The 115,343-nt window shown below is 39.0% G+C and carries 105 protein-coding genes and 1 other annotated feature (1 of these 106 only partly in view); of the genes, 27 read left to right on the top strand and 78 right to left on the bottom strand.

Annotation, left to right across the window (positions count from 1 at the left end):
- Positions 1–77 precede the first annotated feature (77 nt).
- From IGJ39_RS10095 to IGJ39_RS10140, 10 genes are all read right to left on the bottom strand, one after another.
- Positions 78–1,424, bottom strand: a complete 1,347-nt coding sequence (locus tag IGJ39_RS10095; RefSeq protein ID WP_019723165.1) for a TrkH family potassium uptake protein — start codon at positions 1,422–1,424, stop codon at positions 78–80.
- Between the two features lie 374 nt (positions 1,425–1,798).
- Positions 1,799–2,434 (bottom strand): V-type ATP synthase subunit D, encoded by a 636-nt coding sequence (locus tag IGJ39_RS10100; protein WP_010734849.1) that lies wholly within the window; start codon positions 2,432–2,434, stop codon positions 1,799–1,801.
- Positions 2,435–2,441: 7 nt separating this feature from the next.
- A complete protein-coding gene (locus IGJ39_RS10105; RefSeq protein WP_019723166.1) occupies positions 2,442–3,818 on the bottom strand; it encodes a V-type ATP synthase subunit B in 1,377 nt (458 codons plus the stop codon).
- The gene (locus IGJ39_RS10110) at positions 3,811–5,592 is read right to left on the bottom strand and encodes a V-type ATP synthase subunit A (RefSeq protein ID WP_019723167.1); all 1,782 of its coding nucleotides are present in this window, start codon (positions 5,590–5,592) and stop codon (positions 3,811–3,813) included. Before IGJ39_RS10110 ends, IGJ39_RS10105 begins: the two co-directional genes overlap by 8 nt.
- Positions 5,593–5,612: 20 nt before the next feature.
- On the bottom strand, positions 5,613–5,924 hold the full coding sequence (locus tag IGJ39_RS10115) for a V-type ATP synthase subunit F (protein WP_019723168.1): 312 nt from the start codon (positions 5,922–5,924) through the stop codon (positions 5,613–5,615).
- Complete coding sequence (locus IGJ39_RS10120; RefSeq protein WP_062804879.1) at positions 5,914–6,900, bottom strand: V-type ATPase subunit; 987 nt, start codon at positions 6,898–6,900, stop codon at positions 5,914–5,916. Before IGJ39_RS10120 ends, IGJ39_RS10115 begins: the two co-directional genes overlap by 11 nt.
- A 14-nt stretch (positions 6,901–6,914) precedes the next feature.
- A complete protein-coding gene (locus IGJ39_RS10125) occupies positions 6,915–7,499 on the bottom strand; it encodes a V-type ATP synthase subunit E (RefSeq protein WP_438764591.1) in 585 nt (194 codons plus the stop codon).
- A gap of 16 nt (positions 7,500–7,515) precedes the next feature.
- Positions 7,516–7,986, bottom strand: a complete 471-nt coding sequence (locus tag IGJ39_RS10130) for a V-type ATP synthase subunit K (protein ID WP_010734843.1) — start codon at positions 7,984–7,986, stop codon at positions 7,516–7,518.
- 25 nt (positions 7,987–8,011) lie between these two features.
- Positions 8,012–10,006, bottom strand: coding sequence for a V-type ATP synthase subunit I (locus tag IGJ39_RS10135; protein ID WP_438764593.1), 1,995 nt, complete (start codon positions 10,004–10,006; stop codon positions 8,012–8,014).
- Positions 9,993–10,325 carry a hypothetical protein gene (locus IGJ39_RS10140; protein ID WP_438764595.1) on the bottom strand — a complete coding sequence of 111 codons (333 nt, stop codon included), beginning with the start codon at positions 10,323–10,325 and terminating at the stop codon, positions 9,993–9,995. The genes IGJ39_RS10135 and IGJ39_RS10140 overlap by 14 nt, the downstream gene beginning before the upstream one ends.
- Before the next feature lie 100 nt (positions 10,326–10,425).
- Positions 10,426–10,473 (bottom strand) — a sequence feature (sodium ion sensor (DUF1646 type); this cis-regulatory element may regulate processes involved in with the transportation of sodium ions).
- Positions 10,474–10,691: 218 nt separating this feature from the next.
- On the opposite strand from IGJ39_RS10140, the gene IGJ39_RS10145 reads away from it, so the two are divergent.
- The gene (locus IGJ39_RS10145; protein ID WP_438764597.1) at positions 10,692–11,411 is read left to right on the top strand and encodes a gamma-glutamyl-gamma-aminobutyrate hydrolase family protein; all 720 of its coding nucleotides are present in this window, start codon (positions 10,692–10,694) and stop codon (positions 11,409–11,411) included.
- Positions 11,412–11,507: 96 nt separating this feature from the next.
- Here the strand turns inward: IGJ39_RS10145 and IGJ39_RS10150 are convergent, their stop codons facing one another.
- The 8 genes from IGJ39_RS10150 to zapA form a co-directional block, all read right to left on the bottom strand.
- Positions 11,508–13,406, bottom strand: a complete 1,899-nt coding sequence (locus tag IGJ39_RS10150; RefSeq protein WP_438764599.1) for a fructose-1,6-bisphosphatase — start codon at positions 13,404–13,406, stop codon at positions 11,508–11,510.
- A 253-nt stretch (positions 13,407–13,659) separates the two neighbouring features.
- Positions 13,660–14,922 carry an ABC transporter permease gene (locus IGJ39_RS10155; protein WP_010734838.1) on the bottom strand — a complete coding sequence of 421 codons (1,263 nt, stop codon included), beginning with the start codon at positions 14,920–14,922 and terminating at the stop codon, positions 13,660–13,662.
- Entirely contained in the window at positions 14,915–15,814 is a 900-nt protein-coding gene (locus IGJ39_RS10160) for an ABC transporter ATP-binding protein (protein WP_010734837.1), read from the bottom strand. The genes IGJ39_RS10155 and IGJ39_RS10160 overlap by 8 nt, the downstream gene beginning before the upstream one ends.
- Positions 15,815–15,956: 142 nt before the next feature.
- A complete protein-coding gene (gene uvrC / locus IGJ39_RS10165) occupies positions 15,957–17,735 on the bottom strand; it encodes an excinuclease ABC subunit UvrC (RefSeq protein ID WP_019722435.1) in 1,779 nt (592 codons plus the stop codon).
- Positions 17,736–18,001: 266 nt separating this feature from the next.
- Positions 18,002–18,316 (bottom strand): thioredoxin, encoded by a 315-nt coding sequence (trxA, locus tag IGJ39_RS10170; protein WP_010734835.1) that lies wholly within the window; start codon positions 18,314–18,316, stop codon positions 18,002–18,004.
- An 85-nt stretch (positions 18,317–18,401) separates the two neighbouring features.
- Positions 18,402–20,762, bottom strand: a complete 2,361-nt coding sequence (locus IGJ39_RS10175; protein ID WP_438764602.1) for an endonuclease MutS2 — start codon at positions 20,760–20,762, stop codon at positions 18,402–18,404.
- 109 nt (positions 20,763–20,871) lie between these two features.
- Positions 20,872–21,420, bottom strand: a complete 549-nt coding sequence (locus IGJ39_RS10180) for a CvpA family protein (protein ID WP_065095683.1) — start codon at positions 21,418–21,420, stop codon at positions 20,872–20,874.
- A 29-nt stretch (positions 21,421–21,449) separates the two neighbouring features.
- Positions 21,450–21,884 (bottom strand): cell division protein ZapA, encoded by a 435-nt coding sequence (zapA, locus tag IGJ39_RS10185; protein WP_010734832.1) that lies wholly within the window; start codon positions 21,882–21,884, stop codon positions 21,450–21,452.
- Between the two features lie 205 nt (positions 21,885–22,089).
- On the opposite strand from zapA, the gene rnhC reads away from it, so the two are divergent.
- On the top strand, positions 22,090–23,004 hold the full coding sequence (gene rnhC / locus IGJ39_RS10190) for a ribonuclease HIII (RefSeq protein WP_065095682.1): 915 nt from the start codon (positions 22,090–22,092) through the stop codon (positions 23,002–23,004).
- 82 nt (positions 23,005–23,086) lie between these two features.
- On the top strand, positions 23,087–23,986 hold the full coding sequence (locus IGJ39_RS10195) for an N-acetylmuramoyl-L-alanine amidase (protein ID WP_065095681.1): 900 nt from the start codon (positions 23,087–23,089) through the stop codon (positions 23,984–23,986).
- A 127-nt stretch (positions 23,987–24,113) separates the two neighbouring features.
- On the opposite strand, the gene IGJ39_RS10200 is transcribed toward IGJ39_RS10195, so the two are convergent.
- The 11 genes from IGJ39_RS10200 to ulaG form a co-directional block, all read right to left on the bottom strand.
- The gene (locus IGJ39_RS10200) at positions 24,114–26,396 is read right to left on the bottom strand and encodes a glycosyl hydrolase family 18 protein (RefSeq protein WP_438764605.1); all 2,283 of its coding nucleotides are present in this window, start codon (positions 26,394–26,396) and stop codon (positions 24,114–24,116) included.
- A 347-nt stretch (positions 26,397–26,743) separates the two neighbouring features.
- Complete coding sequence (locus IGJ39_RS10205; RefSeq protein WP_065095679.1) at positions 26,744–29,332, bottom strand: glycosyl hydrolase family 18 protein; 2,589 nt, start codon at positions 29,330–29,332, stop codon at positions 26,744–26,746.
- 531 nt (positions 29,333–29,863) lie between these two features.
- On the bottom strand, positions 29,864–30,439 hold the full coding sequence (locus IGJ39_RS10210; protein ID WP_066026381.1) for a TetR/AcrR family transcriptional regulator: 576 nt from the start codon (positions 30,437–30,439) through the stop codon (positions 29,864–29,866).
- Positions 30,440–30,456: 17 nt separating this feature from the next.
- Entirely contained in the window at positions 30,457–31,125 is a 669-nt protein-coding gene (locus IGJ39_RS10215) for an ABC transporter ATP-binding protein (protein WP_034687532.1), read from the bottom strand.
- Between the two features lie 15 nt (positions 31,126–31,140).
- Positions 31,141–32,211, bottom strand: coding sequence for an ABC transporter permease (locus IGJ39_RS10220; protein ID WP_010734825.1), 1,071 nt, complete (start codon positions 32,209–32,211; stop codon positions 31,141–31,143).
- Positions 32,212–32,297: 86 nt separating this feature from the next.
- Positions 32,298–33,149: an L-ribulose-5-phosphate 3-epimerase gene (locus IGJ39_RS10225; RefSeq protein WP_065096792.1), complete on the bottom strand. Its 852-nt coding sequence runs from the start codon at positions 33,147–33,149 to the stop codon at positions 32,298–32,300.
- A 1-nt stretch (position 33,150) separates the two neighbouring features.
- Positions 33,151–33,792, bottom strand: a complete 642-nt coding sequence (locus tag IGJ39_RS10230) for a 3-keto-L-gulonate-6-phosphate decarboxylase UlaD (RefSeq protein ID WP_019722444.1) — start codon at positions 33,790–33,792, stop codon at positions 33,151–33,153.
- Complete coding sequence (locus IGJ39_RS10235; RefSeq protein WP_019722445.1) at positions 33,793–34,104, bottom strand: PTS sugar transporter subunit IIB; 312 nt, start codon at positions 34,102–34,104, stop codon at positions 33,793–33,795.
- A 16-nt stretch (positions 34,105–34,120) separates the two neighbouring features.
- Positions 34,121–35,611, bottom strand: a complete 1,491-nt coding sequence (locus IGJ39_RS10240; protein ID WP_065096793.1) for a PTS ascorbate transporter subunit IIC — start codon at positions 35,609–35,611, stop codon at positions 34,121–34,123.
- A 182-nt stretch (positions 35,612–35,793) separates the two neighbouring features.
- The gene (locus tag IGJ39_RS10245) at positions 35,794–36,249 is read right to left on the bottom strand and encodes a PTS sugar transporter subunit IIA (RefSeq protein ID WP_065096794.1); all 456 of its coding nucleotides are present in this window, start codon (positions 36,247–36,249) and stop codon (positions 35,794–35,796) included.
- Between the two features lie 170 nt (positions 36,250–36,419).
- A complete protein-coding gene (ulaG, locus tag IGJ39_RS10250; protein WP_065096795.1) occupies positions 36,420–37,481 on the bottom strand; it encodes an L-ascorbate 6-phosphate lactonase in 1,062 nt (353 codons plus the stop codon).
- A 171-nt stretch (positions 37,482–37,652) separates the two neighbouring features.
- On the opposite strand from ulaG, the gene IGJ39_RS10255 reads away from it, so the two are divergent.
- Together IGJ39_RS10255 and IGJ39_RS10260 are read left to right on the top strand one after the other, a co-directional pair.
- Positions 37,653–38,420, top strand: coding sequence for a DeoR/GlpR family DNA-binding transcription regulator (locus tag IGJ39_RS10255; RefSeq protein WP_065096796.1), 768 nt, complete (start codon positions 37,653–37,655; stop codon positions 38,418–38,420).
- Positions 38,421–38,659: 239 nt separating this feature from the next.
- Positions 38,660–39,763 carry an alpha-hydroxy-acid oxidizing protein gene (locus IGJ39_RS10260; protein WP_065096797.1) on the top strand — a complete coding sequence of 368 codons (1,104 nt, stop codon included), beginning with the start codon at positions 38,660–38,662 and terminating at the stop codon, positions 39,761–39,763.
- 202 nt (positions 39,764–39,965) lie between these two features.
- On the opposite strand, the gene IGJ39_RS10265 is transcribed toward IGJ39_RS10260, so the two are convergent.
- Together IGJ39_RS10265 and IGJ39_RS10270 are read right to left on the bottom strand one after the other, a co-directional pair.
- Positions 39,966–40,748, bottom strand: coding sequence for a PhzF family phenazine biosynthesis protein (locus IGJ39_RS10265; protein WP_065096798.1), 783 nt, complete (start codon positions 40,746–40,748; stop codon positions 39,966–39,968).
- 7 nt (positions 40,749–40,755) lie between these two features.
- Positions 40,756–41,715 carry an ornithine cyclodeaminase family protein gene (locus IGJ39_RS10270; protein WP_065096799.1) on the bottom strand — a complete coding sequence of 320 codons (960 nt, stop codon included), beginning with the start codon at positions 41,713–41,715 and terminating at the stop codon, positions 40,756–40,758.
- Positions 41,716–41,807: 92 nt separating this feature from the next.
- Between IGJ39_RS10270 and IGJ39_RS10275 the strand changes: the two genes are divergently transcribed.
- From IGJ39_RS10275 to IGJ39_RS10285, 3 genes are all read left to right on the top strand, one after another.
- Complete coding sequence (locus IGJ39_RS10275; protein WP_438765031.1) at positions 41,808–43,202, top strand: PLP-dependent aminotransferase family protein; 1,395 nt, start codon at positions 41,808–41,810, stop codon at positions 43,200–43,202.
- Positions 43,203–43,542: 340 nt separating this feature from the next.
- On the top strand, positions 43,543–45,183 hold the full coding sequence (locus IGJ39_RS10280) for a malolactic enzyme (protein ID WP_019722453.1): 1,641 nt from the start codon (positions 43,543–43,545) through the stop codon (positions 45,181–45,183).
- A 264-nt stretch (positions 45,184–45,447) separates the two neighbouring features.
- Positions 45,448–46,770: a 2-hydroxycarboxylate transporter family protein gene (locus tag IGJ39_RS10285; protein ID WP_065096777.1), complete on the top strand. Its 1,323-nt coding sequence runs from the start codon at positions 45,448–45,450 to the stop codon at positions 46,768–46,770.
- 62 nt (positions 46,771–46,832) lie between these two features.
- Here the strand turns inward: IGJ39_RS10285 and IGJ39_RS10290 are convergent, their stop codons facing one another.
- The 7 genes from IGJ39_RS10290 to IGJ39_RS10320 all read right to left on the bottom strand — a co-directional run bounded on the left by IGJ39_RS10290 (position 46,833) and on the right by IGJ39_RS10320 (position 50,475).
- Positions 46,833–47,267: a GNAT family N-acetyltransferase gene (locus tag IGJ39_RS10290; protein ID WP_065096778.1), complete on the bottom strand. Its 435-nt coding sequence runs from the start codon at positions 47,265–47,267 to the stop codon at positions 46,833–46,835.
- Between the two features lie 150 nt (positions 47,268–47,417).
- Positions 47,418–47,723 carry a DUF1292 domain-containing protein gene (locus tag IGJ39_RS10295; protein ID WP_010734809.1) on the bottom strand — a complete coding sequence of 102 codons (306 nt, stop codon included), beginning with the start codon at positions 47,721–47,723 and terminating at the stop codon, positions 47,418–47,420.
- A gap of 21 nt (positions 47,724–47,744) precedes the next feature.
- The gene (ruvX, locus tag IGJ39_RS10300) at positions 47,745–48,176 is read right to left on the bottom strand and encodes a Holliday junction resolvase RuvX (protein ID WP_019723844.1); all 432 of its coding nucleotides are present in this window, start codon (positions 48,174–48,176) and stop codon (positions 47,745–47,747) included.
- Positions 48,173–48,439 (bottom strand): IreB family regulatory phosphoprotein, encoded by a 267-nt coding sequence (locus IGJ39_RS10305; RefSeq protein WP_002290885.1) that lies wholly within the window; start codon positions 48,437–48,439, stop codon positions 48,173–48,175. Before IGJ39_RS10305 ends, ruvX begins: the two co-directional genes overlap by 4 nt.
- A 258-nt stretch (positions 48,440–48,697) precedes the next feature.
- The gene (locus tag IGJ39_RS10310) at positions 48,698–49,417 is read right to left on the bottom strand and encodes a DNA/RNA non-specific endonuclease (RefSeq protein ID WP_065096779.1); all 720 of its coding nucleotides are present in this window, start codon (positions 49,415–49,417) and stop codon (positions 48,698–48,700) included.
- 293 nt (positions 49,418–49,710) lie between these two features.
- Positions 49,711–50,082, bottom strand: a complete 372-nt coding sequence (locus tag IGJ39_RS10315) for a hypothetical protein (protein ID WP_065096780.1) — start codon at positions 50,080–50,082, stop codon at positions 49,711–49,713.
- Between the two features lie 3 nt (positions 50,083–50,085).
- Positions 50,086–50,475 carry a TetR/AcrR family transcriptional regulator gene (locus IGJ39_RS10320; RefSeq protein WP_019723840.1) on the bottom strand — a complete coding sequence of 130 codons (390 nt, stop codon included), beginning with the start codon at positions 50,473–50,475 and terminating at the stop codon, positions 50,086–50,088.
- Positions 50,476–50,699: 224 nt separating this feature from the next.
- Between IGJ39_RS10320 and IGJ39_RS10325 the strand changes: the two genes are divergently transcribed.
- Together IGJ39_RS10325 and IGJ39_RS10330 are read left to right on the top strand one after the other, a co-directional pair.
- The gene (locus IGJ39_RS10325; RefSeq protein ID WP_023520080.1) at positions 50,700–51,452 is read left to right on the top strand and encodes a threonine/serine exporter family protein; all 753 of its coding nucleotides are present in this window, start codon (positions 50,700–50,702) and stop codon (positions 51,450–51,452) included.
- 15 nt (positions 51,453–51,467) lie between these two features.
- Entirely contained in the window at positions 51,468–51,941 is a 474-nt protein-coding gene (locus IGJ39_RS10330; protein WP_010734803.1) for a threonine/serine exporter family protein, read from the top strand.
- Between the two features lie 155 nt (positions 51,942–52,096).
- Here IGJ39_RS10330 and IGJ39_RS10335 read toward each other — a convergent pair whose 3' ends face one another.
- Both IGJ39_RS10335 and IGJ39_RS10340 read right to left on the bottom strand, forming a co-directional pair.
- Entirely contained in the window at positions 52,097–52,936 is an 840-nt protein-coding gene (locus tag IGJ39_RS10335; RefSeq protein ID WP_438764613.1) for a TIGR03943 family putative permease subunit, read from the bottom strand.
- A gap of 10 nt (positions 52,937–52,946) precedes the next feature.
- The gene (locus tag IGJ39_RS10340; RefSeq protein ID WP_195274330.1) at positions 52,947–53,870 is read right to left on the bottom strand and encodes a permease; all 924 of its coding nucleotides are present in this window, start codon (positions 53,868–53,870) and stop codon (positions 52,947–52,949) included.
- Between the two features lie 278 nt (positions 53,871–54,148).
- Between IGJ39_RS10340 and IGJ39_RS10345 the strand changes: the two genes are divergently transcribed.
- A complete protein-coding gene (locus tag IGJ39_RS10345; protein ID WP_065096783.1) occupies positions 54,149–54,499 on the top strand; it encodes a thioredoxin family protein in 351 nt (116 codons plus the stop codon).
- Between the two features lie 51 nt (positions 54,500–54,550).
- On the opposite strand, the gene IGJ39_RS10350 is transcribed toward IGJ39_RS10345, so the two are convergent.
- A complete protein-coding gene (locus tag IGJ39_RS10350) occupies positions 54,551–56,794 on the bottom strand; it encodes an ATP-binding cassette domain-containing protein (protein WP_438764616.1) in 2,244 nt (747 codons plus the stop codon).
- Positions 56,795–57,046: 252 nt separating this feature from the next.
- Positions 57,047–57,703, bottom strand: a complete 657-nt coding sequence (locus IGJ39_RS10355; RefSeq protein ID WP_010734798.1) for a redox-sensing transcriptional repressor Rex — start codon at positions 57,701–57,703, stop codon at positions 57,047–57,049.
- Between the two features lie 215 nt (positions 57,704–57,918).
- Between IGJ39_RS10355 and IGJ39_RS10360 the strand changes: the two genes are divergently transcribed.
- Positions 57,919–59,859 carry an ABC-F family ATP-binding cassette domain-containing protein gene (locus tag IGJ39_RS10360; protein WP_438764618.1) on the top strand — a complete coding sequence of 647 codons (1,941 nt, stop codon included), beginning with the start codon at positions 57,919–57,921 and terminating at the stop codon, positions 59,857–59,859.
- Positions 59,860–59,932: 73 nt separating this feature from the next.
- On the opposite strand, the gene rhaM is transcribed toward IGJ39_RS10360, so the two are convergent.
- From rhaM to IGJ39_RS10400, 8 genes are all read right to left on the bottom strand, one after another.
- On the bottom strand, positions 59,933–60,256 hold the full coding sequence (gene rhaM, locus IGJ39_RS10365; RefSeq protein ID WP_019723905.1) for an L-rhamnose mutarotase: 324 nt from the start codon (positions 60,254–60,256) through the stop codon (positions 59,933–59,935).
- A gap of 397 nt (positions 60,257–60,653) precedes the next feature.
- A complete protein-coding gene (locus IGJ39_RS10370; RefSeq protein WP_438764620.1) occupies positions 60,654–61,724 on the bottom strand; it encodes a hypothetical protein in 1,071 nt (356 codons plus the stop codon).
- A gap of 265 nt (positions 61,725–61,989) precedes the next feature.
- The gene (locus tag IGJ39_RS10375; protein ID WP_438764622.1) at positions 61,990–63,120 is read right to left on the bottom strand and encodes an ABC transporter permease; all 1,131 of its coding nucleotides are present in this window, start codon (positions 63,118–63,120) and stop codon (positions 61,990–61,992) included.
- A complete protein-coding gene (locus tag IGJ39_RS10380; protein WP_438764624.1) occupies positions 63,120–64,220 on the bottom strand; it encodes an ABC transporter permease in 1,101 nt (366 codons plus the stop codon). Before IGJ39_RS10380 ends, IGJ39_RS10375 begins: the two co-directional genes overlap by 1 nt.
- Positions 64,221–64,231: 11 nt before the next feature.
- Entirely contained in the window at positions 64,232–65,167 is a 936-nt protein-coding gene (locus IGJ39_RS10385) for an ABC transporter ATP-binding protein (protein ID WP_019723561.1), read from the bottom strand.
- Positions 65,168–65,232: 65 nt separating this feature from the next.
- Entirely contained in the window at positions 65,233–66,363 is a 1,131-nt protein-coding gene (locus IGJ39_RS10390; protein ID WP_108146239.1) for a sensor histidine kinase, read from the bottom strand.
- The gene (locus tag IGJ39_RS10395) at positions 66,364–66,996 is read right to left on the bottom strand and encodes a response regulator (protein ID WP_438764627.1); all 633 of its coding nucleotides are present in this window, start codon (positions 66,994–66,996) and stop codon (positions 66,364–66,366) included.
- Positions 66,997–67,380: 384 nt separating this feature from the next.
- Positions 67,381–70,152, bottom strand: coding sequence for a GLUG motif-containing protein (locus IGJ39_RS10400; RefSeq protein ID WP_438764629.1), 2,772 nt, complete (start codon positions 70,150–70,152; stop codon positions 67,381–67,383).
- A gap of 836 nt (positions 70,153–70,988) precedes the next feature.
- On the opposite strand from IGJ39_RS10400, the gene IGJ39_RS10405 reads away from it, so the two are divergent.
- The 3 genes from IGJ39_RS10405 (at position 70,989) to IGJ39_RS10415 (ending at position 71,997) form a co-directional block, all read left to right on the top strand.
- Complete coding sequence (locus IGJ39_RS10405; RefSeq protein ID WP_258183269.1) at positions 70,989–71,102, top strand: putative holin-like toxin; 114 nt, start codon at positions 70,989–70,991, stop codon at positions 71,100–71,102.
- 296 nt (positions 71,103–71,398) lie between these two features.
- On the top strand, positions 71,399–71,545 hold the full coding sequence (locus IGJ39_RS10410) for a putative holin-like toxin (RefSeq protein WP_010734785.1): 147 nt from the start codon (positions 71,399–71,401) through the stop codon (positions 71,543–71,545).
- A 305-nt stretch (positions 71,546–71,850) separates the two neighbouring features.
- Complete coding sequence (locus tag IGJ39_RS10415) at positions 71,851–71,997, top strand: putative holin-like toxin (protein WP_010734785.1); 147 nt, start codon at positions 71,851–71,853, stop codon at positions 71,995–71,997.
- 218 nt (positions 71,998–72,215) lie between these two features.
- On the opposite strand, the gene IGJ39_RS10420 is transcribed toward IGJ39_RS10415, so the two are convergent.
- The 8 genes from IGJ39_RS10420 to IGJ39_RS10455 form a co-directional block, all read right to left on the bottom strand.
- Positions 72,216–72,491 (bottom strand): helix-turn-helix domain-containing protein, encoded by a 276-nt coding sequence (locus IGJ39_RS10420; RefSeq protein WP_229048851.1) that lies wholly within the window; start codon positions 72,489–72,491, stop codon positions 72,216–72,218.
- A complete protein-coding gene (locus tag IGJ39_RS10425) occupies positions 72,491–72,688 on the bottom strand; it encodes a type II toxin-antitoxin system RelE/ParE family toxin (RefSeq protein ID WP_410300586.1) in 198 nt (65 codons plus the stop codon). The genes IGJ39_RS10420 and IGJ39_RS10425 overlap by 1 nt, the downstream gene beginning before the upstream one ends.
- A 15-nt stretch (positions 72,689–72,703) precedes the next feature.
- Positions 72,704–72,838 carry a hypothetical protein gene (locus IGJ39_RS10430; protein ID WP_410300534.1) on the bottom strand — a complete coding sequence of 45 codons (135 nt, stop codon included), beginning with the start codon at positions 72,836–72,838 and terminating at the stop codon, positions 72,704–72,706.
- A gap of 316 nt (positions 72,839–73,154) precedes the next feature.
- Positions 73,155–74,228, bottom strand: a complete 1,074-nt coding sequence (locus IGJ39_RS10435; protein ID WP_065095583.1) for an ABC transporter substrate-binding protein — start codon at positions 74,226–74,228, stop codon at positions 73,155–73,157.
- Entirely contained in the window at positions 74,225–75,055 is an 831-nt protein-coding gene (locus IGJ39_RS10440; protein WP_019723762.1) for an ABC transporter permease, read from the bottom strand. Before IGJ39_RS10440 ends, IGJ39_RS10435 begins: the two co-directional genes overlap by 4 nt.
- Positions 75,052–75,858, bottom strand: a complete 807-nt coding sequence (locus tag IGJ39_RS10445; RefSeq protein WP_019723761.1) for an ABC transporter permease — start codon at positions 75,856–75,858, stop codon at positions 75,052–75,054. The genes IGJ39_RS10440 and IGJ39_RS10445 overlap by 4 nt, the downstream gene beginning before the upstream one ends.
- 11 nt (positions 75,859–75,869) lie before the next feature.
- Positions 75,870–76,955: an ABC transporter ATP-binding protein gene (locus tag IGJ39_RS10450; RefSeq protein WP_010734779.1), complete on the bottom strand. Its 1,086-nt coding sequence runs from the start codon at positions 76,953–76,955 to the stop codon at positions 75,870–75,872.
- Positions 76,956–76,972: 17 nt separating this feature from the next.
- On the bottom strand, positions 76,973–77,515 hold the full coding sequence (locus IGJ39_RS10455; RefSeq protein WP_019723760.1) for a helix-turn-helix domain-containing protein: 543 nt from the start codon (positions 77,513–77,515) through the stop codon (positions 76,973–76,975).
- 230 nt (positions 77,516–77,745) lie between these two features.
- Between IGJ39_RS10455 and IGJ39_RS10460 the strand changes: the two genes are divergently transcribed.
- The 6 genes from IGJ39_RS10460 to IGJ39_RS10485 all read left to right on the top strand — a co-directional run bounded on the left by IGJ39_RS10460 (position 77,746) and on the right by IGJ39_RS10485 (position 82,439).
- Complete coding sequence (locus IGJ39_RS10460) at positions 77,746–78,735, top strand: acrylyl-CoA reductase family protein (RefSeq protein WP_108146036.1); 990 nt, start codon at positions 77,746–77,748, stop codon at positions 78,733–78,735.
- A complete protein-coding gene (locus IGJ39_RS10465; RefSeq protein ID WP_104776547.1) occupies positions 78,732–79,460 on the top strand; it encodes a phosphopantothenate--cysteine ligase in 729 nt (242 codons plus the stop codon). Before IGJ39_RS10460 ends, IGJ39_RS10465 begins: the two co-directional genes overlap by 4 nt.
- A 13-nt stretch (positions 79,461–79,473) precedes the next feature.
- Positions 79,474–80,025: a phosphopantothenoylcysteine decarboxylase gene (coaC, locus tag IGJ39_RS10470; RefSeq protein WP_065095578.1), complete on the top strand. Its 552-nt coding sequence runs from the start codon at positions 79,474–79,476 to the stop codon at positions 80,023–80,025.
- A 16-nt stretch (positions 80,026–80,041) separates the two neighbouring features.
- Positions 80,042–80,656 carry an ECF transporter S component gene (locus IGJ39_RS10475; protein ID WP_010734774.1) on the top strand — a complete coding sequence of 205 codons (615 nt, stop codon included), beginning with the start codon at positions 80,042–80,044 and terminating at the stop codon, positions 80,654–80,656.
- Positions 80,657–80,799: 143 nt separating this feature from the next.
- Entirely contained in the window at positions 80,800–81,450 is a 651-nt protein-coding gene (locus IGJ39_RS10480; RefSeq protein WP_010734773.1) for an NAD(P)-binding oxidoreductase, read from the top strand.
- Between the two features lie 2 nt (positions 81,451–81,452).
- Complete coding sequence (locus tag IGJ39_RS10485; protein WP_335884509.1) at positions 81,453–82,439, top strand: NAD(P)H-quinone oxidoreductase; 987 nt, start codon at positions 81,453–81,455, stop codon at positions 82,437–82,439.
- A gap of 50 nt (positions 82,440–82,489) precedes the next feature.
- Here IGJ39_RS10485 and IGJ39_RS10490 read toward each other — a convergent pair whose 3' ends face one another.
- On the bottom strand, positions 82,490–84,001 hold the full coding sequence (locus tag IGJ39_RS10490) for a flavocytochrome c (protein WP_066026222.1): 1,512 nt from the start codon (positions 83,999–84,001) through the stop codon (positions 82,490–82,492).
- 281 nt (positions 84,002–84,282) lie between these two features.
- Here IGJ39_RS10490 and IGJ39_RS10495 point away from each other — a divergent pair, with 281 nt between their 5' ends.
- Positions 84,283–85,125: a hypothetical protein gene (locus IGJ39_RS10495; RefSeq protein ID WP_195339215.1), complete on the top strand. Its 843-nt coding sequence runs from the start codon at positions 84,283–84,285 to the stop codon at positions 85,123–85,125.
- A gap of 187 nt (positions 85,126–85,312) precedes the next feature.
- On the opposite strand, the gene IGJ39_RS10500 is transcribed toward IGJ39_RS10495, so the two are convergent.
- From IGJ39_RS10500 to IGJ39_RS10525, 6 genes are all read right to left on the bottom strand, one after another.
- Positions 85,313–94,852 (bottom strand): QWxxN domain, encoded by a 9,540-nt coding sequence (locus tag IGJ39_RS10500; protein WP_438764635.1) that lies wholly within the window; start codon positions 94,850–94,852, stop codon positions 85,313–85,315.
- A 472-nt stretch (positions 94,853–95,324) separates the two neighbouring features.
- Positions 95,325–96,473, bottom strand: coding sequence for an IS200/IS605 family element RNA-guided endonuclease TnpB (gene tnpB / locus IGJ39_RS10505; protein WP_077152109.1), 1,149 nt, complete (start codon positions 96,471–96,473; stop codon positions 95,325–95,327).
- A 16-nt stretch (positions 96,474–96,489) separates the two neighbouring features.
- A complete protein-coding gene (tnpA, locus tag IGJ39_RS10510; protein ID WP_019724606.1) occupies positions 96,490–96,894 on the bottom strand; it encodes an IS200/IS605 family transposase in 405 nt (134 codons plus the stop codon).
- A 680-nt stretch (positions 96,895–97,574) separates the two neighbouring features.
- Positions 97,575–98,150: a GNAT family N-acetyltransferase gene (locus IGJ39_RS10515; RefSeq protein WP_438764637.1), complete on the bottom strand. Its 576-nt coding sequence runs from the start codon at positions 98,148–98,150 to the stop codon at positions 97,575–97,577.
- A gap of 18 nt (positions 98,151–98,168) precedes the next feature.
- Positions 98,169–99,074, bottom strand: coding sequence for a UDP-N-acetylmuramate dehydrogenase (gene murB / locus IGJ39_RS10520; RefSeq protein ID WP_410300528.1), 906 nt, complete (start codon positions 99,072–99,074; stop codon positions 98,169–98,171).
- A 70-nt stretch (positions 99,075–99,144) separates the two neighbouring features.
- A complete protein-coding gene (locus tag IGJ39_RS10525) occupies positions 99,145–100,065 on the bottom strand; it encodes a Gfo/Idh/MocA family protein (protein WP_066026227.1) in 921 nt (306 codons plus the stop codon).
- 105 nt (positions 100,066–100,170) lie between these two features.
- Here IGJ39_RS10525 and IGJ39_RS10530 point away from each other — a divergent pair, with 105 nt between their 5' ends.
- Positions 100,171–100,923, top strand: a complete 753-nt coding sequence (locus tag IGJ39_RS10530; RefSeq protein ID WP_438764640.1) for an exodeoxyribonuclease III — start codon at positions 100,171–100,173, stop codon at positions 100,921–100,923.
- 153 nt (positions 100,924–101,076) lie between these two features.
- Positions 101,077–101,610 carry a 3'-5' exonuclease gene (locus IGJ39_RS10535; RefSeq protein ID WP_010734765.1) on the top strand — a complete coding sequence of 178 codons (534 nt, stop codon included), beginning with the start codon at positions 101,077–101,079 and terminating at the stop codon, positions 101,608–101,610.
- Positions 101,611–101,740: 130 nt separating this feature from the next.
- Here IGJ39_RS10535 and IGJ39_RS10540 read toward each other — a convergent pair whose 3' ends face one another.
- The 4 genes from IGJ39_RS10540 to IGJ39_RS10555 form a co-directional block, all read right to left on the bottom strand.
- Positions 101,741–102,268 (bottom strand): GNAT family N-acetyltransferase, encoded by a 528-nt coding sequence (locus tag IGJ39_RS10540; protein WP_438764642.1) that lies wholly within the window; start codon positions 102,266–102,268, stop codon positions 101,741–101,743.
- On the bottom strand, positions 102,261–102,734 hold the full coding sequence (tsaE, locus tag IGJ39_RS10545; RefSeq protein WP_108146044.1) for a tRNA (adenosine(37)-N6)-threonylcarbamoyltransferase complex ATPase subunit type 1 TsaE: 474 nt from the start codon (positions 102,732–102,734) through the stop codon (positions 102,261–102,263). The genes IGJ39_RS10540 and tsaE overlap by 8 nt, the downstream gene beginning before the upstream one ends.
- Before the next feature lie 114 nt (positions 102,735–102,848).
- On the bottom strand, positions 102,849–103,829 hold the full coding sequence (pta, locus tag IGJ39_RS10550) for a phosphate acetyltransferase (RefSeq protein WP_010734762.1): 981 nt from the start codon (positions 103,827–103,829) through the stop codon (positions 102,849–102,851).
- A 155-nt stretch (positions 103,830–103,984) separates the two neighbouring features.
- Positions 103,985–104,665: a uracil-DNA glycosylase gene (locus IGJ39_RS10555; protein WP_023520109.1), complete on the bottom strand. Its 681-nt coding sequence runs from the start codon at positions 104,663–104,665 to the stop codon at positions 103,985–103,987.
- 123 nt (positions 104,666–104,788) lie between these two features.
- On the opposite strand from IGJ39_RS10555, the gene IGJ39_RS10560 reads away from it, so the two are divergent.
- Together IGJ39_RS10560 and IGJ39_RS10565 are read left to right on the top strand one after the other, a co-directional pair.
- A complete protein-coding gene (locus tag IGJ39_RS10560; RefSeq protein ID WP_438764644.1) occupies positions 104,789–105,658 on the top strand; it encodes a Cof-type HAD-IIB family hydrolase in 870 nt (289 codons plus the stop codon).
- 26 nt (positions 105,659–105,684) lie between these two features.
- The gene (locus IGJ39_RS10565) at positions 105,685–106,200 is read left to right on the top strand and encodes an LURP-one-related/scramblase family protein (protein ID WP_010734759.1); all 516 of its coding nucleotides are present in this window, start codon (positions 105,685–105,687) and stop codon (positions 106,198–106,200) included.
- 175 nt (positions 106,201–106,375) lie between these two features.
- Here IGJ39_RS10565 and IGJ39_RS10570 read toward each other — a convergent pair whose 3' ends face one another.
- The 5 genes from IGJ39_RS10570 to gloA2 all read right to left on the bottom strand — a co-directional run bounded on the left by IGJ39_RS10570 (position 106,376) and on the right by gloA2 (position 110,268).
- Positions 106,376–108,121 (bottom strand): hypothetical protein, encoded by a 1,746-nt coding sequence (locus tag IGJ39_RS10570; protein WP_438764646.1) that lies wholly within the window; start codon positions 108,119–108,121, stop codon positions 106,376–106,378.
- Positions 108,122–108,406: 285 nt separating this feature from the next.
- Positions 108,407–108,973 (bottom strand): GNAT family N-acetyltransferase, encoded by a 567-nt coding sequence (locus IGJ39_RS10575; protein WP_023520112.1) that lies wholly within the window; start codon positions 108,971–108,973, stop codon positions 108,407–108,409.
- A 53-nt stretch (positions 108,974–109,026) separates the two neighbouring features.
- Positions 109,027–109,206, bottom strand: coding sequence for a hypothetical protein (locus IGJ39_RS10580; protein ID WP_010734755.1), 180 nt, complete (start codon positions 109,204–109,206; stop codon positions 109,027–109,029).
- Positions 109,207–109,286: 80 nt separating this feature from the next.
- Complete coding sequence (locus IGJ39_RS10585) at positions 109,287–109,796, bottom strand: hypothetical protein (protein ID WP_010734754.1); 510 nt, start codon at positions 109,794–109,796, stop codon at positions 109,287–109,289.
- Between the two features lie 91 nt (positions 109,797–109,887).
- Positions 109,888–110,268, bottom strand: coding sequence for an SMU1112c/YaeR family gloxylase I-like metalloprotein (gene gloA2, locus IGJ39_RS10590; protein WP_010734753.1), 381 nt, complete (start codon positions 110,266–110,268; stop codon positions 109,888–109,890).
- 277 nt (positions 110,269–110,545) lie between these two features.
- On the opposite strand from gloA2, the gene pnuC reads away from it, so the two are divergent.
- Positions 110,546–111,292, top strand: coding sequence for a nicotinamide riboside transporter PnuC (pnuC, locus tag IGJ39_RS10595; RefSeq protein ID WP_010734751.1), 747 nt, complete (start codon positions 110,546–110,548; stop codon positions 111,290–111,292).
- A gap of 148 nt (positions 111,293–111,440) precedes the next feature.
- Here the strand turns inward: pnuC and IGJ39_RS10600 are convergent, their stop codons facing one another.
- The 4 genes from IGJ39_RS10600 to IGJ39_RS10615 all read right to left on the bottom strand — a co-directional run.
- Complete coding sequence (locus IGJ39_RS10600) at positions 111,441–112,706, bottom strand: hypothetical protein (protein WP_438764648.1); 1,266 nt, start codon at positions 112,704–112,706, stop codon at positions 111,441–111,443.
- Between the two features lie 165 nt (positions 112,707–112,871).
- Entirely contained in the window at positions 112,872–113,516 is a 645-nt protein-coding gene (gene pcp, locus IGJ39_RS10605; protein ID WP_438764650.1) for a pyroglutamyl-peptidase I, read from the bottom strand.
- A gap of 248 nt (positions 113,517–113,764) precedes the next feature.
- Positions 113,765–114,709 (bottom strand): DUF979 domain-containing protein, encoded by a 945-nt coding sequence (locus tag IGJ39_RS10610; RefSeq protein ID WP_066026426.1) that lies wholly within the window; start codon positions 114,707–114,709, stop codon positions 113,765–113,767.
- Positions 114,710–114,719: 10 nt separating this feature from the next.
- On the bottom strand, positions 114,720–115,343 hold the 3' portion of the coding sequence (locus IGJ39_RS10615) for a DUF969 domain-containing protein (RefSeq protein ID WP_023520114.1). The gene runs 63 nt beyond the window's last position; the window shows 624 of its 687 coding nt (coding positions 64–687); the start codon falls outside the window, past its right edge; it ends in the stop codon at positions 114,720–114,722.

Genomic DNA, 115,343 nt, shown 5'->3' on the forward strand with positions numbered 1-115,343 from the left:
CAACACTAAAAAACAGAGGATGTGAACACCGCGTGTCAACTTCCTCTGTTTTTTTCTGTTCTTAAAACCTCTTACTGTTAACCGATCAATACGCTCTCTTCTGGATATTTGTACTTCGTCCCTACTTGATTTCCTTTTACAAGAATAGAGAAAAAGACGGTTAAAATCCCTACACGTCCGATATACATCAATGACATGATGATCAGTTTCCCGACTTCTGTCAAATCTGGCGTCAACCCCATTGTCAACCCAACTGTTCCAAAAGCTGAGAACACTTCAAAAGCAATATATTCGATGCCTGAAGTTTCTGGGATCGTCTCAGTCACAGACAAGACCATGATCGCCAACATACATAAAGACAATGTAACGAAAAACAATGTCAGTGCGCGAAGTACTGCTGCTGGGCGAATCGTTCGTCCGAAAGCTTCAGCTCTGGTTTTCCCGTTAAATGTCGCATGCATTTGAATCAATAGGATGCCCAAAGTAGTGGTCTTTAACCCACCTGCTGTTGAACCGGATGTTCCACCGATATACATCAAGATCATTGTCAACATCAAGCCGGCATGGCTCATTTGTAAATAGTCGATGGAGTAGTAACCAGCTGTTCTTGGTGTGACACTCATGAAGAACGTATTTGCTAAACGTTCAAGATAAGTTCCTTCAACTAGATGGATCGCATTTTGTTCGGTAAAGAAAAAGACGATAAAACCGCCCACCAATAAGCCACCAGTGACAATCAATGCAATTTTTGAGTGGAGAGTGATTTTCTTTACTTTATGATAACTAAGTAGATCCCGCCAAACAATGAAACCTAACCCACCAGCAATGATCAGCGCAGAGACCACCATTAAGAGATAGATGTTTGGCTGATCATTTGCTAAGCTATCCCCTAACAAATCAAACCCAGCATTACAAAAACTTGATACGGCATGGAAGATGCTGTACCAAATCCCTTTTGTCCATCCGTAAGTCGGCACAAATGTAAAACTCAAGGCAAGTGCTCCCAGCCCTTGGATGACCATTGCGAATTTCAAGATATAGAGCATCAAACTCATAACACCTGACATGATTTCAAGATTCAATGCTTCTTTTAGTAAGATCCGCATACTAAAGCTGACTTTTTTCTTCGCTACTGCAAAGAAAATAATGGGGATCATCATAAAACCTAAACCACCGATCTCGATCAAAACCATGATCAGAAACTGACCGGCTTCATTCCAATGCGCCGCAGTGTTCAATGTAGTCAAGCCAGTGACACAGACGGCTGAAGTTGCAGTAAATAATGCATCAATATAATTCGTCGGTTCGCCACTTTTACTAAAGAAAGGCAAAGTAAGTAAACTGCCACCAACTAAGATCAAAAGAAAAAAGCCAACAGCAATCAATTGAACTGGTGACAGTTGTTTTGTTATCCTCTGTTTCATTCGAATCACTCCTCTAAGACCGTTAGCTACCTTCGCAACGAACAAATGAAGTAGCTATTGCTCTCACGGATGTAAAAGTAAGTCCGCCAAACGCTCGCTCTCTTTTCATCCCTTATCTTACCCTGTTTTTCTTCTTCCAGCAAAGAATTTGAGTCTTTTTTCTCCCTTATACCTGTTCGTTTGATACACCTGCTTTCGAACAAACAATAGGAACGCTCAAATGAGCTCTACAAAAAGAAAAAACTCCAGATAATAAGCCATAAACGTCCGAAATTAGTTAAAGATATTTTTCGACGTTTACGGCCTATTCTTCGGAGCTTAGAACTGTAGCTCGGATGAACGACCAACGTTACTAATTTGCTCAGATGACTTAGCTAATCAGCGTTCCCCATATTTTTCACTTTGATCAAGCGAGTAACTTCCGCACGTTCATTTTCTTCTAACTTCATCTTGATATAATAGATCGTTTCTTCTAATTGTGGGATCGTCATGTACTCTAACGCATTCACTCTGCGCCGTGTTTTTTCGATCTCGCCCGCCATCAGTTGACAGGTTTTCTCGATCTCTGTCAACTCAAGGAGCTTAGGCAGAAATGAGGTAAAACGATCGATCGAACGGTCTAATTCTGCATTGGAATTCAAATAGCCATAATCCACCGGTGCTTCGCCTAGCTGTTCGTCATATTCAAAATTCATGATCGGTACTTTGACGCTCATAATGTTTTTTTCGATAACAGCTAACTCGACATTTTCAGCCGGTAGTACAAACAATTCATCAATGAAGGCTTCAGGTAATGAAGCTTTCGCAAGGACAAAATCGCTCATAGCTGCTGTCATTTCTTTTTCTACTACTTGGCGCAGTTCATTGTTCTTACGGATCAGTAGGATGAATTGACGCATCAATTCATCCTGCTTATCCTTCAACAATTTGTGTCCTCTTGTTGCAGTCGTCAATTGTTTTTTGAGTCGTGTCAATTCCATTCGTGTCGGATTAACATTTAATCGAACCATCTGACACTCACTCCCCTTCTGGCAGGTACTGGTCAAGCAGATCGTCTTTGATCCGTTTTAATTCCGTTCGTGGAAGCATGGCTAAAAGTTCCCATCCTAGATCCAGCGTTTCAGCGATCGAGCGATTGGTATAAAAACCTTGATTGACATATTCTTTTTCAAAACGTTCCGCAAATTTTGCGTAGATCTTGTCCACATCTGACAACGCCGATTCCCCTAAGACAACAGCTAATTCTTTGGCTTGTTTGCCTTGAGCATACGCCGCAAACAATTGGTTCATCGTTGCTGCATGATCTTTTCTAGTTTTCCCTTCACCTGTCCCTTTATCTTTCAAACGTGAAAGTGAAGGCAAGACATCGATCGGTGGTTGGATGCCGCTCTTGTACAATTCCCTCGTCAAAATGATTTGTCCTTCTGTGATATAGCCGGTCAAATCAGGGATCGGATGGGTCTTATCGTCTTCTGGCATAGTCAAGATCGGGATCTGTGTCACAGAACCCTTCAACCCACGGATTCGACCAGCTCGTTCATATAAAGTTGCTAAGTTCGTATAAAGATACCCTGGATAGCCACGACGACCAGGCACTTCACGACGGGCAGCAGAGATTTCGCGTAATGCTTCGGCGTAGTTGGTCATATCTGTCATGATGACTAACACGTGCATCCCTTTTTCATAAGCAAGATATTCAGCCGCAGTCAATGCCATGCGAGGTGTTGCGATCCGTTCGATGGCTGGATCATTCGCTAAGTTCATGAACATCACCGAACGATCTATTGCTCCCGTCTGGCGGAAGTCTTCCATAAAGAATTCTGCTTCTTCAAAGGTGATTCCAATGGCAGCAAAAACAACTGCAAAATCATCAGAAGAGTCTAATACCGTCGCTTGTCTCGCAATTTGAGCAGCTAATTCTTTGTGTGGCAAACCAGAGCCGGAAAATACCGGCAATTTTTGTCCTCTGACCAAAGTATTCAGGTGATCGATTGCTGAGATACCTGTTTGGATAAACTCATCAGGATAATCACGAGCCACCGGGTTGATGACTTCTCCATTGATGTCCAAGTATTTTTCTGGTAGGATTTCTGGCCCATTGTCTTTTGGACGACCTAACCCGTCGAATACGCGACCGATCATGTCTTCAGAAACCCCCAACTCTAATGGGTGCCCTAAAAAGCGGACCGTTGAATCTCTCAGATTGATCCCACTAGTTCCTTCAAAAATTTGGACCATCGCTTTGTCTTCTTGTACTTCAAGTACTTGTCCACGACGAATCTCGCCATTTTGCATTCGAACTTCGATCAATTCTTCGTATTTCACCCCAGCGACTTTCTCGACCGCCATCAAAGGTCCGACCACTTCGCCAATTGTTCGATATTCTTTAATCATCGGTCATTCCTCCTTCTGAAACGATTGCTTGGATCGTTGGTTTGATATTCGCTTGGATTTCATCTAATTTCTCTAATTCTGTTTCTGGCACGAATTTACTACGACCGATTCGTTCTCTCAATCCCACAGTTCCTTTCATGATCTCACTGAGATAAGCACCTAATGAAATCGCCTGACGTGCTTCTTCACCAAAAGATAGGATCAATTTCAACATCTTGAATTGCTTTTCTCTAGAAGTAAATGTATCCACGTCATCAAACGCATTTTGTTGTAAGTAATCTTCACGAATGGATTTTGCTACTTCAAGCGTCAAGCGATCATTATCTGAAAGTGAATCGACACCAACAAGACGCACGATTTCATTCAATTGCTCTTCTTGTTGCAAGATACGCATTCCTTCTGCCACCATCTCTGCCCAATTCGCTTGTAGGATCTGATCCATATAACGTCCCACTTCTGACGAATAAAGAGAATAGCTTTGAATCCAATTGATGGATGGAAAATGACGCTTCTGCGCCAGACTGGAATCTAATCCCCAGAATACTTTCACGACGCGCAACGTATTTTGCGTCACTGGTTCAGAAACATCTCCACCAGATGGTGAGACCGCACTGATCGCTGTAATGCTTCCTTCACGTTCTTCACTACCTAAAGCAATGACACGTCCAGAACGTTCATAGTATTCTGCTAAACGAGAACCTAAATATGCAGGATAGCCTTCATCACCAGGCATTTCTTCTAAACGTCCACTCATTTCTCGCAATGCCTCTGCCCAACGAGAAGTGGAATCTGCCATGATCGCCACATCATATCCCATATCACGGAAATATTCCGCAATAGTGATCCCTGTATAGATCGATGCTTCCCGTGCAGCTACTGGCATATTTGATGTATTGGCAATCAATACGGTACGTTCCATCAATGATTCACCTGTATTAGGATCAATCAATTCTGGAAACTCATTCAGTACGTCCGTCATCTCATTACCACGTTCACCACAACCAACATAAACGACCATATCGACATCTGCCCATTTAGCAATTTGGTGCTGAACAACTGTTTTACCAGCACCAAAAGGGCCAGGTACAGCGGCAGCTCCGCCTTTTGTCACTGGGAAAAAGGTATCGATAACACGTTGCCCCGTGATCATTGGCGCGTCCGGATTCAATTTTGCTTTGATCGGACGACTCCGTCTAACAGGCCATTTTTGCAACATCGTCAATTCTCGCAAACCGTCTTCTGTTTCGATGACACAAACCACTTCATCGATTGTAAATGATCCCGCTTCGATTTTTTTGATTTTTCCTTTGACGCCATGAGGTACCATGATTTTGTGTTGGATGATCTTTGTTTCATCCACCACACCTAGAACATCTCCGGTACTGACTTCTTGCCCGACTTCAGCAGTTGCTTCAAACCACCATTTTTTTTCATGGTCTAACGCTGGTAATTGGACACCACGACTTAAAAAGTTGCTTTGCGTGATCGCCATGAACGTATCCAATGGCCGTTGGATCCCATCAAACATTTGTGAAATGATCCCAGGCGCCAACTCAACAGACAACGCTTCACCTGTTGAACGAACGGGTTCACCAGGGCCGATCCCTGAAGTTTCTTCGTATACTTGTATCGATGCGACATCTCCGCGCATCTCAATGATTTCGCCGATGACTCCTAGCTCTCCCACTAAGCACATATCTTGGATACTTGCATCTGACATATTTTTTGCCATCACGAGAGGGCCGGAGACTTTTATGATTTTTCCAATTTGCAATGCACTATCTCCTTTACATTCTATAAGATATTTTGTCCAACTGCTTTTTCCACACTCTTTTGGATCTCTGCTACGCCGATCCCCATCGTTCCTTGATGGCTAGGGATTAGGACAATTGCTGGCGTCATCGATTCTTTGTAACGTTCTATCGTCTCAGGTGTCATCGCCGCCGATTGTTCTGTGACATAGATCACTCCATAGGCGCTTTTTGCCATTTGTTCGATTGCGCGCCTCACTTCTTGTGGCTCTGTCGCATAGTGCACATCAAACCCAAATAATTTAAATGGTAAAACAGAATCTTTGTCGCCAACGACACCGATTTTATGCGTCATAGACTTGTCTCACCCTTTCTCTGATCGTTTCATTATCAAAGTGATTTTTCTTACCGATCACTAATAACCGAAGATTTTTACTCTCAATTTCTTTTGCATTCAAGAAAGCAAGTAAAGGCAACGGGCCAAAAGCCTGCGTTTGTGCGGCTTCATACAGCGAAGATAAGTAATCGTCTTTGATTTGTTCTAATCGAACAAAATCTAGTTCTCCTTCATGGATTGCAGGTTCGATCAATTGACGATAATCTGTTGTTTGCAGAAAGTTCAAATAGGTATCCAACTCGCTTTTGACGAAACTCAAAAACGTTTCTTTCGGGATACTGCCAGAACTTGAAAGTACTGCAGTCATAAAACCGCTGGATCGTTGTTGCAAGATACCGCGTGCCATCGTCGTGATATTAGTCAAATCAATAAACGCAATGATTTCTTCCAGTAATTCCGGATACCCAAGTTTCTCTCCAAGACGGCGTTGCTCTGTCAAGAAATAGCGATCATAGATAACATCGATTCCTTGTAACACAGAGGATTCTTCGCAGTATTCATGGACTTCACGAATACTATCCATCAACTGCGAAGGCAATTCTGTAGAGGCTTGTGTATGGATTGCTTGCTTTAACGCTTCGCATGAATAAAAACCATCATTACGGTACAGATGATCTAGATTTTTACCCGTCATCTCAGCTTTTGTCAGGACTTTTAAATTATGGAACGTATAACGCATCGTATAGACCCAAACGACTTCAGGTTCTGGCGCCGATTCTTTCAACCAGGTAAATAGTTTGCCCGACTCAGCCAACAGATTTTCCTCAAAGTCCCGTTCAAAACCTTCGTAGATATAAGGATGATAAATCGTTGTTTTTAACATTTCGCCTAATGCGTCCAATGATTTCGTCTGGATCATGCGATCAAAATCTTCTTTTGATAAAAGTTCTAATTCTCTTCCACGAATCAAGGGATTTAATTCATGATAATCCATTCACCGATCCCTCCTTACTCGAATAGTTGTTTCGCAATTTCAAAGCGCATCTGTTCTTGCACTTCTTGTACTAGATCACGATAGACAAAGTTGTATTGTACGCCTTGGTCATCAATCAAAAATCCTGCTTCTTTGGCAATCCTTCGTTCGCTTAGATGCAAGGTAAAAGGCAACTGTTGATTCCACTTTGTCACTACTTCATTGGTTAAAATAGCAGCAGATTTTTCTCCGGCTAATAAAGTAACCTCACCAGATAAGGATAAATTCTGCACCATATTGAACATCAATGAAAGTTGATCTTCTGACGGCCAACTTTCTAATTCTTGGCGTGCTTCAGCAAACAAACGATGTAAAAATTCTTGTTTTTCATTGAGTGTTGCTTGACGCACTTCCACCTGTTGGCGATTTCTTAATTGTCGGTAACTCTTTTCAATTTCTTCAAGCTCTTTAGATTTTTGCTTTTCATAATCTGTTTCTAAACGCGCACGCTCGATTTTGAACTGCTGATCGATTTTTTCACGTTCTGCTTTTTCAAACGCCGCTCGTTCTGCTTCAGCTGTTTCATTCATTTGACGAATGATATTATCAATGGCGTTCATTGTTTTTCCTCCTTGTTTAAGCATTCAATACTAATAAGAAAGAAATAACGAAGCCTAAGATTGCGTAAGTTTCAACCATTGCGGCAAAGATAATTCCTTTAGTTGCGTGTTCTGGTTTTTTCGCTAAGATCTGGATACCTGCAGCAGATACTTTCCCCTGAGCAATCCCAGAAAACAATCCAGTAAAGGCGATCGGTAATGAAGCGCCTAAAAAATTCAATCCTTGGACAACCGACATATCTGCATTTAAATTGATAAAGATCAAGAAGGCGATTACGAATCCATAAAGTCCCTGTGTTCCAGGAAGCAATTGTAAAATCAACGCTTGTCCGAATTTTTCCGGTTGACTCGTCGTCAATGCTGCTGCGGCTTCACCGGTCATCCCCACACCTTTCGCTGATCCAATCCCTGAAAAGATCGTTGCTGTTGCCATTGCTAATACCGCAAATACCATTCCACCATTTTGAGCAATTAAGTAATCCATCATTTTTTAAAATTCCTCCAATTTTTTTCTACTTTTTCTTATGATTGATATTGACATATTTTTCCGCTGTTTTCAGTGGATCGAAGGCCCGTCCGCCTCCGGTATAAAATTTGCCGAAAAATTCGACATATTGCAATCTCGCTCCATGCACGTAGGCACTAAGCAAGGTCAAGAACATATTCAACGCATGTAAAGCAATGATCAATAAGATCCCGACACTAAAACGTGCGGCTGGCGGCATGAAAGCAACCAACATATTGAAGGCAGCGCCGATACTCCCACCAGAGATCCCCAAAGCCATCAATCGTGTATAACTCACTAGATCACCGATATAACCAGTCAATCCATACAAATTATACGCCCCTTTTGCGGCACCTTTGACTTTGGAAGAAGATTGAAAAATCGGAATGATCAAAATACATAGCGCTGATAAAATCGCTAATCCTGCACCTAGGTATACAAAGATCGGGTTTTTAAGAATCATACTACCAAGCAATAAAAGGACGACTCCTACTAAAATCCCTTGCCAGGCAAACCCATCATTGATCGCATCCACGTAATCTTTACGCTTGATATGCTCTTTTGCTGCGAGAAACAAACCGACTAAAATCTGGATAAGTCCAAAGACGACCGATAAGACTAAGATCGTATTGACATCATCTGTTGTAGACAACAATGGGAATGGCAAGTGGATACCTAACACTTCGGTCGGTAACGCTTGTCCGAAAAATGAACTGTAAATAAATCCCCAGATGATCGACGGAATGGCTAAGATCTCGAAAAACTTAGCAAATCGTTGCATCCCTCGAGGCAATACCAACAATTTTTGTGCAATGATTGCGCCTATAAGCATGAGTAAGCCATAACCAATATCAGCCACCATCATCCCGAAAAAGACAAGATAAAATGGCGTCATCCATGGTGTCGGATCGATTTCATGATACTTAGGTAAACTATACATTTCCGTCAGCATCTCAAATGGCGCAACAATTGGATGATTCTTCAATTTCGTTGGTACTTCTTCATTGATCTCTTCTTCTGTTGGTTCTTCGAAGCTGAGAAAGACTTCATCAGCAGACAACACATTTTCTACCTGCTGGATCAATTCTTGCTTTTCTTCCTCACCGACCCAACCTTGGACAACGATCAGGTAAGGTGCCATGACAAAGCGATCCTTCACTGCTTCTCGTTCTGCCATTGCTAATAGGATTTCTTCTGCCCATTCCAATTCTTGGATGTAACTACTACAACGACCGATTTTGATCGCTAATTGTTTTTGTGCTTCGTAACAAGCTTGCAACTCTTGTTTGATTTTCTGTAGCTGTTCTTTTGGCGTGACATCATAAGGATATGCTTCTTTGACAAAACCATAACGAGTAGCGATTTCATCGACAGCGGAGGCTGAAGTTTTGAGCACCACATAAGCCAAATAAGCGAAATGATCCGTTTCACTGATTTCTTCCACATAGACTTCTGGTATTTTTGCTAATGTTTCTCTAAACTCTGTCGCATTAGCAACACTGATCGTTCCCATCACAACTGTTGTTTGTTGGCTGCTAAAGCTTTGTGGAATAAAATCTAGATTTGACCAATGTGTCAACCAGTCTTCTTGCTCTGTCAATTGTTCTCGTTGTTCCGCCAATGTTTCCCATTGTTTCTTTAAGCCTAATATTTCAGTTAATCGCTTCGTAAATTCTTCTTCCGAATAATTTGCTTCTAGTTCCTGCAAGGTCAGTTCTCTTCGTTTGAGGTGTTGCTTCTTTTGTTGCTTGTCCCCGTGGTGATCAATGAATTGAACTGCTTCTCTTGTTTGCATGATCCGACTAGAGAGCGCATTGACAATCGGTTCTTTTTCAAAAATCGCTGCTTTAGGAAAGTAAGTATCGACCCATTGATTATTTGTCGTTTCTTGAAAAAGATCTCGGATCTCCACATTTTGGATGCCTTGGATCGTTTTTAACAGGACATCCTCATGGCGCTTATCGGAAATAAGAGTGACTTTCTCCATCTTAGTGACGGCCATAAGTTTCTTTCACCCTTTCAATGATTGCGTCAACCGCTTGCTTCCGTTGCTTTTCATATTGTTCTTGTACGATGGATTGCAATCGTTTAGCATCTTCGTTCAATTTATTTTTTTCAGCAGTAGCTTGATGTTGTTCTGCTTGTTTTTTTTCTTCAAGCAACTGTTCTAAAAGTTTCCGCTGGTCTATACGAAATTGATTCAACTCTGCTTCTTTGATTTGTTTGTATTCTCTCAATTCCTGATGAAGTTTTTGCATGGTTTGTTCATTTGTTTTTTCAGCTTGTTGGATTTTTTCTAACGCTTCTAACACATTTCCCACATCCTTTCTCTAAAAAAAAGAGGGACATCCTTTCTTTTTTCATTGAAAGTATGTCCCTCTAAAAATAACTTCAGATAATCTAGGCACTTTCAAAAAAATGTTCTTCTCACCCCTTGAAGAACTAGATCCTTGAAGCTTGCGCCCAACCATTTATATATTTCTTACTTACAAGTATAACAAATTCAGGTAAAATTTCAACTAACAGATCTCTTTTTCCTTTCAGAAAGTTCACAACTGACAGTAAATGAGCAACTTTAGATAAACATTCTACCTATTATATAATTACGTACGTTTTCCAAAACAAATATTTTAATTTTTTTTAAACTATTGCTAAAATAGAGATAGTTTATGAATGGAGGAAATCGTATGCATCAAAAAATTGGTATCGCGGCCAATCAATTACTGCGGGCTACAGAAACATTTCAAGGAAATCAAGTCACTTACACCCCGCAAGGTTTTGTTAATGCGGTACAGCAAGCAGGGGGCTTGCCTTTGCTTCTCCCTATTTCTTCCACAGAAAGCGCTCGTGACTACATTCAGCTCGTCGATAAGCTACTCCTTGCTGGTGGTCAGGATGTCAGTCCTTCGCTCTACAACGAAGCGCCTCACCCTAAATTGACAGAAACAAACCTGAATCGGGATCTATTTGAACAGGCGTTGATCAATGAAGCATTAAAACAAAATAAACCGATCTTAGCTGTGTGTCGTGGGATGCAATTATTGAATGTAACGTTAGGGGGGAATCTTTACCAAGACCTTACGTTATATCCAAATTGGTCAGTGAAACATGAACAACAACCAACTCCCCCACAATTTGCTACGCATGAAATCACCGTCGAACCAGATAGTATCCTCCACGAAGTATTACCTACTTCTTATTTTGTAAATTCTTATCATCACCAAGCAATCAGGGATCTTGCTCCCACACTAAAAGCAACAGCGTATTCTCCTGATGGATTGGTGGAAGCTGTTGAAAGTAAAAGACCCGACCAACGAATACTTGGTGTTCAATGGCATCCTGAGCTTATTCACCAAAAAAATCCACTCGATCAAAAATTATTTGATTATTTTGTACAATCGTTATGATCGTTACAAACGAAATGAAAAGCCCGTCTAGCAGGAACATGTTGTTTCGGCTAGACGGGCTTTCATTCATTTTATGCAAGGAACATCGATCTGCAGTTAACTTCTACGATACTCAAGCAGCTGTTTCAATTGCTCGATTTGTCGCTGCAATTCGCTCCCTTTTGTCGTATCACGATTTAATTTTCGTGGCAACTGTTGATCAATGACCTTTTTGACTTCTGCCAAGCCATTGGCTGTTTCAAATTGTTCCTCGATGCCTAAAAATGGGTAGTGGGTCACGATTTGAAAGCCATAAGAGTTACATAGCAACGAATACCCTGCAATACCCGTTGTTCGTTGATAGGCCTTTGATAAACCACCGTCAATCACGAAAACTGTTCCGTCCGCTTTGATTGGTGACTCCCCTTTTTTCACTTTGACTGGTGTATGTCCATTGATGATCACTGAACCATAGACAGGTACACCGAACTCACGCCTTACTTTTTGACTCAACCATTCTTTGTCTCGTAATCGATAGTAAGCATTGCTGACTTCCACATGCGTTTCTTTTTCTGCTAAATAATAACGCTCAAACGTAGCCATCTTACTTTTACCAAACAACGGCGAGTATGGCCCACTCCATGCGTACCAAATCAAATCAGTCGCTAGGTCTTCTGTTTTCTTCAGTGATTTAGCACTTTCACGAATCTGTTCTTCAAAAAATGCCATCAATTGCTTTCCTTGATACGTCTCACTCCCAAGTTTAAAACTTAGAAACTCACCATGTTCATCTACCGGCATACAGCCATGAAACAAGATACTTTGGTTCGTGACAAGATACATCCTACCTTTTTCTAAAAGGAAATCCATATGTTTTTGCATTCGGAGTGAATGTTGAAAAGAATACAGCAACATATCGATCACTCGTCGTTCGTCTGCCGTTAAACGATCCGGTTCCTGCGCAGAAATCGTCTGGAAACATGGGTGATGGATCTTGTACTTTTGACCATCCAGAAACAACTCATTTTTTTCATAATCGATATTCGCTAACATATCCCGATCCGCCATCTCAAATTCTGGCCGTCGTTTCAGTAATTGCGATTCTAGTTTGAATTGCATGATCGCAAGCGCTTGATGGATTTTTTCCATCTCTTCTCTTTCGCGTTCCGTTGCGTCTTGGCTATTCTTAGGTGTAAACAAAGGGTTTGTCTGATAAGTTTCTGTCGCAAACGAACAAAGGGAACGCAGATTCAACGCGTACTCTTTTTCCAACTCGAATAAATAATTATACCGCGCAGCGATACGCAATAAGGTCAACAAACAAGTTTCCGAGCCACAATATGCCCCCAGCCATAAAATATCATGGTTGCCCCATTGGATATCGATTGAATGGATCTCCATCAAGCGGTCCATCACTTTGGCGGCTTGTGTCCCCCGATCAAAGATGTCTCCGACCACGTGAACATGATCGATCACCATTCGTTGAATCGTCTGCGCTAACTTTTTTAAAAAGCGCTCTTCTTCATTCATCTCAAGCAACTGATCAACGATTTTACTCACATAAGATTTTTTCCCTTGCACACGATCATCGACATACAATAATTCCTCAATGATATAACTATATTCTTTAGGCAAGGCTTTTCTTACTTTTGATCTCGTATACTTAACAGAAGTGAATCGCAATAACTCGATCAATTGATGGATCAACGTTGTTTTGTCTTGTTTTTTGTACCAGTCAGTCGCTAATGCGTATTCCGGATATGCAACAAAAATCGTTAATCGTTTCATCTCTTCTTCACTTAAACATTCTTGAAATAAATCTTTGATTTTCTCTCGTAGATTCCCTGAACCATTTCTCAATATATGATCAAATGCTGGAAACTCTCCATGGATATCACTTAAAAATAATTCGGTTCCTTTTGGTAGTTGTAGGATTGCTTCTAAGTTGATGATCTCCGTAATGACTTCTTCTTTTGTTGGGAATTTTTCTGACAATAATTCTAAATATTGATCCATCCAAACGCCTCCAAAATTGGTATACCTAAAATTATAGGACACACAATGGATATTTACAACAAAATTACTTTACTAAATCAAAAATAGGTACATATAAAATCGTGGATTTTTCAAATCAAACAAAAGCACTCTAGGTATACGTCTAAAAGCAACTCTTATGAAAATAAGCCGAGACACCCGAAAATTGTTCTTCAACTTTCGGGTGTCTCAGCTTATTTCTCATCATTGAATATTTCTGTTACAACTTCAACATTTATTTCTTTTTGCGTTCATTTCTCATGATTGAAATCGATTGTTTCAATGACGTCCAAATACCACCTTCACTGTAAACAAGCACGTTTGATTTGTACATATTTGCGGACATGAACATCAATACGAATGTGATGATCACTAGGACGATCAAAGAAATCAATACGCCACTTATTTCAACCGTTTCATTTGCCAAGCGGATCGGCATGATATATGAAGATAGGAATGGAATGTATGAAGTGATGCGGATCACGATATTATTCGGATCAGATGCACCAAGGATCAATCCTAGCATATAACCACCTAAAGAAAGGTACGTCACTGGTAAAATCGCTTTTGCTGTATCTTCGGCTTTGTTGACTAGTGAGCCACATAAGGCAGCTAACACGGCGTAGATCAAGATCCCAAAGAACATAAATAGTAAAGAGTACCATAAGAATGGCCCGAAAATACTATCCAAAGAAATCCCATCCAGTACACTTTTAACGATTTCCATATCTTTGAACTGATTGAATCCTACTGCAAAGATGATACCGTATAAAGCCATTTGAGTGACTGCCACTAGCAGAACTCCTGTTAGTTTTCCATAAAAATGTTTTTGTGCAGTGGTACTAGACAAGATCACTTCCATGATTCTTGTCCCTTTTTCTGAAGCAATCTCTTGCGCGATGATCTGTGCATACGTCAAGATGATGATGAATAGAATGATCGTTGCGACATAACTGACTGCATATTGAACAGCTGAGTTATCTTCTCCTATCGTCATTTCACCATTGGCGTCAAAACTGACTTTTTGTCGTGAAAATCCAGCCGGTTGACTTAATGCAGCCACTTCTTCAGGAGAGATCCCTAAGCTACTTGCCCGCATCATCGACTGTAAACCAGTCAACTGCTGTTGAATCAACAGTTGTGTTGCTTGGCCTAATGAGTTTTCACTAAATAATTCTCCGGATACTTCTCCATTATCTGTCGTGACTACCATGTACGCATCGATCTTTTCGTCAGATAACTTACTTTTGGCTTCATCCTCCGATGAAAAAGCTTCAAAGTGGAAATCCCCCATATCGGATTGACTCAAATAATCAGTGATTTGTTGGTCTTCAGCAATCACACCGATTTTATCTGTTTCACTGTTTTGTTGAGCAAAATTACCTGCTAAGTAAATCACACCCATCAAGACAAACGGGACTAATATCATAATAATAAAAGAAATCGATTTGACATTTTTCAAATAGACATCTTTTGTGATGATCCAAAATTTACCCATGTAGTTCACCTGCTTTCATCTTGAAGATTTCTTCTAAAGTAGGCGGTTGTTGATTGAACATTGGAATATAGCCAAATTGTGTCGCACGGGTAAAAATTTCTTTCCCTACATCTGGATGATCCAACGTGATTTCCAACGATTGATCCTCACGAAGAACCACTTTTTGGACCCCAGCGATTTCCTCTACTTCTTGTTGTGACAATCCAGACTCCAAAAATAGCTTTGTTCTGCCAAATGCTTCTCGAATCTCGTGGACTTTCCCATCTAGTACCATCTCCCCATTTCGAAGCATGATCAAGTGGTCACAAATCTTTTCAACATTATCCATGTTGTGACTAGAAAAAATGACACATGAGCCGTTTTTCTTCAATTCGATGATTCCGTCTTTGAGTAGCTCAGCATTCACTGGGTCCAACCCACTAAAAGGTTCATCTAAAATAATCAACTTGGGTTCGTGGATCAGTGTTGCAATCAGTTGTACCTTTTGTTGATTTCCTTTTGACAAGGACTTAACTTTATCTGTTTTTTTCCCTTTTACTTGAAATTTCTCCATCCAAAAATCGATCTTAGGTTCAATTTCTTTTTTTGTTTTTCCCCGTAATGCGGCAAAATAGATCAACTGTTCTTGGATCGATACCTTGGGATAAAGCCCTCGTTCTTCCGGTAAATACCCAATGATGTCATAATCTTTTTCACTCAAATGATGGCCGTTCCATAGTACTTCTCCTTGATCTTGCGTCAAAAAATCTAAAATCAAACGAAAAGTCGTTGTTTTTCCTGCCCCGTTTTGCCCAATCAATCCCATGATTTTCCCATCAGGTATTTGAAAAGAAACATGATCAACAGCTGTATAACTGCCAAATGTCTTAACCAAATCCTTTACTTCTAGCATTTTCTCACTCCTTCATCCTAAATTCCTCTATCCTTTACTGTACGATATAAAATAACTTATACATAAGAACTTATGTTATTGTTTTTTATTGTACATATGAAAATGATAGGACACTTTACAGGTTTTGTAAAGCGCCCTCAGTTCAATTTTTATGCAGTTTATCGAAAACATTTTGTGCGACATTTTTTGGTAGACCAACTTCTTGTAACTCCTCAATTGACGCAGCGGTGATGTTTTTTAACGATTTGAACTCTTTCAACAACATTTTTTTCCGTTTTGGCCCTAACCCTTCAATTTCATCTAAGCGCGACGCAAAACTATTTTTACTACGTAACTGACGATGAAACGTGATTGCAAAGCGATGGACTTCGTCTTGGATACGTTGCAATAAAAAGAATTCTGGTGAATTTCGTTCAAGCGGAACAACTTCTAATTCATTTCCAAATAACAACTCATTGGTTTTATGCTTATCATTTTTAGCCATCCCAGCGACAGGGATATCGATACCTAATTGATTTTCTAATACATCCTTTGCTACATCGACTTGCCCTTTCCCCCCATCGATTAAAATCAGATCAGGCAAGGGCAGTTCTTCTCGTATCACACGTGCGTAGCGACGGTAGATGACTTCTCGCATCGAAGCATAGTCGTCTGGTCCAACGACCGTTTTGATTTTGTATTTACGGTATTCTTTTTTTGCTGGTTTTCCATCGATGAATACCACCATCGCCGCTACTGGATCGGTTCCCATGATATTAGAGTTATCAAAAGACTCGATCCGAATGGGTGCTGGAATGTTCATCGCATTACCAAGGCGCTCGATCGCTCCGATCGTTCGTTCTTGTTTCCTCACGATCAAATCAAAGCGTTCGTTCAATGCCACCCTTGCATTTTTATTGGCTAGTTCGACTAATTTTTTCTTCTCACCACGTTTGGGCTGGATGACTTTTGTCGATAATAACGCCTCAACACTCGGTTGATCGATCGTATCAGGGATCACCACTTCTTTTGGAATGAAATGTTCATTTTCTTGATAAAACTGTCCGATATAGGTTAAGAAATCCTCTTCTGCTTCATTATAAAAAGGAATGATCGATACATCTCGTTCAATCAGCTTTCCTTGACGTACAAAGAATACTTGGACACACATCCAGCCTTTATCAATGGCATAACCAAACACATCTCGATCAATCAAATCAGTGTTTGTCATTTTTTGTCTTGTCATGATCGTTTCAATAGCTCTGATTTGATCACGATACTCTGCTGCTTTTTCAAATTCCATATTTTCTGCAGCCTTAGCCATTTTCTCTTTGATCTCAGCTTCGATCGTCTCATGACCACCATTCAAAAAGCGTTTGACTTCGTTCACGATACTTGTATATTCCGCTGGATCTACATCAAAATAGTAGGGACATAAGCATTGACCTAAATGGTAATAAAGACAAGGTTCTTTTGTCTGACTTGGTTTACACTTCCGTAAAGGGAATAAACGATCTAAAATCTTTTTTGTTTCATTCGCAGCCCCAACATCCGGGTAAGGCCCAAAATAAAAGGCTTTGTCTTTTAATACTTTACGAGTGATCACCAAACGAGGATATTTTTCATTCGTGATTTTTAAAAAAGGATAAGTTTTATCATCCTTTAACATGATATTGTATTTTGGATCATTCTTTTTAATCAGATTGATTTCTAGCAGTAATGCTTCAATGTTGGATTCTGTCACAATGTACTCAAAGTCCTCGATCTCACTGACTAATCGCTCCGTTTTCGTGTTATGACTTCCAGTAAAATAGGAACGCACGCGATTTTTCAAGACTTTGGCTTTTCCCACATAAATGATCGTGCCGTTTTTGTCTTTCATCAAATAGCAGCCAGGCTGATCAGGAAGTAATGCAAGTTTATTTTTTATTCGTTCATTCATGGTGACTGCTCCTTTATATTTCTGATATCGCTATTATAACAGAGGTTGAGAGAGAAGTATCAAGCGAAGAGACATAAGAAAAATTTTGCGCAGTTCATTGTATAAATTTTTAAGTAGCTTGTCTCCAAAAATAGATACTATTCTCTTCATCTATGACTTTTTTGTTCCACTTCTCTGTTCAGTTTCACGACTTGATTAGTCGCAAAAAAACCGAGACAGCAATCCATATGATTGTTGTCTCAGTCTGATGTGTTAGTTACTTAATCTTATAAGTGTTGGGCAATCATTTGACGTAATTGATCTTTTGATTGAACACCGATTGCTTTTTCTACTACTTCGCCGTCTTTTTTCAAAAGTAATGTTGGAATACTCATGATCCCAAATTGTTGTGGTGTTTCAGGATTTTCATCAACATCCATCTTCACGATTCTGAATTCGTCTTCGTCATATTCTTCTTCTAACTGGTCTAAAATTGGCGCTTGCATTCGACAAGGTCCACACCAAGTTGCCCAAAAGTCGATTAAAACTAACCCTTTATCTGTTTCTTCGTTGAATGTTGCATCTGTAATTACTTGAGCCATATCAAAGACCTCCATTTATTAGTCTACTCTAAGTATAGCACTATTGGTACCTAGATTCGAGCTATTTGCTTACCTTTAGTAAGCTTTATTTAAATTTAACAATTGTCGCACCATTGCCCCCTTGATTTCCAGGAGCAAAATCGAAGCTCTTGACGCTACGATGATTTTTTAAATAATCGGTGATCCCGGTTCTTAGTGCGCCTGTGCCTTTTCCATGAACGATCGTCACTTGAGGGTAGCCAGCCAAAATTGCCGCATCTAAATATAGATCGACTTCATTTAATGCTTCTTCATAACGTTTCCCTCGAAGATCCAGCTGGTTGGAGACGGTGGAGTGAGCATCTGAGCGAACCGTATGGATCACACGTTGCTGTGGTTCTTTTTGGGGAGCGATCGGTGTCAATTCACTTTCCGAAACGTTCATCTTCAAGATACCGATCTCCACTTGCCATTGGTTGCCATTTTTGCGCAACAATGTTCCACGTTGCCCATAAGTCGTCACGAGTACTTCGTCACCTGGTTTCAATGTTTTCTGTTCTTTCGCTTTTCTCAAGACTTTATTTTTCTTTAATTGTTCTTCTTGATGCAAGTTGGCTAACTGTGATTTGGCATCGATCAATTGATGCTCTTTGACCGTACCTTGCCCCACTTGTTTTTGTAAATTGCGAATATCTGCGATGATTTTTTCTGCCTTTTCTTCTGCTTCAGAAACAAGTGCATTGGCTTTTTGTTTGGCTTTCGCCATTTCTTGTTCGCGCTCTTCAAAGAAATAGCTATAAGCTTCTTTCAAATCATTGTACAGACGTTGCGCTTCATCGACATAATGACGCATCTCTAAATACTCTGTTTCTGCCATTTTTCGACGATTCTCTAAATCAGTGATCATTTCGTTCAAGTCTTGACTTTCATCGTTCATCAATTGCTTGGCTTCATCAATGACTTGGTTGTCTAATCCTAAACGACTTGAAATCTCAAAGGCATTACTTCTACCTGGCACGCCGATCAACAAGCGGTAAGTGGGGCTAAGGGTGTCAACGTTGAATTCCATACTCGCATTGATGGTATTCGAACGATTGTAGCCGTAGACTTTCAGTTCCGGATAATGTGTTGTTGCCATCACATAGGCAGATTTCTTTCCTAGATCATCTAAAATAGCAATGGCTAGCGCTGCTCCTTCTTGAGGATCAGTCCCCGCACCTAGTTCGTCAAATAAAACTAAGCTTTTTTCATTGACTTTGGAAAGGATATCCACGGTATTTGTCATATGTGAGGAGAAGGTCGATAAACTTTGCTCAATCGATTGTTCATCTCCGATATCAGCAAAAATATCTTCAAAGATCCCGATCTGACTTTCTTCATCCGCCGGGATCGGTAACCCTGCTTGCCCCATCAATTGCAATAAGCCTAATGTTTTCAACGTGATGGTTTTCCCACCAGTATTTGGTCCAGTAATGACGATTGCTTGATAGTTTTCCCCAATCGAAATATCATTTGGCACGACTTTTTCTTGATCGATCAATGGATGTCTGGCTTGCTTCAAATCAACAATGTTTTCTGTACTGATCGTCGGTACGATTGCCTTTAGTTCTTTCCCAAAGCGTGCTTTCGCATTCATCAAGTCCATTTTTCCAATGACATACGCATTGTGGATGATTTCTTGGCGATGAGGAACTAACTCCGCCGACAACTCACTTAGAATACGTTGGATCTCATTGCGTTCGGCAATTTGATATTGACGCAAGCGATTGTTCAATTCCACGACTTGTTTTGGTTCAACGAATAGTGTTTGTCCCGAAGAACTTTGATCATGGACGACTCCGCCAAACACACCACGATATTCTTGTTTTACTGGAATAACATAGCGGTCGTTTCTCATCGTAATGATGGCATCGCTTAGGTATTTGGTATTTTTCCCACGAACGATCCCATCTAATTGTTCTCTGACTGCTTGTTCGCTTCTACGGATATTATGGCGGATCGTCTTCAACTCTGGAGAGGCATCATCCGTCACTCGCCCATCATCATCGATTGCTTCTTTCAAACGACGGCTCAAGGATGGGATAGCGACTAATTGATCTGTCCAAAAATAAAGACGCGCAAATTCAATCTCGCTATCTGCTAAATCATCAATAAAACGTCGCAACTCACTAGTAGTAGATAAGACACGAGAAACTTGTGCTAACTCGACCCCATTCAGATCCGCACCGATTTCGATCCGTTTCATATGCGGACGGATATTCTCTAATTTGGGGATTGGGATACCGCCACGCAATCGTTGGACTTTTAGACCATCTTCTGTTTCTTCCAACCAATATCTGATCGTCTCTGCTTCATTCACTGGCACAAGCTGGGCTAATTCTTCTTGCCCTTGTGCTGTGATCACAAACTGTCGTACTTGTTGTTTTACTTTTTCAAACTCTAATGTTTCTAGAATGCGTTTGTTCATTTTTTTCACCTTACTTTCACTAAAAAAGAGGCCGATAGATGGCTAAGCAGTCTTCAAGACTAACCAACATCTTCATAGCCTCTGTCATTGACAAAAAATCATCTCTTACTTAGTTAATCACTTGTGTCACCCATAGATCATATATTTTATTTGCTAAAATAGGTGTTCGTTCAACCATAAATGTTGCAAGATTATTGCCACTAAATTGGTTTTGGATAAATCCCACCGGAATAAACGTCAGTAAACGTAAAACTAGAACCAAGGAAATATAGGTGATGATCACGGATAAAATCCCGCCAGCCACCCAGTCTAATTGCTTTAGTACAGGAATAAACGTCAACCCATGAGCGAATACCCCAATGAATCGTGTGACTAGCCAACCAATAAATAAAATGATCAAGAAAGCCACCCCTGCATAAAATGCTTCATCTAATTTAAATGAAAAAGCTTGATCAAAAAAAACTAAGTTAGAATTGGCTGTTACCGCAGGATAAGGAATATATAATTGCAGATGATTGGCTAATGTTTTGTAATAGGTTTGTGCTGCTAGAAATGAGACAAAATAGCCAACCAGATAAATCCCCTGTAGCGCAAAACCACGACTGGCTCCAGAAAAAAATGCAATCAGCAAAATAAATAAAATCAAAAGACTAAGCATACATTCTTCCTTTCTCTTCTATAATAATATCAATTTGAAGATCTTTGTTTGATTTGACCTTTTCGTTTTTCATTTAGAATCTGTTGTGCTTCCACATGATTTTTGATCTCATGGTCACTTCCATTTTCTTTCAATACTGCTCGTGCTTCGTTTTCAATCGCTTCGATTCGTTTGATCCGATTTTCCATTTCTGTGAATCTCACCATTTTTTGTTTCAGTTCTGTGACTTCTTTTATTAAATTCAAATTTTTTTCCTGTCTTTTCAATTGATCGGAAAATGCATTGACTGCTAATAAAATAGCTGCTTGTTCATTGTCTAATTGAGGGGACAATTCTTTCAGTTCAGCTAATTGTTCATTGATTAATTTTGTGACCATATCCATATGCTGTTTTGATTCTTGCCCGATAATAGTATACGTTTGGTCCGCAATCACCGCTTTATAGCGTGTTTTTTCATGTGCCATATGAATCTGTCTCCTCCTATTGCCAAAAATATTAACTAGTGTACCATATAGTTAAGCAATTAACCGTACACGAAAAACTTCATTATAAATACTTTACTATTATATGATAAACTTTGCAAAAATGCTATGTGTGCATTGATTTCAAATCAGCTGGATCTAGTCAAATACAACTTTTCTTACGACTGGATCGCAACAGGAGGAAAACATGAGTAACATTATCTTAAAAGTAACGACAAATCAAATGAATAAGATGAAAGAGGCGTATCGCCCATTTCTAGTACAAAAACCGATTCCATATACTCTTTTTTCAGCAAAAAAAAATGGCACAACGATCACTGCCTATACTTCTGGAAAAGTGATGTTTCAAGGCACCGGCGCCGAACAAGAAGCAGCAAAATGGGGAAATCCACTTACAGCAAAAAAAGCGACACAAACTAATTCTTCTTCCTTACCCAAAGATCTACAAACACTATCTGTTTTAGGGAGTGACGAAGTCGGCAACGGTAGTTACTTTGGCCCACTGACTGTTTGTGCTGCCTATGTCGATCAAACACAATTGAAAGAATTACGCACGTTAGGCGTCAAAGATTCAAAAGAATTAAAAGATGGACAAATCATTCAATTAGCCAAAGTATTAAAGGAAACGATCCCATATCAATTACTGGTCTTGCCACCAAAAAAATACAATGAGATCCAACCTACGTATAATGCAGTGAGAATGAAGGTCGCTTTACACAATCAAGCTATCCACTTATTGTTACAAAAAATAGCACCAGTCAAGCCGGATGCTATTTTGATCGACCAGTTCACACCGGAAGCCAACTTTAAAAAATACGCGCGTTTAGAAAAAAATCAACTCACCGAAAAACTCTACTTTGTTACAAAAGGTGAACAATATCATTTAGCTGTTGCTGCCGCTTCGATCATTAGTCGCGCAAGCTTTTTAGAAGAGTTGAACAAAGAATCTGCTGAACTTGGTCTCACGCTTCCTTCTGGTGCAGGTACAAAATCCGACCAAGTCGCTGCAACGATTTTAAAAAAAGGTGGCGAAGCCTTGTTAGCAAACTATGCAAAATTGCATTTTGCGAATACAGAAAAAGCCAAAAAATTAGTCAACTAACTATCCGTTTTAGCTTGTTCCGCTTTTCTTTAAGTTCGATTTAAGTTTTGTTGTTTATCCTCATGTTCAAGAGGTGAAAACGATGAAAAAAATGCGAATTATTATTATTTTATGTATAATCGGGATCATTGCCCTTTTCAAATTTGGTCTTAGCAATCAAGAAACAAATGCGAGACAACAGACAAGTAACAGTGTCTCTAGCATCATAACAACTGATTCTTCTTCAGAGACCCTCATAAAAATCGGAAAAGAAGATGCCACATTGTATGCAGATTCGTCATTAAGTGAACCGCTTATTTCCGTCAACGCTGGTGAACTGGTTACGCTTCTTTCAACTACAGCCAACGCCTACAAAATTACCACGAATGATGGTGAAACGGGCTATTTATCACTTACGGACGGCTCATCACTGACTCGCTCGACACAAGAGCTACCGAGTGACCTATCAGAAGCAGTGATCGTACTAGATCCTGGACACGGAGGCGACGATACAGGCGCGCTTAGCACAGATGGACATACAGAAGAAAAAACAGTGACACTCGCTGCCGCAAAACAGTTACAAACGAGTTTAGAAGCCGCTGGCGCAACGGTTTATTTGACACATGAAACAGATGACTACATTTCTTTAGATGACATCTGTTCATTTAGCGAAGAAAAAGCCGCTGACCTTTTTATCAGCTTACATGCTGATTCGACTGAATCGCCCAATGAAGCAACTGGTACCACCACTTATTATTATTACAATAGAGACCAACGTCTAGCGGAAACTGTTTCTGATGAACTGGCGGATCTGCCCATTACATCTCGTGGAACTGCTACAGGGAACTATCAGGTGTTAAGAGAAAACCTTCAGCCATCCCTCTTGATCGAAATGGGCTATATGAATAATGACGAAGATTTAGCTACATTGGCTACCGTTAACTATCAACAACAGTTGGCGCAATCGATCACACAAGCGCTACTCACTTATTTCAATCAGTAATTTTTTTCTAGACGCAAGAACCTCGTTAGGTATTGATGTTTCATCAAGCCCAACGAGGTTCTTCAATTTCATCAGCAACCAGTTGTCAGTAAATGGTCACCCCTGAATCTGTTTATATTTAAACGATCTAATTGATCAATTCCCATGGTCCCCATTGTTGAGTTCCAGGTTCATCGCCTTGTGTCCACCATTTTGCCTGATACGTATTGCCTAGATGAGTGACTCTATCTCCCATAAGATAGACTGTTCCTGAATCCCATGCCGCATATCCAGGCACACTGTCTTCCAAGGTTTGAACGATCACTGATTGACTAGCAGCCGAAACATTGCTTGACGCATCGAATGCTTTGACAGTATACGTATACTCTGTATCAGGTGTTAATCCCGTATCTGTAAATGTTGGTGTTCTTGGTTGTCCGACTAATTGTCCATCACGGTAAACATAGTAACCTGCTACTCGCTGATTATCGGTCGAAGCCATCCAGTTCAATGTCACTTCTGTTGCAGTGATCGTTGTCGCTGCAACATTTGTTGGAATCGACGGTGCCTCAACATCTGATGGGTCTGGCTCTTCTGTACCAAAGATCACTTGGTGATTGATTTCAATGCCTTCAGTCCCAATTCGTTGACTTAAAGTGATCGTATCAATATGATCAACCAAAACCTGTGACGTATCAGATTGTAATCGGAAATCATAAGAATCCCCAGGCGCAATCTCTCTGCCATCATAAACGGAAGATAGATCAACTGTCACTGTGCCATTATCCATAGAAACAGTTCCAGCTTTATAGTTTCCTGCACTTAATGTTTCATTGCTATTCAAGTCGATCGTAAATTTAGGCAACTTGACTGTTTTCTGTGCAGCCTCAACAGCGCTTAATACAGTAGATGATTCTGTCAATGTTTCATTATTTGTCACTGTGATTTCGTACCCGCTTACATTATTCTCTGTATAAGGGGTGATATCCACAGAGATGTCTAATGGTGTACTAACGATTTCGTGCTGCGGTAATGGCGTATTCCCAAATAATCCTTCTTTGATCGCGTTCGTCAGTTCGTCACGTTTTGTACTTGTCGTTTCCTTGTCTTGTGATTGCATCCAAGAAATCACACCGCCTAATTGTTCTTCCTGTACATATTGTGTTTTATAACCGATCGAGCGTACGTTATCAAAACTGAAAAATTCGCCAGTTTCTGTACTATACATGTAAGGGGCCTTCGCTACATCATCCCAGTATTCAGTCAATCCACTCGTTGCACTGATCAAATCTGGAATATTTCGATAAGGCCAGACACCACCGGCTCTACCACCATCCCCTACAACTAATGGACTTTTGTTTTTCGCCCCGTATGTTGCCGATAGGTCAGCATTTCGATTACTCTGTTCAGCCGTTTGGAACAATCCCGGTAGTAACGGATCATTGCCTTCTGCCACTTCATGCCAACCACGAGTATAAAAAGCTGCCCCAATCACGATTTTTTCAGCTGGCGCACCTTCATCCCTTAAAAACTGAACCGTTTGATCTACCGAAAGTCCTTGGTCATAATTAGGATCAGCAGGATTCCCATAAAGCGCTGTATGATGTCCACTGCGGTCTCCCCAACCACCGTTCATATCATAGGTCATGATATTTGCAAAATCAACAACTTCAAATAAACCATCAATGTCTATCCCTGAAGATAATTTACTTTGAGATGCAGGTAGCGCAACTGATAATTCATAGGTCTTTCCTAGTTCTTCGCCTTGTTCATCAATCGACTCACGAATCTCATTTAGCAAAATGATATAGTTTTCTTTATCTTCAGGTACTGCATATGGCGTTCCTTCATCATTGACATTATCTACCAAGTCAGGTTGTCGAACATCTGCAGGATACTCCCAATCGACATCAACAAAATCCATATTCGTATATTTGATGAATCGGGTGACGTTTTCCACTAGATTTTGTCGTTTCACTGGATCAGCCGCTACTTCAGAAAAATCACCTGATTTAGACCAGCCCCCCAAAGAGACACCAATTTTCATATTGGGATTTTTCCCACGTAGATCTTGGATCGCATTCAAGATACCCGAGCTTGCTGAATTCCATTGAACCCCTGTTTGTCCTACAGGCGCACCAACAGCAGCATCCGTATCTGTAAATTCTAAATCGCCATTACTATCAAAATCTAAAAAGGCAAAATTCAAATGAGTGATTTGATCAGCTGGAATATCTTTAGGATAGAAATTTCCTTCTCCACCCCAAATCGACCAATCGCCATAGTACATGACATTGCGATAAGGCGCGACCTGAGTTTCCCGCACCTCTTCAGCATGAACCTCTGGTGACTCATTAAATGCTGGTAAAGTCATTGAAACAATCGAAGAAAATAACAAAGCAACTAAACTAATACTCTTAATTCTTTTCATATCAATCTCATCTCCTTTTTTTTATCAGTTTATTTACGGAAAAACACGCGCGTCCAAATCACAGGTTAAAAAGTTATTTTATCACTCCTCTAAAATTAGAAATCAACTAAAATTCAATTAGAAACGTCTTACAAATATGAATTTAACATTTATTTATTTTTAATGCAACTAATTGGAACCGATTACAATCGTCGTGTTTCAAGTTATTTTTAAATCATATGATTTTGTTTATTTTTTAACTAACATGTTTTTTTCAGTGAATTCGAGTAAATAAGATAAATAACAATGAAAGAATAACATTATAAAAAAAGAACAAGGCAATCTGCCCTGTTCTTTTTTTATTTAAATTAACCAATTAGTTCCCATGGACCCCATTGTTCAGTTCCTGGCTCATCACCTTGTGTCCACCATTTCGCACGATAAGTATTTCCTTTATGAGTTACTACATCACCTAAATCATAGACTTTGTTCGCATCCCATTCGCCTTCAGCTGGCGGAGTTGTTTCTTCTAAAGTTGTGACAACTAATGCTTTGCTTTCTTCTGAAACATTTCCGGCTGCATCAAACGCTTTTACTGTATATGAGTATTCCGTATTCGGTGTTAACCCAGCATCAGCAAATGAAGTTGTTGCTGATTGACCCACTTGTTTGCCATCACGGAAAACATAGTATCCTGCTACTGCAACATTGTCAGTTGAACGAGTCCAAGACAATGAGACATTTTTCTCACCGATCGTTGAAGCTTTCAAGTCTAATGGAATTGAAGGTGCTTCTGTATCTACTGGTGCTTTTTCTAACGTTTTAACAACTAATGCTTTACTTTCTTCTGAAACATTTCCGGCACGGTCAAATGCTTTTACTGTATATGAATATTCTGTATCTGCAGTTAAACCAGCGTCAGTAAATGAAGTTGTTGCTGATTGACCCACTTGTTTGCCATCACGGAAAACGTAGTATCCTGCGACCCCTTTGTCGTCAGTTGATTTTGTCCATGATAGAGAAACGTTTGTTTCACCGATTGTTGAAGCTGTTAGTTCTGTTGGTACTGAAGGTGCTTCTGTATCCGGAGTTCCTGGTTCAGTCGTTGACCCTTCACCAAAGATCACTTGTTTATTGATTTCGATACCTTCGTCACCAATTCGTTGGCTTAATGTGATTGAGTCGATATTGTCAACAGCGACATCTGCTTCAGCAGCATTTGAACTCAATCTGAACTCATAAGATGCACCTGGTGCGATTTCTTTGCCATCATATACAGAAGACAAATCAACGATTGCAGCGCCATCAACATTTGTTACAGTACCTGCTTTGTAATCACCAGCGCCAAGCTTTTCATTTGTCGCCATTGGAATCACTAATTTAGGTAATTTGATTGTTTCTTGTGAAAATTCAACTAATTTCAATACAGAAGAAGTTTCTTCCATTTTTTCATTGTTGGTAATTTTTACGTCGTAACCACTAACGCCATATTGTGTATAAGTTGAGATCTCAACATCCACATTCAATGGTGTGCTCTTGATTTCAAACTCTGGAAGTTTCTCACTACCTAACAATCCTTCTTTGATTGCATTGGTCAACTCATCACGTTTTGTTCCAGTTGTTTCTTTATCTTGTGATTGTTGCCATGAAATGATTCCACCAAGTTGGTTTTCTTTTACATATTCAGCTTTATAAGTCACTGATTTTTCATTTTCGTAAGTAAAGAATTCACCAGTTGTTTCGCTGTACATAAATGGTGCTTTCGCTACGTCATCCCAATACTCTTTCAATCCAGATGTATTACCAAGTAACGTTTCAATATCTCGATATGGCCATACACCACTGGCACGTCCACCGTCACCTACTTTTAATGGATTTTTGTTTTTCGCTCCATAACTTGGTGTTTGATCGGCATCTTGACTTGATAATTCTGCTTTTTGGAATAATCCCGGTGCCTCTTCATTATCCCCTTTTGCCACTTCGTTCCATCCACGAGTATAGAATGCTGCTCCAATAACGATTTTTTCTGAAGCCGCACCTTTCTCACGTAGGTATTCTACTGTTTGATCTACTGAGAAGCCTTCATCATAATTAGGATCAGCTGGATTCCCGTAAAGTGCTGAATGGTGACCACTTGTATCTGACCATGCACCAGTTAAGTCATAAGTCATGATGTTTGCGAAATCGACAACATCAAATAGTCGTTTCACGTCGATACCTGAATCTAATTTACCTTGAGCTGCTGGCAATGCAACAGATAGTTCATATGTTTTTCCTAATTCTTCGCCTTGTTTATCAATTGTTTCGCGAATTTCATCTAATAATTTTATGTAATTTTCTTTATCTTCAGGTTTTGCATTTGGTGTTCCTTCGTCATTTACGTTATCCACTAGATCTGGTTGACGTACATCTGCCGGGAATTCCCAGTCAACATCGACAAAGTCCATATTTGTATATTTAATAAATTTTGCTACATTATCTACAAGGTTCTTACGTTTCGTAGGGTTTGCTGCTACTTCAGAGAAATCTCCTGATTTAGACCAACCACCTAATGAAACACCAATTTTCATGTTTGGATTTTTTCCACGTAAATCTTGAATCGCATTTAAGATACCAGAACTAGCAGAGTTCCATTGTACGCCCGGTAATCCTACAGGTGCGCCTGTCGCTGCGTCTGCATCAGTAAAGACTAGTTCGCCATTACTATCAAAATCTAAAAAGGCAAAATTCAAGTGAGTCAATTGATCTGCTGGGATATCTTTTGGATAAAAGTTACCTTCGCCGCCCCAAATCGACCAGTCACCATAGTACATTACGTTTCTATAAGTTGCTTGTTGTTCTGTTTGTTGGATTTCTTCTGCATTGACGATAGACAATTCCCCAATTGTCGGAAGCGCCGTTGAGACAACAGAAGAAAATAACATTGCTGCCAACCCAATTTTTTTAACACTTTTCATTTTTAAATTCTCCCCTTTTTACACTATTCACTTTTCAAAAAACAATTATGTAACAAAATAAACACGAAAATATGTTATTCATTCCCCCTCTATTTCTCTAAAATAGTGAGTTAAACTCAGTGAAACTTTTGTTGCTAACAGAATATTATCACCTGAAAATGGCTTTTTCAACCGTTTTCCTAAAATTATTTAAAAAACAAATTAAATCACCTTGGTTATTTATCTATTTTATAATCGTTATTATTAAAAATCTTTATATCACTTGCTTTTCACCTCTTTTTCTCAATTGCCAGAAAAATTAAATATCCCTCATTATTTTAATTAAAAAATAACAATTCGAGAAAATATAATAACAAAAAGGCGTAGAGGACAAGAAATTAAATTGATTTTTGTTTCTAATCTTAAAAATCAAATAAACGATGTTCCAGAAGTGACTCCTTCATAAAAAGCCGAGAAACCCAAAATTTGAAAAACAATTTTTGGGTTTCTCGGCTTTTTTCTCAGATCTGGATACTTCTGTCACAACCGCATTTAATCAGCTACCACACCATGAAGGTATAAATCGATCAGTCGTTCCACACTAAATGGATTTTCAAGTGAGTTCGAAGATTCGGTGATATAAGGTGCTAACAAAAGAAAAAAGTGCTTTGCCGCAATTTCTGTCGTGACATGTTCGCGCATCAAAGATTTATTTTTCGAAAAAATCACTTCAAATGGTTCACGATAACTTTTTTTCCACAAGGTAAAAAGATGATTTCGTGTCTCTGCCGAAAGGTTTGATTTTAAATCATGGTGCATCATAAATAGGTCTAAAAGATGGGTATCGATCAGATACTTCGTCATTTTAGTCAAAGATTGTTTAAAATCAAGTTTGTTCTCTTCTAAGATTGCTCTTAAGTCTGTACCTACAGTACTCAAATGCTCTTCTAAGACTGCACAATATAACTTTTCTTTATCGCTAAAGTAATGATAAAGATTTGGTTGCGTGATTCCAGCATTTTTAGCAATCTCACGTGTTGAAGTTCCTTGATAACCTTTTGACATAAACAAACGATTGGCTTCTTTTAAAATTTTCTCTTGTGTATCCTTATTGTATCGATGGACCAACTTTTACACCCTCTGACTTATTTTTTTTCTCGAAAGACACCATCTTCTATCATAAATACTTTATCACATCTGTCAATAAGTCGGGTATCATGAGTGACCATTATGATTGCTTTATTTTTTTCCTTGGATTCTTTTGCTAAAATATCTACAACTTCTACTGCTTTTTCTGAATCCAAACTAGCTGTTGGCTCATCTGCCAAAATAATCGAAGGATCGTTATATAGCGCTCGGGCAATTGCCACTCTTTGTCGTTCACCACCTGAAAGATCTTCTGGATACTTATTAAGGAGTTTATCCACCCCAAGTTGTTGGAATAATTCTTTTGCCTCCTCTTGTCGATTTTCATGCTTGATCTTATCGACCAGTACTAATTGTTTTTTGACGGTCAAAAATGGAACTAGATTGGAAGCTTGAAGAATAAATCCGATTTCCTTAAACCGTAATTTTACTCGTTTTTTCTCCGGTTGTTCACTGAAATCTTCTCCATTGATCTTGACGGTTCCTTTATTTGGTGTCTGTAAACCGCCTGCAATCGTTAAGAAGGTACTCTTTCCAGAACCAGATGGTCCAATGATTGCGACAAACTCCCCTTTATCGACACTGACATTTGTTTTTTTCAATGCTTGGACGGTTTGATCACCATCTTTAAAACTTTTTTCAACATCTATAAATTCAATTGCTTTCATTTCCCATTCTCCTTTCTATCCGATTGCTTTTAATGGATCAATTTTGACGATCGTTCTAACAGAGAAAAGTGCCCCTAAAATAGCAACGATCAACATCATTACACTAATCACACCGAAAAACAACCAGTTACTTTGGAATGGTACAGCATCTGGTAGAACAAGTGAGGTAACGAACGTTCCAAACAATCCAAGAGCGACACCGAAAAATGAAAGTAAGAACGTTTGTGCAACTACTGAACGTGCAATAAATCCACCAGTAACGCCTTGGGCTTTCAGTACACCAAAAATATTGATTTTTTGCATGGTCAATACATAGATGAAAATGCCGATCACGATTGCTGCAATCACAATCAAAAAGCCGATCATGAAACCAAACGTCAATACTTGTGCATTGTACCCTGGTAGTTCATTGATGAATGTCGAAATACTGATTTTCTCTAGATCATCCGGTAAGCTATCCACATCTCCTCGCACGACCACTGCATTGATACGAGCATTATCAGTTGCATCTTGTTTCTCAAATCGTATCTCTTGGTACGCATTGATCGTTGTATAGACGACAGGAGAGACATTGAATTTGGCATTCTCAGTAAATCCAGTCAATTTAAATGTCTTGTCGCTTCCTGATAATTTGATCGTATCTCCAATGTCTAAGCCATATTCTTCTTTTAAACTGATATCACCGACTGCTTCATCATTTGACTGGAATTCTTCTCCTTCCACGATATTCGGCATGATGAATTGGTTTTGATCGATTCCAAAAAAACTAACATTGACTTTATCAGCATCTGGACGATCTGGACTCGTGACTACTCCAGGTGTTTGAGCTAAATAAGCGACTTGATCACCTTTCACTTCTTCTGCCATCTTTTTCGTGATCATCGACATCCCTAAGTTTGTATTGGCGTCTTTTGATAAAACAATGGTATCTGCCTCCCATTTATCTACAGCAGTTCGATTGTCTTGTGCCAATCCATAGGCTAATCCTGTCAAAAAAAAGACAAGGTACGCAATTAGAAACATGACGCCTGTCACTAAGGCATAGCGTAATTTTGAATGAATGATTTCATTTAATGCTAAAAACATAAAATTCCCCCTAAAAATTTATCAACTGATAAATATATCTTATCACTTGATAAATTTTTAGAGGAATAATCTGCTCAGAATAATCATTAAAATCCCGATTCTTTTAACTTTGGCAATAGATATTCTTTCGCTTGTAAGATCTGACTTTCATAATCCTTATCCTGACCACTCCACATTTCAATCAAGAATGGCCCTTCGTAATTTACACGTTTCAATGTTTTAAATAAGCCAGAAAAATCCACACAACCTTGACCGAACGGAACGTCTCTGAACTTACCTTTACTACTAGCTGTTACTGGTTGCGTATCTTTTAGGTGGATCGAAGTAATATATTCGATGCCTTGTTCAAGTTCAATCGCCACATTATTTTCTGGCCACGCGGATAGATTTCCTAAGTCAGGATACACTTGTAAATAAGGAGAAGGGAGTTGTTTTTTTATCTCCATGAATTTACGAATGGAATTCATAAATGGGTCATCCATGACTTCAATCGACAAGATTATCCCAAACTGTGCTGCCTCTTTGATACTGGCACGCAACCCTCTGATAAACGCTTCTCTTGTCTCTATTGATTTTTTTTCATAGTATACATCGTATCCCGCCACTTGTATGATCCTGATGCCTAACCGATACGCAAGCTGTATCGCCTTTTTCATCATAGATAAGGCTTTTTCTTGTTTTTTGATATCTACTGAGCCGAATGGAAAACGGCGATGCCCACTTAAACAAAGCGAATGTATAGCAATCCCCGAAACCGCTATCGCTTCTTTTAACTCAGCGATTTGTTCATTCGTCCAATCTAAACGAGCCAATCGTTCCTCGCTTTCGTCAATCGATATTTCCAGAAAATCAAACCCCAATTCTTTTACTGCATCTAACCGCTCTTGCCACGACCATCCGCTAGGCAGTGCCTTTTCATAAAGTCCGATTCTCGCCATCTCATTCTCCCCACAGTCGCTTGATCTCGTTTTGGAATGCTTGGGCTTGTATGATAGGATCTGCACATGCCGTCAATCCTCGACCGACAATAAAATGAAAGATCGGCATCCCTTGGAACAAGGCTAACGTTGAAATTGACAGCCCACCAGTTACTGAGACTTGAAAACCTAAATCGATCAATTGTTGGACGAGCTTCAGATCCTTTTCTCCCCAAACTTCTCCAGCTAACAAGGCATCCCTACTTTGATGATAGACGACCTGAGAAATCCCAATTTCTCGCCATTTTTTTGCTTGTTCCATCGTCCATTCTCCGTATAGTTCTACTTGAAGTGCTTTGACTTTCTTTTGTGCGGCTTGCATGGTAGCTAGAGAGGCACAGCAGATCACTGTCATGAAATCTGCCCCAGCCTGCGCTACATTACCAGCCACAGTTTCTCCTGCGTCGGCACATTTTGTATCCGCAACGATCGTTTTTTCTGGAAACATTTTTCTCATACATTCGATTGGTTTGCTTCCTTCTTGAAGACAAAGAATGGTGCCTACTTCGATCACATCGACGATTTCTCCAATTTTTTTCACATCTGCCAATGCAGACGCTAACGTGTTATGATCCAGAGCAATTTGTAATTTTGGTCGTTTCATCTAATTCTCCTTTGATTTCAATTCTTTGTACATTGTTGTTTCTTTGAATTTCTCACAGATCTCAGTAGGTGACATCACATTTTTGATCCCCACGACCGTCACACCTCGCTCAATTGCTTGCATGAACATCGGCATAAAATTGAGTGGCGTAAAGACGACATCATATTGACTTGCCGAACTTTTACCTTCAGAGATCGGGCAATGATGGATTTTACTCACTGTAATATTTAATTCTCTCATTGCCTTTTCTACACTACGCATCATCATTAAACTTGTACCAGAACCATTGGCACACGAAACTAAAATTCTCATTTACTTTCCCTCCTATTTAATTACTGTCTCCAAACTTTTCTTTATATTTTTGATAATCCTCAACAATCAAAAAATATCCTTCTGGATTTTTTCGATATTGTAGTTGCGGAATTAGCAACAAACCGACGACCACTAGTGCAACACCTGCATAACCAAAAAATTTCATCAAAACAGTAAAGGCTGGCCAAGCAGTTGCCCAATCAAACATACCAATGTACCCTCCGTAACTGGATAACCCGATCCATGTTGCAAAGAGTGCAGAACCACCGACTTGGATCAGCCCAGATAAGAAAGGGAACAAACATGCTGCCTTGAACCCACCCCGATTATTTGAAAACACAGCGATGACCGCATTATCAAAAAATAGTGGGATAAATCCAGCGATCACGATCGTTGGTGATCGGAAGATGATCAATAAGATGATCATCAAGAATTGTCCTAATGCACCAAATAAAAACCCGATCGTGACTGCATTTGGTGATCCGAAGCCGAAAGTTGCAGCCACATCGATCCCTGGCACAGCTCCTGGTAAAATAGTATTTGAGATTCCTTGGAAAGATTGTGTCAACTCGTCCACAAAGGTCCGGACACCAAGCTGTAAAATAGCTAAATACACAGCAAAGTTCAAAGAAGTGGTCAGTACGTAGAATAGAAAACTTTGTCCTGCCACCATAAATTCTGCCTCAATCAAATACTCCTGTCCTAATACTAATAAGATGATGCCAAAGAAGAACAGCATTAATAAAGAAGTCGCCACCATGTTTTCGTTGAAAATGGATAAGAAACCCGGAAGCTCCATATCTTCAAGCTTTTTATCGGCTTTTCTATTCTCACTTTTTTTACGACTACTCTTTTGCCACCACTTCGCTAAGGTAGAAAATAGGTACACCCCAAACATCTGTTGGTGCGCAATCGCAAAACCAGCTCCGTCTGTCAATTCTTGTGTCACGCCAACAGTTAAATTAGAAGCAACTGCCCAGTAACACCCTAAAATGATTCCCATAAATACTAATACTTCTACTCTTCCTAATTCAGGAAAACAGAAAAGTAAGATCCAAAAAGCTGTAGCTGCTTGCTGGATCTGGACATTTCCTGTCGTAAAAACAGCTCGCAACTTCGTATATTTTTGGAAACGAACTAACAGGATATTCAATACAAATGCAATCAATAATAAAATCATCACATCACTGAATGTTCGCCCAAAAGTCTCCATCAATCCTGCATCTACAGCATTTTGACCAAAATAGGGATCAGTCACCATCGCCTCAAGATCAAAACGATCCTTTAAACCAACTAAGATCGGTCGGAAATTGTTTACTAATCCACCTGAACCAACAGCTAAAATCAGATAACCTACAGTGGCTTTCAAAAATCCAGCTATACATTCGTATAATGGTCGGCCAAGAAGTATATACCCTAATAAAACGATCGAACCGATCAAATAAGCTGGCTGCGTTAAAATATTTGTCGCAAAATACGTCCATATCTCCATCAAGATAGCTCCCATATTTTTCCGTTACCAAAAACCAGAACAACTCCTCAAACGATGCAAGATATCATGGTTTTCATGTAAACGGACTCCCTCCCTTACCTCGTATTTTTTAGTTGATAATTTATCTTTTATATCTATTTGCTTTGTACCGAATGGTCCTCACTGGCCATACCTAGCAAGCAAAAGACTACCTCTACCTATAGTGGCTCGTATTTCTCCATGACCATTTGATAGTCTTCGATTGTTTCTGTCGCAAGTAATTCTTCGATCAACCCATCTTGCATCAGTAATTCTGATAATGATTGAATATTTTCTAAGTGTTGCTTTGGCTCTTTAGCTGCTAAGGTGAAGAAAAGGCTGGCAGACTTTGTCCCTTCCTCAAAAGGAACTGGTGCGTTCATTTTGGTAAATGAAATCGTCGTATCGAAAACATGTGAGCCACCTTGCATGGCATGAGGCATCGCAACGTGTGGGGCGATCAGGATATATGCCCCATGTTCTTCGACATTGCGGATCATTTCTTCTACATATACATGATCAATGATTCTTTTTTCTAATAAGTGACGACTGCTCTCCTCGATTGCTACTCGCCAATCATTTATCGTAGTTTCTACATAATTGACTAAGTCATTCTCATAGAAATATCTCAACATATTTACAAACAGTATCAAGCAGTCAACCCGTTGTTTGACAATAGCGCATTCTTATCAAGAGATGACTTTGTCTTACGTTCACTTGCTTTGATACGTTCTCCCTCCTCGCTTTTGCTTTTGTTAAAAAATTCTCAGTTCAGCTGATTTATTTTCATATATTTCTTGGGCTTCTACAAAAATGATGGAAACGGCGTATCATTTTCTTGGGTGAAGACATCATGGAAGCCACGATCGAAATTGAATGCTAAATCTTTTCTATTATCTGGGTACGTATACTTCCCACCTACTTGCCAAATATAAGGGGAAAACTGATAAGCCAATCGATCTTTTTTCATGCGCCATAATTGAGTGATCTCGCTAGGATCAGCCATAAAATTGGACCAAATATCATAATGGACTGGGATCACGACTTGAGCTCTCAACGATTCTGCCATTCTCAACAAATCACTGGCGGTCATCTTATCAGTGATGCCACGCGGATTTTCACCATATGCACCTAGACAAACATCGATTTGATGTTCATTGCCATGTTTGGCAAAAAGGTTGGAATAATGCGAATCCCCTGCGTGATAGATGTTACCTCCTGATGTTTTGAAAAGATAATTGACAGCGATCGTATCCATTTCTTGTGGCAACTGATCTTTTAATTGCACATTAGGATCCTCATGTGTGATCAATGCCGTCCGATCAAAGGCTTCCAGCGCAACGATCTCTACTTCATTGATCAAAGCGATATCGCCGGGTTTGACTACTTGGGTCTTTTCTTTTGGTATCCCCCAAGAGAGCCATGTTTCCACTACTGCTTTGGGGCCAATAAATAGCGCCTCCGGACAATTTTGATGAACAGCTGCGGCAGTGTGGATATCCAGATGATCGGAATGGATATGTGTCACCACTAATGCATCCACATTTTTGATCGCAAATGGATCGATCACAAAAGGTTGCGTTCGTAAATTCGGTTGCATCTTTTCTGTACCGCTCATACGCATCATCTGGTGGCCTTTTTTCATCTGTCCATTCCCGTGTGTTCGTTTTCCTGTCCCACACCATAAGTCACAAAGGATATTTGTACCTTCATGTGACTTCAGCCATATACCTGTACATCCTAGCCACCATATAGATACGCTTTTTTCTTTTACTTGTTCCATTTCGATTTCTTCGTTCAGATAGGTTCCCCATTCTGGAAAAGTCGAACGCAACCAACTTTCCTTTGTTACTTCTGTTATATTCATGTGCCATCCTCCTCTTTATTAGGTATATATAAATGATAAAGCGCTATCAAAATGATTGGAATAGCTTTATATGACTGTTATTACTTTATGTGATCGTTTCCATTTTTTTATGCTCGTTTAGCTATAATTAGTCATATAGAGAAACAAATTGATTGAAAAGGAAGGATAACAATGAAAAATTCTCTGTTGACGATTAAAAAAAGACGTAATGAAATTCTTGATCTATTACAAAGGTACACAAAAATGACCACGATTGAACTGTCTGAAAAGCTTCACGTATCACTCAGCACTATTCGTCGAGACCTTAGATTATTAGAAGAAAAAAATGAGATTATTCGTGAACATGGCTATTGCCTCTTCAACTATGACAATCAAACAAATTTCGATCTTTCAGGACCAACGTGGATCAAACATCAAATTGCTCGTTGTGCTAGTCAATATATTGGAGACTATGCCACCGTATTTATCAATTCAAGTTCCACTGCCTTAGCTACACTCGATTATTTAGAATCGAATCACGTCACCGTCGTAACGAATAATTTAAAGGTCGTTTCTTGTGTCAGACAAGGAAATTATACGTATATTCTCACTGGTGGCGAATTACGCGTACCGAAAGAAATCTTGGTAGGAGATATTGCCGCTCGCACATTAGCAGATATGAATGCAGATGTCTGTATTATTGGATGTAGCGGAGTAGATTTAGAGAATGGTGTGACGACAAAAATTTTAAACGAATCTAAAATCAACGAATGGATGATCAAAAAGAGTATCAAATGTCGTATCCTTGTTGCAGACCATCGTAAGATTGGCCGGACTTCACAGTTTAAGATTGCCGATATCTCTGCCTTTGATTATTTGATCACCGATCAGCATTGTTCACCTAAACTTGCCAAAAAAATCGAACAACTAGGTGTCACTGTTATTCGAGTAAGTTTGTAAAAGAAAGTAAATTTCATCAAAGTTGCTAACAGATAAAAAACAGCTATCATTCGATTTTCTTCTTTTAGTCAAGTATTCAAAGCGTGACTATACTCTTGCATAGCGGTAACTCTCCGTTCAGTTAAATAAAATAAAACAGATTATTTGCCTGTTTTAAAAACAAGGCGTAGTATAAAAATGTAAACGCTGACAAATTCAATATTATTTATTGATCGATACTACGAAAGAAGGTTTGTTTTATGGAAATGATTTATCAAGCTGGCTCACAAGAAGGTCAAATCAGTTTTATCAATACAGAAGACTTAGAAATGGCGGCAGCTCAAGTGATTCCTACTGGCGGATACGGCTATATCAGTAGTGGTGCTGGAGATCTCTTTACGTATCAAGAAAACGTGCAATCATTCAATCATCAATTGATTATTCCTCATGTTTTAAAAGACGTGGAAATTCCAGATACAACGACTTACTTTAACCAAGAAACATTAACTGCGCCAATCATCATGGCGCCTATTGCAGCTCATGGTTTAGCTCATACACATGCAGAAAAAGCTTCAGCTAAAGGAGTTGCCGATTTTCATACGATCTATACGGCGAGTTCTTACGCTTCCTGTACATTAGAAGAAATCCGTGAGGCCGGTGGTCCAGATGCACCACAATGGTTCCAGTTTTACATGAGTAAAGACAATGGGATCAATTTAGATATTCTAGAGATGGCCAAACGTAATGGCGCAAAAGCAATCGTTTTGACAGCTGATGCAACCGTTGGTGGGAATCGAGAAACAGACCTTCGCAATGGCTTCACTTTTCCTTTGCCAATGCCGATCGTTCAAGCCTATCAATCAGGGGTCGGACAAACGATGGACGCAGTTTATAAATCCTCCAAACAAAAGTTAAGTCCAAAAGATGTGGAATTTATTGCCGCTCATTCTGACTTACCCGTTTATGTAAAAGGTGTGCAATCAGAAGACGATGTTTATCGTTCATTAGATGCGGGGGCAAATGGCATCTGGGTATCGAATCATGGCGGTCGTCAATTAGATGGTGGGCCAGCAGCCTTTGATTCTTTGAAATATGTAGCAGAAGCCGTCGACAAACGTGTCCCTATCGTCTTTGATAGTGGTGTTCGTCGTGGTCAGCATGTCTTTAAAGCCATTGCTTCTGGTGCCGATCTAGTCGCGATCGGTCGTCCTGCCATTTACGGTTTAGCTCTCGGTGGAAGTACAGGCATCCAACAAGTATTCGACTTCTTCAAAAAAGAATTAGAAATGGTCATGCAACTGGCCGGAACGCAAACCGTCGAAGATATCAAAAATGTGACATTACGGGAAAATCGTTTCTTCTAAATTGAGAAAATCTCAAATAAAACAAGCGCAGTTCCCATAGTCATCTCGCACTTTTGAATCCAAATAAACCAACATCATAAAGAACCATTAAAAATAAGCAAGAAGACCCGAAATTTATTCAAATTTTTGGGTCTTCTTGCTTATTTTTCAGAGCTGTATGCTATTTATTGCACTCTGTATCCTACCTGTTTGGATGGATTTTCTAAATGTACGCTTCACCTTTTGCAAACAAGGTTGCTTCGCCACTGATCATCACGCGTTCACCTAACCACTTGCAAGTCAAGAACCCACCTCTGGCAGAAAGTTGTTGAGCAACCAAGTCATCCTTTCCAAGCTTTTGTGCCCAGTAAGGAATCAAATTCGCATGGGCCGAGCCACACACTGGATCTTCATTGATCGTTAGTTTTGGGAAAAAGGTCCTAGAAACAAAATCTTCGTTCTTTCCTTTGGCTGTGACAATCACGCCGACGCCTTCTTCTAATTCCCTCATTGCAGTATAATCAGGCGTCAGCTTTGCCACTGTCTCTTCGTCTTCTAAAACAAAAAATAAGTCCCTTGCCAGATAAGCCTCTTTTATTCTTGTGCCGATTGCTTGTTCGTATGCTGGTAATATAGCAATTGGTTGCGGTAAAATACTCGGAAAATCCATCGCATATTTTTGCTCTTTTTTTGTGACAAATAGGTTCCCACTTTGCGTTGAAAATGAAATCATGGATTCACTGATACCATAGAAGTGGAACAATACAAATGCGGTTGCCAAGGTCGCATGACCACATAAGTCGATTTCACGATCAGGGGTAAACCAACGTAATTCATAACCTTTCTCTTTTCTAACGGTAAAGGCTGTTTCGGATAGGTTATTTTCGATGGCGATTTTTTGCATGGTATCATCAGGTAGCCATTCATCTAACACAAAGACCGCAGCAGGATTTCCTTTAAACACTTCATTGGTGAAGGCGTCAACTACATAATAGGGTAAATTCATTTATAAACTACTCCTTTACTTTTTGATAAATATATTCGGCACAACATAAATCTTCCACTGCTAAGCCAACCGCATCAAAGATCGTGATCGCTTGTTCGTCTGTTCTCCCTGTCTTCTGCTGGGTGACTAATTCACCTAGAGAACCGAGAATGTTTGTCTGATCAATTTTCCCTTCTGACAAGGGGATCAAATAGTCGCCACTTTCCCTTTTGACCGCTTGGTAATCATCTACATACAATTGTCCAGATGCCATCAAATCACTTGTTAATTCACGGGTATCTGGTGTAAATGTGCCGATTGCATTGATATGTGTGCCAGATTTAACCTCTTTTTTTGATAAAAAAGCATGTTTACTAGGTGTTAAAGTACAGATAATATCTGCTTCTATAGTCGCTTCAGCCAATGTCGAGCAATCAATAAAACGCAGTTTTGGATAATTAGTTTGCTGTTCTAAGATAAATTGTTTTCGTCGTGTTTCATCTAAATCATAGACATACACACGGTGAATCTTTCGGACACAGGTAATTGCGGCTAGATGTGAAACTGCTTGTTGTCCAGTTCCGATCAATGTGAGTGTATCTGCTGATGGCTTTGCTAGATAATCTGTGGCTAATGCTGAAACTGCTGCTGTTCGTATCCAAGTCACGGCATTCGCATCGATCATTGCGACGGGTTGCCCGTTTTTTGAATCGAAAAGTATGATTTCACCTAAATGTGATGGTAGCTTTTGTTTGTGATTGCTTGGAAAAGCCGTGATGATTTTTGAACCAAAGTACCGGTTTCTTCCTAAATAAGCGGGCATCATCGCAAAGATATTTTGTTCCTCGCCATCTGGTAATTGTTGGACCATTCGCTTCTCTTGAGAAATCTTTCCGACTTGAAAATCTTTAAAACACTGTTCCATTACGTTGATTGCTTCTGTAAAACTAAAATGGGTGATTACTTTATGACTATCGATGATTTGCATATTTCCCCTCCTTTTTTCTATCCTAGCGCCCGAAAACAATACATTCAATGATATAATTGTATGGAATACAATTTTTGAAAGAAGGAACGAGTATGTCGATCAACTCTTATGAGAATTATCCACTGACTTGGCGTCCAGATAAAAAAAAGTTACATCGCCCAATCTACCAATCACTTATCACGCAGCTAGAAGCTGATATCTTATCAAATAAATTACAAAAAAATACAAGGTTACCTTCCCGAAGAGAACTAGCTGATTTTTTAGACATCAATTTCACAACAGTTGGTCAAGCTTATAAGTTGGGTCTAGAAAAAGGGTTACTCTATACAAGTATCGGGAGTGGGACATTTGTTTCCCCAAATGCGTTTACCTCCATCACTATTTCTTCTGATCAAGTACCTGATCATGTCATTGATTTTGGGTTAGTCAGTTCATTTGATGAATGCAACGAAATGATCACTCCTTTTATTCAAGCTGTTTCACAAAATCATGCGACGAACGGACTTCTTAGCTACCGTGAACCATTAGGGACAACCTATCAATTGACGATTGCCAAAAAATGGTTGGAAACACAAGGTGTCTATGCTTCAAGGGAACAGATTGCTATTGTTTCAGGTGTCCAAAACGGCTTGGCGATAACGCTAGCTGCTTTGTTTTCTCCAGGAGATCGTTTGGCAGTCGATCGCTATACTTATTCGAATTTTATTGAGCTTGCTCACCTTTACCATATGGAAATCGTGCCGATTGATTTTGATGCGGAGGGTATGCTTCCCGAATTACTTGAACAAGAATGTCGGAAAAAAGCAATCCACGGTATTTTTCTGATGCCTTCATGTAACAATCCTATTGGGTTTCAACTATCTGCAAAACGGAGGCAACAGCTAAAAGAAGTTATTACAAAGCAACAATTGATCGTGATCGAAGACGACATCCATTCTTTTTTGACTACCTATAATCAAAAAACACCCATTCCCTCATTCCAGCAGTTACTTCCTGAACAAACCATTTATCTTGCCGGAATGACCAAGTTTATTTGTGCAGGCATGCGTGTTGCCTTTCTAGTATTTCCCGAAAAGTACAAACAAAACATCCAACAGGCGATTTTCAATATCAATGTCAAAACCTCAAGTTTAGATGCTGAGATTGTCACGCAAATCTTATGTTCAGAAACCGCACAGGACATACTCGAAACAAAATCCAACTATACAAAACAAGCAAATGAACGATTTGATACACTTTTCAACTTGCCTCGACCGACCAATCCACTTCCTTTTTATCGAAATCTCCCTGTTCGAAATGATCTGTCTCCAGAAACGATCGAACAAGCTTTTTTAAATAAAGGGATTCGTGTCTATCATTCACATCGTTTTACGACACAACCGCAACATGATCCTTTTATTCGAATTGCTTTATCCTCTAATCCTTTGGAAGTATTAACAAAAGGGCTTGAAATCGTCAAAAAAGAAATCGTGTACTTTCAACGATGACTTATCATATAAAATCAAAATGATCCAACTCATTCTTTTTGTTTTTAACTGCTCGAATCCCCATCGAAGAAGAGGTCGGGACGGAAGTAATCAGCCTCGAGAAATAAGGCGCCATCCACGAAAATTGTTCTTCAAATTTTTGTGGATGGCGCCTTATTTCCGAAGAGGTTACTTCTGTTTCCGCCGTTTATTCGTTTTAGGTGGTAGGAGAGAACTAATGTCCCACTCTCCTCTTTTTTCTATTGTCATATAAATAAAATTTATCATAACTACCTATTTTGACTATAGCCCTGAGTGAATCCTATACTTCGTATGTATTAAAACTTAGGAGGAATCATTTATGCTAACAGGGTTAAACTTACTAAATAATCCATTTTTAAATAAAGGAACTGCTTTTACAAAAGAAGAACGTAAAAAATACGGGATTGCCGGAATGCTTCCTAGCACAGTCCAAACATTAGAACAACAATCTGTGCAAGCATATGGCCAATACCTAAGCAAACAAACTGATTTAGAAAAACGTATTTTCTTAATGAACTTATTCAATACAAACCGCACACTTTTCTATAAATTGATGGGACAACATTTAGTAGAATTTATGCCGGTAGTCTATGATCCAGTAGTTGCAGATGCAATCGAACAATACAATGAAATTTTCTTAAAACCACAAGATGCTGCATTTCTTTCGATTGATGAACCAGAATTGATCAAAGAAAGCTTGAAAAATGCCGCAGCTGGTCGTGACATTCGTTTGATCGTTGTTACAGATGCAGAAGGTATCCTTGGAATGGGTGACTGGGGAGTTAATGGTGTTGACATCGCAATTGGAAAACTAATGGTTTATACAGCAGCTGCTGGTATCAATCCAGCGCAAGTATTACCTGTATCGATCGATGCTGGTACAAACAATGAAGAGTTATTGAATAATCCGTTATATCTAGGAAACAAACATGCCCGTGTCGAAGGTGATTCTTACTATGAATTCATCGACCAATTCGTTTCATCTGCTACAGAACTATTCCCTGAATTATTGTTACACTGGGAAGACTTTGGTCGTGGCAATGCCGCAACGATCTTAGAAAAATATGAAGACAAAATCACGACATTCAATGATGACATCCAAGGAACAGGGATCGTCGTACTAGCTGGCGTACTCGGCGGATTGAATATTTCTGGTGAATCCTTGAAAGATCAAACGATCCTAACATTCGGAGCTGGAACAGCTGGAGTCGGCATTGCGAATATCTTATTAGATGAAATGATCCGTCAAGGTGTACCAGAAGAAGAAGCACGTAAACACTTCTATCAAGTGGATAAACAAGGACTATTATTCGAAGATACTGAAGGCTTGACACCTGGACAAATTCCTTTTGCACGTAAACGTTCAGAATTTGCCAATAGTGAAGAATTGACTAATTTAGAAGCTGTTGTCAAAGCAATTCACCCAACAATCATGATTGGTACATCTACTCAACCAGGGGCATTCACAGAAGAAATCGTCAAAGAAATGGCTAGCCATACCCCACGACCAATCATCATGCCTTTGTCTAACCCAACAAAATTAGCAGAAGCAAAAGCAAAAGATTTGATTGAATGGACAGATGGAAAAGCATTAGTCGGAACAGGTATCCCTGCGGATGATGTGGAATACAATGGCGTGACTTATCAAATCGGACAAGCAAACAACGCATTGATGTATCCAGGTTTAGGACTTGGTTTGATTGCTTCAACAGCTACTCGTGTCAACGCTGAGATCATCTCACAAGCAAGTCGTGCATTAGGTGGTATCGTTGATGTCACAAAACCAGGGGCAGCTATTTTACCACCAGTTGCAAGAATCACTGAATTCTCACAAACGATTGCTGAAACAGTCGCTCAATCAGTCGTGGATCAACAATTGAACCGTGAAGAAATCACTGACATCAAAGCAGCTGTCGAAGCAGCTAAATGGGTGCCTGAATATCAAGATTTAGAAGCTTAATTCACGCTAGTCTCTTTCACATTAATTCGTTACTAAAACAGTTCTGTGCAAAACGAGACTTAAAGTAAAAAATACGCATGGTAAACATCGAAGCCTTGGATCATTCGTTCACCGAGAAATAGGAAAACCAACTATTTTTCAACGAATTGATCCAAGGGGTGTTTTTTGCCAAGAAATACTGGAGCCAGTTGAGGAATAGCTTTAGATTATTTTCCAACTCATAGGGAACTCCTCTTACGTTAATCAAGGAAAGGATCTGTAAGAATGTTACATCAAGAACAAACGACTGCTACAGTCGTTAAGACAAACAAAGAAGGTTTTTGGGAAACAAAAATCAGTGGGGTCAGTTTACCTATCTATTTGATCATGGTTCTCGTTTTGATCGTTGCGATGGCATTAGGTAAATTACCAACAAATATGATCGGACCTATCGCAGTGCTTGTCATTTTTGGGAATCTATTCCATTTTATCGGGACAAAAATCCCAATCGTCAAAAGTTATTTAGGTGGTGGTTCTGTTTTTGCGATCTTCGCTTCCGCAGCTATCGCAACCTTTGGTATTTTACCTGATTATGTCGTGAAATCAACTGAAAACTTTGTCAATAATATGGGCTTTTTAGACTTTTATATCGCTGCTTTGATTACCGGAAGTATTCTAGGAATGAACCGCAAATTATTGATGAAGGCTTCCGTTCGTTTTATCCCTGTTGCACTTATTTCTATGGTTGTTTCATTTTTTGCAGTTGGACTTGTGGGAATGTTGATTGGGAATGGCTTCGCTAATTCCGTATTATATATCTCTTTACCTGCCATGGCTGGTGGTGTAGGTGCTGGCGCTGTTCCACTATCAACTATTTATGCAAACGTCTTAGGAACAGATGCTTCTGCTATTATTTCACGTTTGATCCCTGCAACTGCGATGACAAATGTGCTAGCCATTATCGGTGCCGCTTTAGTGGCTCGTGCTGGACAATCCATGCCAAAATTGAATGGTAATGGGAAACTGATGGAAAAAGGCGATCTAGGTGACGGCAAACCACGCAATGTGAAACCTTCTATCCCACAATTAGGTGTTGGTTTAATGGTCTCGATCACATTCTTTATTCTTGGCCAAATCTGTAATTTCTTTGTACCAAAAGTTCATGCTTATGCTTTCATGATCATTATCGTAGTCATTTGTAAAATCACTAATATTCTTCCTGAATATTATGAAGATGCAGCGATCATGTTCAATAACTTGATTGTTAAAAACTTAACAGCAGCTGTTTTAGCAGGTATCGGGATTGCCTTATTGAACTTGAATGTTTTAGCCTCTGCTTTAACATGGCAATTCGTCGTACTTTGCTTGACCAGTGTCATCGTCATCTCTCTTGTATCTGCTTTTGTCGGTCGTCTATTCGGACTTTATCCGATCGAATCAACGATCACAGCAGGACTATGTAACAATTCAATGGGTGGTACAGGAAATGTTGCCGTCTTATCCGCAGCAAACCGTATGGAATTGATTGCTTTTGCTCAAATGGGCAATCGTTTAGGCGGAGCGATCGTCTTGATCATTTCAGGATTTTTGATGCAACTATTCTCTTAATTCGAATGAATGTAAAAAAACTTCTCGATTCTTATTCGAGAAGTTTTTTTGTACGATGATATTCATGATTCCTTTAGAAATAGTTTTTGCCATTTTGTTGAATGATAGCCGATATGTTCATAAAAACGATGTGCCTCGTTGCGATGTTCGCCAGAGTTTAGTCGAACTCCAAAATAGCCACGTTCTTTCCCTTGTTTCTCGACACTCTCCATCAATCGTCTGCCAATTCCTTGATGTTGGGCTTTTGAAGAAACCGCTAATGCTAAAATATTGAACAACGTTGGACTTAACAATGTTTCATACTTTTGGGCATGGACATATCCTAATACTTTCTTCGTCCCTTCTTCCTCATAAACATCGACGACATAGATCTCTGGTTGTGCCAATATGTATTTTAATTGCTTCGTCGTTTCCGAAAGTGGTATCTCATACCCTAATTCTTCCTTATTTAGCTTGTTTATGGTTTCTGCATCTTCCACACGAGCAGTTCTTATCATTTTGTTCTTCCTTTCTTCTCTAAGGTTATGTACTAAGACAAAGATGGTATGGTTTTTTCTATGGAAATAAACCTTGGTCAATTTCTTGATCAAAAGAATGATAAAAAAAGAGAAACCTTGGTATGACAAGGTTTCTCCACTATTTAAATACTATTCTTCTTCTTCAGCCATGAATGTATTGAAGACCTCTTCGATCATATCCCATTCAGCATCTGTTTCGATTTGTTCTAATTCGCCTTCTGTTCCGTCTTCGTTTTCAACGTAGGCATAGGCTTGTAATTCTACATCTTCATCTTCCGGTACGCCGGCTGGATAAAGCAATACGTAGTTACGACCAAATTCTTCTTGTCCATCGACTGTTAACAAGATTTCGTATAATGTTTCATTTCCTTGATCATCGACCAATGTGATATGTTCATGTCCTTCATGATCATGTGTATGATTGTGTTCTGCCATTAGAACCCCTCTTTTCATTTTTTAAAATAGTTGTTTTCCCGAACCATCTAAATAATTTTGTAAAATCATCACCGCAGCAAGCTTATCGATGACTTTTTTTCTTTTTGCTCTTGACGTATTTGCCTGTTCGACCAACATGCGTTCTGCTTGGACGGTAGTCAGTCGTTCATCTTGATAGTCGACTGGTAGAGAAAACATTTCTTTGATCTTTTCTCCGTAAGCCATTGAGCTTTCTGCTCTCGGACCGATTGAATTATTCATGTTTTTCGGCAAGCCTACAACAAAACGATCTACTTCGTACTGTTTGACCAGTTCTGCCAATCGTTCAAATCCAAATTCTTCTTTATCTTCATCGATACGAATGATCTCTACGCCTTGTGCAGTCCAGCCGAAAGGATCACTAACAGCGACACCTACAGTCTTTGAGCCGACATCCAAGCCCATCACTCTCATAGATTCACTCCATGATTTGAGAGATAGTCTTTGACGATCACTTCCATGATTTCATCGCGTTCATGACGACGGATCAGATTCCTTGCATCACGATAACGAGGAATGTAGGCCGGGTCTCCAGAAAGCAAGTAGCCCACAATCTGGTTGATTGGATTGTAGCCTTTTTCTTCTAAAGCCCGATAAACGATCGCTAATGTTTCGCTGACTTCTTTTTTACGACTATCATCAAAACCAAAACGTACGGTTTCATCTGTAAAACCCATGATTCTACACCTCTTTCCGCAGGGTAGTCAAATTACCCTCTACACCCTTTATTTTACTCGAAATGTGGTAAAACTACAAATAAATATTCCAACTTCGCCGGAAATATAAAAATAATAATGATTTCTTATTTGATTGTATCGATTCCAACATTTATGAGTACACTTTCTTACAGTATACGTGATATTTAATTAAAAATAAGTCTTTTCTCTGTTTTTTCAAAAAATTCACAAAATATTCAAATAACGAACGCACATAGATCATGCTTTCTTTGCTTGACCCGTTTGGTAGTTGATCGTATAACCGTCTTGGACATTATAGATAAACACATTGAACGAGATTTGGTTATCTTCAATACTTTGGGCTTCTAACTGAACACCTCGTGCTACTAATTCTTCCCCTTCAAAATGTGGCGTTACGCGATATCGAACATGATGATTGGTTTCTTTGATGTATGCTGCAATATCGTTTTCATGTGCAAGCATATAAGGGGTATTCAACGAACGAGTACCAGTCATCAAATTTTTGATGTTATTATTTTGACCAGTTAACTGAAAACCTATCAAGTGGCTACGATTGTAAAGCCACTGTCCGTCACTCAATTTCTTTTGCTTCCACCCTGTTGGATCGATATAAAGAGACTCACGTTTTTCTTTAGGGAACATCTCTTTTCCTAACATGGCGTTGGCTTGACCTACACGATTCAGTCGATCGATATCGGAATAACTTTCCCATGTTCCTTTATCTAAGATCAGTTCTTCTTTTGTAAAGGTCGGCTTATTTTGATTGATTTCGATTTCTTGGTGCGTGCCGTCGTATTCTGGAACATTCGCCACTTGTGAGACTTGAGGTTTTGAATCGAATAAACCTGTTAGCTGTTGAATGAGATCAGAGTCTTTTTGCGTCGTTGAAATCCCTAGTGCACCAGCTAAAAGAGCAACTGCGACTCCTATGATTGTTTTGGTTGTTTTTTTGTTCATGTATCTACTCCTTTATTCAGTCGAACTTCATAAATCTTAACATACGTTCCCCTTTTTTAAAATAAAGAAGTATTTAAATTCTTTCATCAATTCCTTCTTCAAAAATTATATACGCATGTTACGTCGATTTCCAAAAATAAACAACCTAAATTTCCACGTGAAAGGAAATCTAGGTTGTTACTAAAACTTCATCAATTGATTCGATTGATCTTCTTGTCTATTATATAGCAAAGTGAATGCTTTTATCGATAGGACAATTAGGCACTCAACATCTACTCTTGTTTCAAGTTCTCTTATACAAAGTTTGCTTTGTTCATTGCCTGTTCAATCATCTCGACTGTTGCTTGTGGGTCTTCTACTCCAATGATGAGACGATTGAATTCTTCATCTTTTAGTGTGATAACGACTGCATTTTCTTTTCTTTTGAGATCATAAAATACCTTGTTTGAATCTTGGACGAATGTTCCGGCAAAATAATATCCATAGGCATCAACGCCCATTCTTTTTTCGCCAAATTTCGGTGTATCTTCCCAGACATCGGCATCCACAGTTGCGCCTAATACATTGGATAATGGTGTGGATATTTCATTTTTCAATGCCCACAGTTTTCGTACGCCCTCCATACTGATGATCAATCGATCATTTTGGATTTCAACTTTAGCCATTTTCTACTTCCTCCTGTCCGTAAGATTCGCTCGACGCATGATTCGATCAGCAATGATCGTTTCAATCGAACCTTCGTTTTTCTCTTCCAAAGCGGTGATTACCTTCTGTGCGACTTTCTTTACTTCGTTGTCATCTGCCGTACGTTCTAATAATGCGATGATCAATAAATCAATCAATAACCCATTATCAGTCACTCCATCTTCAGCTATATAGTTAAAGCAAGTCGTAAATAAACCAGCTTTACTATAATAAGCAGAGTATAAACTTCCTCGAAGCAAGCCAGTCGCCTTTACCAATTGACTGATCGACGTCCCTGCATACCCATTTTTGGCAAATATTTTTGCCGATTCTAGTAAAACTTTCTCTTCATTAAATTCTCTCGTTCTTCCCATAACTTAATTATGTCACATTATTGAACGATTGGTCAACAATTAACCAAAAAGCTTGATTTATCCTAACTGTTGACTTAACACTTGGCTCTCTTCAGCATTGCTCTCACTTGGCTCTTATTTTCCCTTTCACTGCTGATTTTTGAGATTCAAGTTTTCTTTTTATACGTTTTCCAATTTGTTTGTAGTAAAATAAATACAAGAAAACAACTATTGGAGAAAATGCCATGCCAGAAAGAGATTTAGATTTATTGCTTAATACCTGTTTATTGGCGGGAAAAATAATGACGGAAAGTAATGCAGAGATGTACCGTGTAGAAGATACGATGAGTCGAATCGCTTCTGCTTCTGGAAATTATCGTTTAGTTAGCTACGTGACCCAAACAGGACTATTTATCGGATTTGATCGGACTTCGACGATCCGCATGGAACAAATCACCAATCGAACGATCAATTTAGAAAGAGTAGTCAAGGTCAATAACCTTTCAAGAAAATATGTTGCCAATGAATTGACTTTGGAAGAACTATATAGCGCATTACAAGAAGTCGAGAAAGATCGACGGATGTTCCCAGTATGGCTACAAATCATCAGCGCTGCTATCATTAGCGGGACGATCATGATTTTATTTGGTGGCGAATTGAAAGATTTACCGATCACATTGTCGATTGGGGGAGTGGGCTACATTGTTTATCTTTGCAGTTTGCGTTTTTTTAGAATCAAGTTTTTAGCTGAATTCCTTTCCTCTTTGATTATCGGCATTGCCGCTATTTTAAGTGTGCGTTTAGGAATCGGTCTCAATCAGGATTTGATCATCATTGGTTGTGTCATGCCGTTGGTTCCTGGTGTTCAAATCACCAACGCGATTCGTGATCTATTAGCGGGGCACTACGTTTCTGGTGTTTCTCGTGGAGCAGAAGCGATGATGACTGCGGCGATGATTGGTTTTGCAATCGCCTTTATCTTTCAAATCTTCTACTAAGAAAGGACTTTAGCCATGTGGCATGTATTGATTCAATTTTCTTTTAGCTTTTTAGCGACCGCTGCCTTTGCAATCATCACTAATGTGCCAAGGAAAGCCTTAGTTTGGTGTGGTTTAGCTGGTGCCGTAGGTTGGATGATCTATTGGTTGTGTCTAGCTATGGGTGGCGGTGCAGCTTTAGGTTCATTACTAGGTTCATTAGGCGTTGCTTTTGCTAGTGATCTTTTTTCTAAACAACTAAAAATGCCCGTCACGATTTTCAATATCCCCGGTATGGTACCACTGGTTCCTGGTGGATTAGCTTACCAGGCTGTGCGCAGTTTAGTGACAGGTGCTTATCAAGATGCGGCATTTTTTACGGTTCAAGCGATCATGATCGCTGGAGCGATTGCCTTAGGTTTAGTGATATCGGAAGTCTTCAACCACAATATCCGTAGTTTTAAACTGAAACGTGAAGCGATTGTATTGAAGCGAAGAAAGAAAAAATGAGTGTTTCTCGTTTTGTCCTTTTTTGAACAGAGTAAAACATACGGTGAGATTCTTACAACCTATAGTCAAAAAGTGATAAGAGATGAAATTCTTGCGAGTTTCGTCTCTTATCACTTTTTATGTTGTTTATATTACTACAACTTTGTTTCGTTCATTTAAAATGCCCGATACACATATTGATTTTCAGGAGCAGTGATTTTTTCTACTTTCGTCACTACGACTGAAGGAATCTCTCGCTTGAAGGGTTGATAAAAATCGGTTTGGATCGTCCCTTCAACTTTGTACCAGTCATCATTTTTCACAGTCATTCCTTCTGGCAGATGCGTCAACAATCCAAAGACCCCGGAATCAGCAACACAGTGGATGATCCCAAATCGAAAGAGAAAAGTATCAGTACTCTTATCATTTTTCGACTGATAGATAAAGCCTTCATAAGAGACTTTTTTACCAATGAATTCGCTTGGATAGTTGTAGATCAATTCCATGATCTCTAAATAATTATCGTCTGTGATCGCAATCGTTTGTTCATCTTCGTATTTATCTTTTAACTCATTCATTTGATCTTGATAGTCGGATTTATTGAAATAAATACTCGTATCTGGTTTCAAATATTGCGTTTGCACTTGTGGATCACCGACAGATTCTTTGCTTAGTGGAAAGTTGAACCCTTTCGCTTCCACGATCGTTGTGTTTAAACTAACTGTCGGAAACAGTGTGCCTACAACGATCGGCAAGGCTAATAAGAGATACGCAATCCATCGCTGATAGGGTTTTGATAATCCGTGATCATGAGAATCATGGGACTCATGCGTTTCTTTTTTCCCATCTGCTTTTACCCAAAGATATAACTGAACTAAGGCTAGTAAGGCAGATAAGACCATGGATAATACTGCCAAATAACGATAATGGACATTGATGTATTGATCTAAACGCCCTGAAACTTGAAGATACATCATCATTTCAAAATAACCAGATAAAATCAAAAATCGCAGCATGTTTCTCCTCCTAAATAAATAGTGTAAAGCCGATAACACTTAAGGCGATCAGCCCGATCAATGAAACGATGAAGCGTGTGTTGAAGTAGCGTTTCATCATCAATAGGTTTTTGATATCCACCATTGGTCCAAAAACTAAGAAAGCGACAACTGGTGCCGTTCCAAAAAGACTTAATAAAGAGGAACCAATAAACGCATCCGCTTCAGAACAAAGAGACATCGTGAATGCCAATACTAGCATGATCAAAATGGCTAATAGCTTTGTCGAACCTAACGTCAGCATCACTCTCGTAGGTAAATAGGTTTGCATCCCTGCAGCAATCAAACCACCAATGATCAAATAACGGCCCGTATCGAAGAACTCATCAATCGAGTGAGTCAAGACATGGAGGATTCGATGTCCCCATTTCTGTGGTGCGATTGCTTCCACTTCCTCATGCTCATGTGTATGGGAGTTAGGCTCAACCATCGCTGAATCAATTGAAGACTTCAAGATTGTGCCTTTTTGGATATAGGCCAACCAGACACCTACGATCAGTGCGACAATAAAACTTCCTAACATACGCAGTCCCGCCATTTTCCAAGTATTGCCAAATGCAATAAAAGTTGAAAAGATCACGACTGGATTAATGATTGGCGCAGTGAGCATAAACGCAAATGCTGTGTGAACAGGAACCCCTTTTTTTACAAACTGATGAACGATTGGGACGATCCCACATTCACATGAAGGAAAGAAAAAACCTAAAATAGACCCAACAATAATCGATAAAAAGCGATTTTTAGGTAACCACCGTTTGACACGTTCGGGGGTCAAAAATACTTGTAAAGCACCTGAGATGATACATCCCAATAAAACAAACGGCAAGGCTTCGATAACGATCGATAAAAAAATCGTTCCCATCTGCAATACCGAATTTGGAATAAACGAAAACATATAATTTCTCCTTGTCATTTGAACTTCATTCGCCCATCAATATACGCTTTTCTTCAATAAAATACAAGAAAGCTTAAATTTTTTTCATAAGTTTAAGAAATCAAAAAAAGCTTTTTTATTGACATCTCCGTCATAAGGATTTACTTTTAGCACAGCTAAGATGAAGATTCAGGTAAAAAGAAGAGAGTCATTTGCCTATTTTCTATTTGTATACGACTGAATACTTTTTCACCATCGAATTAGCGATGTGCTAAAAGCAACCTTAAGGAGTTATCACCATGAAAGAAACCCATGATTTAACTGAAGTCTTAAAAACTATCCAAGAAGAACCGACTGTCGTGCTTGCGATTTCTACACCCAATTGTAGTGTTTGTCATGCAGTAGTGCCAAAATTGGAACAATTATTGACTCATTATACTTTCCCAGCGTATCATTTAGATGCCTTCGAGATGCCGGAAGTAGCTGGCACATTCCAAGCATTTACTGCACCAGTGATCTTGCTCTTCCATTTTGGAAAAGAAGTCGAGCGACAAGCCCGCTTTATTCAATTTGAACAACTGACAAAACGTTTAGATCAATTAAATGAATCAAGCAATCAAGTCAGCTACGATACTTTATTCGATCAATAAAAAAGAAGTACCAGTCATTTCTGCAAACAAATGACTGGTACTTCTTTTTAGTTAAACACCCGTTAAATAATGAGCTGTGATCGACTGTTCACAAGTACTGATTTTTTCTGGTATTCCTTCGTAAAGGATCTCGCCACCACGAATCCCGCCATCGATCCCCACATCGATCAACCAATCTGCCGCCTTCATGATTTCCAGGTTATGTTCAATGACGATGACCGTATTGCCTTTATTGACCAACCGCTCGATGATTTCTAAGATACTCTTGATATCTGCCATGTGTAAACCGGTTGTTGGTTCGTCCATAATGTAGATATTGCCTTTTTTACTTAATTCTTTCGCCAGTTTCAACCGTTGACATTCTCCTCCTGACAATGTATTTAACGGTTGTCCCAACGTCATATATCCTAGCCCTACTTCTAAAATTTGTTTCAGTTTTCGTTGAATCGATTTTTCTTCAAAAAATGCCACCGCTTCAGTCACACTCATCGCTAATACTTCATCGATCGATTTCTCTTTTAATTTGTATTGGTAAACTTCTTCTTTGAATCGTTTACCACCACAGGCTTGGCAAAGGACCTCTACAGAATCCATAAAAGATAATTCCATTTTGATATGACCATGTCCTTTACACGTTTCACATGCCCCTTCTGAATTATAAGAGAACAGTCCGGCAGAAACATTATTTTCCAACGAGAAGACCTTGCGGATATCGTTCATGATCCCTGAATAAGTCGCTGGGTTGGAACGAATATTCCCTGCAACAGCAGACTGATCGATATTGATTGCTTCCGGATACTCTTTGGCAAATACGCCGTTAACTAAACTACTTTTTCCTGAGCCAGCTACTCCGGTCACCACTGTAAAAACACCTAATGGTACTCTGAGAGAAGTATTTTTAAGGTTATGCAACGTCGATTTTGAGGTTTCAATAAACTTGTCTGTTTTTCTTGGTTCCTGTTTGAAATCTGTCATTTGTCCAAAGGCTTTTCCAGTTAATGTATCTGAAACTAGTAACCCTTCGTAACTACCTTCATAAGTGATGTATCCACCATTTTTTCCTGCTTTTGGTCCAACGTCAATGATATGATCTGCTACTTTGATGACATCTGGATCATGTTCTACAACAATGACCGTGTTTCCTTTATCACGCAATTTGATCAATAGTTCATTTAACCGATGAACATCTCGTGGATGCAACCCAATACTAGGCTCATCGAAGATATAAATGACGTCATTTAAACTAGAAGATAAGTGCTTGACCATTTTCACTCGTTGGCTTTCTCCTCCAGATAAAGTCGCTGTCTCGCGATCTAAAGAAACGTAATCTAACCCAATATTGATCAGATCTTGTAGTCGTGATTGGAGATTTTTCAACACTGGTTGGATCATTTCATCTGTGATCCCCGGTAAGATTTCTAATAGTTCATCCAGTTGCATTGCTAAGAAATCTGCGATTGAATATCCGTTGATCTTGCAGCCCAAAACCTTTTGATTGAATCGTTTTCCCTGACATTCTGGACATCTTTGTTCATCCATGAACGCTGCGATTTTTTTCTGGGTCGCGGCAGAGCTCTCATTGCCCCCTTTGATATTGGAACGATTGAAACGTGCCACTAATCCCTCATAGGTCGAACTCATGCCTTCCATATACAACGAATCGATTTTTTCTCCTGAAGCATACAAGAACTTTTCCATTTCTTCTGTTGAATAATCCTTTAATGGCTTATCATTGTCAAAAAAACCTGTGTTCGTGAAAGACTTCAATAACCAAGATCCGACTTTGTAGCCTGGAAGTAAAATCGCTCCTCCATTCAACGATTTTTCTAAATCTAACGCTTTGTCTAGATTCAATCCAACGATCCGACCAATCCCTTCACACGCTGGGCACATGCCGTGAGGATCATTGAATGAGAAATTCCAAGCGGGGCCTAAATGGGGAAGGCCAATACGAGAGAAAAGCAAGCGGATCAGTGGGTTGATATCTGTGATCGTTCCTAGTGTTGAACGCGAATTTCCACCTAAACGGCTTTGATCTACAACGACTGCCATAGATAAATTGTCGATGGCATCTGCCTCTGGCTGACTATACTTAGGTAAGAAATTCTGCACAAATTTAGAGAAATTTTCATTGAGTTGTCTTCCCGCTTCTTGGGCAATCGTATCAAAAACGATGGAAGATTTTCCCGAACCGGAGACACCTGTAAAAATCGTGATCTTTCTTTTTGGGATTTGTAAATCAAACCCTTTTAGATTGTTCTGTCTGGCATTATGTATCCTGATATATTCCTGCATTGCTGATCCTCCCGTATTCCCTCGATTTTTTTGGTGAAGTATTATTATAACACAGAAACAATGTATCACTATAATAAATTTCGAAGCTTTCAGTTGTTCACCTATCAGCCTCCTAATTGAAGAGACGCCAATGAAGGAAAATATTACTTATTTTTATCTATTTCTAAAAAAAATCATAAAAAAACAAACTATTTTTTCTAGTGAATAGAAAAATAGTTTGTCATCGATCGTTTAACTTTTCTTTATTTCCGGTTATTCGTTGTCGTCATGCTCATGCAAGGACGCATCGGAATGCAAGAAGTAGATCAACGTTTGTAGCTCGTTCGTCAAATCGACATTTTGGATCAATACTTCGGATGGTGCATTTAGTCGAGCAGATGTAAAGTTTAATATCCCTTTGACACCAGCTTCTGTCAAACGATTCACGACTTCTTGTGCTTTTTCGGCAGGTATCGTTAAGATTGCCACTTCGATTTGTTGGATCTTGATTTGTTCGATCATGTCATCCATTGGATAAACGGGAATACCATCAACGATCCGACCCACGATTTCTGGGTTCACGTCAAAAGCGCAGCTGACACGGATACTATTACTTTGGTGAAACTTATATTTCAACAAGGCACTTCCTAGATTACCGACCCCGATCAATGCAACGTTCGTCAATTGGTCATCATTCAAGGTTTTTGCAAAGAAATGCATCAAGTCCTCTACATCATAACCGTAACCACGTTTTCCTAGTTCGCCGAAATAGGAAAAATCACGACGGATCGTTGCACTATCTACTTGGACTGCTTCACTTAGTTCAGTTGATGAAACTTTTTTCTTACCTGCGTTATTCAAGATTCTTAAATAACGATAATATAAAGGCAGGCGTTTTGCGGTTGCCTTTGGAATTACATGGTCTTTCACTTCATTACCTCCACTGTATTTCTTCTCGATTTATACATCATATCAGTACTTACACAAAAAAATCAATTTCGTTGCTTGTATATTGTGAATTTTTATTCTTATTCTCATTTTCCTAGCTTCTCAGAACCTCGCAGTAACTATGAATTTGTGGTAGACTACAATAGAAAAAGTCCATGAAATTCTAGGATAATTCACAAAGTAGAAAAGAGGATTCGATGATACTATTACAAGCCAATCAAATCGCTCGCCATTTTGGCGCTGAGATTTTATTTGAAAATATCCACTTAGAGATCCAAACGGGCGCACGTATCGCTTTAGTCGGACGTAACGGCGCTGGTAAATCGACATTATTAAAAATCATTGCTGGCATTGAAGCCCCAGATGTAGGTAATATCGCAAAAAATAAAACAGCTACCCTTGGTTATTTGGCCCAAGATACAGGATTAGATTCCACTGAAACCGTCTGGAATGAGATGCTAAAAGCATTTGAAGAAGTGCGCTTGATGGAACAGCGGATGCGTGACCTTGAAGTTTTTATCAGTGAAGGCACCCCTGACACGCCGGCTTATCAATCCTTCTTGAAAGAATATGATAAATTGCAGCATGATTTTTCTGATAAGAACGGTTATAGTTATGAAAATGAAATTCGCTCTGTATTGCATGGATTCAAATTTGATCCGTCGTTTTACGAGCAAAGAATCGATACGTTATCTGGTGGTCAAAAAACAAGATTAGCTTTAGCGAGGATGCTTTTACAACATCCAGATATCTTGATCCTGGATGAGCCAACGAACCACTTGGACATCGAAACACTCGCTTGGTTGGAAAACTATTTGCAAAGTTATACTGGTGCCCTTCTGATTGTCTCCCATGACCGTTATTTCTTGGATAAAGTGGCGACTGAGGTTTATGAACTGAGTCGGAAAAAGATGCGTCACTATAAAGGAAATTATTCCAAATATTTAGATATGAAAGCTGAACAATTAGCTTCTGATTGGAAAGCCTATGAAAAACAACAGACAGAAATCAATAAACTCGAAGATTTTGTTGCCAGAAATCTTGTCCGTGCGTCAACGACAAAACGTGCCCAAAGTCGTCGAAAGGCATTAGAAAAAATGGAACGGTTAGACCGTCCACAAGGAGATGAGAAACAAGCTCATTTTCTCTTCAACGTGGCGAAACCTTCGGGAAACGTTGTGTTGCAAGTAGAAGATGCCGCTATTGGCTATGACGGCACCATCTTATCTGAACCAATCAACTTGGATATCCGTCGTCAAGAAGCAATCGCATTAGTGGGCCCAAATGGCATCGGCAAATCCACTTTACTAAAATCGATCATCCAACAGCTGCCTTTCATCCGTGGAAAAGAAACACTTGGTACGAATGTCAGCATTGGTTATTACGACCAAGGACAAGCGGAACTGCACACTAATAAAACGATTCTAGCTGAATTGTGGGATGAACATCCAACCGTTCCAGAAAAAGATATCCGTTCGATTTTAGGCGCTTTTTTGTTTTCTGGTGAAGATGTTGAAAAAACGATTCCTCTTTTAAGTGGTGGGGAAAAAGCACGTGTCGCGTTAGCTAAGCTAGCAATGAATCAAGAGAACTTTTTGATTTTAGATGAGCCAACCAACCACTTAGATATCGACAATAAAGAAGTGTTGGAAAACGCATTGATCGACTATGAAGGGACACTACTCTTTGTCTCTCATGACCGCTACTTCATCAATCGTATCGCCACTAAAGTCATTGAACTCTCAGAAAGCGGAAGCAAAGTCTACTTGGGGGACTATGATTATTATTTAGAAAAGAAAAAAGAAGAAGAAGAAATTGCGGAACTGTTAGCAGCTGAACAACCTGAGGTCAGCACGCCTTCAACAAACAAATCCACTTACTTCCAAAGCAAAGAGCAACAAAAGATCATGCGGAGCTTGCAACGTAAAATCACGCAAATCGAAGAAGATATGGCTCAACTAGAAGAAACAGTGGATGAACTCGAACAACAGATGGTTTCTCCTGCTGTATTAGATGATCATGTCAAATTGAATGAATTAAATCAAGCGCTTGATGAAGCACATCAACTACAAGAAGAAAAGTTGTCTGAATGGGAAAACTTGAGTCTTGATTTAGAAGAAATCGAAAATAATCAATAGACTCGCTCCTGTCATCCTTTTTAAACAAAACCGCTGAAAGCTGGCTTTATATCCTGCTTTCAGCGGTTTTACTTTAGACTTGTTGATATAAATCGAAAACATGTTTCAATTCGACAGTTACTGGAGAATGGTCTGGATTTGTTTCCATCAGATCTTCCATGAACACCCACCACTTTTGATTGATTGCTGTTTCTGGTACATGGCGCCATTTTTCTTCATCTTCAATCTCTAGATACCCAAAGAGAGTATTTGTTTCTGGATCAAGAAAAATCGAATAAGAGCGCGCACCATGTTCAGCCAACATGTCACGCATCTCCGGCCACAATTCATTGTGTCTTTTGAGGTACTCTGCTTCGTATCCTGGGTACAACTTCATTTTTACTGCTTTTTTGATCATTTTTATTCCCCTTTCACTGATTGTTCGATCTGCTCGACCCTAGCAATTATCTGTTGGTTCTTACTTCTTTATTTTCTAATTTAAAGCAAGCGTTTACAATAGCAAAAAATAAGGATAACGGTGGCAGATTCACAGGAATTCATCATAGAACAAAAAAGCGACCGCGGTGGGTGGCCGCGGTCTAGGAGTTTATTTTTACTTGAGGAGTAAAAATGAAAAAGTATAGGGTTGTTGGTTGGTATGTATATAGAATAGAAGAAAAGTTTGAAGAATTTTCACTATAATATTTGTCTTTTGTTAGGATAATTCATTAAGAAAAAGTAAAATGCCAAGTACATTAGTTACTTACTAATAAAATAATCATTCCATAGGATAAACTTTACACCTTGTTTTCCCCTTATCTAAGGTAGTTAAAGTAATCGGTTCGTCTACTTCTTACTTTCTTGCTTGCCTTTGCTTGTTGCTTTAAGAAACTTATTTTTTTTCGGTTTCTGAAATTAAGTTTTCTTAGTTGGTTCCGAATAAAGACGAATCTTCTTCTATTATTCATTGATTTTTGTTTCTTTTGATAAATGGTTACTTTCCTATTCGCGATGATAATAGCCTTCTTATTTTTTTGTCTGGCACTATTCTTGCTCGCATCTAGCACTGATGATAACTGTTTTTTTTGACTCTGATCATCTTTTGATGACGCTGTTCCTAATTCTTGGGGCTCTTTGTTTTTTTCTAGGATGGTCATTTTTCTATTTTGAACCATCACCGTTTCCAATACACCCACTCGTCTAGCATCCTGTTCTTGTTTCAGACGATCATTTTTTTCTAATACGCTCTCTGATGACAGGTTAGTCAATGAATCTTCTTGAACATTCGTTGATGGAATAGCGGCTTCTTGCTTTTCCATGTCTTTCAAATATTCTTGGATCATCGGATCAAGCATAAAAAAGCTAGGTTTCGCTCGGTGGCTCACTTCCTCTCTTACCTCATCCTTCAGCAGTCGATTGTACTTTGGGTTCTTTAAGCAGAACTGGAGGATTCCCTTTCGTATATCAACGGTTTCTTCTAATGACTGAACTAATTTCGTAAGTACACTAGCATCGACATTTGCATCGATTGTTCGATTTTTCTGTTGCTGAAATTGCTCAAGTTTTTCTTTATCGATACTTAACCATAAATGTATATAATCCGATACATAGAATTTTTTATCGTAATACTTAGTTATTTGATTAGTCAACTCATTTTGTCCACTGTCTTTGCAGTTGATTGCAATTTTTTCTGCTTGTTGGAGGCGAATGATGGCAGCTTCCTTACTTGACCAATCCCCGTCAGGTATCTGGTTTTTTAGAATTTTCTCTACTTCTTCTTTGACCGTTTTGTCAAATTCATTAAAAGAAGTTTGTTGATTTTCAATCGTCAATGTTGGTTCCTGATTTTGACTAAAGATATTCCTGATACGTTGGCTGATTCCCATAATATTCCTCCTTGTTTCTGTTGATAAAATGAGTATACAGTTTGTAAATCGATTCGTTCGCCTTTCTTTTCTTATACATGCAAAAAAAAGACTTGACGTTTTTATTGAACTTAACCTCTTCAAAAACAAGGCGCCATCCACAAAAATTTGAAACACAAATTCCGTGGATGACGCCTTATTTTTCGAGGTTAAATACTTCTGTACCGGTCTCTTTTTTTTCTTTTAATTTGGCGTATCCATCATGAATTGCTTCACGCTTTTTTGCTCAGCTATATACTTCTTGCCTCGTTCTTCTCGTATATCCATATATCGCCAAACTTAGAAAGAATAGAATATAAATGACCAAGATGAGCACTTCCCTGCTGTTAGCTTCCCATGTTTGTCCGGATTGAAGGTTTTTGATAATCGTCAAGACCCAATATTGCGGAGTAATCATCGACACGTTCTGCATCAATTCTGGCATCACCTCTTGGGGGATCAAAGCACCCGATAGTAAACTTGTGACGGTGATCAAAATACTTTGCAAAGCCGCTGCCACACTTGTACTTGGTGCAAGCACACCAATCGCGATCGACCAACCTACCGCTAGTAAACTAAATAGACTTAGTAGGCCAATCAAATCAAAAGCGCTTAACCCAGGGTCGATGTTGAATAGACTTGTCATGACGACAACTGCTAACATTACTTGGATCAGCATAGCGAACGTCGCAAAAATCGTTGTCCCGATAAAATACGTACTTTTAGCTACCGAAGTCGTCATCAAACGCGTATAAATTTTATTTCGTCGTTCTTGTTGAATCGTCGTCGTTCCAAAATTACCTGCTTGGAAAAGAAACATCATCAACAAAAAGCCAACGATTTGCACCGACATTCGTTCGGTCGTTGTGCTTTGATCTACTTGATTGATCTCGATTTCTGTCGATTCTTTCAAGCGTTCCAGCGATTCATCCTCCCCTTCAGCTTCTGCTAACAGATGGATACTAGAAACTTCTGCTAGTGCGCGTTGGGTCAATCGGTCGATTTTCTCCAACAGTTCCCCTTTTTGGAATGTCCGGAGAGAGAGTTTCGTATTTTCAGAAACATTTTCTTGATAACCTTTAGGGATTGTGATGACTGCCACCGCCTGTTGTCGGGAAAGAACCTGATCGATTTCTTCTACTGAACTAATTTCCTGAACGCTGACTCGTTTTTCCAAACTTTCAATAAGCAATTCACTATAGGATGAGCGATCCTGATCAACTACCCCTATCGTCAGTAGATTCGTTTCTTGATCTCCATAAGCAAAAAGATAAAGGACAACACTCAAGAAAGGAATTCCTAAAAGAAACAAGATTTGCAATGGTCGATTTTTCCAAAGAACCAACCGTTCTCTAACGATCCAAAAGATATCTCTCATTAGAATACCTCCCTTTTATCTAAAATGACGACTGATGACATGAGTAAAACAAACATTAACCCAAAATTCCCATAGATACCTAACCATTGCAAGGAATTGTCGGTCCACAAACTTTCTCTGACAGATGCTAAGACCCAACCTAATGGTGACAATCCCATCATCGTTTCATTCGTTGGAAAATAGGCACCACCTAAAAATCCAGTGAGTTGAATAAATATCTGGGTAATGCCAGAACCAATTCTTTTTTCATCACGGTCTCCAATGGTTTCTAAAAATAAACCGAGTGCGAGAAAACTGCCCATAAGTGCGATTAAGTTTAGGTAAGAAAAGCCAAAACTTAAATACCATGGAACATCAAATAAAAATTGAGAGATGAGCATCAAGATCAACACCACAAGCATCCCAAAGAAGAAGTGACCGAAAAATGTCGAAAAAATGATTGTTTTACGGCCAAGTGGTGTGATTAATTCTCTTTGCACGGTTCCATGTTGTCGTGCTTCTCGAAACATGCTCAGACCAATTTCAGAAAAATATAAAACAAATAGACTAATCATAGCAATCGCATAGTATTGGTAGGAAGATGCGCTTTCTCGTTGATTTTCTTGATCGACGACGATCGCATCTGTAAACTGCTCTTCTGAAACTAAGCCAGCGGTTGCCGGCAAGTGCTGTTCCATAATGAAACTTTGTCGTTTGATTTCCTGTACGATTTCTACTAGATAGCTTTGTAGGATTGTTTTTTCTACATTGGTCAATTCCCGACTCTGCACTTCGATGCGATCGGAAAAATGTAAGTAAGCATCAGCTTCTTGTTGTCTTATATTCGCTAATCCTTCCTTTTCATTTGTCACTTCTTCAAAATGAATAGCACCTTCTGCAAAAGAACTTACTTGTTGGAATATTTCACGGACTTCTTGATCGTCTACCTGATATTGTACCGTCAATGGCTCCATATCAGAGGTTACGTCATTATTGAATACACCTTGGAGGACGGCCCCTAGAATAAACATCAACGTGATCGGAAAAGCGAGATAATAAATGTAATTGGATTTTTCACGAAAATTTTGTATCAGGGTCCGGATAATTATTTTTTCATTCATACTCACTCCTCCTAATCACGTAGATTACGTCCAGTCAAACTAAGAAAAACGGTTTCTAAATCTGGAGCTTGTTGCAGTACATCGACTACTCTAACTTCTTGCTTGATCAGTATCATTAATATTTGATTCAACAATTTGCTCTCAAGCACCGTCACGATCTGTACTTGCTGTTTGTCGAGTGAAACATTGATGATCCCGTTAATATTATTGATTTCTTCTAAATCCAGTGCCTCTGGATTCTCCACAGTGATTTGCAGATTGATTTTATCCGTGACGAGATTTACCAATTCTTCTTCACTACCAATAGCAATCACTTGACCTTTATCAATAATGACGATTTCATCTGCCAAACGTGCGACTTCTTCCATATAGTGACTCGTATAGATGATCGTTGTACCATTTTCTTTCATATTTTCAATTGCATCTAAAATATAATTTCTAGATTGTGGATCGATCCCTACCGTAGGTTCATCCATGATCAGTAAAGCAGGCCGATGGGCAATCGCCATTGCAATATTCAATCGTCGTTGCATCCCACCAGAAAACGCACTCGGGCGCTCTTTTCTTCGTTCGTACAAATCAACCGTTCTCAATGCCTCTTCCACATTCTTTTTTAGTTCTTCTCCCCTGATTCCATAAAGCCCGCAAAAAAAGCGGACATTTTCTTCAGCAGACAAATCATAATAAATCGCTAACTCTTGCGGAACTACCCCTAAATTTCGCCTAAGCTCTCTTTTTCCCTCGGTCATCTCTTCTGAAAACAACTGAACCGTTCCAGATGTCTTATTCAATAAACCAGTAATCATATTGATAACGGTTGACTTTCCTGCGCCATTTGGTCCTAACAACCCTAAAATCGTTCCTTCAGGTACTTCAAATGACACACCGTCCACAGCAATTTTCTGTCCAAATTTTTTTGTCAATTTTTGCACACTGAGTATATTCATTCAATCACTCCTTTTCTTTATTTTATAAAAAAAAGAGAAACTGTAATAGTACAGTTTCTCATGATTTATGAATTAGAAATCTCATGTTCTTCATCAAAAGGTAATATCGTGGTGATGTGGAAACCATCCGTTCCATCGATCAACAATTTGCCGTTCAATACGGCTGTTCGTTCTTCCATTCCTACGATCCCAAGGCCTTTACGATAGTCCAATGCCCTTTTTCCATTGTTCTTCGATTCAAATCGTAAAAATTTTTGATACACATGTAGGCGCACCGTCACCGTAGAAGCTTCACTATATTTCAGCGTATTCGTCAAGAATTCTTTCAAATTCGCCGCCAATACCTGCCAATGAAAGCGACTGATTTTATCTAAAGAACCACTATATTGGAAATCCACGATAATCTGGTGAGTCTCGGAGAAACGTTGGAGTTCTGCCTTTACTTTATTGATGTTCAAGGTTTCATTCTTTGGTCGCTCGTCATGTAACACGTTGCGCACTTCGTTGATCGACTTTCTTAAGCGATCAGCAGATTGACTCAATAATTGATGCGCTTGTTCCGGTTGTTCTCGATTGATGACCTTTGCCGCCTCTATTTGGATCAAGCAACTCGTTAAGTCGTGCCCAAGATGGTCATGGATTTCATGAATGATCCGTTGTCTTTCTACTAACGTTGCTTCTTTTTGCATCGCTTCAGCATTCAAAGTGCTTTGTGCAAAGAGTTTTGATAGCTTGTTTCGTTCAATCCGTAAAAAATCGGAAGAAGTAGTTAACTCTTCTTGTTGTTTCATCATTTTTTCCGCAGACCAAACGATACTGATCATCCCACTTACCCACAGTACAAAGAGAAAATAAAGTGACTCAGTGAGAAAAAAGCTGCCAACACTATAATTGATCAAGGCTACGACTAAAAGTAACCATGATTTTTGGAAGCAAAAATAACCTTGCAGCAAGGAAAGTGGCAATAGAAAAATCGCTTGTTCGACAAAAATCAAACTCAATAGAACACTGAACAATTGCAAAGCAACAAACCAAGGCCGATGTTTCTGAAAACTTTCGCCTAAGAAAAAAAATGTCAACCATACCATACTTAAACTAATGACAAACATCAAAATGGTAGTGGATGTTTGATAGATCATCAACCCGATCAAACCAATGATCGATAGCAAGTTGATCGATAATTTGATTGCTTGCATCTACGTCATAACCTCACCTGTGAGAACATAGATCGCTAATTGCGTACGATGATCCAAGTTCAGTTTTTTTAAAATCATTGAAAGATTGTTATGGACAGTACCTTCACTTAAAAATAGTGTTTGTGCAATCACTTTATTCGTCATTCCTTTTGCGACTAAGTAGGCAATTTCTTGCTCTCGTTCCGTCAGTAAGGAGAGATCTGCTTCTTGATCATTCTTGTTACCTAATTGTTGCGTTGCCTTCACGAGGATTTCTTTCGAAAGGATCGTTTGTCCCTGTAACACACTCTTGATTGCTTGGATCACCGCTTCAGGAGGAGTTGTTTTCAGCAAGTAACCACTTGCACCGTTGCGTATCCCTTCCTCTATGTAACGATCTTCATCAAACGTAGTTAAAATGATGACAGGTATCTGATATACTTCCGTAATCTGTTGCGTAGCAGTGACGCCATCCATTCCCGGCATTCGGACATCCATCAATACAAGATCGACTTGATTTTTTTCGCAAAAAGCAATAGCTGAACGCCCATCATGACAAATACCCACTACTTGAAAATCGTTTGTACTTTCTAAAATGATTTTTAAGCCGCTTGTAATCAGTGCACTATCATCTACTAATAAAATGTTTGTCATAGTGATTCTCCATTTTTTTATTTTGAGCAAGTAGGAGTAACAAGCAATCAAATCAAAAAGTGTTGGCTTCTACTTACAAAGTAGTCTTCGCATGTGTTATCTTTTTTGATGAGTTCATTTCTTTTGCCTCTCGTACTTGATCTTTTCTTATAGTATACTCGAAAGAATCAGCAAATAGAAGTTTGAGCCCGTAGGTGACGATGGTCTGTCGGATGACTACTCATTGATCTTCCCTATCCATTTTTAATCAACAAAAAAAAGATTGAGATAATCATGTTAGTTCTCAGAAATAGTCCAAAACCTAAAAAATAGAAAATAAAATTCTAGGTTCATAGAAAGATTTCTTGACGCTATACACAATTAGCTCAATCTTTATGTCATCGCTTAATTATTTTTTTTATGCTTCAGCCAGCTAGCTAAAGCTGTACCTACCGCGCCAAAACCAAGTAATGCGAATGCACTAGCTACTTCGCCAGTTTTCGGTAGATTGCTGTCTCTGCCATTATTTCTTGTTGATGCAACATTTGTCGCCACACTGCCACTACCACTTCCACCAATTGGAGTCGTGCCGGTTTGATTGTTTCCTAACTGATTGTTGCCAGAAGGAGCGCTGATGTTATTCCCGCCATTTCCAGTATTCCCAGTGCCCCCCGTGTTTCCACCGGAATCTCCGCCATTGCCTCCCGACTGCGCTGTAGTAAGCATAATGGGTTCAGACTCTTCCCCTTGTAAAAAGTTGGTACTCTCGTCTGAAATCGCAGTGATCCAATACGTTGTGTTTGCACTCAATCCCAAAAATACGCCATCTACTGCTGGTACACCATCTGCGTATGCAACGACTCGCGCAAGCGGATTGGCTTGTGGATCTGTGTCGTAAATCAGGTAGGTCACATCTTGCAGCAATTCTTCCGCATGGTCATGGTACCAGTGCTCGCCTGGTGTATCTGGGGTATCGTCATGGTGTAGAAGTGCAGTATCCGCAATCGTGATCACTTCATGGGTATTGTTTTGTTTTGCTAATTCCTCATCTATTCTCAGAAATGCACCGGCTGCTTTCGTGATTGCTTCGACATCAAAGATATCTGTGACCAGATACTCATGATTCCCAATAGTCGGTAAGCCGGTAACCTCATAGTTGGAAAGGTTAACCGTGCCCCAATCAATGGTCCAGTTCGCTCCTTCGATCGTATTCGTTCCAGCAGCACTATTCGTATATTGGAAACTTGATTCTTGCCAAATCACCTCATCTCCAGGTGCCAACCCAGTTAACGTCGGCATATCGAAATGATCAATTTCAGTCGTTCCATTGAATGAACGAGCAAAAACTGTCCCTTTTTCTAGAATGATCTCAGCCGGAGTCACTTCAATCATTGCTTTATTCCAATTCTGTCCAGGTTCTAATGTAGTGATACGACTGATTGGTGTAGCAGTCACTTCATAAATCCCAACACTAGAAATTTCCAAGATCAAATTCATACCATCGGCTGAAATGCTTACCCCATCCGCATCTGTTTCAAAAAGATAATCATCTGGATTTCCACCTCGTCCGAATAAAGAAAAGACATCAGTAAGTGGAATCTTTGTTTCTGCTCCACCATATGGCACTTGAAGCGTTTCTCCTAACGCATTGATCGGTAAAGTATCCATCTCGTTACCTAGTCCTAGCTTCGGATAATTTGTCGCAGTATCCCACACCCAAGTACTACCGAAATCCCAACCATTTGATTCATAAGTCGCTTGCGTGCGCAATTCAATGACATCTAAAGGTTCAATGACATCTTCGATCACTTGACCGCCAACTGGAACCCCGCCGTATAAAGCTTCAGAGTTATTATAGTAGTAATTATTGATATTCGTTCCACCTAAACCGAAATGATCGACATCGGATTCTCCAGTGACATCCCCCATCCCATAACTGTTTTTGATTGTTAGAGAGCCGGCATTACCGACAAAACCGCCAACAGCTTCAATGCCAGTTACATGTCCTGTACTATAGTTGCGTGCTACTTCAATCGCATAAGGATGAATGGCCCCGATAAATCCTCCGACGTTCGTTCTCCCAATGACATCGCCTGTCGCATAGGAATCGACTACTGTACTGTAGAAGTCGTGTCCACCAATCAACCCTCCCACGTTTTCACTTTCCGGGCTGTCAATATTCCCAGTAGCATACGAGCGACTGACTTTACCCCAGCTATTCAGACCAATTAGTCCTCCAGTATTGGTGGTATTCGCTGTGACATTTCCTGTGGCATAACTATCTACAACTGTATTTCCATTTACTCCGATCAACCCCCCAACAGCTTGAGGATACATGTAAGGATTGGCATTAACTGTTATCGTTGCGGAAGAAGATGAGCGCGCAATCGTAGTACCTGCGACAGTATTCGCCATATAACCAACTAGTCCACCAATGTTATTCCCACTTGCTTCAATACTTCCACCAATAACAGTAGAATCAGTGACGGTCGTTGGTCCTTTAGATAGGTCATTGATTTGACCAATCAATCCCCCAACATTATTTCCGTAGAGCCCTCCCACAACTCGAGGATTTTCTAATGTGATCCCAGAAATCTTTGCACCATCTGTCACACCGAAGAATCCACGATTATGCAGATCCCCAAGTTGTACCCCAGCATTCACTATCATATTACGGATCACTGTTCCAGGTTCAGCTGTAAAACTTCCAGTAAATTTTGTTGCTAAAGTTGTCCCATATCCAACAGGTATCCAATCTGAAGTGAGTGTAATATCATTCATCAATTGGTAATGCGCCGCGAGATCATTTCGCATTTCATTCAATTCAGCTTCAGTGGTGATTTGGAAGGGCGAGGTGAGAGAACCATCACCTGCTCCAGAAAAGTACGATTCAACGATTGTTTCGTTTTGCTCTTCCATTTCTTCCATCACTGTCTGTTGCGCTTCAACCAGTTGATCGGTTGTCTCGAGTGTTACATGGTCGTCTTCTTCAGTTACCACCACATGACGATCATCCTCCAGAACCACGACTTCCTCGGAAGACACTTTTTCATTTATGATTTCATCATCAAAGCTTTCTTTTTCTTCGTCTATTGGCTCTTCTTCAATCACTGTATGTCTTACTGGATCAATATCTTCTAAAACGTTTGCAAAAGTCGGTACTGTTTGCGTTAACACCATTGAACTTAAAAGTATATTTGCAATAAGTTTTTTCTTGTTCAGTTTAATCATAAATATGTCCGCCCTTCATTCTCTAACCATATTTTAATTTATGTACAAATTATCTCATAAAAAATTTGATAAATGAACTTTTTTACTATCTAAGAAGCACCTATAATTAGAGAACTCTAATTATATTATAACTAAATGTTTTTTTATTTATGATATGAAAGTTCATGTTTACTTCATGAAACTTCTTGTTATTACTTTTTTACCAATAAGGAAACACAAGATATTAAAACATTGTTATGTAAAAAAAATCTTTTTTATTTTCCACTAAAATAAAAGTATGTCCCTCTCTGAATCGAGAGAACTTTCAACATCTTCTTAACGGCTTCCAGTTTAATTACTAATTTGTCGATCTCTTACTTCGTTTCATAGAATGATAATTATAATGTTTCCTAAAAATAGAAAAAACAACCGCCAACTTGCACATTGTAAATTTTACTCCTAATAAAATGATAAGGTTAATCATTGTTAACTCAGGCAATCAAAAGCGAAGGTGTCCGATAACCACCATGAATGATGATTCGATCAATCATAAAACAAACAATTTTGTTTTGTTATTTTATTTTGATAGTATTTTCGGATCTTTTAACTGACAAAAATAAGAAAAAAAGAAAAACAACCAGAAAATACACGGATGTATTTTCTGATTGCTTTCTTTTTCTTAGCAATTGATTTACGCAGATACAGATAAACAACTAACTATTTTTTAGATATTCAAAATATGAGCCCATTGAAAAGGACGTAATCGCTTAAATTGATAGTGTCATTTTTCTAATTCTAAGTAACTGACCTTTTTGTCTGGATATGAAACAATCCAAACAATGATAGCTTTCGGTATGTTTACCGTTGCTTTAGTTGGTTTGGTTGTTACGATGCTAAAAAATGACAAAAAGAAATAGCCGTCACTTTTTCCCGGAGACGACTATTTCCAAATTAGCATAAAATTCTGTCACTGGGTTTAGCGGTGCTGTCAAAAGGGAACTGTTGACGCAGTTCCTTTTTCATTTTTATTATAGCACAACTTCGGCTTCTTCTTCAATTCTGATTCAGTGTATTTTAAGTGAACATACAAATTTTTCAAAAAAACATCCGTGTTTATCTAAATTTCAAGGACTCTATCTAGGGCGATATGCTATACTTTTTGGGACAGTAAAGTTGAATGACGGTGGCGACTTCAAAAAAGGTGGTGGTGCTTATGGAGATAAGTACTGAAATCGAGGAAAGGAGAAGCCTTTTGTCTGTTGAAACAGCGTTAGGGCTAATGATCAGTTTCGGTTCATTTACCGCTACTTTGATCTTTGGCATCCTAGCCTTGACCAACAAAAATGACAAAAAGAAATAGCCGTCACTTTAGCGAGGGTCGGCTATTTCTACAAAAAATATCTAATTCTTGCCACTAGCTTTTAGCGGTGCTGTCAAAAGGGAACTGTTGACGCAGTTCCTTTTTTCGTTTTTATTATAGCACAACTCCAGCTTCTTCTTCAATTCTGATTCCTGGTTCAGTGTATTTTAAGTGAACATACAAATTTTTCAAAAAACATCCGTGTTTATCTAAATTTCAAGGACTCTATCTAGGGCGATATGCTATACTTTTTGGGACAGTAAAGTTGAATGACGGTGGCGACTTCAAAAAAGGTGGTGGTGCTTATGGAGATAAGTACTGAAATCGAGGAAAGGAGAAGCCTTTTGTCTGTTGAAACAGCGTTAGGGCTAATGATCAGTTTCGGTTCATTTACCGCTACTTTGATCTTTGGCATCCTAGCCTTGACCAACAAAAATGACAAAAAGAAATAGCCGTCACTTTAGCGAGGGTCGGCTATTTCTACAAAAAATATCTAATTCTTGCCACTAGCTTTTAGCGGTGCTGTCAAAAGGGAACTGTTGACGCAGTTCCTTTTTTCGTTTTTATTATAGCATAACTTCTACTTCTTCTTCAATTCTGATTGATATATAAGAAGAATTTATGGAGACAACTAATTGGCTGGACCAATAGATTCCGACTTAAAAAACGATTACTCAAAATTTATGACAAGCTTTTTATCCAATCCTTGTGCTAGTTCGATCACTAACTCAATACTAGGATTCATTTCACCTGTTTCAACTCGTGAAATGGTTGATTGAGGTTTCCCAATTTTTTGCGCTAATTGTTTTTGTGTTAATCCAGCACTTTTCCTTAATTCTGCTAGTTTTAACGCAACATCTAATTTAGCTTCTTCAATTTCCATTAGATGCACAAATTCTTCACTTTTTTCCGCTCTTTTTTTTATATAATTTTGTACTTGACTCATCATATCCACCTCTCGTTCTTACTTAAAAAATTGTCTCGCAACTTTCTTCCTTTTTCTAACTCTCGTCTGGAAAGCTTATTTGCTTTCTTTCGAAACCCATGAGTAATAAAATATTCATGCCCTTTTCTTTGAAAATATATCCCTCTTAAAGCATTACTACTTATACTTACTTCCACTTCATATAGATTGCTCTCCAGTTTTTTTACCCACTCTTATCGCACGGATGTTTGCCTATCTGTTTTTTCAATTTTATCAATGATTGATAAAAGTTTTGTAGCCTCCTTGTCACTCAATGAATCAAGGAATCTTTCAAATTCATCGTCCCACTTAAATTTAGGATGATTCAACTTATTTCCTCCTAACCCTATCACTATATAGCGAATTAGCTATATTTCTCTACTATTTGTTAAAAACTTTTTTCTTTAGGCAAATCAAAATTTCATGTTTATTTTTCCCTTCTTTTCATGGTTGATTTATCCTTTACACAATCAATTACGCTAATTAAAGACTATTATTTTAATCTATATTGCTATCCTTAAATCAAAACAAAAAAAGCGCCTAAAAAGGCGCTCTTGGTAGAAATTTGGAAAACTGAGCTTTCAAAAGTACGTAAACAACGGTTTTTGTTCCTTGATTTTTTCCCAGTTTTATTGAGTTTTACCATCATTTCCGATACATCTTAAACTCTAAGAATAAATCGTTATAGATTCCTAAGTATTCTGAACCGAGATTTTCATAAACTTCAAGATGCGAAATCGTTTCATCAGATGGATAAAATTGTTCATCTTCGGAGATTTCCTTTGGTAACAATGCTTTGGCAGCTTTATTTGGTGTGGAGTAGCCGATATATTCTGCATTTTGAGCGGCGTTCTCCGGATCGAGCATGAAGTTGATGAAATCATAGGCGCCTTCTTGGTTTTTAGCTGTTTTTGGTATGACGATGTTATCAAACCAAAGATTTGAGCCTTCTGTTGGGATCACATAATGTAAATGTTCATTTTCATACATCATATCTGCTGCTTCACCTGAGAAAGTTACAGCTGCTGATGCCTCTTCGTTGATCATATACATTTTGATCTCATCTGCAACGATTGCTTTAACATTTGGCGTCATTTTATTCAATTTTTGAGCTGCTTCGTTCAGTTCGGTCATGTCTTTGCTGTTCAAAGAATACCCTAAACTATTCAACGATAAGCCCATCACTTCTCTTGCTCCATCAATCAACATCAAGCTGTCTTTCAATTCTGGTTTCCAAAGGTCATCCCAATGCTTGATTTCTTCTTCGTCGAACACTTTATCGTTATACACGATACCCAGAGTTCCCCAGAAATAAGGAATCGAATATTTATTATCAGGATCGAAATCCAAATCCAAGAAGCGCTCATCGATATTGTTCAAGCCTTTGATCTTACTATGATCTAAAGGCATGACAAGTTTTTCTTCAATCATTTTTTGGATCATGTATTCACTAGGAATAGCAATATCATAATTGGTTCCGCCCTGTTGGATCTTGGTAAACATGGCTTCATTCGAGTCAAATGTTTCGTAATTGACTTTATAACCGGATTCTTGTTCAAACTTCGTGATCAAACTAGGATCGATGTAGTCTCCCCAGTTATAAATGGTCACGATTTTCGCTCCACTCATTCCGCTCGCTTTTTCTAATTGTCTAACACTGACAAGCAATACACCAATGATCAAGATAATACCGATCAGTAAAGATTGTAATTTTTTCATCGTAAACGAGCCACCTCCTCACGGTTGCGGCGATTTTTTTTCAATCGTTTTGGTCGGTTTTCTTTACTGATAAAGTAGTAACCGATCACTAACACCATCGAGAACAGGAAGACAAGTGCGCTCAATGCGTTGATCTCTAAGCTGATTCCTTGCCGCGCTCTTGAATAGATCTCAACGGATAAAGTAGTAAAGCCGTTTCCTGTTACAAAGAAAGTGACTGCAAAATCATCTAAAGAATACGTGAACGCCATGAAATAACCGGCAATGATTCCTGGAGATAAAAACGGTAAAATGATATTTTTTACGACTTGGAAATTATTCGCCCCTAAATCTCTCGCAGCATCCACCATCGAATCGTTCATTTCTTGCAATTTTGGTAAGACCATTAAAACAACGATAGGGATACTGAAAGCAATATGGGAAAGCAAGACACTTTGAAAGCCTAACCCAAAGCCGATTAGCGTAAAGAAAATCAAAAAACTCGCACCGATGATCACATCGGGAGAAACAAGTAAAATATTGTTCATGCTCAATAGCGCCGTTCGTGCTTGACGTTTTTTCGTGTAATAGATCCCCATCGCGCCAAATGTCCCGATGATCGTTGCAATCAAAGCCGATAAGAACGCCAGCATAAATGTATTCAATACGATGATGATGAGTCGTGTATCCTCAAATACCGCTTGATAGTTCTCCCAAGTAAAGCCGGTAAAGCTGTTCATCGTTCCGCCTTCATTGAAGGAATAAAAAATCAAATAAAAAATCGGTAAATACAATAATAGAAAGACAACTGTTAGATAGAGATACGACCATTTGAATTTTTTTCTCATGAGCGACCTCCTTTTTTCTTCTCACCAGTTAGTAACATCACAACGAACATAGCGATGATCAAAATCACGCCGATCGTTGAACCCATGCCCCAATTTTGCGTCACTAAGAAATGCTGTTCGATCGCTGTACCTAGCGTGATCACTCGATTTCCACCAATCAAACGTGTCAACATGAAAAGTGATAGTGAGGGAATGAAAACTGCTTGTACCCCACTTTTCACGCCGTTCAATGACAAAGGAAAAATCACTCGGCGAAATGTTTCAAAATTACTTGCTCCTAGATCTTTACTAGCACTCAATAACGAAGGATTCATTTCTTCTAAAGCGTTAAAAATCGGCATGATCATGAAAGGAATCTCGATATATGTCGCTACGAATAAGAAGCTAAAATCAGTAAATAAAATCTGTTGCGGCCCAATGCCGACAAACTCGAAAAAGTGGTTGACACTTCCATGGATACTGAAAATCCCGATAAAGGCATATGCCTTCAACAATAAATTGACCCATGTCGGTAAAATGATCAACATCAACCATAATTGCTTATGTTTCAATTTCGTTAAAAAATAAGCTGTTGGATAGCTGATCAACAATGTGAATAATGTAATCAAGAATGCATACCATACCGAATTGATCGTCATGGCGATGTAAGTTCCTGAAGTAAAGTACGCAGCATAATTGCTTAATGTAAACTGACCACTCATATCAAAAAAAGATTGATAGATGATCATCAAAACAGGCGCAATCACAAATAATCCAAGCCACAAAACATAAGGGATGGAATAGATCCTACGCATTGTTCTCATATTCTCTCCCCCTATTCTTCGTAGCTTTCCAAACGTGCATCGAAGTCTTCTTCTGACTCATTGAAACGCATAACGTGGATATCTTCTGGTTCAAAGGCTAAGCCGACTTGACTCCCTTCGCGCGCTTTTTTCGTTGAGTGGACCATCCATTCATTTTGTTGCTCATCATAGCAAATGATTTCATAGTGGACGCCACGGAATAGTTGAGTATCAACTGTCACGACTAATTTCCCTTTATCTGGTGTAGTGATGGTTAGATCTTCTGGACGAAGCACGACTTCAACTGGTTCGTTGACGCGCATCCCACCATCGACACACTCAAATTGTTTACCAACAAACTCAACTAAGTTATCTTCGATCATCACGCCATTGACGATATTACTTTCACCAACAAAATCTGCCACGAAATGGTTGATCGGTTCATCATAAATATCTACAGGGGTGCCGCTTTGGACGATTTTCCCTTTGTTCATCACAAAAATTTCATCACTCATCGCTAACGCTTCTTCTTGATCATGCGTCACAAAAATAAAGGTGATCCCTAAACGTTGTTGTAGTTCACGCAACTCATATTGCATATCTGTCCGTAACTTTAGATCCAATGCTGATAACGGTTCATCCAATAACAAGACTTTCGGCTCATTGACGATGGCTCGCGCGATGGCTACCCGTTGGCGTTGTCCCCCTGACATCTCGCTGATCTCTCGCGTTTCATATCCAGGTAATTGCACCATACGTAATGCGTCTTTGACTTTTTTTTCGATTTCTGATTTAGGCATTTTTTTGATTTTCAATCCAAATGCCACATTATCAAATACATTCATATGAGGAAATAAGGCGTAATCTTGGAAAACCGTGTTGACTTGGCGTTTATTCGCCGGCAGATCGTTTAGTCGCTTTCCTTCAAAATAGATATCTCCTTCCGTTGCTTCTGTAAATCCAGCAATGATTCGTAAAATCGTTGTTTTCCCACAACCAGAAGGCCCTAACAATGTATAAAATTTCCCTTGCTCGATCTCAAAACTGACATTCTTTAAAATTGTTTCATCATCATAGCTTTTTACGACCTGATCGAATGATATGATTGGTTTTCCCACTTTTTCTGCCCCCTATATTACAAGTATGATTCGGTTGCGACGATCAATACCTTAGTTTGTTTGTTTTGATGATTGCGTAATTGATGGTGTGTCGTTGCCTGATAGTACATCGATTGACCTTTTTTTGCTACATACTCTCGCTCACCCAAGCTTAGCGCGATCTCCCCTTCTAAGACAAAGATAAATGTCTCTGAGAGTGAAGGTTCAAAGGTTTTATATTCACCAGCTGTATCGAATGTCAATAAAACTGGTTCCATTTCTTTTTCATTGGAATCTGTCACTAACCATTCCAGTTCGTAACCATTTTCCTCATCATAATAGACCGTTCGATCTTCTTTCGTATAAACGATTTGAAGGTTGGGTGTTTCTTGATGAAAAAAAGCTTCTGGGGTAACTCCTAATACTTCAAGGATTGAGAAAAATGTTTCCATCGATGGCGAACTTAAATCCCGCTCAAGTTGTGAGATATAGCCCTTTGATAAATCTGTCCGCTCCCCTAATTCTTCTTGTGTCAAGTTTTTTTGGATACGCAGATTTCGTAACTTCTCACCAATTTCCATTTGTCACTGTCCCCCTACGTAAAGTTTTCTAATAGTAAACTCCAAGTTTACTACCACCTGTATTAGTATACAAATTTCCGCTGAAAAAACAACCCTTTTGCTTGAATTTTCTTTGTACTTTTTCGGTTATCTCGACTTTTTTTTAGAAGAAATTAATCAGCAAACTACTAGAAAATGAAACGCTTTATGGTATGATTAAGGAAAATTTCGAAAGGAGTACCTTCTATCTAATGAATACATTCAAACAGTTTCAAGTAAACAACGAGCCTACTTTTCATACAAGCATCGTTGACAAAGAATTTCCTGAGCTGACTAATAATGAAGTTTGGGTAAAAATCGCTTACTCAGATGTCAATTATAAAGATGCGTTAGCTTGTAGTGAACATGGCCAAGTGATTCGTCATTATCCAATGACTCCCGGAATTGATTTTTCTGGTGTCGTCATGAAAAGCTTGGACAAACGATTTCAACCAGGAGATCAAGTTCTAGCAACTGGCTATGGGTTGGGTGTTAGCCAACCTGGTGGCTATAGCGATTACCAAAAAGTATCTGGAGATTGGCTTGTCCCTCTTCCAGAAACGATGACCCTACGTCAAGCAATGGTTCTAGGCACCGCTGGTTTGACTGCTGCACTTTGCGTGAATGCTTTACTTACCCAAGGAATGAAAGCAGAGGATAAAGTGATTGTTACTGGTGCCTCTGGCGGAGTTGGTAGTGTGGCAATTGCCATGTTGCATAAAATGGGCTTTCAGCAAATCACCGCATTTTCTCGTAAAGAAGAAGCAAAAACTTGGCTACAGAAACTAGGAGCGACTCAAGTTGTTCATCCAGAAGCCTTTCTACCAGAAAAAAATAAACCTTTAGATAAACAACAAGTCGATTATGTGATCGATACTGTTGGGGGCGAACAGCTCACACGATTATTGCCTTTGATTGCTTATGATGGCGCAGCTGCTCTCTGCGGCAATGCGGGGGGCATCAAATTGACAACGACTGTTTTACCTTTCATTTTACGTAATATCCAGTTGATCGGTATCGATTCAGTCAATGTTCCTCATGAAAAACGCTTGAATATCTGGCAACAATTAGCAGACCTATCTGTAACTGATCATTTAGTCGTCAACGAGATCACCTTAGATCAATTGGAAGAAACAACCACAAAAATCCTTGATGGGACACACCAAGGAAGAACACTTGTCACTGTAGGTGAAACAATATGAAGGTATTGATCACAGCCGGTGGCACAAGCGAACGAATCGACCAAGTCCGCTCGATCACGAATCATTCGACTGGACGATTAGGTCAAGCCATCGCAGAAGCCTTTCTTGCTCACGAGACTGTGACGATCGACTATGTGACGACACGATCTGCTGTAAAACCTACTGCTTCTAAACTTTTGACGATCCATCTCATTGATTCTACACAAGACTTACTGGATACGTTAGAACGATTGATGCAAGATAATACCTATGATGCTATTATCCATAGCATGGCGGTCAGTGATTTTACACCGGCTTTCAGTCTTTCTGAACAACAGTTTGCTGAGCGCTTGAGTAAAGAGGCATTGACTCCTGATTCACTGCCGTCATGGCTGGCAGAAACAGAACAAACCGCTAGTAAAGAAGCCAAGATTTCATCTGATACGGACTATCTCTTTTTGACCTTGAAGAAAACACCAAAGATTATTCGTTCGTTACGCCAATGGCAACCAGAGGCAGCGATCGTTGGTTTTAAATTATTAGTCGATGTCTCAAAAGAACACTTATTGGACATAGCTAAAAAAAGTTTGATCACCAATCAAACCGATTATATTTTGGCCAACGACTTAACTCAAGTCAGTGAAACACACCATCATGGCTATTTATTATCTAAAAATGGAGAAGTCATAGAAGCCGATACCAAGCAAGAGATTGCAAAATGTATCGTTACCGCGATTCTAGAATAAGGAGGAATTCATGATGAAAAAAATCCTATTAGGCGTATCTGGCAGTATCTCTGCTTATAAAAGCGCAGATATCACGAATCAGCTTGTCAAACTTGGTTACCAAGTCGACGTGATCATGACACAAAGCAGTACCAAATTTATTACGCCATTAACGTTACAATCTTTATCTAAACGAGCTGTCCATACAGATGTCATGCAGGAAAATGATCCTTCAGTCATCAACCATATCGAACTAGCCAAACAAGCAGACTTATTTTTGATTGCACCAGCCACTGCAAATATTATCGGCAAGCTAGCGAATGGTCTGGCTGATGATCTATTATCGACTGTTGCGATGGCGCTCTTACCAGAAACACCAAAATTGATTGCGCCGGCAATGAATACTAATATGTACCAACATCCGATCAATCAAAGAAATTTAACGACGCTAAAAGAAATTGGTTATCAAGAGATTGAACCTAGAGAATCCCTCTTAGCTTGTGGCGATTACGGAAAAGGTGCTTTAGCGGATAACCAAATCATTATCGACCAAGTCACACTTCTGCTGAATCAGAGGTCGGTCTAGTATCTAAGGAGTTATGATGAAAAATACCAAAAACTTTACTTTAACTGCTATGTTTTTAGCAATTATGATCTTACTCGCTGTCACGCCTCTCGGATTTATTCCGATTGGGCCGATCAACGCAACAACGATGCATATCCCTGTCATCGTCGCTTCAATTATTTTAGGTCCTCGGCTAGGTGCCTTTCTCGGTGGCACATTTGGTTTGATCAGTCTGATTCGCAGTACGTTCATACCAACACCGTTGTCTTTTGTTTTCTCACCGTTTATTCCGGTGATCGGCACAGATCAAGGAAGCTGGAAAGCCTTGATCATTGCCTTGATACCTAGAATCCTGATCGGTGTTGTTCCTTATTTCGTTTATAAAGGAATACAGCGATTGACAAAAAACAAAGTTAGTCCGCTCTCACTGTTTCTCGCAGGGATCGCTGGTTCTCTGACCAATACGATCTTAGTGATGAACTTGATCTATTTTCTATTCCAACAAGATTATGCACAGGTTCTTGGGACAAATATCAATGCAGTCTATTCAGCAGTTTTAGCGGTCATCTTTACTAGTGGCGTACCAGAAGCAATCGTCGCTGGTTTAGTCACAGCTGCGGTATCTACCGTTTTACTACGAATGATTCGTTAATGATCGGATTAAAAAACCAAAAAAGAGTGATGCGGTATGTTAGCTCTTTTTTGGTTTTTTTGTCGATAAGTGTTTAGTCCTGAATTTTTTATCTTTTGGTGTTACCATGATTGATACAGATATGTAGCGAAAGGATGAAGAAAATGAATATTTTTGTAGTAGGAGCAAACGGACAAATTGGGCGTCATTTGATCCAAAAACTCGGAACAACCGAACATCAAGTTTACGCGGGTGTACGAGATGTTGCCAACCAAGCGATTTATGATGAAGAAAATATCGCCTATGTTCCCTTTGATTTAACTTGGTCTTCAGAAAAAATGGCGGAAGCCTTTCAAGAGAGTGAACTCGTCATCTTTGCTGCTGGTTCTCAAGGAAAAAATCTTTTACAAGTTGATTTAGACGGCGCAATCAAAACAATGATTGCAGCAGAGCAAGCAAATATCTCTCGTTATTTGATGATCAGTGCAGCTTTTGCGGATAACCGTGAAAAATGGCCTGAGTCAATGACTGATTATTATATTACTAAATATTATGCAGACGAATGGTTGAAAAATCAGACATCATTAGATTATGTCATACTACAACCTGTAGCTTTGACGAACGACGAGGAGGTCACTTCGATCCAATTGACCAAACCAGACGAAAAACCAGCTCAATCGATTACAAGAAAAACGGTAGCAGAAGTTTTAGCAGCGTTAGTGGATCAACCAAACATTTCAAAAACAACTGTTGTTCTATCTGAAGGATCAGCTACAGTATCGGATGCCATCAAACAACTTGTTGAGGAGGCTTGATCATGCGTGGAATCTCTATGAAACATCCCGGTTCAGCAGATGTTTTGACTGAAGTGGATGTCCCTAGACCTATTCCAAAAGCTGGGGAGTTATTGTTAAAAGTCCACACCGCTGCGGTCAATCGTACGGATATCATGCGTCGCGAAAATACTGCACTTCAAGCGCCTTACCCGATCTTAGGTGTAGAGGTTGCTGGTGAAGTCATTGAAAACGCAAGTGACCGTTCTGAGTTTTCAACTGGAACGAGAGTCTATGGTCTAGTGAATTTAGGTGGCTATGCAGAATATGCCGTTATCCCAGCAGATCGAGCAATCCTCTTGCCCGATTCCCTTGACTACGTATCAGCCGCTGGTATCGCTGAAGTTTTCTTGACTGCCTATCAAACCTTGTATTGGTTAGGAAAACTCCAAAAAAATGAGACTGTCTTGATCCATGCTGGTGCAAGTGGTGTTGGTACTGCAGCGATCCAATTAGCCAAACAATATTCGCAAGCACGCATCATCGTTACCGCAGGTTCAGCTGAAAAGTTAGCCTTTTGCCAAGAATTAGGCGCAGATGAAGTAATCAACTATAAAACGCAAGATTTCGCGGAGGAAGTAAAAAAGATGACTGATGGGCATGGCGTTGATGTCATCTTAGATTTCATCGGTGCTTCCTATTGGGAAAAAAATCTGTCATCGATTGCTGTGGATGGCCGCTGGGTCTTGATTGGCACACTAGGAGGCACAACAGTCGAGTCTCTTGATTTAAGCGTTTTGCTACAAAAAAGAATCCAATTGATTGGCACGCTATTGACACCAAGAAGTGATGAATACAAAGCAAAACTGACTCAAGAGTTTATGAAAAACATCGATCCTTATTTTGAAACCGGAGCGATCCGTCCAATCATTGATCGAACCTTTCCATTATCAGAAGTAAAAGAAGCCCATGAATATATGGAAGCTAATAAAAACGTTGGAAAAATCATTTTGACAGTCAGTGAATCTTAAAAAAAGAACCTAAGGCATGAGTCTTAGGTTCTCTTTTCATATCATTTCTATTATTGTGCATCTACAAATTTTGCTGCTTGTTGCCCTGCTTGACGTCCAAAAATAATGATTTCCGCTACAGAGTTTCCGCCGATGCGGTTTTCACCGTGTAAGCCACCAGTGACTTCACCTGCTGCGTAAAGTCCAGTGATCGGTTGTCCGTCTTTATCCACAACTTCTGTGTTCGTATTGATTTTGATTCCACCCATCGTATAGTGGATACCAGGTGCGATTTTGATCGCATAGTAGTTTGGTTTAGACAGATCATGCTCCATGGCTGTCGTACGACCAAATGCTGTATCGTCTTGATTGGCAACTTCTTCGTTCCAAGTTGTTACTGTTTGTGCTAATGTTTCTGCTGGTAAGTTGATTTTCTCTGCCAATTCTTCAATCGTCTCACCTGCAGTTACATAACCTTTTTCATCATAAAACTCAATGGCTGTTGCGCGATCACGTACCCCTTGGTCAAAAATCAAATAAGCAGATTTTTCTGGCAATGCAGTGATTGCAGCTGATACTTTGTCTCGTGTATTCATTTCGTTGACGAAACGCTCGCCATCTTGATCGACTAAGATTGCTCCTTCACCACGTACCACTTCCCCGATCAAGAATCCTTCATCTTGTTGAACCGTTGGATGGATCTGGATCTTATCCATATCGACCGTTTGACCGCCTAATTTTTCAATCATCTTGATACCATCGCCTGTTGATCCCACTTGATTCGTCGTTACATATCCTTCCAGATCTGGACGGTAAGTTTGGATGTATTCCTCACTCGCACCGAATCCACCAGTTGTAACAACTACAGCCTTACCAGTGATTTCTTTTGGTTCTTCCCCTTGGACTTGGACTGTTACTTGGTTAACTGTATCTCCCGTTTTTTGGATATCTGTCACTTCAGTATTTACAAAAATCGGGATTTGACGTTCGTGGACATTTCGTAATAACCCATCGACTAAATAGCCACCAATAGCAGAACCATCAGAAGGGCGATGTGTCCGTCTTTCACTCATTCCACCAGTGATCGTCAAGTTATCTAATTTAATGCCATTTTCGTCTAACCACTCGATTGCAGCAGCCGAATGATCGACAAAATAGCGTAACATTTCTTTATCATTTGTGCCGTTCGCACCTGCTAATGTTTCTTCATAAAAGGCGTCGTTCGAATCAGTGATGCCTTCTTCTTCTTGGAATTTTGTTTCAGATGCGTTCATTCCACTTGAAGACTTTAATGTATTTCCACCAGCAACTGGCATTTTTTCAAAAATGACTGGATTCAAGCCTGCATCTTTTGCTTCGATTGCAGCTGCCATACCAGCACCTCCTCCGCCGACGATGATCAAATCATATTCTTCTTTCATATCAGCTGGATTTGTGTAAGTTTGAGCAGACGCTCCGGATGATACTTCTGTTGATTCTTTTGTGGAAGAGCTACTGGATGCAGATTCTTTTTCATCAGGCGTACAGGCACCTAAGGCAAAAATTGCTGTAACTGTCAGTAACCCTTTAATTGTTTTCTTCATAGTTGTCCTCCTAAAATTTAACACTTATCCCATCATAAGTGATAGCATTCACAAATTCAACCAACAATTTACATTTTCCGTACTACTGGTATCTCCTTCTTTTATAAATAACCATTAATATTCCAAATTTTTCAAGTTTTCGTTAGTAACTATCGAAAAACAGTCGAGTTTCTTGAATAAATAGTCACGCAAAAAAAATTTATTTTTTTGATCCAAACAGAAGATTTGGGCTTTTTTCATTAGACAAGTATAATCGATATGAAACACGAAGGAGTTCATTTATGAAATTTATCAAACATTTTTTTTCAAAAGGGAGTAAGTCTGCTGGGAAGGTCACTCATGCGATTTACATCATTTTACGTATCATTGTGGTGGTCATGCTCGTCGACCAATTGATCGACCGGAACATGGGGAATATCATGCTCTTATTATTAACTTTATTATTGTTTGAAATCCCCTATTTACTAGAAAAATTACTAAAGATTCAAATCCCTAACACACTGGAAATCATCATCTTATCCTTTATTTTCAGTGCCACTGTCTTGGGTGAATTAAGTGACTTTTATGGCTACTTTTCACTATGGGACACAGCGTTACACGCACTAAGCGGCTTCCTAGCAGGTGGTGTCGGTTTTTCTCTTGTCTATCTTTTGAACAAAAACACGAAAACAATGAATCTGACGCCATTACTAGTCGCTCTAGTCTCTTTCTGTTTTTCCATGACCGTGGGGGTTTTTTGGGAATTTATCGAATTCTCTGCGGATCAAGTCTTGCAGATGGACATGCAAAAAGATAACTATGTTGATCAGATCAACAGTGTCAAATTAAGTGAGGATGGCAACACCGTATATAAGATCAAAGATATCCAACAAACAACCGTCACATATAAAGATGGACATGGCAAAACCAAAGAGTATGTCATGGCAGATGGGTACTTGGACATCGGGATCTTAGATACGATGAAAGATTTATTCGTCAATTTTATCGGAGCCCTTGTCTTCAGCGTTTTCGGCTATCTTTATACACGAAACGATTATCGGAAATTTACGTTTATCCGGAACTTCATCCCTAGAAAAAAAGGTGTGACCACACGGATGGATACTGCTGGAAACAAAAAAGAGTAGCTGGAGAAAAAGTAAAATTGATTTTTGTTTTTGACCTCAAGCCCAAATAAACGGCTGAACCATAAGTGATAATAGTCAGAAATAAGGTGAAATCCACAAAAATTACTCATTGAATTTTTGTGGATTCCACCTTATTTCTCGAGAACAAACACTTCTATCCATTTTTTCCTACTACACAAATTGCTTGTTAAAGTTGTAAAACTAATTTTGGCTGATGTTTCTTTTCCTGTCGGCTGCTCCTCTCTGAATTGACCCTGCCACTTTTTTCTGTACTAGTGACAGCAAGATTTAGGAAACTTCGCTTCATCGACGAGGAGACTGATTCTATGCCTGTTCGTTCATTTGGAACAGTCTGATGTTTCACTTCCTGTTGATTGCTCCTCTCTGAATTGACCATGGTACTTTTTTCTATACTACTGACAACAAGATTTAGGAAACTTCGCTTCATTGATGGCGGGGCTGATTCCATACCTGTCCGCTCATTTGAATCATTTGAAACCGATCGCTTTACACGATTAGGCTCTTCTATAGTAGATTCAATACTTGAGAGAGCTCTCTTTGATTGACCTCTCGTAAAGAAGTCTGGTTGATCTATCTCTCTTTTCTTTCTAAGGTTTGTTAATTGATGATCGCTTACTTTAGCTGTTACATTCGTTTGACTAGGAATGGTGGTGGTGTGTTCTTGGATCATCGTCTGATTCAATTGGATATATTTGTCAAAGTAGCCATGATCTTGTACATATTCCAGTGCTAAAAACGTTGATAACAAACCGTTACCTAGTGTCACATCATCGAGGCCTCTAGCAACACGAACTACACCATCGAAGTCTCTTCCCTCCGCCGCGTCTCTTAGGATCATTGCAATCATATCGGCATCCGATATTTGGACATTCACACGTAATACATTATTTTTTTTTAGCTCATTCCACACTGTCTCTTTTGTTAATCCAGGTTTGTTTTGAAATTCAGCGATTTCTTCCACAAGACTTGTGAAACCTTCTGAGTTCAAAATACTCTCAAAATTTTTCACATATTCATCCACCATCATTTTCCCAGTTTTTACCACACCTAGCTTCGTTGTTGCATATGCCATGAGATCTACTGTTCCTGAACTAAGATGACTAGTCTCATGAAGTAATGCTCTCACCTTGTTTACCCCTATTTCTTTCCCTTTCGCAAGACTCGGATCTAAGTGAAAAGCATCTGCGAAAATGACCATTCGACATTCTGGGTCATAAGAAAACACCTCAGCCTTCGTTTCTATATATTCCTTATATAATGTACGAAATTCTTGTGAGTCCCCTTGGCGAACTAAATCAGTGGAGACGACCAAAATATTTTCATAATCCCAATCCGCTGTTTGTTGGAGGAATTGTCTTCCTTTTTGGACGACAGAGATCAATCTATTCAAACTTTCTAATAAGATTGGCTCTTGATTGGGTACGCTCTCCAGCTGAAAAAATTTGACCAGATAAGTTCCTATTTTCGACTCTGCGATTCTATCTCTTGTCAATGCTTCCGCAAACACTTCGATTGCTTTGTCATAATAATCGATCGATTTATCAAAGTCTCTACGCAAGTCAATCAAAAATTGCTGAAGAAACTCAGGACTCTTACTCGCGTCAAGACCGGAATATATTCGAACGCCAATGGCCGGTTCCTTTGGCAATTCTTCAATAATCGTTTTCAGAATAAAGTCTCTATTCCATTTTTGATTGTTGTAAACAACTGGTTTCGGCTCAGGAATAAAAGTAGAGATGGGATTTAGAATATTATCATTGATACGATCGATTTTCTTTTTTGTATCTGGCTTCTTATACTTTGTTTCCGCAGGTATCGTATTTCTCAATTCGTTCCAGTATTGACCTTTCCCTGGTGACTTTGGCATTTTTTTAAACGGTGGCAGTTTCTGATTGCCAAATTTTGGAAAGGTGACTTTCCAACTTCTACTTTTTAATCGATTGTCCGAGATTACCTTCTCTTCAATTGTTTCTAGCCGAAATGTTCCTGTATCCGGCGTATAAGACAAAACTGTCTTCCACTGGTTGACATCTTTTTTCAATAAGTAATACCTATTCTCTCCTTGAGGTATTGATATCAAGGGAATGTAATGATCATTAATTTTGATGTAAGATTTCCCCCACCGATTCCATCTCAGACCTTTTTCATCTGGAGCAGAAATAAAACTTGGATCCTTGATTGAATCAAATTCATCGATTTTTTTCATTACATCCTCTGCCAATTCTTTCGGAATGGAAGGAGAAGTCGTTTCCTCAAAATACCATTTTTTCCCTTTACAGTTCACAGGATAAATATTCTCTCCATCAATCACATCATACCGTACTTTGTGATTTTCAACTGATCGAACCCTTACAGGAACGGTCTGCCCATTCATATCAATGAAATACTTAGTTTCTTGTCCACGACCTGGGATTGTCAATACTGTGCCACTACCATACGCACTAGGATTTAAATTTGGTTCTTCTAAAAAAACATGCTCTGGATTAATGTCTTTCGACAAACGGGTAATCAGTGCTTTTTGTTCCTGCGTAAATGACACAGGATCAGAAATCACTTCCAATTGATTACCTCTCAAATTAAACGCATTTCCGTATACATCACCCGTTGTTAGATCCGTCACAATCCTATATATATCATCTTTCATGTGTTTTACAGGAACTTCTAAACCATCCTCTGGCAAACGAGCGATGCTCACATCTTTAGGAAACACGGGAGGTTGTATATTCAAATTTGATGCTTTTTCTAGCATTTTTTTTACGTCATTTGCAACCCAAATTTCATTTTTTAGTGCTACTAACTCTTTGAGAATAAATTTTCCTCCATCAATTATTGGTTCAACTCCTGGATCAATGTACCGTATTAGATGAGCTAGCAGCAACTTAGATTCAGAAAAATTTGGAATAAACTGCCCACCTAGACGAATCGCCTGTCTGATCCCTCCGGTCGCAATTGCTTTTGCCATCCCTAAAGCAAATTTCATGTTAAGAGAAGTGACTTGCCCTAAGAAAGGAATCAACAGAAGGGCATCAAGCACGCAAGAAGGAACTGCCACTGAAGCATCTTGATTGCCGATCCCTATCACACAATCGTAAAACGGGATAATGGATTGAAGCACCTCCAACACCTGATCACTGATGGCACGATCATTTCCTGATTGATACAAATTTTGGTATAGATTATCCCGATGTTTACTAGCTAATCCCTCAATGAAAGACTGTGTTTCTTTTCCCTGAGATAGTCGTTTATCACGATTGATAGATTTATAAAACAAAAATTCACGTTTTCCAATCTGAACGCCGTTTTCTATCTCTTTGTAGCCTCCACGCAAATGCTCTTTCTGGTTAAACAACCCGTTTATGAGGTATAACATAGGTTTGTCATCTACTCGATAGAAGACATAACCTCCAGATTTATCTAATTTCTTCAAGCCATAGCAACGTTCTTCCTTTCCTTTCACTGCCACAAACAGATCGGTGTTCTCTAATTCAAGTTCAATGATCAAGTCAGGTGGAAGACGATATCCACTGGGAATCGTTGAAACCTCCATGACATGTTTTAATTTGGCAGTTGCCTCATAAATCTGTGTTTCAGGCGAGAACATAAACTCTTGCTCTTTTTCGTTAAACTTTAACAGAGCAAAGTCTATCAGTTTTTGATCGAATGGATAATAGGCATCTGACACGGCTTTCGTCAATCGCGTATACCACTCTTCTAGATTCGGGGGCGTATAGTTACGGCATGCAGTCAGTGCTCCAGAGAGATAGTCTTGTTCTAACGCATAAGAAGTATATAGTTTTGCTCGATCTTTGTCATATTGCGCGCATAACTGTGCTACTTCTTTGGCTAAAACCTGTTTTCGACGCCAATTGATTGCTTCTTTTTGATATCCGCCATAAGCTTCATAAAGTGATTCCAAACTTTCTGTAAGAATAAAATAACTATTTTTCCAATAATTCAAGAAAGTGTTCACAGCAACTTCTTGATAATTTCCTTCTTCCAAGGCTTTGAGTAATAGATCTGGATTTAACTGGGCAACCGCTAACATAGCGGGCGTGACAATATAACGTAATTCATCCACCCTTTTCACACCAGTTTTACTGATTTTTTCCCAATATAGACTACCAAATTTTTGAATTTCTTCTTGAGTGAACGATGTGCGAATTCCTGCATCTTCTAATAACCTCGTTCCTGTAAGTTGCATCAAGGAATTATAATTAGAGATAGGGGTCTCATCTGGTAACATACTTACATCCAGTAAATAATTAGGCAACACTTCTTTGAGAAAAAGTACCCATAATTTTTTAACAACTGTGAGTTCCTCTTCAGGGATTTCCAAAATCTTAGTCTCTGCATTCAATTCGTCAATTTCAAATAACTTTCTGAGACTGCCCATAGTAAATTGGGATGGATCGGGTGAATCGAGGATTTTCTTGAGCATATATACCTCAACCGAGCTATCTAGTACATTTTCAAACACCCAATTCATAATGGTCGATCGCGCAGCTCTATCCGAAATTTTTTCTCCTTGTCCACCGCCGTAAAGTTTTAATTGGTTTAAAATCACTTTAGAAAATTTTTGTAGTTTGTCATAACTGAGAACCATCCCTGTTCCGTCTTGTGTAAACCAGGTTCCCATTGCAAAGAGGATGTTGGCTTGGGTTGCATCCCCTTTTAATACCCCTTCTTGACGGAAAAACTGTGCTACTTGGACCTTCAAATTAGGATCACGCCAATTAGGTGCAGCATACTTTGGCCTTTGGTTCTCATTAATGATGGAGGATTGCGTACTCGTTACTATTTTGGATGTTGTTGTTGCGGGTGTTACTGTTATTGTGGAGGTTTTCTCCTCTTTTGCTGGTTCAGCAGGCGTTACAGAGAGGCCACTAGCCATATCATATAACCAGTTTTTAAAGGTCACTTCTGCCTTTTCATCTGCAATCTCTGCACCTGCATTTTTTCCAAGAATAAGATTTGCCAACATGTTCACTTTAGTGCTATTGATTTTCACTTCATCGTTCACTTTTATCGTTGCCCATTCTGCTGTTTTTAAAATTAGCTCATTCGGCTTAGTGATGTCCACCTCGATATCTCTCGCAGCTAAAAAAGAAACGATTTTTTTCTGTATGGTCTCTTTTTGTTGCTCTGTCAGTTCCAGTATGCGCTCCCCTTGGTCTTCGATAGCAATATCTGTTATAAGAACTGCATTATTTTCACGAGTAAACGCGTCAATCTTTTCTTGCTGTACAACAGTTGCTTCAATCTCACTGATATCGATCGCATCCCATTCCCTGCTCTCTTTATAGGTATAGTCGATTTGTGCATTATTATTCTCCCATTGAAGTATAATATAGCGAGCGTCTGTTGCTGTTACCTCTTCTTCACTGCTCCCATATTCCGCTTGTATGATCCTTGCAATTTGTATTTCTCTTTCGATAATCGCTTCGTACGTGGGTCCTTCAAGAAGCCACACTTGTAATTGTCGAACTAATTCACTTGTAGTAGGATGTTTGAAAGAAATCCCACGATCCTGCAAAAATTTTTTAACAACTTCATTCACCTCAGGCGTTTTTCCTCGTTGATCGAAAATCAACTGATGATGATAGAATTTACTGATTGGCTGCGTTTTAGAAATAGTTGGCGAGCGATCATTGATGAAATCACTAAAGATTTGCTTACTTTCTTTATTTTGTAAATTCAATCGTACGACGTTCGGATTTTCTATTTTCCCTAATTGATAATGAATCGTCTCAGGACTCATTTCTTTGAAAGTATATCCTTCCAGTAATGTATTACTCTTCCATTGATTAAAAATCTCCTGTGTTTTTATAGAGGACCAAAATTCCCCAAATCGAATGTCCGTGAGACCATATGCTTTTGCGATAAAATAGGCCAAAAACTGTTCTCTTTCAGAGGTATTATTGCTTTCACTTGTTCCCCCTTTTTCAATCCATTGAAATTGTGCTTTTTCTAACTCATTGCTCGTGGTGTCTTTGATCTCGATTCCTGCTTTAGAAAAAAATTCCTTCAATTTTTGATTCACCATGTTTGTTTCATCTCGTCTTAAAAAAAGGCCAAAATGAAAATAGAGAATTGGTAACGGCTCGGAATAATGGGTCACAGGAGTAACATTCTTGACAATATCGACAACGATTGTATGCACTAATGCTAAATCAGAATCTTCCATAGTGGACGGTATCACTTTCATCTCACTGGTTTCTGTCACTTTTCCCTTCTCTACTGGTAGCTTAAGCTCAATAAATTGGTAATTACTTAACATATTGTTGGTTTTCCATTGGAAATAAATATTTGTTTCCTCGACAGCAGTTAGGTTTTGTCGCACCATTCCGTGTCCCTCAAGAATGTTCGGAACAAGTTGTTTTTGCCTTTCTAAAATCTTTGAATCTACCTGCCCATCATTTATCCATTCATGTGCGGCCAGAACGATTCCCTGTGGCGATCGATCATCATTAAAAAACTGTTGACTATAGAGAAATTTCTGCACGAATTGATTGGCGTTCTTTGTTTTTTCCCGATCTTGAAACAGTTCATAGTCGTACCATAAGGGAATAAGCGGTTCCTCTATCGAAATGGGTAAAGGCAATTTCTTCATATAAGCGACATGCATGTTGTTCACCGTTGTCACGATATCCACAGGGAGTGAGCCATAGGTATTCGGCCGAACAGAAGTGATGATTCCAATTAGATCATTGTTTAAAATTTCTACTTCCTCATGTCCTTTGGCTGGAAAAAAAGTGTAGTCTCTAAAAATATTATTGTTTCGCCATTGCAATATGATAGCGGTCGCACGAGTATCCGCGATCGTTTGACCTGTTAGTCCCGAAGAATTAAGGATAATTTCAGCAACTTGTTTGTTTCTACTTAATTCAACCTCTTTTCCGTCTCTTCTTAGAAACTCTTGGGTGGCAAGAATCAACTGCAGGGGAGATAAATTCTCACAGGGGACTTTTTGTTCACATAGAAATTTTTTGATTGCATCATTGACATTTTGCGTTAGATTGATCTTATTGAATAACTCCTGTTCATACCACATAGGTGCTAATTTCTCAGAAGTTGGTACAGGAGAAGGTTTCCCCTCAAAAAATGCAACAATTATACTATTCACTTTACTTAACCGTTCTCCAAAAGCTTTTTCATCAAATTCCGAATTTTCTTTTGTCGTAGATGTTCCCTTTTTCTTTTGGCGCTTAGCATCGTTCATTACGACTGGTTGTGTTGTTGGCACTGTCAACTGAGGGAGAATTGCACCATCTCCTTTTTTTGCTATTCTCGTAGGTGTAGTTAACATGGATTGACTAGTATTGAATATAGGTATTTCCGTATGTGCTTTTTCTAAAGATTTAAATTGATAATTTTTAAAAAGATTATTATTTCGCCATTGCATCAAAATGCTAGCTACAGTCTCATCGGTCAATTTGCGAGGAGGTAATCCTGAAACACGCAGAATAATCTCTGCAACTTGTTTTCTTTTACTGCTCTCCGTTTCCACATCATCTACTCTTTCCCAATGTTGTACTTCAAGAAGCAATTCTTGCCCAGACATAGTTGAACACCGTCGTTTTTTTTGACAGATAAAAACATTCACTGAATCATTCACTTTGTCAATTGCATCACGCCTTTCAAAAAGCGCACGATCATACCACAAAGGTGGTAAATTTTCTGGTATCTGCCCCTTCAACATCCCATCAAGCATTTGACCATACATGTATTTCGTAAAAACCATTTGTAATTTTATTCGTGTCTCTAGAGGTATTTCTTCAGTTGATTGTAATTGTGGATCAATCACTACTGGTGGTAAAGAAGTAGTCGTTTTTATTGGAGGGTTCGTTGCTTCATGATTGTCTTCTTCTTTTACAGTTAATTTTGGTGGCAATGCAAACGTGTAATCTTTAAAAATATTATTATTTCTCCATTGAATAATAATCTCTTCGCCTCTTTTATCGGATAACCCTTGACTGGGTAATCCCAGAGTCTTCAAAATCAATTGTGCAACTTGTAGTTTTCTAGCTAATTTATTTTTTTCTCCCGCTTTACTTATCCAGTTCTTTAGTGCATTAAATAGTTGAAGTGTAGACAGCCCTTCACAAGGGATACTTTGCTCACATAAAAATTGCGTCAGCGCTTGATTAACTTTTTCTATTTCGCCTCGCTTTTCATAGACCTCATAATCATACCAGAACGGTTCAAGTTGGGTAGCTGTAGATTCTGGTGAGGGTGAATTATCAAGATAAGCCATAATGATATAATTTAATTTCATTAATGTCTCCCTAGACAATACTTGATAAGACTTCATATCTGGATCGTTGGAAACAGGATGATCGCTTTGCATTTGTCGATCAGTAGGAATGGATTTAGCTTCGGCTGCTAAAAATTGAAGTCCTACCGTTTTCTGGACAAATCTATCTGCCCTTCCTAAAAAGTCACTTGCCAACTGATATATCTGTGCCAAAACACGCCTTTCTTCTGATTTCAATACAGGTTGTGTTTCTGATTTTAGGTTTGATGCTTTTTCCTGATATCTCTCTCCTTGTTTTTTCTGACTTACTTTCTTTATGGAAGTCTTATGTGAAAGGACATTATTATTGGGATGGGTTTTCATTGGAAGGTTCGTATTCTTTCGTGTTTGAGGCTCATCTGGACCATGTTTCCCATAGTCCACAGAAAAAGTACGCAACAACAAGTCAATAAAATGAGCCATCACCGATCCACCATTTGCTCCTACCTGTTCTTTCGTATAATTCGTATGTTCGTATTCACGGAAAAATTGAGAAAACGTCTCGGTTAATCCAGCCAAAAAATAGTCTGTTTCATTACTCATTTTATCTATTGATTGACTTTTTTTGTCAGTTGTATTCCCATGTTGACTCTGCTTATTTTCAACGGCAGCTTGAAAGATCTCTCTTAACTTTTCAAGCTTTTCATTTGCTTTAAATTGATTGGCCTCTGGAGTGGAGTTATTTGGCATGCGGTGAAAAGAAAAATGCTGGTGTTGACTTCTTTGCCTTGGTCTTTCTCCATTCTCTTTCTTTGCTTTTGCGACGGCTACTTTACAAACCGTTCTTAACTGTGTTTGTTCAATATCTTCTCCCCAGAAAATCCATTTTTTCATTTGCGTGGCTCTTTTCGTGACCGTACAATTCATCAGTTCTTCGATATCATGCGCGATTTTATGAATAGAAAGGCTGAATTCATGAGCCACTTCCGCAATATCGGGTTTTAGTACTAAATTTTGGTGCGGATAAAAAGGGAGGGTTTGAGTAGAAGAATTATTTGTAGGATTGATGGTCGGTTCGATCTGTGGATCAGCTAGGAAACTGGGGGAGATATTCTCTATCAAGGGTACTTGGCTTCGGCGGTGGATTAGGTTAGGATTGACAGTTGAACTTGAATGAAAGGAATGGACCCTTGTCTGATTCCCTTCACTTCTCAGATCAATACGGGTGTCTGCTTCGAAAGCTGTCGTAGGAGAACTTCTTTGGGTGAGACGATCAACTGGTGGAACGATCGCACCCAAGGTCATCCATGTATACAACCATCCCACTGGGTGTCGGATTCCTTGCTCTGTTAAGGTATGCCCAGAATTTGATGCGATAAAATTTAAAACTTGTTGCGCGTGGTTTTCATTCATTTCGTCATTGCGTTTGTTGTTGAACAGACCGCTTTCTCTTCTAAAATCATCTTGTGGCATTTTGATCACTCCTTCGCTAAAATGATATAGCTAGCTAACTATGTAAACGTGGTTGAGATAGAAGTGTTCAACACCTAGAAATAAGCGACAAAAAACAGATAATAATTCCCTATTTTCAGCTCCTTGTTGTCAATAAATTTTGCTTATGGAATAGTATGTTTATCAACTTTAGGTGTTTTGAAATGACTAATACCACAGCCCCGATTATTTTAGGTCATAACAAACGAAAACAATGGGTTTGTCTTTCTCTATTATTCATGACACATTCTGACTAATTACCGATTTCTCCGCTATGAAACACGTATCTGATTAGTGAACTACTCACCACTTAGCTAAACCTACCGGTTTTTAACGCTTGAAGTGGGAGCTTCTTGGGAATAGAGCATACTTGCAAGCGTATTTCTTTACTCACAGCGGTTTCTCTTATTTACCAAGCTATCCCCGTAGTTCCTACGGTTTTTGATGATTGGATCTAAGCTAATCCCATAGAATGTAGTCTTAGACCTTCGGTCAGAATATTGATACTAGCATTGATATCTCGGTCATGATGAACATGACAAACAGGACAAGTCCATTCTCGAATTTCTAGAGATTTCTTGCCGTCTTTGTGTCCACAATTCGAACAGATTTGACTAGATGGGAACCACTTATCCACTTCGATAATTTTTCGACCGTACCAGTCAGCTTTGTATTGTAACCTAGTCACAAAACTAGACCATGAAACATCCGAAATACTTTTTGCTAGTTTATGATTACGCAACATACCTTTTGTATTTAAGTCTTCTATACAGATCATATCGTGATTTTTGATAATCTCTGTGCTCAACTTGTTTAGAAAGTCATTGCGTTGATTCATTACTTTTTCATGTAGTCGTGCTATTTTACGTTTTTGTTTTTGATAATTTCTAGCTTCAAACAGATTGATACCTTTTTGTTTAGCTAATAATGCACGTCTTGACAACTTACGTTGTTCACGTTTTAGTTTTTTTGACATTTTTGACGTGAATTTATTGTTATCAATCTTTTGACCATTAGAAAGGATTGCAAAATCAGTTATACCAAGGTCAATTCCAATAGCGGAATTAGTTTTAGGAAGCTCAGCTATTTCTTCTTTACACAATAAAGAAATATAATATTTACCGCTAGAATGACGTGATATTGTAGCGGATTTGATCAGACCTTTAGGTTGTCTATGGAGCGTAATTTTAACTAACGACTTCAACTTAGGAAGTTTGACAAATTGATTATCAATCAAAGCGATTGTTCCATTTTGATTGTTAGTCGTATAGCTTTGAACTGGATTTTTCTTGCTTTTGAAACGAGGAAATCCGGCGGACTTATCGCGAAAGAAGTTCTTATACGCCTTATCTAGGTTGAGTTGTGCATTTGCTAAAGCAAGACTATCCACTTCTTTCAAGAACGGAAAATCTTGCTTATATTTTGCAGGCGTTGGAAAACTCATTTTTTTAGAGGAATTTTTCCTAGTTTCTTTATAAGCTTTCATTCGGTCATCAAGCATTAGATTGTAGACCTTACGGACACAGCCAAAAGACTTAGCAAAGAAGGTTTCTTGTTCTTCTGTTGGATAGATTCTAAATTTATATGCTTTTAGTCGCTCCATAAAGCTCGCCTGCTTTCTATTTATGATTGTTTCCTTGATTTTGAATATATTTCTTAATCACATCAATTGGTGCTCCACCAGTTGTCAAAAGACAAAAACTTTTTGACCAGAACATTTCTTTCCAAAGAAATTGTTTGATTCTTGGATAATTGCGCTTTATCAAACGTGAACTAGCACTTTTATAGGCATTGATAAATTTTGTCAATTCTGTTTTTGGTTGAGCTTTGAACATAATATGAACGTGGTCTTTATCATGATTCCACTCAACTAAAGTGATGTGATACGATTCTGAGATTCTTTCAAAAGTCGCTTTAGCGTAGTTAGATATTTCATTATCAATTACTTGTCTACGATATTTCGTTACTAAAACAAGGTGATAATAAAGAAGGAATACTGAATGGTTATTTGTGTCTAATTCCATGTTGTATCAACTCATTTCTTGTATAGACTGATTTTAACATGAGACAAAATAAAAAAGCAATACGCCTTAGTTGTCGATCTTCGAGTTACCAACGGTAACCCTCATACCGAACGGCATTCATCACCCACCTATAGAGTATGGGCGACTTCTGCCTAATTCTGTTAAATAGGACAGATAAATCTAAGTATTACGAGTTTTTTAACGGTTTGTTTTCAAATTTCCAAGATAGATTTGACAACTCAACTTTCATTTTTTCTAGAAGAAAAAAATAAATACGGGTGATTCAACTATCTCGGGTATCTAATTGACTCTTATTACTAAATCATCTGGAGGATTTGTTGTCTTTTCTATTAACATGATTATACACACAAACCTATTTCTAAGTTGACCCATTATTTCTTGATATTTAAATAACATTGGTATATGAACTAATAACTTTAATATCTTAGTGAAGGATTTCCCACTTAGCGATCAACCTAATGATCCTCTAACATTGAAGCAATTTGAAGCGTTTGGAAAAAAATGAAATTCCTTTTTGTTTCTATCCTTAAAATCGTGTATACGGTATTCGCAAGCCAACTCCGTCAAAAATAAGCCGTGAAACCCAAAAATTTGAAGAACAATTTTCGGGTTTCACGGCTTATTTCTCGGAGCTGAATACTTCTGTCATCACCTATTTTTTAGGTGCCTTTTTTAATTTTCGATGATAAAATATCCATCACCATTTCATAATCGGGATTTTCGCTACCATCAAATTTCTCAGGGATGAACGTGAAACCTAAACTTTGATAAAGTTTGATCGCTGGATGACTCCATGTCTGTGTGTGTAAATAGATTGGACTTTGTGTCGTTATTTGCTGAAAACAACGGAGCACTTCGATCGTCAAACTTCTGGCGATCCCTTTTCCTTGATGTTCTGGCTTGACCGCTAACCAATGAAAAAGCGGATATTCTTTCTCACGAAGCTTCCACCAAGCAGTGCATGTGGCAATGCGTTCACCTTGTTCGTTGACCACAAAATACATGCGCTTTGCCAGTTCTTCTGGATAAGGGGCAAAAGCTTGGTCAAAGTAAGCCAGTGCTTCCTCCACAGAGACAAATTCACCGACTGCTGTTTCAATGATTGCCCAATCCTGCTCTGCGCCTGGTTGATACTTTTCAAAGTGATACTGCTGATTCAAGTGATAAGAAGGCAATTCTTCATTGAGTGGGCGTGTCATCCAAATCTCTGCATAGGGCAATTGCTTATCTAACATCACGCCACCTACTTTCCTTTAGCTTCTTTTTTCACCAATGATCCGTACTTCTGTTTCTAATGTGACATCAAACTTCTCTTTGATCACCCCTTGGATATGGGCAATCAACTCTGTATAATCAGTTGCTGTTGCATGGTCGATATTGACGATAAAGCCGGCATGTTTTTCTGAAATCTGTGCGCCGCCCCATTTCAAGCCTTGTAAGCCTGCTTCTTGGATCAGTTGTCCTGTGAAGTGTCCTTCAGGTCGTTTGAAGACACTACCGCATGAAGGGTATTCCAATGGTTGTTTTGCTTCACGCAATTCCGTCAATTCGTCCATCCGGCCTTTGATCATCTCATGATCACCAGGTGTTAATTGGAAACGAGCTTCTAAGACGATAGCCTCCATCTTCTGTAATTCACTATGGCGATAAGAAAAGGCCATTTCTTCATTTGACAGAGTTTGGATCGTCCCATCACTTAATAATAAGTCGACTTCTGCAAACACGTCCTTGATCTCCCCACCGTAAGCTCCTGCATTCATGTAGACTGCACCGCCGATACTTCCAGGAATCCCACAGGCAAATTCGAATCCTGTCAAAGATTCTGCTAAGGCTGCATACGTCGTATCGATCAGTTTCGCACCTGCTTCTGCAATCACCATCGTGCCTTCAACGCTGATCTGATTCATCTCTGTCAACATGATGACCACGCCGCGTATCCCACCATCTTGGACGATCAAGTTACTTGCATTTCCTAATACCAACCATGGCACTTGGTTTTCTCGACAATAGTCAACTAACTGTTTGACTTCTGATTTGGTTTTGGGAAAAGCTAAAACATCTACCGGTCCACCGGTTTTGGTAAATGTATAATGACTTAACGGTTCATCAAGCAACAGATTCAACTCTGGATTTTTTTTAACGATATCTTCTTTATTCACTGAGGACTTTCCTTTCTTTTCAAACGTCCCCATCATTCTATCACGCTTAAAACAATCTTGCCAGTTTTGCTCAAAGCTGATGACGATAAAGATTATTCAACATCTCCTCACAAAGTGCATGGCTCTCATAAATGTTGGTTTGTTTTAACTTTTCATTATTTGGCGTCGGTTGTTGGATTTCTTCAAAAAATCGTTCAACCATTGGCACAAAACCACGTTTGCTCAGGGTGGTTTCCCAATCACCAAATTTCTTTATTTCCACCGTATCTGGTTTACGGATGACTAATTCTGTCAGATCACTCAATTCATAGGTTCCTTGTTTGCTCGTTACTTGATAGGTTTCAGTATTTGCACCACTTCCAAGATCCATCGTTACAATTGCCATTTGGTTCGCAGTTTCAAGTTGCAACATCGCTACTTCCATAAATCCTTCCTTTTCTCGGATATGAGAAGTTGTTTTGATCACTGGTTCGTCTAATAAATAAACAGCCGTGTCCACCAGATGCAAGAACAGATCGTAAATGACAAAAGCAGTTGTTTCTTTTGCCGCAATGCGATTTTTTTGTAACTGGATCAACCGTTTTTCTGGAATCGCTTTTAATTCTTCGACCATTGGGGCGAATCGTCGGTTGAAGCCCACCATTAAAATCACTTGATGTTGTTCTGCCAATTCTTGTAACTCTTGGATTTCTTTTAGGTCGACACTTAAAGGCTTGTCGATATATACATGGATATTATGTTCCAAACATTTTTTAGCTAATTGAAAATGAACGCTTGTTGCCGCATGGATCATACATGCTTCGATCTCCTCTTCAATTAAGTCATCCAGCGACTCATACAAATGAGCAAATCCATAGGTTTTCTTCAGACGCTCTTTCGTTACCTGATTACGTGTCGCAAAATAAAAATCAACCATTCCTTGTTTCTCTGCATATGTGGGTAAATATGCTTTTTCGGCAATGTTACCTACTCCTACTACGCCAATTTTCATGGGTTCCCTCCTGCTATCTGTTATTACTCTTATCTTACACTATTTTTAATAAAAATGAGGTACAATATAATCGCACAGACTTGATAGAAAAAGGAGCGTGTTTTTTTGAAACTGATTTCGTGGAATGTCAATGGTTTAAGAGCCATCGTCAACAAAAATTTTCTAGAAACATTTGAGGAATTTGATGCAGATTTCTTCTGTCTTCAAGAAACAAAGCTACAAGAAGGTCAAATCGACTTGGATTTACCAGGTTACCATCAATATTGGAATTATGCAGTCAAAAAAGGCTATTCAGGTACAGCGATCTTCGCCAAAGAACCTGCATTGAACGTTTCTTATGGAATGGGCATTGATGTCCATGATCAAGAAGGCCGATTGATCACGTTAGAATATCCTGAATTTTACTTAGTCACTTGCTATACACCAAATTCACAAAATGAATTGAAACGTCTCGATTACCGTTTAGAATGGGAATCTGCTTTTTATGATTATTTAGAAGAGTTGAAAAAACAAAAACCGGTGATCGTTTGTGGGGATCTAAATGTTGCCCATGAGAACATCGATTTGAAAAATTGGAAAACGAATCAAAAAAGTGCTGGTTTCTCGATCGAAGAACGAAACGCATTGTCTCATTTACTTGATAATGGTTTTGTAGATACTTTCCGTTACTTCTATCCAGAGTTAGAAGGTGTCTATTCTTGGTGGAGTTATCGTTTCAATGCTCGAAAAAACAATGCAGGTTGGCGTATCGACTATTTCTTGACGAGTGAAGAGTTGACACCTCGTTTGGTTGATGCAAAAATCCATACATCGATTCTAGGTAGTGACCACTGCCCTGTCGAATTAATTATCGAATAGTAAGGATAGCAACGGAAGAAATTGGGTTGTCCCGATTTTCTTCCCTTGATCCTTCACTGGCACCATATTTACTTGATACATAGTCTGAAAAAGCTATTTCTTTTCATACAAATCTATGTTATGGTTTATTTTTTAAAGGAGGCTTATTTGAAAATGAATTTTATCGCGATGGACTTTGAAACTGCGAACCACCAATCTCATAGTGCGTGTTCCTTAGCCCTTGTCAAAGTGGAGAACAGTCAGATTGTCGATGAATTTTATACCTTGATCCAACCGGAAACGCCATTTTTCTGGCGGAACATCCAGATCCATGGTATCCGACCCGAAGATGTCCAACAGGCACCTAAATTTCCAGATGTTTGGCAGAAAATCGAAAAGTATTTCCAAAAAAACCGATTAGTCGTTGCGCATAACGCCGCATTTGATACAAAAGTATTGGCTGGTTGTTTAGATTATTATCAGTTGCCTCAACCGAACTATCTCTCATTGTGTACCGTCAAAACAAGTCGCCGCTTGTTTCCAGAAATGCCAAATCATCGCTTGAATACAGTTTGTGAAAATTTGGATATCACCTTGAAAAATCACCATGATGCGTTAGAAGATAGTCGAGCATGTGCAGAAATCTTGTTATATCAGGAAAAATATTTTGGGACAGACCCATTGAAAAAATTAGTCACAGTGAAATAGTTCAACTAGCTAAAATAAGCTACTTCTTCATTTCTATTAGTTGATTCCCTCGTACGAAAGAATCAACGATAATGATAAATAAAGAACCTGAAAAGTGGACAACTACTTTTCAGGTTCTTTGTTTTTGAAATCAGTTTATTTCATGCTCAATCGTTCGTTTCATCTTGATTATCGCTAATGATTGACCTTGTCTTCCCGAAGAGTCAACACTTTGGGTTTCCTCTTGAAATCCCATTTTTTGATAAAGATGGATGGCTCGTTGATTGTCCGCCAATACGTCAAGAACCAACGTACTAAATCGTGCATTTTCTGTAGCCCAAATGATTGCCTCCTCTAAAAGAATCGTACCTAACCCCATTCCCCAATATTCTTTCAAGATACTGATCCCTATTTCGCCATGTCGGGGCAAGTCAGGTTTGGGAGCAACAGAAACAACACCTACCACCTGTTTTTTGACACAGGCTAAAAATAATAAGTGTTCTGCACTTTCTTTTATTCGAGACAATTCAGTTGCAAGTACCTCTTTACTTTTATTGAGTGAACGCTCCTCAACAACAAAATAATCCGTTTCTTGTCTCGCTTGGCGTAGCATCATTAACAATCCTTGAGCATCTGATTTCTCCGCTTCTTTTAACGTCAGTTCAACATCATTAGCCATGAGAAGCCGCCCATGCTTCATAGATACGTTTTTCAAACTCTTGACTATTCGGCCCGTATGATTGGAATTTCACATACCTTTTTTCTAATTCTGTATCACTTTTCTCAATAATCAGTTCCAAATAATCTTCAGGTAAAGCATCTTCTAATAGATTTCCCCACTCAATGACTGAAAGTCCATCGCCTTCAAAATATTCATCTAATCCTAAATCAGCACCGCTAGCAGCGACACGATAGATATCCATATGGTATAAAGGCATTTTTCCTTGTGTATATTCCCGAATGATCGTATAGGTCGGACTCTTGATCATTTGAACGATGCCTAATCCTTTTGCAATTCCTTTTGTCAAAGTCGTTTTACCAGCACCTAGATCGCCAGTCAACACTAGATTATCTCCCGGATGAGCGACTTTTCCAATGATTTCTGCTAATTGGTCTGTCATCGCCACACTTGTTAATTCAATCATCATCATTTCTCCTCATTCTTTTTTGTCAGTATAACGTGTAATCCAACAAAAAAAAAGAAAAGAGTCAGGAATCCTCAGCTCCCTAGCCCTTTTCTTTTTAGATCTACTGTTCGATTAATCTAATAATGTTTGTGCACCTGTAATGATTGCTAATTTGTAGACATCTTCTTCATTAGCACCACGAGAAAGGTCACTTACTGGTTTGTTCAATCCTTGTAAGATTGGTCCGATTGCTTCAAAGTTACCAAAACGTTGAGCGATCTTGTAGCCAATGTTTCCTGATTGTAATTCAGGGAAGACAAAGACTGTTGCTTGACCTGCCACTTTAGAATCAGGGGCTTTTAATTGTGCGACTGCTGGAACGTAAGAAGCATCAAATTGTAATTCTCCATCGATCGTATATTGAGGCGCTAATTCTTTCGCGATTCTTGTTGCTTCAACCACTTTATCTACTTCAGGAGCTGCTGCAGAACCTTTTGTTGAAAAGCTCATCAATGCGATTTTTGGATCGATATCGAATAGTTCAGCTGTTTTTGCTGATTCCACAGCAATTTCAGCTAATTCTTGTGCGTTTGGATTCACGTTGATCGCACAGTCAGAAAAGACATATTTTTCTTGATCTCTACCGCGAACCATGATCATAGCACCACTTGTACGACTTACACCTGGTTTTGTTTTGATGATTTGTAGTGCTGGACGTACTGTATCTCCGGTTGAATGGATCGCTCCAGAAACCATACCATCAGCAATGCCCATATATGTAAGCATTGTTCCAAAGTAATTGACATCTTTTAAGATTTTTTCTGCTTGTTCTTTTGTTGCTTTTCCATTACGGCGTTCAACAAAAGCTTCGACCATTTCATCCCATTTTTCATAATCATTTGGATTGATGATCGTGAAGTTAGATGTTTGGATACCACGTGCATTTGCTGCTGCTTCAATTTCTTCTTTGCTGCCGATCAAAATCGGTTCAACTAATTCTTCTGCTTTTAAACGTGCTGCTGCTCCTAAAATTCTTGCATCCGTTGCTTCTGGAAACACGATTTTGATGCCGCGACGTACAATTTTAAATCTTAAACTATCAAACAATTCCACAAGATGACCCCCAGTTATTTTTATTAACTACCATGATACACTATTATCAAAAAAAAGAACAGTTTTAAATTTCTGTATCAGTCAAATAATGGATAATAATTAAGTTTTTCACATAATCCGGAAAAACTGCATTATAACAGGAAAGCGCTGTATCATTACACTGTTTTAGGCAGTTGCCAATCAATCGGTGTTTCACCCAGAGCAAGCAACGCATCATTCGTTTTTGAAAATGGTTTTGAACCAAAAAAGCCACGATGCGCCGATAATGGGCTTGGATGTGGGGCTGTTATTATAATGTGTCGACTTTTATCGATCATTTTCATTTTTTCTTGTGCAGGTTTCCCCCAAAGAATAAATACGATCGGTTTGTCTCGTTCATTCAGCTTTTCAATGATCGCATCCGTCAATTGTTCCCAGCCTTTTCCGCGATGAGAATAAGCTTGCCCTTCTCTGACAGTTAGTACAGTATTCAACAGCAGCACACCTTGTTTGGCCCAAGTCACTAAATTCCCATGAGAAACTGGTTCGATCCCTAAGTCATTCTTCAATTCCTTGTAGATATTGACCAGAGACGGTGGTGTTTTTACTCCTGGTTGTACGGAAAAAGAAAGACCATGCGCTTGATTTACTCCATGATAAGGGTCTTGTCCTAGAATCACGACTTTGACTTCTTCATAGGGAGTCAGCTCTAACGCTTCATAAACATGATACATATCCGGATGGATTTTTTGAGTTGCGTACTCATTTTTTAAAAATATTCTCAACTGCTGATAGTAATCTTTTTCAAATTCATCAGCTAATACTTCTTGCCAACTATTGTGGATGATTTTCTTCAAATTTCCCACCTCCTATTTTCCAGAATAACTCACAAATTATTTGTTAACAAGTCAAAATCTTCCATCTTATCTCGCATTAGTATGTTAAACTAGGAGGGAGAAAAGGAAAGGAACGGTAATCACATGATCAAATTAATTGCCTCTGATATGGACGGCACTTTACTCGATGCACATATGAGTATCTCAACAGAAAATACTGAAGTAATCCGCATGGCAAATGAGCTGGGTATTGAATTTATGGTCGCTACTGGACGTAACGCACAAGAAGCACGAGCAGCCTTAGATGAAGCAGGAATCGATTGTGCGATGATCACTTTGAATGGCGCGCAAGTTTTTGACAGATCCGGTAAGTCGCTTTTTACAGTACCAATTCCAAGTCCCCAAGCTATGACAGTCATGGATATTTTAGATGCAAATGGTATTTATTACGAGGTAGCGACAAACCAAGGATTGTATTCGGAAAGCCAACCAAAAAGAATCGAAAGCTTTGCTTCTTCCATTGCGACCCATATGCCCCATTTGACATACAAAATGGCGATCGCCATGGCTTCAGCTAATCTTGAACTCTTACACATCACTTATGTTGACAGCATTCGCGAATTACTACTTGATGATAAACTTGAAGTCCTAAAAATCATCTGTTTCCATACTGAAGGTCCACGTATTTTAGGCCCTGTAGGGAAAGAAATCAGTAATTTAGGCGAACTGGCAGTGACCTCTTCTGGTCAAAATAATCTTGAAGTCAACCATAAAAATGCTCAAAAAGGAATCGCAGTTGCTCATGTCGCTCATGAACGAGGGATTACTTTAGATGAAGTCATGACGATCGGTGATAATTTCAATGATGTCAGCATGTTGCAAACCGCCGGCGTTAGTTTCGCTATGGGAAATGCAGAGATCGAAGTCAAAGATTACGCTAAATACTTAACAGACACGAACCTTGAATCGGGTGTTGGCAAAGCCATCTTACGCGCAATCAACGAAAATCTATAGTTGTTTGAAGAAAGTGGGGAACAAATATGTCAGAATTTTTCATTCAGGAAAAACAGCTGAGTCGTGCGACCCGGACAATCGTCAAAGACGAAAAAGGCAAATCACTTTTTTTGATGGTCGGCCGCTGGGGAACGAAAGGAGATGCTTTATCTCTTTATGCCATGAATGGAGATCTAGTCGCTCATATCAAACAAATCAGTCTGACATTTGGGACACGCTTTGAACTTTACAAAGATTTCGAAAAAGTCGGTACGATGCAAAAGATTTTCAATTGGCCAGGAGATTTTTATTATATTCGCCGATTACATTGGACTGTTCAAGGAGATATCTATAACCATCGTTATCAGATCCAGCATTTCAATGAACCAATCATGGAAATGGACAAAGCAACCCTCTTTACCGGTGATTATTATGTCCTTGATATCCCTTGTGAAGAAAATGCGCCTATCTGTATCTGTATCGCTGCTGTCCTTGATTACTGGCTCTATCGAAAAAACAAAGACAAAGAAACACCTCTTTCTTATCGCTTTGATGTCAACTAAAAACAAGGTTGTGACAGAAGTGTCCAACTCCGAGAAATAAGCCAGAAAACTCCGAAAATTGTCTTTCAAATTTTTGGAGTTTTTCTGGCTTATTTTTAAAGGAGTTACTTCTGGAACACCGTTTATTCAGGTTTAAAAGGATCAGACAATCGATGTCACAGCTTCGTTTTTTCTTTTACACCTGTTTTCTTCTATAGAAAAGAAGTGTCACTACATAGATAAGCACTGCACCTACCATGATCCACAAATTATTTCTTTCCCCATTTGTTTGAGGGAAAAGCTGTTGATTTTGTGATTGTACATTCTTAGTCGAAGGATCATCATTATTGGTATTTGATTCAACAGCTAGCGCTACTTTATTTTCACGTCTATCGTTCATTTGCATCGTGTCTATTCCATCGCTTTCAACTGTTCCTTCTCCACTGATAACAGGCTCGTCAGACTCGTTTGTTGATGAAACACTACTAGCACTACTTGTTGTGGTATTGGTTGTGGTACTTGTATCTGATTGCTTTCCATTTTTACCTGGATAGGTACTGCTTTCGCTCGTACTTGGCTCTGTACTGCTTTCGCTCGTACTTGGCTCTGTACTGCTTTCGCTCGTACTTGGTTCTGTACTGCTTTCGCTCGTACTTGGTTCTGTACTGCTTTCACTCGTACTTGGTTCTGTACTGCTTTCACTCGTACTTGGTTCTGTACTGCTTTCACTCGTACTTGGTTCTGTACTGCTTTCACTCGTACTTGGTTCTGTACTGCTTTCACTCGTACTTGGTTCTGTACTGCTTTCACTCGTACTTGGTTCTGTACTGCTTTCACTCGTACTTGGTTCTGTACTGCTTTCACTCGTACTTGGTTCTGTACTGCTTTCACTCGTACTTGGTTCTGTACTGCTACTTGTTGTATCTGTCGTGTCATCATGCGTATTTGGTACAGCAAAAATTTCATTTGGGTCCCAACGATTTGTTGTGGCATTCAAGATCACATTTTTTCCTATGATCGTTCCATCTTGACTTTGATTGACTGTAATATCCGCACAAGGTGCAATAATCGTTCCTTGGAAAGGCGCATTGATTTCTAATTTTTCTGTTAGATTACCAAAATTCCAAGAAATATTGGCATCAGAGAAATCTTCTGTTTGATGATTGGAACGTTTATTATATTGGATCTGGGATTGTACCGAAAAATTAGTGGGTGCATCTACAACATTGATTATAAGCACTTTTTCCTGAGGATTGTTGATTTGTAAAGGGGTGTTCTTTGCCAGAACAGAAGCAGCAACATTGATGACATAGGGCTGATCCCCAACCAGATCTGTACAGTCAATCACACGATTATTCATATCAGGGAAATCATCTGGCGTATATGTTTTTAATGGATCTAACGACATCAACATATTTGATGTCAGCATTAAATTTTCAAACTCTTTGTTGAAATCAATATATTGAGCATCTTCTCGATCTTGATAGAACTCATCCACTGATAAATGATCCAATCTTGTTCCATTGACAACTATTTTATCGTTTTCCGTCGTGATCACATTGTTTGATCCCACAATAAATTTATTCGATCGTTTAACAGAAGCCGCAGTTTCTGTTGAGCTAATGATTGTCTCAACGGATTGTGCATAATTGATCTCTTTATTTAAATCCCCTGTACTGATCGATGTCCCGAAGTTATTCGTTGCTGATAGGACACCCGTTGCTACATTCCCCTCTGTATGTGCATTGATGGTCGTTTTTTCTTTTGCGAACACATGGAACTGAGAAGCAATCCCTAATACCCCATAATCACCAGTCAAATCATCATAAACACTTCCTGGATCTTGTGGAATAAATGTCTCAGCAATTACTTGGATTGGAAAAAATAAATGGAGAAGCAAAACAGACATTAGGGAAAGATTCACAACTTTATTTTTGAACATTTTTTCATCTCTTTTCGTCAATATATGAAATTTTATAACATAAAAACATTCGTAATTATATTCCTAAAAATCGATAAAATACATATTTCTCTGAAATTATATAGAAAAATTACATTAATTTCATACATTCTTCATTTAACATAACGCATAGTATTTATGTTCTTTCACAATTATTTTTGAATTATGTGATATTCCTCACTTTTTTATTAATAAAAAAAGACACACCTTTTCAGGTATGCCTGCATTTTGTTAATCTGGTAAGCTTGATTGAGCAATAAAAACTCACTAGACGATTTTCTTTTGCATATGATCATACAGATGTCCACTGATCGTTCGTTCCCCGATTACTTTGAACCCATGGCGCTCGTACAATTTTCTAGCTTGCGGGTTTTGCTTATCGCAACTTAGTCCAATGACATCGCGGTTTTGTTTTTTGACGATTGGTGGCAATGCTTCTAACAAAGAGGAACCGATTCCTTGTCCTCTAAATTCTTCTGAAACACAGATAGAATCTAAATACCATTCATCAGGGAATGTTTCTCTATCCGTAAACATTTTTACTTGCTCATAAATGCCATGCTTTTGTAAGATTTTTTCTAACGGCTGGTCGATGATTGGTTCTTCTTCGTCTGTATAACCATAAACGATTCCTGCTACCTTGCCTTCTCGCTCATCAACGATCCCTCTTGTATAGCTGTAACGATAGTCTGGGTCTGTAATGGCTTCTTCCAAGACTTCTAATGTTTTTTCTTCACCGTACTTTAAAAGAAACGGTAAGTCCATATCTTTCAATATAACTAAAATAAGCGGAGCGATAGCTGCCGCATCTTCTTTTTTTGCATTACGAATCATTTCTGACACTCCTTTTTTTCATTTTACCATAATGAAATCTCAGAGCAAAACAGCTAATTCAAATAATCTTCAATTTTTTGTGTCACGAAATAACCATTCGAAACGATTGTTTTTGCTTCAAAACGACAGTAGGGGCAAACAATCGGCATCTCTTTTTTTACGTGTTCAACGATATGATTTACTTCTTCATAAGTGAATTTTTTTCCACAGTTTGGACAAACCATCTTTTGCATGATTCCCTCAATCCCTTCTTTGTTTTACACTTTTAGATTACTCTTATCTATAAAAAAAGAGAAGTGAAACCACTTCTCTTTCAAGCACTGATCAATACATCTTCTAAATGATTCGTTCCATCAACGGCTACAGAATAATACAATTGACCACTTTTTGTCGTGATTTCCCAACTTTTTGCTTTTCCGTGATGTTTTCCGACTTTATGGACTGCTTCTTTCATTGCTGCCTGTGGATGTTTCACTTGATGGATCGTTTTCAAGTGAAAGAATTGCCCTGGTTCGTTTCGGCTTTCATCAACAACCATCGTCTTTCCTGAGATTGGGTTCACTGTGATCACTCGATTGGGAGTATAAAAAATATATTCATACATCTTTTTATTACTTTGTTCTTCGTCTAATTGGTTGAACTGGATACGACTGACTTTCTCTTCATGGTACTCATCTCGCAAAATAGACACTGCCTTTTGCAATGAGATTTGATATTCTTGGTCACTGATGTCATCAAAAGAAAAGTTTGCATCCAATAGTCCTAACGAAGCCGCTAAGCTAACAATGATAGCAATCGATGCTGCAATGATTATTTTTTTCATTCCACTCTCTCCCCGTTTTTTTCTAGAATAACAAGAAATAGGAAAGAAAAAAATCGAATGAACGGAAGAAAAAGTGACAAATTTGTTACCTTTATTCGTGTAACTCCAACGGCAATCCGTCCGGATCAAAAAAGAAAGTCATTTTTTCGCCTGTAAAGGTATCGATACGGACTGGTTCAGTTTCAATCCCCAATCCTTGTAGTTCCGCGACTGTTTCTTCGATATGTTCCACTTTGAATGCTAAGTGCCTCAAACCACAAGCTTCTGGGTAGCTCGGTCTTTTAGGTGCGTCTTTGATGCCGAAAATCTCAAGCTCCATATCTCCTAGTTTTAAGTCTAGCTTATAATCGCCACGGTCTTCTCGATAATTTTCACGAATAACTTCAAAACCTAGCAAATCAACATAAAAAGCACGTGACTTTTGGTAATCCGACACAATGATCGCAACATGGTGAACGGTTGTTAAATTCATTCTCACACTTCCAATCTTTTTGTTTCCTTTATCTTATCAATACTTTTAGACATAGCATAGATTTTTCTCCCGCTGCACAAAAAAAGAGAGACCACATCAAATGGCCTCCTACTTTTCATCGTTTGAAAGTAAATGTTTCTCAGAAAACAATCAAATCGAATAATAACATATATTTTTTTAAAATGAAAGACTAGAAATAAATTTTAAAAGGAATACAATAATTTGTGTCTCTAAAATAAACAAGCACTATATATTGTGTTCCAAGGAGTTTTTTATTATGAGTAATTATTTCAGATTTTTGATTCATCAATTGAAAGGTTGGCCTCAACAAAATTATTATCTATTCTATTTTAGCCTAGGTTGCCAAGTCATGACACTTGTGAATCAGCCAATCACTTGGTTGTCGATCATTACCTTCATCGGGACAAATCTAGGGGTGTTATGTATTTTATCAATCAATGCCGCTAAATCAGTCAACGGTATTCTAGGAATTCTCTCTGCTATTTGTTTTATCGTCGTTGGCTTTTCTGCCAAAAACTATTTAAGTATCGGCGAACAAATTGCTTATATGGTCACATTGGATATCCCAGTTTTATTAAGTAAAGAATGGAATCATAATATGGCTTCCAAAATTCGAGAATTTAGTGGAAAAAGTTGGTTGATTGCATTAACCGGGACTGTGTTCGTTTACTTGATTTCAGGTTATTTGATTGGTACGTATACAGACGACCCTCGTCCTTGGATCGATGCCATTGCTTTTTCGATCAGTCTTTCTGCCGGAATCATTAGCTTCCTTCGCTACAACAATCAGTATTATTGGTGGCTTGCTTCTGGTCTTGCACAAATGGTCTTATGGTATGTTTCCTATACCCATGGGTCTGCTAGTTTAGCTATGTTTATCAATAGCTCTGTTTACTTGATCAATGACTTATTAGCCTTTACTGTCTCTCCTTGGTACAACAAAAAAGAAAGAGCGCGCATGCAGCGCATGGAAGCAGAATATTTTTCGCACCATGTTTCTTGATGGAAAACAATAAATAAACTTGTACTAGAAATTGGTTTGTTTTTCAAACCTCTTACTAAAGCGAGAAAGTCACCCAAAATAGGATGGGACTTTTCTCGCTTATTTCTAGGTATCGTCATACCAAGATTCTCTCAGCGGTTCGAGTCAACTAAATCAAATCCTTGAGCAACATTCTAATGTCTTCATCCATCGTTTGTATCACTGATTCCATTTCTTGGAACTTTTTTAATGCAAGCTGTTGTTCTGAAGTAAATACATAGTCTGCTTGTTCATATTCTTGGATCAAAGAGGCGACTGATTGTTTTTTGATTTTCTTTGCAAGTTCTTGCCATTCAATTTCTGTCACAGTTTTTGTTGTAGCTTGCTGTTTTTCTTCGCGTTCTTTGCGTAAAATCTTTAGAAAACCATTTCTCATCACCCGAGGGATACTATCGAAAAAACCAGTTGTAAATCCATAACGCTGATATTGTTGCCAAACAAAATAATAAATTTGCGGTTGGATAAAACGCTGTTCTTTTGCTGATCGATCGACGTCTACAGCTTCATTCTTCGATCCTTCTCGCAGATTAGCGATAAACTCTGCAAAAAAAGCGACAGATGGTTGGCTTGTCTCAGCCATTGAAACAGATGACCAATCTTTTCGAAGGAATAGTTGATAATTAGTCAAGAACGCTTCAACCTCTTTAGTCAGATCTTCTGAAAAATCCTCAAATAATGATTTTTTTTCAAGGATTTTTTTCGGCTTTTCTTTTGCCTGATAGCTCACTTGTTGGATGTACTTTTCCATTGCTTGATAGTCTGCCAGATAAATCGGTAACTGGGCATGACGAAATTCAGTGAGTCGTTTAGTCAGCTTTTTATCTGGTAAAATCGGTTGTTTCAGCCGGCGATTATGATACAACATTAGACAATATTCTTGCCAGAGTCGTTCAGGAAAGGCAATATTTTGTTGTTTCAGCCAGAGGATCTCATCCAGCGCTAGATCCACTTTAGTCATTCCCTGATTGATCGACGCTGCAACTGTTGGACTAATGTGCAAGTGTTCTGCAAAATGATTGATGCCTAGTTTTAATTCCTTGCCCGTTTTAGGGGAACGAACGATATATTGGACTTTCAGTTCACGGCCACATTCACAATAAAGTTTCTGTTGCCTACGTGATGTGCGATAAAATGGATTGATCTTAAAGTCAGAAAAAATCCAATCCGTTGCTGCTAAATAGTTTTCTTCCAAAAACTGTGAGTGGATCAAATATCGACGATGTTGATCCATGACAATTCGTTGTTGTTTCGTCAATCGTTCATAGATTTCCCATCGTTGGCTACTTGTATATTGTTTGGAGATTTTTATTGGGTAGTGTTGCTTGATTTCTTTTGGGAACCATTCGTCAAAAATTGCTTGCCAACTTTCATTCATACCTTTCACCTGCCTTTCTAAATTAAGAGAGTAAAAATAAATATGTTCAAAGAGCAACAAAAAAGCCGAAAATAATGTGAGCTATTTTCGGCTTTTCGCTTTTTTCATACGTGAAGCTGAGGTTGTGACAGTAGTGTCTTGCACTTGCTTCGCTTCAGCTATCTATCAGTGAGTTGTTCCTGCGTTACCTGAAATATCTTCTTTGTTGTTGACTGCTGCTTCTACCGCATAAGTCAATGAAGCCGCAATATCATCAAGTGACATTGCCGGTGTCCCTACAGGGCGATCGATGACTTGATCTGGTGAGAATGGCACATGGATAAAGCCTCCACGAATTGTTGGGAACTCTGTTTCGATCAAGTGTAACAATCGATACATGATGTCGTTGCAAACAAACGTACCAGCTGTATAAGAAATATAGGCTGGTAATCCATGTTCTTGGACATTTTTTGTCATTGCTTTGATTGGTAATGAAGTAAAGTAAGCAGCTGGGCCGTCTGCTTCTAACGGCGTATCAAATGGCTGGTTACCTTCATTATCTGCAATACGTGCTTCAGCTAGATTGATTGCTACACGTTCAAAAGAAATCGCTGAACGTCCACCTGCTTGACCAACACAAATCACGATTTCAGGTTGATGCTCTTGGATTGCTTCTTTTACGACTTGACCACTTTTACCAAAAACAGTGGGAACTTCTAATTTGATGATTTCTGCACCGGCAATCTCAGACGACATTTTTTTGACTGCTTCATAGGCAGGATTTACTTTATCTCCACCAAATGGATCAAAACCAGTTACGAGTACTTTCATTTTTCATTCCTCCATTATTCTATAAAATGATGCGTTCAATTCATCCTTCAAAGATTTATCTAAACATTAAAATTTGATTGTTTCTCACTCGTGTATTTAGTACTTTCAGTGAGTCATTCCTATTCGAAGGACTCAGTGTCTATCTATTTTAACAAAAAATAGTCAATAATGAAATGTTAGCTGTTCAGAAAAAGAATCAATCTTCTCCATATTTTATGGAAATCATTGATTCTTTTTCGCTCAAGATACTATTTAAATAAAATCATATAGACGATTTGGAAAACCAGCATGAATACAGCAACAAATAATTGATTCTTGATCACGCCGTATTTATCTTTCATTTCTAACATCGCCACTGGTACTACGTTGAAGTTAGCAGCCATCGGTGTCAACAACGTTCCACAGAAACCGCATGTCAACGCGACCATACCGATCAATGCTGGATTAGCCCCTTGACTAAAGACAAAAGGCGCACCGATTCCGACTGTCATGACGGTGATTGCCGCAAAAGCATTCCCCATGATCACTGTAAATAGAACCATTCCTAGCGCATAGATGATGATACCAATATTGACATTTCCTTCTGGAACGATCGTACCGACTGCACTGGAAATCACGGTACCAACACCTGCACTCGTGAAGACCGCACCCAATGAAGCTAAGAGCATCGGTAACATACTTAAAGGACCGACTGTCCCTAACATGTCTGAAGCATCATCCAAGAAAGTCGTTGGGCGATTATCTCTTGAAAAGAACATCAAGATCAACATCGCTACAAATACCCCCACACCAACACCGACTAAAGCACCTAAATCAGTGAATAGTGCGAATAAAATGGCAAAGATCCCGATACTCAATGCGGGAATAAAGATTTTCATGCCTAACTTGTCTGACATCTTTTCCATATATTCTTTTGATGGCAAACGACTTGCACCTTTACTCACTCTTTTTGTGATTGCTGGGATCGTCATCGCGAAAATCAATACCCCATTGGCAATTGGCGATATCCAACGACCAGCAGCAATCACGACTCCTAAAACTGTCCAGAAAAAGGCAGAACCAAATCGATGAGGGTTACTTTTATCAAAAGCATTACGAAGGCCCGTATAGATCAAGACTAGTCCCATCAAAATATATAAGATTTCCAATAATTTTTCACTTAATAATATTTCAGAATTTGTAAAAAAGTTCAAAAAATCCATCTTATTTCTCCTTTCCTGAATAGTATTTCTTCGCTAATTTCTTTTCTTTTAGATAAAAATAGACACTCGCCACGACTAGAGCTGTGATTGCGACTGGTATTTGCACCAGGGCCAACTGACCAAGAGTTACCTCGTAGCCTAAGTCTTTTAATGTGGATTGTACTAATAAAGCACCGGCCCCACCGATAAATAATACTTGACCAAAGAACCAACAAATATTTTCCATCGCTGAAGACATTCCTTTTAATTCCTCTTCATGTTCGGGATTGACGGTTAATCCTTTTGATTCAACGGTACCTAACGCCATTGGCATGATGATTGGACGTACAAAGCCGGCCACCCCACCAAAGCTGACATTGAAAGCTGCAAAGATCATTCGGAAAACACCATAAATATCGATGATCATTCCAGCGGATACCTTCTTGAAACGTTTGATCAACGTTGCAGCAGATTCCTTCAGACCATTGCGTTCTAACGTACCAGTTGCTAACATAATGATAATAAAAATTGCCATTCCTCGGTTATTCACAAAACTTGTACCTAAAGTTTCCAGCATACCTTCAAGTCCTAATCCACCAGTAAATGCGGTCACGACTAACGCAACCATAACGATCAAGATCGAATC

It is taken from the genome of Enterococcus sp. AZ140, assembly GCF_051714405.1.
GTDB lineage: Bacteria > Bacillota > Bacilli > Lactobacillales > Enterococcaceae > Enterococcus_B > Enterococcus_B pernyi.

Bases quoted from the DNA above. Each gene is read 5' to 3' on its own strand.
- IGJ39_RS10095 (WP_019723165.1), bottom strand. From the start codon at position 1,424: ATGAAACAGAGGATAACAAAACAACTGTCACCAGTTCAATTGATTGCT.
- IGJ39_RS10100 (WP_010734849.1), bottom strand. From the start codon at position 2,434: ATGGTTCGATTAAATGTTAATCCGACACGAATGGAATTGACACGACTC.
- IGJ39_RS10105 (WP_019723166.1), bottom strand. From the start codon at position 3,818: ATGATTAAAGAATATCGAACAATTGGCGAAGTGGTCGGACCTTTGATG.
- IGJ39_RS10115 (WP_019723168.1), bottom strand. From the start codon at position 5,924: ATGACGCATAAAATCGGTGTCGTTGGCGACAAAGATTCTGTTTTACCA.
- IGJ39_RS10120 (WP_062804879.1), bottom strand. From the start codon at position 6,900: ATGGATTATCATGAATTAAATCCCTTGATTCGTGGAAGAGAATTAGAA.
- IGJ39_RS10125 (WP_438764591.1), bottom strand. From the start codon at position 7,499: ATGAACGCCATTGATAATATCATTCGTCAAATGAATGAAACAGCTGAA.
- IGJ39_RS10130 (WP_010734843.1), bottom strand. From the start codon at position 7,986: ATGATGGATTACTTAATTGCTCAAAATGGTGGAATGGTATTTGCGGTA.
- IGJ39_RS10135 (WP_438764593.1), bottom strand. From the start codon at position 10,006: ATGGCCGTCACTAAGATGGAGAAAGTCACTCTTATTTCCGATAAGCGC.
- IGJ39_RS10145 (WP_438764597.1), top strand. From the start codon at position 10,692: ATGCATCAAAAAATTGGTATCGCGGCCAATCAATTACTGCGGGCTACA.
- IGJ39_RS10150 (WP_438764599.1), bottom strand. From the start codon at position 13,406: ATGGATCAATATTTAGAATTATTGTCAGAAAAATTCCCAACAAAAGAA.
- IGJ39_RS10155 (WP_010734838.1), bottom strand. From the start codon at position 14,922: ATGGGTAAATTTTGGATCATCACAAAAGATGTCTATTTGAAAAATGTC.
- IGJ39_RS10160 (WP_010734837.1), bottom strand. From the start codon at position 15,814: ATGCTAGAAGTAAAGGATTTGGTTAAGACATTTGGCAGTTATACAGCT.
- uvrC (WP_019722435.1), bottom strand. From the start codon at position 17,735: ATGAATGAACGAATAAAAAATAAACTTGCATTACTTCCTGATCAGCCT.
- trxA (WP_010734835.1), bottom strand. From the start codon at position 18,316: ATGGCTCAAGTAATTACAGATGCAACATTCAACGAAGAAACAGATAAA.
- IGJ39_RS10175 (WP_438764602.1), bottom strand. From the start codon at position 20,762: ATGAACAAACGCATTCTAGAAACATTAGAGTTTGAAAAAGTAAAACAA.
- IGJ39_RS10180 (WP_065095683.1), bottom strand. From the start codon at position 21,420: ATGCTTAGTCTTTTGATTTTATTTATTTTGCTGATTGCATTTTTTTCT.
- zapA (WP_010734832.1), bottom strand. From the start codon at position 21,884: ATGGCACATGAAAAAACACGCTATAAAGCGGTGATTGCGGACCAAACG.
- rnhC (WP_065095682.1), top strand. From the start codon at position 22,090: ATGAGTAACATTATCTTAAAAGTAACGACAAATCAAATGAATAAGATG.
- IGJ39_RS10195 (WP_065095681.1), top strand. From the start codon at position 23,087: ATGAAAAAAATGCGAATTATTATTATTTTATGTATAATCGGGATCATT.
- IGJ39_RS10200 (WP_438764605.1), bottom strand. From the start codon at position 26,396: ATGAAAAGAATTAAGAGTATTAGTTTAGTTGCTTTGTTATTTTCTTCG.
- IGJ39_RS10205 (WP_065095679.1), bottom strand. From the start codon at position 29,332: ATGAAAAGTGTTAAAAAAATTGGGTTGGCAGCAATGTTATTTTCTTCT.
- IGJ39_RS10215 (WP_034687532.1), bottom strand. From the start codon at position 31,125: ATGAAAGCAATTGAATTTATAGATGTTGAAAAAAGTTTTAAAGATGGT.
- IGJ39_RS10220 (WP_010734825.1), bottom strand. From the start codon at position 32,211: ATGTTTTTAGCATTAAATGAAATCATTCATTCAAAATTACGCTATGCC.
- IGJ39_RS10225 (WP_065096792.1), bottom strand. From the start codon at position 33,149: ATGGCGAGAATCGGACTTTATGAAAAGGCACTGCCTAGCGGATGGTCG.
- IGJ39_RS10230 (WP_019722444.1), bottom strand. From the start codon at position 33,792: ATGAAACGACCAAAATTACAAATTGCTCTGGATCATAACACGTTAGCG.
- IGJ39_RS10235 (WP_019722445.1), bottom strand. From the start codon at position 34,104: ATGAGAATTTTAGTTTCGTGTGCCAATGGTTCTGGTACAAGTTTAATG.
- IGJ39_RS10240 (WP_065096793.1), bottom strand. From the start codon at position 35,611: ATGGGAGCTATCTTGATGGAGATATGGACGTATTTTGCGACAAATATT.
- IGJ39_RS10245 (WP_065096794.1), bottom strand. From the start codon at position 36,249: ATGTTGAGATATTTCTATGAGAATGACTTAGTCAATTATGTAGAAACT.
- ulaG (WP_065096795.1), bottom strand. From the start codon at position 37,481: ATGAATATAACAGAAGTAACAAAGGAAAGTTGGTTGCGTTCGACTTTT.
- IGJ39_RS10255 (WP_065096796.1), top strand. From the start codon at position 37,653: ATGAAAAATTCTCTGTTGACGATTAAAAAAAGACGTAATGAAATTCTT.
- IGJ39_RS10260 (WP_065096797.1), top strand. From the start codon at position 38,660: ATGGAAATGATTTATCAAGCTGGCTCACAAGAAGGTCAAATCAGTTTT.
- IGJ39_RS10265 (WP_065096798.1), bottom strand. From the start codon at position 40,748: ATGAATTTACCCTATTATGTAGTTGACGCCTTCACCAATGAAGTGTTT.
- IGJ39_RS10270 (WP_065096799.1), bottom strand. From the start codon at position 41,715: ATGCAAATCATCGATAGTCATAAAGTAATCACCCATTTTAGTTTTACA.
- IGJ39_RS10275 (WP_438765031.1), top strand. From the start codon at position 41,808: ATGTCGATCAACTCTTATGAGAATTATCCACTGACTTGGCGTCCAGAT.
- IGJ39_RS10280 (WP_019722453.1), top strand. From the start codon at position 43,543: ATGCTAACAGGGTTAAACTTACTAAATAATCCATTTTTAAATAAAGGA.
- IGJ39_RS10285 (WP_065096777.1), top strand. From the start codon at position 45,448: ATGTTACATCAAGAACAAACGACTGCTACAGTCGTTAAGACAAACAAA.
- IGJ39_RS10290 (WP_065096778.1), bottom strand. From the start codon at position 47,267: ATGATAAGAACTGCTCGTGTGGAAGATGCAGAAACCATAAACAAGCTA.
- IGJ39_RS10295 (WP_010734809.1), bottom strand. From the start codon at position 47,723: ATGGCAGAACACAATCATACACATGATCATGAAGGACATGAACATATC.
- ruvX (WP_019723844.1), bottom strand. From the start codon at position 48,176: ATGAGAGTGATGGGCTTGGATGTCGGCTCAAAGACTGTAGGTGTCGCT.
- IGJ39_RS10305 (WP_002290885.1), bottom strand. From the start codon at position 48,439: ATGGGTTTTACAGATGAAACCGTACGTTTTGGTTTTGATGATAGTCGT.
- IGJ39_RS10310 (WP_065096779.1), bottom strand. From the start codon at position 49,417: ATGAACAAAAAAACAACCAAAACAATCATAGGAGTCGCAGTTGCTCTT.
- IGJ39_RS10315 (WP_065096780.1), bottom strand. From the start codon at position 50,082: ATGGCTAAAGTTGAAATCCAAAATGATCGATTGATCATCAGTATGGAG.
- IGJ39_RS10320 (WP_019723840.1), bottom strand. From the start codon at position 50,475: ATGGGAAGAACGAGAGAATTTAATGAAGAGAAAGTTTTACTAGAATCG.
- IGJ39_RS10325 (WP_023520080.1), top strand. From the start codon at position 50,700: ATGCCAGAAAGAGATTTAGATTTATTGCTTAATACCTGTTTATTGGCG.
- IGJ39_RS10330 (WP_010734803.1), top strand. From the start codon at position 51,468: ATGTGGCATGTATTGATTCAATTTTCTTTTAGCTTTTTAGCGACCGCT.
- IGJ39_RS10335 (WP_438764613.1), bottom strand. From the start codon at position 52,936: ATGCTGCGATTTTTGATTTTATCTGGTTATTTTGAAATGATGATGTAT.
- IGJ39_RS10340 (WP_195274330.1), bottom strand. From the start codon at position 53,870: ATGTTTTCGTTTATTCCAAATTCGGTATTGCAGATGGGAACGATTTTT.
- IGJ39_RS10345 (WP_065096783.1), top strand. From the start codon at position 54,149: ATGAAAGAAACCCATGATTTAACTGAAGTCTTAAAAACTATCCAAGAA.
- IGJ39_RS10350 (WP_438764616.1), bottom strand. From the start codon at position 56,794: ATGCAGGAATATATCAGGATACATAATGCCAGACAGAACAATCTAAAA.
- IGJ39_RS10360 (WP_438764618.1), top strand. From the start codon at position 57,919: ATGATACTATTACAAGCCAATCAAATCGCTCGCCATTTTGGCGCTGAG.
- rhaM (WP_019723905.1), bottom strand. From the start codon at position 60,256: ATGATCAAAAAAGCAGTAAAAATGAAGTTGTACCCAGGATACGAAGCA.
- IGJ39_RS10370 (WP_438764620.1), bottom strand. From the start codon at position 61,724: ATGGGAATCAGCCAACGTATCAGGAATATCTTTAGTCAAAATCAGGAA.
- IGJ39_RS10375 (WP_438764622.1), bottom strand. From the start codon at position 63,120: ATGAGAGATATCTTTTGGATCGTTAGAGAACGGTTGGTTCTTTGGAAA.
- IGJ39_RS10380 (WP_438764624.1), bottom strand. From the start codon at position 64,220: ATGAATGAAAAAATAATTATCCGGACCCTGATACAAAATTTTCGTGAA.
- IGJ39_RS10385 (WP_019723561.1), bottom strand. From the start codon at position 65,167: ATGAATATACTCAGTGTGCAAAAATTGACAAAAAAATTTGGACAGAAA.
- IGJ39_RS10390 (WP_108146239.1), bottom strand. From the start codon at position 66,363: ATGCAAGCAATCAAATTATCGATCAACTTGCTATCGATCATTGGTTTG.
- IGJ39_RS10395 (WP_438764627.1), bottom strand. From the start codon at position 66,996: ATGACAAACATTTTATTAGTAGATGATAGTGCACTGATTACAAGCGGC.
- IGJ39_RS10410 (WP_010734785.1), top strand. From the start codon at position 71,399: ATGGAGATAAGTACTGAAATCGAGGAAAGGAGAAGCCTTTTGTCTGTT.
- IGJ39_RS10415 (WP_010734785.1), top strand. From the start codon at position 71,851: ATGGAGATAAGTACTGAAATCGAGGAAAGGAGAAGCCTTTTGTCTGTT.
- IGJ39_RS10420 (WP_229048851.1), bottom strand. From the start codon at position 72,491: ATGAGTCAAGTACAAAATTATATAAAAAAAAGAGCGGAAAAAAGTGAA.
- IGJ39_RS10435 (WP_065095583.1), bottom strand. From the start codon at position 74,228: ATGAAAAAATTACAATCTTTACTGATCGGTATTATCTTGATCATTGGT.
- IGJ39_RS10440 (WP_019723762.1), bottom strand. From the start codon at position 75,055: ATGAGAAAAAAATTCAAATGGTCGTATCTCTATCTAACAGTTGTCTTT.
- IGJ39_RS10445 (WP_019723761.1), bottom strand. From the start codon at position 75,858: ATGAGAACAATGCGTAGGATCTATTCCATCCCTTATGTTTTGTGGCTT.
- IGJ39_RS10455 (WP_019723760.1), bottom strand. From the start codon at position 77,515: ATGGAAATTGGTGAGAAGTTACGAAATCTGCGTATCCAAAAAAACTTG.
- IGJ39_RS10460 (WP_108146036.1), top strand. From the start codon at position 77,746: ATGAATACATTCAAACAGTTTCAAGTAAACAACGAGCCTACTTTTCAT.
- IGJ39_RS10465 (WP_104776547.1), top strand. From the start codon at position 78,732: ATGAAGGTATTGATCACAGCCGGTGGCACAAGCGAACGAATCGACCAA.
- coaC (WP_065095578.1), top strand. From the start codon at position 79,474: ATGAAAAAAATCCTATTAGGCGTATCTGGCAGTATCTCTGCTTATAAA.
- IGJ39_RS10475 (WP_010734774.1), top strand. From the start codon at position 80,042: ATGAAAAATACCAAAAACTTTACTTTAACTGCTATGTTTTTAGCAATT.
- IGJ39_RS10480 (WP_010734773.1), top strand. From the start codon at position 80,800: ATGAATATTTTTGTAGTAGGAGCAAACGGACAAATTGGGCGTCATTTG.
- IGJ39_RS10485 (WP_335884509.1), top strand. From the start codon at position 81,453: ATGCGTGGAATCTCTATGAAACATCCCGGTTCAGCAGATGTTTTGACT.
- IGJ39_RS10490 (WP_066026222.1), bottom strand. From the start codon at position 84,001: ATGAAGAAAACAATTAAAGGGTTACTGACAGTTACAGCAATTTTTGCC.
- IGJ39_RS10495 (WP_195339215.1), top strand. From the start codon at position 84,283: ATGAAATTTATCAAACATTTTTTTTCAAAAGGGAGTAAGTCTGCTGGG.
- IGJ39_RS10500 (WP_438764635.1), bottom strand. From the start codon at position 94,852: ATGCCACAAGATGATTTTAGAAGAGAAAGCGGTCTGTTCAACAACAAA.
- tnpB (WP_077152109.1), bottom strand. From the start codon at position 96,473: ATGGAGCGACTAAAAGCATATAAATTTAGAATCTATCCAACAGAAGAA.
- tnpA (WP_019724606.1), bottom strand. From the start codon at position 96,894: ATGGAATTAGACACAAATAACCATTCAGTATTCCTTCTTTATTATCAC.
- IGJ39_RS10515 (WP_438764637.1), bottom strand. From the start codon at position 98,150: ATGTTAGATAAGCAATTGCCCTATGCAGAGATTTGGATGACACGCCCA.
- IGJ39_RS10525 (WP_066026227.1), bottom strand. From the start codon at position 100,065: ATGAAAATTGGCGTAGTAGGAGTAGGTAACATTGCCGAAAAAGCATAT.
- IGJ39_RS10535 (WP_010734765.1), top strand. From the start codon at position 101,077: ATGAATTTTATCGCGATGGACTTTGAAACTGCGAACCACCAATCTCAT.
- IGJ39_RS10540 (WP_438764642.1), bottom strand. From the start codon at position 102,268: ATGGCTAATGATGTTGAACTGACGTTAAAAGAAGCGGAGAAATCAGAT.
- tsaE (WP_108146044.1), bottom strand. From the start codon at position 102,734: ATGATTGAATTAACAAGTGTGGCGATGACAGACCAATTAGCAGAAATC.
- IGJ39_RS10560 (WP_438764644.1), top strand. From the start codon at position 104,789: ATGATCAAATTAATTGCCTCTGATATGGACGGCACTTTACTCGATGCA.
- IGJ39_RS10565 (WP_010734759.1), top strand. From the start codon at position 105,685: ATGTCAGAATTTTTCATTCAGGAAAAACAGCTGAGTCGTGCGACCCGG.
- IGJ39_RS10570 (WP_438764646.1), bottom strand. From the start codon at position 108,121: ATGTTCAAAAATAAAGTTGTGAATCTTTCCCTAATGTCTGTTTTGCTT.
- IGJ39_RS10575 (WP_023520112.1), bottom strand. From the start codon at position 108,973: ATGATTCGTAATGCAAAAAAAGAAGATGCGGCAGCTATCGCTCCGCTT.
- IGJ39_RS10580 (WP_010734755.1), bottom strand. From the start codon at position 109,206: ATGCAAAAGATGGTTTGTCCAAACTGTGGAAAAAAATTCACTTATGAA.
- IGJ39_RS10585 (WP_010734754.1), bottom strand. From the start codon at position 109,796: ATGAAAAAAATAATCATTGCAGCATCGATTGCTATCATTGTTAGCTTA.
- gloA2 (WP_010734753.1), bottom strand. From the start codon at position 110,268: ATGAATTTAACAACCGTTCACCATGTTGCGATCATTGTGTCGGATTAC.
- pnuC (WP_010734751.1), top strand. From the start codon at position 110,546: ATGAGTAATTATTTCAGATTTTTGATTCATCAATTGAAAGGTTGGCCT.
- IGJ39_RS10600 (WP_438764648.1), bottom strand. From the start codon at position 112,706: ATGAATGAAAGTTGGCAAGCAATTTTTGACGAATGGTTCCCAAAAGAA.
- pcp (WP_438764650.1), bottom strand. From the start codon at position 113,516: ATGAAAGTACTCGTAACTGGTTTTGATCCATTTGGTGGAGATAAAGTA.